This is a genomic window from Chitinophagales bacterium, assembly GCA_017303415.1.
Classification (GTDB): domain Bacteria; phylum Bacteroidota; class Bacteroidia; order Chitinophagales; family Chitinophagaceae; genus SpSt-398.
In genome coordinates, this window is sequence record JAFLBJ010000001.1 from 807400 (window position 1) to 922742 (window position 115343).

At 46.6% G+C, this 115343-nt stretch carries 109 protein-coding genes and 1 pseudogene (2 of these 110 only partly in view); 67 read left to right on the top strand and 43 right to left on the bottom strand.

The features are described from left to right. From J0M30_03585 to J0M30_03600, 4 genes are all read right to left on the bottom strand, one after another. A protein-coding gene (locus J0M30_03585; protein ID MBN8666559.1) for a hypothetical protein crosses the window boundary here: on the bottom strand, positions 1–487 show its 5' portion. 299 nt of this gene lie to the left of the window's left edge; only the first 487 of its 786 coding nucleotides appear in the window; it begins with the start codon at positions 485–487; its stop codon lies off the left edge, out of view. A 134-nt stretch (positions 488–621) separates the two neighbouring features. Beyond that, positions 622–1932 (bottom strand): UDP-N-acetylglucosamine 1-carboxyvinyltransferase, encoded by a 1311-nt coding sequence (murA, locus tag J0M30_03590; GenBank protein MBN8666560.1) that lies wholly within the window; start codon positions 1930–1932, stop codon positions 622–624. Between the two features lie 27 nt (positions 1933–1959). After that, complete coding sequence (locus J0M30_03595; GenBank protein MBN8666561.1) at positions 1960–2622, bottom strand: DUF4290 domain-containing protein; 663 nt, start codon at positions 2620–2622, stop codon at positions 1960–1962. 223 nt (positions 2623–2845) lie between these two features. Further along, a complete protein-coding gene (locus J0M30_03600; protein ID MBN8666562.1) occupies positions 2846–4045 on the bottom strand; it encodes a T9SS type A sorting domain-containing protein in 1200 nt (399 codons plus the stop codon). A 190-nt stretch (positions 4046–4235) separates the two neighbouring features. Here J0M30_03600 and J0M30_03605 point away from each other — a divergent pair, with 190 nt between their 5' ends. From J0M30_03605 to J0M30_03645, 9 genes are all read left to right on the top strand, one after another. Continuing rightward, complete coding sequence (locus J0M30_03605) at positions 4236–5162, top strand: hypothetical protein (GenBank protein MBN8666563.1); 927 nt, start codon at positions 4236–4238, stop codon at positions 5160–5162. A 48-nt stretch (positions 5163–5210) separates the two neighbouring features. Then, complete coding sequence (gene gldC / locus J0M30_03610) at positions 5211–5558, top strand: gliding motility protein GldC (GenBank protein ID MBN8666564.1); 348 nt, start codon at positions 5211–5213, stop codon at positions 5556–5558. Between the two features lie 66 nt (positions 5559–5624). Beyond that, positions 5625–6077 carry a GatB/YqeY domain-containing protein gene (locus J0M30_03615; GenBank protein ID MBN8666565.1) on the top strand — a complete coding sequence of 151 codons (453 nt, stop codon included), beginning with the start codon at positions 5625–5627 and terminating at the stop codon, positions 6075–6077. Next, positions 6074–6619 carry a CvpA family protein gene (locus J0M30_03620; protein MBN8666566.1) on the top strand — a complete coding sequence of 182 codons (546 nt, stop codon included), beginning with the start codon at positions 6074–6076 and terminating at the stop codon, positions 6617–6619. The genes J0M30_03615 and J0M30_03620 overlap by 4 nt, the downstream gene beginning before the upstream one ends. An 81-nt stretch (positions 6620–6700) precedes the next feature. Continuing rightward, a complete protein-coding gene (locus J0M30_03625; protein MBN8666567.1) occupies positions 6701–7477 on the top strand; it encodes an alpha/beta hydrolase in 777 nt (258 codons plus the stop codon). 33 nt (positions 7478–7510) lie between these two features. Next, entirely contained in the window at positions 7511–8173 is a 663-nt protein-coding gene (locus J0M30_03630) for a CBS domain-containing protein (protein MBN8666568.1), read from the top strand. Positions 8174–8249: 76 nt separating this feature from the next. Then, entirely contained in the window at positions 8250–9731 is a 1482-nt protein-coding gene (locus tag J0M30_03635; GenBank protein ID MBN8666569.1) for a hypothetical protein, read from the top strand. Between the two features lie 37 nt (positions 9732–9768). After that, entirely contained in the window at positions 9769–10647 is an 879-nt protein-coding gene (locus tag J0M30_03640) for an NAD kinase (protein MBN8666570.1), read from the top strand. 105 nt (positions 10648–10752) lie between these two features. Then, a complete protein-coding gene (locus J0M30_03645; protein ID MBN8666571.1) occupies positions 10753–11595 on the top strand; it encodes an outer membrane beta-barrel protein in 843 nt (280 codons plus the stop codon). A gap of 5 nt (positions 11596–11600) precedes the next feature. Here J0M30_03645 and J0M30_03650 read toward each other — a convergent pair whose 3' ends face one another. Continuing rightward, positions 11601–12203 (bottom strand): hypothetical protein, encoded by a 603-nt coding sequence (locus J0M30_03650; protein ID MBN8666572.1) that lies wholly within the window; start codon positions 12201–12203, stop codon positions 11601–11603. Between the two features lie 86 nt (positions 12204–12289). Between J0M30_03650 and J0M30_03655 the strand changes: the two genes are divergently transcribed. The 8 genes from J0M30_03655 (at position 12290) to yidD (ending at position 19164) form a co-directional block, all read left to right on the top strand. Further along, positions 12290–13045, top strand: a complete 756-nt coding sequence (locus J0M30_03655) for an isoprenyl transferase (protein MBN8666573.1) — start codon at positions 12290–12292, stop codon at positions 13043–13045. Positions 13046–13203: 158 nt separating this feature from the next. Continuing rightward, complete coding sequence (locus J0M30_03660; protein ID MBN8666574.1) at positions 13204–15939, top strand: outer membrane protein assembly factor; 2736 nt, start codon at positions 13204–13206, stop codon at positions 15937–15939. 31 nt (positions 15940–15970) lie between these two features. Beyond that, the gene (locus tag J0M30_03665) at positions 15971–16486 is read left to right on the top strand and encodes an OmpH family outer membrane protein (GenBank protein ID MBN8666575.1); all 516 of its coding nucleotides are present in this window, start codon (positions 15971–15973) and stop codon (positions 16484–16486) included. 72 nt (positions 16487–16558) lie between these two features. Further along, positions 16559–17092 carry an OmpH family outer membrane protein gene (locus J0M30_03670; protein ID MBN8666576.1) on the top strand — a complete coding sequence of 178 codons (534 nt, stop codon included), beginning with the start codon at positions 16559–16561 and terminating at the stop codon, positions 17090–17092. 66 nt (positions 17093–17158) lie between these two features. Next, positions 17159–18007, top strand: coding sequence for a glutamate racemase (gene murI / locus J0M30_03675; protein MBN8666577.1), 849 nt, complete (start codon positions 17159–17161; stop codon positions 18005–18007). A gap of 285 nt (positions 18008–18292) precedes the next feature. Next, positions 18293–18454: a 50S ribosomal protein L34 gene (gene rpmH, locus J0M30_03680; protein ID MBN8666578.1), complete on the top strand. Its 162-nt coding sequence runs from the start codon at positions 18293–18295 to the stop codon at positions 18452–18454. Between the two features lie 91 nt (positions 18455–18545). Continuing rightward, positions 18546–18959, top strand: coding sequence for a ribonuclease P protein component (rnpA, locus tag J0M30_03685; GenBank protein MBN8666579.1), 414 nt, complete (start codon positions 18546–18548; stop codon positions 18957–18959). Then, positions 18934–19164: a membrane protein insertion efficiency factor YidD gene (gene yidD, locus J0M30_03690; GenBank protein MBN8666580.1), complete on the top strand. Its 231-nt coding sequence runs from the start codon at positions 18934–18936 to the stop codon at positions 19162–19164. The genes rnpA and yidD overlap by 26 nt, the downstream gene beginning before the upstream one ends. A gap of 17 nt (positions 19165–19181) precedes the next feature. Here the strand turns inward: yidD and J0M30_03695 are convergent, their stop codons facing one another. Continuing rightward, entirely contained in the window at positions 19182–19778 is a 597-nt protein-coding gene (locus tag J0M30_03695; GenBank protein MBN8666581.1) for a superoxide dismutase, read from the bottom strand. A 99-nt stretch (positions 19779–19877) separates the two neighbouring features. On the opposite strand from J0M30_03695, the gene J0M30_03700 reads away from it, so the two are divergent. Further along, positions 19878–20585 (top strand): DUF1080 domain-containing protein, encoded by a 708-nt coding sequence (locus J0M30_03700; protein MBN8666582.1) that lies wholly within the window; start codon positions 19878–19880, stop codon positions 20583–20585. A 39-nt stretch (positions 20586–20624) separates the two neighbouring features. Here J0M30_03700 and J0M30_03705 read toward each other — a convergent pair whose 3' ends face one another. Beyond that, a complete protein-coding gene (locus J0M30_03705; protein MBN8666583.1) occupies positions 20625–21062 on the bottom strand; it encodes a nucleoside deaminase in 438 nt (145 codons plus the stop codon). Positions 21063–21263: 201 nt separating this feature from the next. Between J0M30_03705 and J0M30_03710 the strand changes: the two genes are divergently transcribed. Genes J0M30_03710 through J0M30_03720 form a run of 3 tightly spaced genes read left to right on the top strand, consistent with a single transcriptional unit; the run spans position 21264 to position 23779 of the window. Beyond that, entirely contained in the window at positions 21264–22628 is a 1365-nt protein-coding gene (locus J0M30_03710; protein MBN8666584.1) for an aldehyde dehydrogenase, read from the top strand. 16 nt (positions 22629–22644) lie between these two features. Then, complete coding sequence (locus tag J0M30_03715; protein ID MBN8666585.1) at positions 22645–23238, top strand: glutathione peroxidase; 594 nt, start codon at positions 22645–22647, stop codon at positions 23236–23238. A gap of 22 nt (positions 23239–23260) precedes the next feature. After that, complete coding sequence (locus J0M30_03720) at positions 23261–23779, top strand: hypothetical protein (GenBank protein ID MBN8666586.1); 519 nt, start codon at positions 23261–23263, stop codon at positions 23777–23779. Positions 23780–23781: 2 nt separating this feature from the next. Here the strand turns inward: J0M30_03720 and dusB are convergent, their stop codons facing one another. After that, positions 23782–24819, bottom strand: coding sequence for a tRNA dihydrouridine synthase DusB (gene dusB / locus J0M30_03725; protein ID MBN8666587.1), 1038 nt, complete (start codon positions 24817–24819; stop codon positions 23782–23784). 39 nt (positions 24820–24858) lie between these two features. Between dusB and J0M30_03730 the strand changes: the two genes are divergently transcribed. Genes J0M30_03730 through J0M30_03740 form a run of 3 tightly spaced genes read left to right on the top strand, consistent with a single transcriptional unit; the run spans position 24859 to position 27248 of the window. Continuing rightward, the gene (locus J0M30_03730) at positions 24859–25815 is read left to right on the top strand and encodes a CPBP family intramembrane metalloprotease (protein ID MBN8666588.1); all 957 of its coding nucleotides are present in this window, start codon (positions 24859–24861) and stop codon (positions 25813–25815) included. A gap of 5 nt (positions 25816–25820) precedes the next feature. Then, positions 25821–26552, top strand: coding sequence for a phosphatidate cytidylyltransferase (locus tag J0M30_03735; protein ID MBN8666589.1), 732 nt, complete (start codon positions 25821–25823; stop codon positions 26550–26552). A 36-nt stretch (positions 26553–26588) separates the two neighbouring features. Then, positions 26589–27248 (top strand): phosphatidylserine decarboxylase family protein, encoded by a 660-nt coding sequence (locus J0M30_03740; protein ID MBN8666590.1) that lies wholly within the window; start codon positions 26589–26591, stop codon positions 27246–27248. A 119-nt stretch (positions 27249–27367) separates the two neighbouring features. Here J0M30_03740 and J0M30_03745 read toward each other — a convergent pair whose 3' ends face one another. Together J0M30_03745 and J0M30_03750 are read right to left on the bottom strand one after the other, a co-directional pair. Continuing rightward, positions 27368–28063 carry a YjjG family noncanonical pyrimidine nucleotidase gene (locus tag J0M30_03745; protein ID MBN8666591.1) on the bottom strand — a complete coding sequence of 232 codons (696 nt, stop codon included), beginning with the start codon at positions 28061–28063 and terminating at the stop codon, positions 27368–27370. Then, positions 28063–28839, bottom strand: coding sequence for an FkbM family methyltransferase (locus tag J0M30_03750; GenBank protein MBN8666592.1), 777 nt, complete (start codon positions 28837–28839; stop codon positions 28063–28065). Before J0M30_03750 ends, J0M30_03745 begins: the two co-directional genes overlap by 1 nt. A gap of 93 nt (positions 28840–28932) precedes the next feature. Between J0M30_03750 and J0M30_03755 the strand changes: the two genes are divergently transcribed. Further along, positions 28933–29634, top strand: a complete 702-nt coding sequence (locus J0M30_03755) for an SDR family oxidoreductase (GenBank protein ID MBN8666593.1) — start codon at positions 28933–28935, stop codon at positions 29632–29634. Positions 29635–29667: 33 nt separating this feature from the next. On the opposite strand, the gene J0M30_03760 is transcribed toward J0M30_03755, so the two are convergent. The 4 genes from J0M30_03760 to J0M30_03775 all read right to left on the bottom strand — a co-directional run bounded on the left by J0M30_03760 (position 29668) and on the right by J0M30_03775 (position 32786). Further along, positions 29668–30372 (bottom strand): response regulator transcription factor, encoded by a 705-nt coding sequence (locus tag J0M30_03760; protein MBN8666594.1) that lies wholly within the window; start codon positions 30370–30372, stop codon positions 29668–29670. After that, positions 30369–31361, bottom strand: coding sequence for a two-component sensor histidine kinase (locus J0M30_03765; protein ID MBN8666595.1), 993 nt, complete (start codon positions 31359–31361; stop codon positions 30369–30371). The genes J0M30_03760 and J0M30_03765 overlap by 4 nt, the downstream gene beginning before the upstream one ends. Positions 31362–31369: 8 nt before the next feature. Continuing rightward, complete coding sequence (locus J0M30_03770) at positions 31370–31834, bottom strand: gliding motility lipoprotein GldH (GenBank protein MBN8666596.1); 465 nt, start codon at positions 31832–31834, stop codon at positions 31370–31372. A gap of 73 nt (positions 31835–31907) precedes the next feature. Then, positions 31908–32786: a YicC family protein gene (locus tag J0M30_03775; GenBank protein ID MBN8666597.1), complete on the bottom strand. Its 879-nt coding sequence runs from the start codon at positions 32784–32786 to the stop codon at positions 31908–31910. Positions 32787–33109: 323 nt separating this feature from the next. On the opposite strand from J0M30_03775, the gene J0M30_03780 reads away from it, so the two are divergent. After that, positions 33110–34051 carry a UDP-3-O-(3-hydroxymyristoyl)glucosamine N-acyltransferase gene (locus J0M30_03780; GenBank protein ID MBN8666598.1) on the top strand — a complete coding sequence of 314 codons (942 nt, stop codon included), beginning with the start codon at positions 33110–33112 and terminating at the stop codon, positions 34049–34051. A gap of 10 nt (positions 34052–34061) precedes the next feature. On the opposite strand, the gene J0M30_03785 is transcribed toward J0M30_03780, so the two are convergent. The 4 genes from J0M30_03785 to pheS all read right to left on the bottom strand — a co-directional run bounded on the left by J0M30_03785 (position 34062) and on the right by pheS (position 38099). Then, entirely contained in the window at positions 34062–35141 is a 1080-nt protein-coding gene (locus J0M30_03785; GenBank protein ID MBN8666599.1) for a carboxypeptidase-like regulatory domain-containing protein, read from the bottom strand. Positions 35142–35222: 81 nt separating this feature from the next. After that, positions 35223–36209, bottom strand: coding sequence for an NAD-dependent epimerase/dehydratase family protein (locus tag J0M30_03790; GenBank protein ID MBN8666600.1), 987 nt, complete (start codon positions 36207–36209; stop codon positions 35223–35225). Between the two features lie 10 nt (positions 36210–36219). Continuing rightward, a complete protein-coding gene (locus J0M30_03795) occupies positions 36220–37071 on the bottom strand; it encodes a 3-hydroxybutyryl-CoA dehydrogenase (protein ID MBN8666601.1) in 852 nt (283 codons plus the stop codon). Beyond that, entirely contained in the window at positions 37068–38099 is a 1032-nt protein-coding gene (gene pheS / locus J0M30_03800; protein ID MBN8666602.1) for a phenylalanine--tRNA ligase subunit alpha, read from the bottom strand. The genes J0M30_03795 and pheS overlap by 4 nt, the downstream gene beginning before the upstream one ends. A gap of 199 nt (positions 38100–38298) precedes the next feature. Between pheS and J0M30_03805 the strand changes: the two genes are divergently transcribed. Then, complete coding sequence (locus J0M30_03805; GenBank protein ID MBN8666603.1) at positions 38299–39435, top strand: formimidoylglutamase; 1137 nt, start codon at positions 38299–38301, stop codon at positions 39433–39435. Between the two features lie 109 nt (positions 39436–39544). After that, positions 39545–40588: a Gfo/Idh/MocA family oxidoreductase gene (locus J0M30_03810; protein ID MBN8666604.1), complete on the top strand. Its 1044-nt coding sequence runs from the start codon at positions 39545–39547 to the stop codon at positions 40586–40588. Between the two features lie 277 nt (positions 40589–40865). On the opposite strand, the gene mutL is transcribed toward J0M30_03810, so the two are convergent. Next, entirely contained in the window at positions 40866–42701 is a 1836-nt protein-coding gene (gene mutL, locus J0M30_03815; GenBank protein MBN8666605.1) for a DNA mismatch repair endonuclease MutL, read from the bottom strand. Positions 42702–42868: 167 nt separating this feature from the next. On the opposite strand from mutL, the gene J0M30_03820 reads away from it, so the two are divergent. Then, the gene (locus J0M30_03820; GenBank protein MBN8666606.1) at positions 42869–45751 is read left to right on the top strand and encodes a serine hydrolase; all 2883 of its coding nucleotides are present in this window, start codon (positions 42869–42871) and stop codon (positions 45749–45751) included. 3 nt (positions 45752–45754) lie between these two features. Here J0M30_03820 and J0M30_03825 read toward each other — a convergent pair whose 3' ends face one another. Together J0M30_03825 and J0M30_03830 are read right to left on the bottom strand one after the other, a co-directional pair. Continuing rightward, complete coding sequence (locus tag J0M30_03825) at positions 45755–46975, bottom strand: hypothetical protein (GenBank protein ID MBN8666607.1); 1221 nt, start codon at positions 46973–46975, stop codon at positions 45755–45757. A gap of 234 nt (positions 46976–47209) precedes the next feature. After that, positions 47210–48337 carry a hypothetical protein gene (locus J0M30_03830; protein ID MBN8666608.1) on the bottom strand — a complete coding sequence of 376 codons (1128 nt, stop codon included), beginning with the start codon at positions 48335–48337 and terminating at the stop codon, positions 47210–47212. A 70-nt stretch (positions 48338–48407) separates the two neighbouring features. On the opposite strand from J0M30_03830, the gene J0M30_03835 reads away from it, so the two are divergent. Further along, positions 48408–48920 (top strand): glutathione peroxidase, encoded by a 513-nt coding sequence (locus J0M30_03835; GenBank protein ID MBN8666609.1) that lies wholly within the window; start codon positions 48408–48410, stop codon positions 48918–48920. Between the two features lie 112 nt (positions 48921–49032). Here J0M30_03835 and J0M30_03840 read toward each other — a convergent pair whose 3' ends face one another. The 3 genes from J0M30_03840 to radA form a co-directional block, all read right to left on the bottom strand. After that, positions 49033–50427 (bottom strand): hypothetical protein, encoded by a 1395-nt coding sequence (locus tag J0M30_03840; GenBank protein ID MBN8666610.1) that lies wholly within the window; start codon positions 50425–50427, stop codon positions 49033–49035. A 32-nt stretch (positions 50428–50459) separates the two neighbouring features. Continuing rightward, positions 50460–51131, bottom strand: a complete 672-nt coding sequence (locus tag J0M30_03845; protein MBN8666611.1) for a ComF family protein — start codon at positions 51129–51131, stop codon at positions 50460–50462. Between the two features lie 192 nt (positions 51132–51323). Then, positions 51324–52700 carry a DNA repair protein RadA gene (gene radA / locus J0M30_03850; protein ID MBN8666612.1) on the bottom strand — a complete coding sequence of 459 codons (1377 nt, stop codon included), beginning with the start codon at positions 52698–52700 and terminating at the stop codon, positions 51324–51326. Between the two features lie 477 nt (positions 52701–53177). Between radA and J0M30_03855 the strand changes: the two genes are divergently transcribed. The 5 genes from J0M30_03855 (at position 53178) to J0M30_03875 (ending at position 63186) form a co-directional block, all read left to right on the top strand. Then, positions 53178–53870, top strand: coding sequence for a zinc metallopeptidase (locus J0M30_03855; GenBank protein MBN8666613.1), 693 nt, complete (start codon positions 53178–53180; stop codon positions 53868–53870). A gap of 170 nt (positions 53871–54040) precedes the next feature. After that, on the top strand, positions 54041–57124 hold the full coding sequence (locus J0M30_03860; GenBank protein MBN8666614.1) for a SusC/RagA family TonB-linked outer membrane protein: 3084 nt from the start codon (positions 54041–54043) through the stop codon (positions 57122–57124). Positions 57125–57144: 20 nt separating this feature from the next. Next, positions 57145–58635: a RagB/SusD family nutrient uptake outer membrane protein gene (locus J0M30_03865; GenBank protein MBN8666615.1), complete on the top strand. Its 1491-nt coding sequence runs from the start codon at positions 57145–57147 to the stop codon at positions 58633–58635. Positions 58636–58782: 147 nt separating this feature from the next. Next, complete coding sequence (locus J0M30_03870) at positions 58783–61824, top strand: TonB-dependent receptor (GenBank protein MBN8666616.1); 3042 nt, start codon at positions 58783–58785, stop codon at positions 61822–61824. An 18-nt stretch (positions 61825–61842) separates the two neighbouring features. Continuing rightward, positions 61843–63186, top strand: coding sequence for a RagB/SusD family nutrient uptake outer membrane protein (locus J0M30_03875; protein MBN8666617.1), 1344 nt, complete (start codon positions 61843–61845; stop codon positions 63184–63186). A 207-nt stretch (positions 63187–63393) separates the two neighbouring features. Here the strand turns inward: J0M30_03875 and J0M30_03880 are convergent, their stop codons facing one another. The 3 genes from J0M30_03880 to J0M30_03890 all read right to left on the bottom strand — a co-directional run bounded on the left by J0M30_03880 (position 63394) and on the right by J0M30_03890 (position 66434). Further along, a complete protein-coding gene (locus J0M30_03880) occupies positions 63394–64944 on the bottom strand; it encodes an Rne/Rng family ribonuclease (protein ID MBN8666618.1) in 1551 nt (516 codons plus the stop codon). 286 nt (positions 64945–65230) lie between these two features. Then, positions 65231–66076 carry a tetratricopeptide repeat protein gene (locus J0M30_03885; protein MBN8666619.1) on the bottom strand — a complete coding sequence of 282 codons (846 nt, stop codon included), beginning with the start codon at positions 66074–66076 and terminating at the stop codon, positions 65231–65233. A 34-nt stretch (positions 66077–66110) separates the two neighbouring features. After that, on the bottom strand, positions 66111–66434 hold the full coding sequence (locus tag J0M30_03890) for an integration host factor subunit beta (GenBank protein MBN8666620.1): 324 nt from the start codon (positions 66432–66434) through the stop codon (positions 66111–66113). 153 nt (positions 66435–66587) lie between these two features. On the opposite strand from J0M30_03890, the gene mutY reads away from it, so the two are divergent. The 8 genes and pseudogenes from mutY (at position 66588) to J0M30_03930 (ending at position 75538) form a co-directional block, all read left to right on the top strand. Beyond that, complete coding sequence (gene mutY / locus J0M30_03895) at positions 66588–67646, top strand: A/G-specific adenine glycosylase (protein MBN8666621.1); 1059 nt, start codon at positions 66588–66590, stop codon at positions 67644–67646. 100 nt (positions 67647–67746) lie between these two features. Beyond that, a pseudogene (ssb, locus tag J0M30_03900) lies at positions 67747–68085 on the top strand (single-stranded DNA-binding protein). A 109-nt stretch (positions 68086–68194) separates the two neighbouring features. Then, the gene (gene gldE / locus J0M30_03905; GenBank protein ID MBN8666622.1) at positions 68195–69514 is read left to right on the top strand and encodes a gliding motility-associated protein GldE; all 1320 of its coding nucleotides are present in this window, start codon (positions 68195–68197) and stop codon (positions 69512–69514) included. Positions 69515–69519: 5 nt separating this feature from the next. Then, positions 69520–70116, top strand: coding sequence for a hypothetical protein (locus tag J0M30_03910; protein MBN8666623.1), 597 nt, complete (start codon positions 69520–69522; stop codon positions 70114–70116). A 110-nt stretch (positions 70117–70226) separates the two neighbouring features. After that, on the top strand, positions 70227–72026 hold the full coding sequence (locus J0M30_03915; protein ID MBN8666624.1) for a FlxA-like family protein: 1800 nt from the start codon (positions 70227–70229) through the stop codon (positions 72024–72026). Between the two features lie 97 nt (positions 72027–72123). After that, a complete protein-coding gene (locus tag J0M30_03920; GenBank protein ID MBN8666625.1) occupies positions 72124–72741 on the top strand; it encodes a DUF3109 family protein in 618 nt (205 codons plus the stop codon). A gap of 99 nt (positions 72742–72840) precedes the next feature. Then, entirely contained in the window at positions 72841–74220 is a 1380-nt protein-coding gene (locus tag J0M30_03925) for an iron-sulfur cluster-binding protein (GenBank protein MBN8666626.1), read from the top strand. A 13-nt stretch (positions 74221–74233) separates the two neighbouring features. After that, a complete protein-coding gene (locus tag J0M30_03930; GenBank protein MBN8666627.1) occupies positions 74234–75538 on the top strand; it encodes a hypothetical protein in 1305 nt (434 codons plus the stop codon). Positions 75539–75606: 68 nt separating this feature from the next. Here the strand turns inward: J0M30_03930 and J0M30_03935 are convergent, their stop codons facing one another. Together J0M30_03935 and purH are read right to left on the bottom strand one after the other, a co-directional pair. After that, positions 75607–76515 carry an EamA family transporter gene (locus J0M30_03935; GenBank protein MBN8666628.1) on the bottom strand — a complete coding sequence of 303 codons (909 nt, stop codon included), beginning with the start codon at positions 76513–76515 and terminating at the stop codon, positions 75607–75609. A 197-nt stretch (positions 76516–76712) separates the two neighbouring features. Further along, positions 76713–78230, bottom strand: a complete 1518-nt coding sequence (purH, locus tag J0M30_03940; protein ID MBN8666629.1) for a bifunctional phosphoribosylaminoimidazolecarboxamide formyltransferase/IMP cyclohydrolase — start codon at positions 78228–78230, stop codon at positions 76713–76715. Positions 78231–78350: 120 nt separating this feature from the next. On the opposite strand from purH, the gene J0M30_03945 reads away from it, so the two are divergent. After that, positions 78351–79928 carry a M20/M25/M40 family metallo-hydrolase gene (locus J0M30_03945; GenBank protein ID MBN8666630.1) on the top strand — a complete coding sequence of 526 codons (1578 nt, stop codon included), beginning with the start codon at positions 78351–78353 and terminating at the stop codon, positions 79926–79928. Between the two features lie 123 nt (positions 79929–80051). On the opposite strand, the gene J0M30_03950 is transcribed toward J0M30_03945, so the two are convergent. Both J0M30_03950 and J0M30_03955 read right to left on the bottom strand, forming a co-directional pair. Beyond that, a complete protein-coding gene (locus J0M30_03950; GenBank protein ID MBN8666631.1) occupies positions 80052–82064 on the bottom strand; it encodes a ComEC/Rec2 family competence protein in 2013 nt (670 codons plus the stop codon). Between the two features lie 75 nt (positions 82065–82139). Beyond that, positions 82140–82622 (bottom strand): PepSY domain-containing protein, encoded by a 483-nt coding sequence (locus J0M30_03955; protein MBN8666632.1) that lies wholly within the window; start codon positions 82620–82622, stop codon positions 82140–82142. Between the two features lie 375 nt (positions 82623–82997). Between J0M30_03955 and J0M30_03960 the strand changes: the two genes are divergently transcribed. From J0M30_03960 to J0M30_03970, 3 genes are all read left to right on the top strand, one after another. Then, complete coding sequence (locus J0M30_03960; protein ID MBN8666633.1) at positions 82998–83480, top strand: hypothetical protein; 483 nt, start codon at positions 82998–83000, stop codon at positions 83478–83480. A 730-nt stretch (positions 83481–84210) separates the two neighbouring features. Beyond that, entirely contained in the window at positions 84211–85026 is an 816-nt protein-coding gene (locus J0M30_03965; GenBank protein MBN8666634.1) for a sensor histidine kinase, read from the top strand. Next, positions 85023–85682 (top strand): response regulator transcription factor, encoded by a 660-nt coding sequence (locus J0M30_03970; protein MBN8666635.1) that lies wholly within the window; start codon positions 85023–85025, stop codon positions 85680–85682. Before J0M30_03965 ends, J0M30_03970 begins: the two co-directional genes overlap by 4 nt. Before the next feature lie 48 nt (positions 85683–85730). On the opposite strand, the gene carB is transcribed toward J0M30_03970, so the two are convergent. The 3 genes from carB to J0M30_03985 all read right to left on the bottom strand — a co-directional run bounded on the left by carB (position 85731) and on the right by J0M30_03985 (position 89806). Continuing rightward, positions 85731–88577, bottom strand: coding sequence for a carbamoyl-phosphate synthase large subunit (carB, locus tag J0M30_03975; GenBank protein ID MBN8666636.1), 2847 nt, complete (start codon positions 88575–88577; stop codon positions 85731–85733). Between the two features lie 139 nt (positions 88578–88716). Further along, a complete protein-coding gene (locus J0M30_03980; protein MBN8666637.1) occupies positions 88717–88920 on the bottom strand; it encodes a hypothetical protein in 204 nt (67 codons plus the stop codon). Between the two features lie 193 nt (positions 88921–89113). Next, the gene (locus J0M30_03985; protein ID MBN8666638.1) at positions 89114–89806 is read right to left on the bottom strand and encodes a hypothetical protein; all 693 of its coding nucleotides are present in this window, start codon (positions 89804–89806) and stop codon (positions 89114–89116) included. A 137-nt stretch (positions 89807–89943) separates the two neighbouring features. Here J0M30_03985 and J0M30_03990 point away from each other — a divergent pair, with 137 nt between their 5' ends. Together J0M30_03990 and J0M30_03995 are read left to right on the top strand one after the other, a co-directional pair. Beyond that, positions 89944–91668 carry a M23 family metallopeptidase gene (locus J0M30_03990; GenBank protein MBN8666639.1) on the top strand — a complete coding sequence of 575 codons (1725 nt, stop codon included), beginning with the start codon at positions 89944–89946 and terminating at the stop codon, positions 91666–91668. A gap of 104 nt (positions 91669–91772) precedes the next feature. Continuing rightward, positions 91773–92117, top strand: coding sequence for a hypothetical protein (locus J0M30_03995; GenBank protein MBN8666640.1), 345 nt, complete (start codon positions 91773–91775; stop codon positions 92115–92117). A gap of 250 nt (positions 92118–92367) precedes the next feature. Here the strand turns inward: J0M30_03995 and J0M30_04000 are convergent, their stop codons facing one another. From J0M30_04000 to J0M30_04030, 7 genes are all read right to left on the bottom strand, one after another. After that, positions 92368–93540: a hypothetical protein gene (locus J0M30_04000; protein MBN8666641.1), complete on the bottom strand. Its 1173-nt coding sequence runs from the start codon at positions 93538–93540 to the stop codon at positions 92368–92370. Between the two features lie 360 nt (positions 93541–93900). Next, the gene (locus tag J0M30_04005) at positions 93901–94272 is read right to left on the bottom strand and encodes a transcriptional regulator (protein MBN8666642.1); all 372 of its coding nucleotides are present in this window, start codon (positions 94270–94272) and stop codon (positions 93901–93903) included. 2 nt (positions 94273–94274) lie between these two features. Continuing rightward, the gene (locus tag J0M30_04010) at positions 94275–94568 is read right to left on the bottom strand and encodes a type II toxin-antitoxin system HigB family toxin (GenBank protein MBN8666643.1); all 294 of its coding nucleotides are present in this window, start codon (positions 94566–94568) and stop codon (positions 94275–94277) included. Positions 94569–94817: 249 nt separating this feature from the next. Next, on the bottom strand, positions 94818–95378 hold the full coding sequence (locus J0M30_04015; GenBank protein MBN8666644.1) for a helix-turn-helix transcriptional regulator: 561 nt from the start codon (positions 95376–95378) through the stop codon (positions 94818–94820). Positions 95379–95502: 124 nt separating this feature from the next. Continuing rightward, on the bottom strand, positions 95503–95877 hold the full coding sequence (locus J0M30_04020) for a cupin domain-containing protein (protein ID MBN8666645.1): 375 nt from the start codon (positions 95875–95877) through the stop codon (positions 95503–95505). A gap of 10 nt (positions 95878–95887) precedes the next feature. After that, positions 95888–96106 (bottom strand): hypothetical protein, encoded by a 219-nt coding sequence (locus J0M30_04025; GenBank protein ID MBN8666646.1) that lies wholly within the window; start codon positions 96104–96106, stop codon positions 95888–95890. A gap of 43 nt (positions 96107–96149) precedes the next feature. Next, entirely contained in the window at positions 96150–96530 is a 381-nt protein-coding gene (locus J0M30_04030) for a hypothetical protein (GenBank protein ID MBN8666647.1), read from the bottom strand. 360 nt (positions 96531–96890) lie between these two features. Between J0M30_04030 and J0M30_04035 the strand changes: the two genes are divergently transcribed. The 5 genes from J0M30_04035 to J0M30_04055 are packed head-to-tail and all read left to right on the top strand — an operon-like array spanning position 96891 to position 99041. Beyond that, entirely contained in the window at positions 96891–97061 is a 171-nt protein-coding gene (locus tag J0M30_04035; GenBank protein ID MBN8666648.1) for a DUF1328 domain-containing protein, read from the top strand. A 43-nt stretch (positions 97062–97104) separates the two neighbouring features. Continuing rightward, positions 97105–97311: a YtxH domain-containing protein gene (locus tag J0M30_04040; protein ID MBN8666649.1), complete on the top strand. Its 207-nt coding sequence runs from the start codon at positions 97105–97107 to the stop codon at positions 97309–97311. After that, positions 97311–97691: a hypothetical protein gene (locus tag J0M30_04045; GenBank protein MBN8666650.1), complete on the top strand. Its 381-nt coding sequence runs from the start codon at positions 97311–97313 to the stop codon at positions 97689–97691. The genes J0M30_04040 and J0M30_04045 overlap by 1 nt, the downstream gene beginning before the upstream one ends. Next, a complete protein-coding gene (locus tag J0M30_04050; GenBank protein MBN8666651.1) occupies positions 97663–98082 on the top strand; it encodes a hypothetical protein in 420 nt (139 codons plus the stop codon). Before J0M30_04045 ends, J0M30_04050 begins: the two co-directional genes overlap by 29 nt. Before the next feature lie 50 nt (positions 98083–98132). Beyond that, on the top strand, positions 98133–99041 hold the full coding sequence (locus J0M30_04055) for a hypothetical protein (GenBank protein ID MBN8666652.1): 909 nt from the start codon (positions 98133–98135) through the stop codon (positions 99039–99041). A 150-nt stretch (positions 99042–99191) separates the two neighbouring features. Here the strand turns inward: J0M30_04055 and J0M30_04060 are convergent, their stop codons facing one another. Continuing rightward, on the bottom strand, positions 99192–99899 hold the full coding sequence (locus tag J0M30_04060; protein MBN8666653.1) for a biotin--[acetyl-CoA-carboxylase] ligase: 708 nt from the start codon (positions 99897–99899) through the stop codon (positions 99192–99194). Positions 99900–100012: 113 nt separating this feature from the next. Between J0M30_04060 and rsfS the strand changes: the two genes are divergently transcribed. Continuing rightward, complete coding sequence (rsfS, locus tag J0M30_04065; GenBank protein ID MBN8666654.1) at positions 100013–100408, top strand: ribosome silencing factor; 396 nt, start codon at positions 100013–100015, stop codon at positions 100406–100408. A gap of 66 nt (positions 100409–100474) precedes the next feature. Then, positions 100475–102502 (top strand): ATP-dependent zinc metalloprotease FtsH, encoded by a 2028-nt coding sequence (ftsH, locus tag J0M30_04070; GenBank protein MBN8666655.1) that lies wholly within the window; start codon positions 100475–100477, stop codon positions 102500–102502. Between the two features lie 87 nt (positions 102503–102589). On the opposite strand, the gene J0M30_04075 is transcribed toward ftsH, so the two are convergent. Next, positions 102590–103273 carry a DUF4397 domain-containing protein gene (locus J0M30_04075; protein MBN8666656.1) on the bottom strand — a complete coding sequence of 228 codons (684 nt, stop codon included), beginning with the start codon at positions 103271–103273 and terminating at the stop codon, positions 102590–102592. 386 nt (positions 103274–103659) lie between these two features. Between J0M30_04075 and J0M30_04080 the strand changes: the two genes are divergently transcribed. The 11 genes from J0M30_04080 to J0M30_04130 all read left to right on the top strand — a co-directional run. After that, positions 103660–104463 carry an FKBP-type peptidyl-prolyl cis-trans isomerase gene (locus J0M30_04080; protein ID MBN8666657.1) on the top strand — a complete coding sequence of 268 codons (804 nt, stop codon included), beginning with the start codon at positions 103660–103662 and terminating at the stop codon, positions 104461–104463. A 44-nt stretch (positions 104464–104507) separates the two neighbouring features. Then, the gene (locus J0M30_04085) at positions 104508–105137 is read left to right on the top strand and encodes a lactate utilization protein (GenBank protein MBN8666658.1); all 630 of its coding nucleotides are present in this window, start codon (positions 104508–104510) and stop codon (positions 105135–105137) included. 95 nt (positions 105138–105232) lie between these two features. Next, complete coding sequence (locus J0M30_04090) at positions 105233–105793, top strand: RNA polymerase sigma-70 factor (protein MBN8666659.1); 561 nt, start codon at positions 105233–105235, stop codon at positions 105791–105793. A 56-nt stretch (positions 105794–105849) separates the two neighbouring features. After that, positions 105850–107010, top strand: a complete 1161-nt coding sequence (locus J0M30_04095; protein MBN8666660.1) for a FecR domain-containing protein — start codon at positions 105850–105852, stop codon at positions 107008–107010. A 257-nt stretch (positions 107011–107267) separates the two neighbouring features. Then, positions 107268–110546 (top strand): TonB-dependent receptor, encoded by a 3279-nt coding sequence (locus J0M30_04100; protein ID MBN8666661.1) that lies wholly within the window; start codon positions 107268–107270, stop codon positions 110544–110546. A gap of 21 nt (positions 110547–110567) precedes the next feature. Next, on the top strand, positions 110568–112112 hold the full coding sequence (locus tag J0M30_04105; GenBank protein ID MBN8666662.1) for a RagB/SusD family nutrient uptake outer membrane protein: 1545 nt from the start codon (positions 110568–110570) through the stop codon (positions 112110–112112). A 26-nt stretch (positions 112113–112138) separates the two neighbouring features. Continuing rightward, positions 112139–113020, top strand: a complete 882-nt coding sequence (locus J0M30_04110; protein ID MBN8666663.1) for a LamG domain-containing protein — start codon at positions 112139–112141, stop codon at positions 113018–113020. A 249-nt stretch (positions 113021–113269) separates the two neighbouring features. Beyond that, positions 113270–113986: a hypothetical protein gene (locus J0M30_04115; protein MBN8666664.1), complete on the top strand. Its 717-nt coding sequence runs from the start codon at positions 113270–113272 to the stop codon at positions 113984–113986. Positions 113987–114072: 86 nt separating this feature from the next. Next, positions 114073–114486 carry a gamma-glutamylcyclotransferase gene (locus tag J0M30_04120; GenBank protein MBN8666665.1) on the top strand — a complete coding sequence of 138 codons (414 nt, stop codon included), beginning with the start codon at positions 114073–114075 and terminating at the stop codon, positions 114484–114486. Further along, on the top strand, positions 114419–115270 hold the full coding sequence (locus tag J0M30_04125; protein MBN8666666.1) for a UDP-2,3-diacylglucosamine diphosphatase: 852 nt from the start codon (positions 114419–114421) through the stop codon (positions 115268–115270). The genes J0M30_04120 and J0M30_04125 overlap by 68 nt, the downstream gene beginning before the upstream one ends. Beyond that, positions 115267–115343, top strand: the 5' end (the start) of a protein-coding gene (locus J0M30_04130; GenBank protein MBN8666667.1) for a hypothetical protein. Its footprint extends 739 nt past the window's final position; the window shows 77 of its 816 coding nt (coding positions 1–77); it begins with the start codon at positions 115267–115269; its stop codon lies beyond the right edge, outside the window. Before J0M30_04125 ends, J0M30_04130 begins: the two co-directional genes overlap by 4 nt.

Below are 115343 nucleotides of genomic sequence, written 5' to 3' on the forward strand. Positions count from 1 at the left end.
GTTCCTTACCATCACTGTACACCCGTAGGATGGTCAGGTTTGACCAGCCCCATTGGTTGCTCACCACTTTATCCTGCAGCGTATCTTCTTTCATATCGAGGATCTGATCGGGGAGGGCTTTTAGCAATTCTCTTCCCAATTGGATCTCTACACCAACCAGTGCCTGCTGAATGGAATAGCGGGCATCACTGAAATTGCCGGCGGCATGCGCCTGTTCCGCATCATTGATCTGTTGTACAACATCGGGCGGCGTGGTATTGGTGAGACCGCCACCTCCTTTGTTGGTGGGTCTTCCGCTACCACCACCTGACGTGGGGTTGTTATCACTGGTTTGCGATTCTTCCGCGGGGGTGGTCTTCTTATCGGATTCACCCAGAATTTTCTTCTCGGCTTTTTCTTTTAATTTTTTAAGTAATTGTGCCTCGGATGGCAAGGCCCATGTACCGGCTATTCCGGTAAATAGTAGCAAAAGGATACACTTTTTCATGTGTTTCGGTTTGAAGTGAAGGCTACTGACAGAGTGTGAGATTTCGTAGAATAGTGGGGGTATAAAGGTAGGGAAACTTGGGATATGCAGATGAAATTAAGAGAGAAGGGATGTCATCCAACATCCCAATAAATTTAATTCCCTATTCTCTTAATATTCGCGCCGAGGTTGCGCAGGCGTTCATCAATATGCTGATACCCTCTGTCAATCTGTTCGATATTCTGTATCACACTTTTACCTTCGGCGCTGAGGGCGGCGATCAAAAGCGACACACCGGCCCGAATATCGGGGCTGCTCATGGTGATGCCACGGAGTTTTTGTTCGCGTTCGAGACCGATGACCACGGCACGATGCGGATCGCAAAGTATAATTTGTGCGCCCATGTCGATCAGTTTATCAACAAAGAAAAGGCGGCTTTCAAACATCTTCTGGTGAATGAGTACACTGCCACGCGCCTGTATGGCGGTGACGAGGACGATACTCAGCAGGTCTGGTGTAAAACCAGGCCAGGGGTGGTCATAGATCGTGAGGACACCACCATCGAGATAGCGTTGTACCTCATATATTTCCTGGGAGGGGATATGGATATCATCACCGATGAATTCCATTTGAATACCCAGTTGTTTGAATTTTTCGGGAATGATCCCCAGGTGTTCGATACCGGCGTTTTTGATCGTGATATCACTTTGGGTCATAGCCGCAAGACCGATAAATGATCCCACTTCGATCATATCCGGGAGCATCTCGTGTTCGGTGCCTCCAAGGGTGGTGACACCTTCGATGCTGAGTTTATTACTGCCTACACCGCTGATCCTGGCCCCCATGCCAATGAGCATGCGGCAGAGTTGCTGGATATAGGGTTCACAGGCTGCATTATAGATGGTGGTGGTACCAATGGCCATCGAAGCAGCCATGATGATGTTGGCGGTTCCGGTTACCGAGGGTTCATCGAGTAGCAGATCCATCCCTTTCAATTGTGGCGCTTCGAGGTGAAAAAAGCCATCTTCGGGATGATAGTCAAAGGAAGCACCCAGTTGTTGAAAAGCGATGATATGCGTATCAAGTCTTCGCCGTCCGATCTTATCGCCTCCCGGTTTAGGGATAAAGGCCTTGCGATAGCGCGCAAGCATAGGTCCGGCCAGCATGACCGAGCCGCGAAGCCGGCCACTCTTCTTTTTAAAGGTTTCGCTGTGGAGGTAATCAATATCTACATCGTCTGCTTTGAAATGACAGGTATGCCGGTCGATCCGGTCGATCTTCACCTTCATTTCACCCAATAATTCGATAAGCAGGTTTACATCCAGGATATCGGGGATATTCCGGATCGTTACTGTTTCGGGGGTGAGTAATACTGCACTGATGATCTGCAGGGCTTCGTTCTTAGCGCCCTGTGGAATGATATTTCCTTGCAGTTTTTTTCCGCCGATGACTTCGAAGCTGTGCATGGGGGGACGATTGATAGCGAAGGGGGATCAGAATCTTTTCTTTTTGAATTTTCCACCACCACCGCCACTGCCGCCATTATTGCGACCGCGTTGCTGGAATTTACCCCTTTGTTTGCCATAGCTTCCGCGATCGCGTTGTTCCTGTTGCGGGCGGAATTGTTTTACGCTGGGGGTATTGGTGAATTCCAACTGGCCGTTGGTAATCGTGGTCAGTTCCGATTGAATGGCATCATCGTGTACCATTTCCTTATGCCAGTTGTTATAGGCCAGTTTCATGTAGTAAGCGATGGCATTGGCAAAACCCTGTCTTTTTTCGGGGTTGGTTTCTGCCAGGGCTTTATCGATCACGATCTCCAGGTTTTTGCCCAGGTGATAGAGCCGGGGATGGCGATCGGGATAGGGAAGCGGAGCGGGTTTGCCCTTCAGGGTCTCTTTTGTCGGGATGGGATAAGGTGATTCAACATCCAGTTTAAAATCGGAGATCAAAAAGAGGTGGTCCCAAAGTTTATGACGAAAATCCTCCACGTTGCGCAGGTGGGGATTGAGAAAGCCCATAAGTTCGATCACCGCGTAGGCATTGCGCTGACGGCGTTCTTTGTCCTCGATGGTAAGCAGGTGCTCTACCATTTTTTGAATGTGCCGACCATATTCGCGCATACCGAGGTGGTTGCGGGTGGTATTATAATCCATGGTTACAAATGTAAGGTTTTTATTTCAGGGGAGGGAGCAGGGCAGATGACAGATGACGGATGACCGATGACAGAGGCGGATAGGCCGGATTTCGGAGGACTGACCCAACATTCGTCATCGGTCATCGGTCATCTGTCATCCGTCATCCTCACTTTGACAAAAAAGAAAGGGGCCCCGAACCAAGGCCCCTTTTACAAGCCACCATCCTCTTCCACCTAAGAGGTCATTTAACAATGAGAAGTTGATTGACCGCGGACAGTTGGCCTGCCTGATCAGATAACCGTAACCAATACATACCGTCGCTCAATGTCGTCAGTTGTTTGTAGGTGGGTCCGGCTACATCTACTTTCCCATTATAAATCGTTTGACCGTTTATATTGACGATCTGTATATTCCAGGTTGCAGGATTACTTCCATCAAATTTGATACCAACAATCCCTTTGGAGGGGTTCGGGAATACCGTAAAAATACCCTTCTGTGTACCGAGTTGTACGGTCTTGGTTTGACTATAGCGGTATGAACCGTTGGCGAATTTGATTTTAACGCGGAAATAATAGTTGGTTTGCTGATTGGATGAAGTGCGATAGTTGTAGTGGAAGGCTCCGTCTGCGCTCAGGGCATCTTTCGAAATAGTGCCTTCGTTGTAGAAACGGTTGCCATCGGGGCTAACTTCCAGCTCATATACATAATCTTCATCGGCGAGATTGGGTTTTGTCCAGGTGATCTCAGCTGTTTGCCCATCCACTTTATTCGCGTTGATCGGGAATGTCCAATTAGGCAGGATCAACGGCGGACAGGTACAATATTCAAAGTGAAAGTTTACCAGAGCGGAGGTCAGTACAAAGACAAAGCTGCTACCCCCGGTAACGGTGGCATTTGCCGAAACGGAGATATCATAGTTGTACACCATGCTGTCTGTACCGTAAAAAGTGTTTATGGTAGTAGTATCTGTGATAACGCGACAGAGTTGTTTGTTCAAAACGGTATCATGACTCAGGCTCGTGAAATCGGGTCCGGAGCCAAATACGCTGTTATTAGGGGCCAGTGAATACGGCCCGTAAGCTGCTGAAACCGTGTTCGAAAGCGGGGAACCCAGACCGGGACCGGTCAACTGGTCGGTACGGTCGTACTGGAAATTGGCCGTTTGCGGGGCAAAGGAGAAATTCTCAATCGCCAGGGTATCGATGACCCCGGTAATGGTGATACAAAGGCGAACGCAGTTCACCGTACCGTTTTGTGGATCGAATTTTGGAAAATAAACAGGCGTCGAAGTGACCCCCGTTCCAAATACGATCGTAGTATCATACGCGGTTGAGCCCGGGGTATATCCGCCAGGACATTGTGCTTTTGAACCTGTAGTGAGGAAGACTCCAGAGACTGCAAGACAAATCGCCACAAAATGCTTCGAGTAAATAGGTTTCATAGGTCGGAGTTTTGGTCAAGAATAGAACTTACCAATAAGCAAAAGTAGACAGGATAAATATGGGAATCAATTGTACTTGTGCTCTATTTATTTTACAGTATTTCATGTATTTAGGATGAAACAAATACGATGGTAAAGGCCAAACCCCTAGGGGTTATTTCTTAGTTTACTCCCTCGTAACTTTGTGAAAATGAAGCTCACCTTTGACCTGCGTCGAAATTTGGGTGAAAACCCCACCGCCTTTGCCCTGCAAATGGCCTGGATCGGTCAGTGTATCAGGGCATTACCCGAATGGGAGTTTTCCCTGCTTATTACGGAGGGCGATGAGGACATTGTCACCCCGGTAGCAGGTGGCACACAGGTAATTTCGGCAGCAAACCCCTTTTGGCCTTTCTGGGCCAACCGGGTCAAATGGCCCCGGGTCCTCCGGTCTATCAAAACAGACACACTTCTCTCTTTTGGTCCTTCCCCCATTCGTGGTTTTGGAAAACAGGTCGAATTGACCACAGAGCGCCTGGTTCAGCTTCCCGGAAAGCCTCAATTAGGAGAAAAACAGGTCTTTTCGGAGTGGGAATTGGACACCCTGCGAGAAAGCTTCACGCAAGGGAAGCCCTATTTCCTTTATTTCCCCGACAACCGGGATGAGGCCGATCTTTCAATTGCATTGAAAGCATTTTCAATTTTCAAAAAGTGGAACCAGAGCAATTATAAGTTGGTGATGGTGATGGACAAAGTGGGACAAAAAGCCCATAAGGTTCGGTTCCAGTCCTACAAATACCGGGAAGATGTGGAATTGATCGAGGATGATGCCTCCCTTGAAAGAGAGAAATGGATAGCCGGGTCACTGGCCCTGGTCCTGGATCCCCATACAGCGGGATATGTTTTTTTGGCCACCCTGGCGGCAGAGCAGGCCATACCATTGATCGCGCCCCTGCCACTCTCTTTCCCGTTGGCCTTTTTTGAGACCAATACCCGGAATGAGACGGCGCTGGGTGATGCCCTGAACCGGATCTATTCCAGTGAAGGAAAGGCGGCCTTTCAATCGTCCGCTACTCCGGAAAACACGGTATCGTACTGGGAAGGATTTCGTAACCTGATTGAAAAACCGATTGGCTGAATTCAGCTAAATTTGCTGTTCATCTTTTAATCGCAACCCCTTTTACACATGCATAAATCAACCATACACATCGAGGTAGACCTCGATGCGCAAAAAGTACCGGAAAATATCACCTGGAAAGCATCGGACAGCAGTGCCGAGGAAGGACAAAATGCCAAAGCCCTGATGCTATCCTTTTGGGATGGCGCAGAGAAGACCGCTTTGCGGATCGATCTTTGGACCAAAGAAATGATGGTGGATGAAATGGCCGACTTTTTTTACCAGACCATGGTCACCATGGCAGATACCTATGACCGCGCCACACAACACAAGGAATTGGTGGGGGAAATGAAACAATTTGCGCAGCATTTTTATAAAAAATTCCGCGAAAAGCAGATGGAGGAAAACAAAGCTTAAAATCAATTTCTCGCAGCGATCGCAGCGGATAACGCTGCGGTCGCTGCGAGAAACTAAACATTTGATATGAACTTAGAACAAAACATCATGACCGAAATGAAGGAGGCCATGAAATCGAAGAATGAAGCCGCCTTAAGAAGTTTACGTGCTATCAAAGCCGCGATATTGCTGGCCAAAACCAGTGAAGGGGCTAATGGCGAACTGAAAGAGGAAGATGAGATCCGTTTATTGCAGAAATTGGTGAAGCAACGTAAGGATTCACTCGAGATCTATCAACAACAACAGCGGGCCGATCTGGCGCAGAAAGAGGAAGAGGAAATAGCGGTCATTGAAAAATTCCTGCCCAAACAAATGAGTGCCGAGGAATTAAAAACGGTGATCAAAGAACTGATCGCAGAAACAGGAGCGAGTTCTCCGGCGGATATGGGTAAAGTGATGGGGGCTGCCACCAAGAAACTGGCGGGTAAAGCCGACGGGAAAACCATTTCCGCTGTCGTTAAAGAGTTATTAAGCGCATGATCATTGATCTGATATTGGCCGTATTGTTAGCGATCGCGGTGGTAAAGGGTTACCGGCGTGGGCTGATCGTGGCCTTATTCTCCGTAGTGGCCCTTATTGTGGGGTTGGCTGCAGCTATTAAATTGTCTGCGGTGGTGGCGGGGTATATCGGGAATACGGTGAAAGTATCCGAGAAATGGTTACCGATTCTTGCTTTCCTGGTGGTGTTGGTCATTGTGGTGGTAGTGATCAATATGGTGGGAAAAGTATTGCAAACGGCGGTAGAATCGGTCATGCTCGGATGGGTCAACCGCCTGGGAGGTATGTTATTTTATGGATTATTCTATTTATTGTTATATAGCATTCTTCTTTTTTATGCTACACAAATTGGATTTATAAAACCCGAGACCATTCGGGATTCTGCATCATATGCGCATATTGCACCTCTGGGTCCGGCGGCCGTGGACAAACTCGGAATAGCACTACCCTGGTTCCGCGATATGTTTGAAGAGTTAAAAACTTTCTTTGAAGGGGTTTCCCGCCAAATTCCTGTATCACAATAAAAAAGCCCCCACATGGCTTAAACTTTAGATATTTGCTGTAAATCAGTTATTTTAGCAAAAATTAAAGGTTCTGTTGCAGGCATGGATTTCGAAGTAAAACAAGTAGATAAATTCCGGTACATCGAAGAGGGGGAAGGAGAGACCTTGCTCTTACTTCACGGGCTTTTTGGCGCGTTGAGTAATTTCAAGGACCTGATCGATTATTTCCGCCATCAATACAAGGTGGTGGTTCCTATGCTTCCTTTATTCGACCTGGATATCCTGCATACTTCGGTGGGTGGGCTGGCTAAGTTCGTCAATAAGTTCCTGGAAAGAATGGATTATCAGCATGTACACCTGCTGGGGAATTCCCTGGGAGGGCATGTGGCGCTGGTGCATATCCTTAAGCACCCGGAAAGGATCAAGTCGCTGATCCTCACCGGTAGTTCGGGCCTTTTTGAGAATGGAATGGGGGATTCTTATCCCAAGCGGGGAGATTATGAGTATATCAAGAAAAAGACAGAGTTGACCTTTTATGACCCAAACACAGCCACCAAGGAGTTGGTGGATGAAGTGTACGGGATCACGAATAACCGGATCAAAGTGATCAAGATCATTGCGTTGGCTAAAAGTGCCATTCGCAATAACCTGGGCGAAGAACTAAACCAGATCAAACAGCCAACCTTGCTTATCTGGGGTAACAATGATACCATTACTCCTCCCTTTGTCGCCCGTGAGTTCAACAAATTGATTCCAAACAGTGAGTTGCATTTCATTGACAAGTGTGGTCATGCCCCCATGATGGAGGTGCCACAGGAGTTCAATGCCATTTTGCATAAATTTTTGAAAAAACTCAATCAGCCTGCAACAGTTGCCTGAGACATGCTGTCTGATTAGTAAAAGCCGCTATCCATGTTAACACGGGACCTGATATCGTCTATACTTCCCGTTCTTCATTTGCAGGACAAAGTGTTTAACGCCCTGCAACTGATGAGCGACAGCCACGTCGCCCATCTTCCCATAGAAAAGGATGGACAGTATATAGGTCTGGTCAGTGAAGAAGACCTGCTTCAGGCCCCCGATGATACCCTGGAACTTCAGGAATTGAAAGAAGTGTATGCCCAGGTGAAGGTTTCCCCCGATGATCATTTTCTAAAAGCTTTGCATATAGCCGCCGAAGGAAAGTTAACGGTGGTGCCTGTGGTATATTCCACCGGGGAATTTGCCGGATCGGTGAGTTACCGCGAACTTATCCGCCAGGCTTCTGAGTTCATGAATGTAAAAGACCCCGGAGCACTGATCGTATTGGAAATGGAGCCCCGCGCCTATTCCTTTAGTGAGATCAGCCGGCTGGTGGAATCCAATGATGCCCAGATCACACAGCTTAATACCTATACCGATACTGTCACCGGATTGATGCAAGTGACCTTAAAGATCAATAAAATGGAGGTCTCCGATGTGGTGGCCACCCTCCAACGCTATGATTATACCGTCCGGTATTCCTTTGGGGAGGAGTATTATGAGAATGAATTGCGCAGCAATTATGACAACCTCATGCATTACCTGAAACTTTAACAGGTTGGGGGGTTAAACTTTAATTTCCCCTAAAAATTAATACCCTTAATTTCGGAGTTCATGTAAGATTATAAGCATGCAGTGCCCGGGAAAATATGTGATGGGATTCTTGTTGATGCTTTGCCCCTTTTGCGTGCTTCGTTCACAGATCGGCGGTAGCGGAACAGGAACCGGAATGGAGGACTCTCTATTGTCCCTACGCTTAGCTCCCGATTCTGCCTTATCCAACCCCATCCCCACCTCTCGCCCTTTTATCGTTCGGCAAATACTGATCACCGGAAATAACAAGACAAAGGAGAATATCATTCTTCGTGAACTGCCCTTCAAAGAGGAGGATGAATTTCAATTACAAGAACTGGTGGCCAGGTTTGAAGATGCCCGCCGGCAACTGATGAATACCACACTGTTTCACGAAGCCATTGTCTCCCTCAAGAGATTTGAGGGATACTTTGTCGATATATCAGTGGAAGTGAAAGAACGCTGGTATCTATTCCCATTACCTTATTTCAAGCCCGTTGACCGGAACATCAATCAGTGGCTGATCGAGCAGAAAGGACAGCTCAGCCGGGTGGATTATGGCCTGAAAGTGATCTACAACAATGCAACTGGTAGGAATGATAAAATGAATATCTGGCTGGTAAATGGCTATACCAAACGCGTTTCGCTGGGATATGACCGTTTGTATTTTGACCGCCGTATGAAATGGGGGATGCGGATCGGGATCAATATGGGAAGTAACCGGGAGGTGAACTATTTGACCTCGGAGGACAAGCAATTGTTCTTTAAAGATGAAACCCAGTTTGTGCGCTCCTTCATGAATTTCAATACGGAGTTGACCTATCGGCGGGCCATCAAAACCCGTCACCGCTTTGGCATTGCCTGGAACAGTGAACGGGTGCTGGATACCGTGGCCCGGCTGAACCCCAATTACCTACCCAATGGCAATACCAGATTGCGCTTTGTTGACCTTTACTATGCGATGAGTTATTTTGATGTGGATTTCATCCCTTATCCGCTCAAGGGGTATCACGCTGATGTTTTCTTACTCAAAAGGGGATTGAACGGAGCGATCAATCTGTGGGAGGCCACTGGTAAGGTTGGAGGCAACTGGCCCATAGCGCGAAAAACCTGGCTGGGGCTCCGTGCCGCAGGTACGGTAAAACTTCCCTTTGATCAACCTTATTTGAACAGGCGCCTGCTTGGCTACGGTGATTTTTTCATGCAGGGCTATGAATATTTTGTGATCGATGGGGTAGCAGGCGGTTACCTCAAAGGAACCATTACCAAACAATTGCTCGGGTTTCAAATCAATGTACCCCCGGTAAAGAACCTGGCCATTCATCCGATACCGGTAAAAGTGTATGCCAAGATCTATTCCAATATGGGATATGTATATAATAATGACCCCCGGAATAGTGTGTTCAATAACAAAATGCTTTATTCCGGAGGGGTAGGTATTGATATCGTGACCTTCTATGATTTTGTGATGCGGTTTGAGTGGAGTTTCAATCAGATAGGGCAAAACGCTCTATATTTACATCGTAAGTCTTATTATTAATCCTCTGTCTTTCTGTTATTTCGATCCAAATAAATATATGAAAGTAGCCATCTACAGCCGGATCATGGAGGAGGAGCAGCGCAAAAACGTGCAAGGCTTCTTTGATGAGATCCAGCGTCACCAGATAACTCCGCTGGTGTTTCTTCCTTTTTATGAACAGATCCGCGACAGGATCCATTTACCTGATAATACAAGCACCTTTTATCTGCCTACCGATTTGCATGAAGAAATTGACTTTGTGGTGAGTCTGGGAGGAGATGGAACCTTGCTGGATACCCTCACACTTGTGCAGGACCGTCAGATACCGGTAGTGGGGATCAACTTTGGACGATTGGGTTTTCTGGCTTCTATTGGTAAAGAGGAAATGGAGACGGCAGTCAAGTCTTTGATCAAAGGAACCTATGTGGTGGACCATCGTACATTGATCCATTTGGATTCGGATATGCCTCTTTTTGGACATTCGCCTTTTGCACTGAATGAATTTGCGATCCACAAACGCGATACGGCTCCAATGATCAAGGTGCACACCTATCTCAACGGGGAATTTTTGAATACATATTGGTGTGACGGATTGATCGTGGCAACGCCCACTGGTTCCACCGGGTATTCGTTGAGTTGTAATGGTCCCATTGTTTTCCCCGATTCGGGTAGTTTTTTGATTACGCCTGTGGCCCCGCATAACCTCAATGTACGCTCACTGGTAGTGCCGGATAGTCATATTATTTCTTTTGAAATAGAAAGCCGTTCCGACCAGGTCATTTGTGCCATGGACTCCCGCCGGGAGATCGTTAACAAGAACGTGCAATTGGCGGTAAGGAAGGAGTCATTTGAGCTTAAGTTGGTGAGACTGAATGAGAACAACTTCCTTCAGACCCTTCACAATAAGCTGACCTGGGGCCTGGATAAACGGAATTAAGCCCTTCAGGTCTGTATTGATTGTTAAACTTTCCCTTCAGATAGAATCGGCACAATCCTGCCCTCTTTTTTTCGTTTTCCACGGGCTAAGTCTTATTTTGCAGCTATGATTTTACGGACATTGGTTTGGACTGTATTGCTCTCTTCTCCTTTTGTATCCACCGCTCAGACCCAGGGAATTACCCAGGAAGGTGAGTTTGGTATTGGTCTGGGGGCGGCTCATTATTTTGGCGACCTGAATACACGTGCTCAATTGAACCGGCCAAAAATGGCGGCTACTTTGTTTTTCCGAAAGAGTTTTGGGAATTATATATCGGCGCGTGTGGGTGCAAGCTTTGCGCAATTGGGTTATTCAGACGTGTACAATACCCATAATGACGCGATGGTAAGGCGAAATCTGAGTTTCAATAGCAATGTGTGGGAATTGGCATTGCAAGGCGACTTTAATTTTTTCCGTTTTATACCGGGCGAGCCTGGATATAGTTTTACACCCTATGTAACCCTTGGGGCGGGGATCTTTAGCTATGATCCATATGCTTTTTTGGATGGGGAGAAGTATTTTCTTCGTCCTTTGAATACTGAAGGGCAGGGTACCAGTCTTTATCCCGATCGCAAGCCTTATTCTACCATGGCCATCAGTGTGCCTTTTGGGGTGGGTGTAAAGTATGCGCTGAATGACCGGATCAATATTGGTTTTGAAATACTCCATCGGTTTACCAATACGGATTATCTGGATGATGTCAGCAAGACCTACCCGGGTGCAGCTGCGTTTGCCGGAGGCACTTCTTCTCCCGGCTTTTTATTATCAGATCGTTCTTATGAGTTGGGGACCCCTATTGGAATTGAGGGACGCCAGCGTGGAAACAGCGAGCAGAAAGACCAGTTTGTAACGGCGATGTTTCATGTTACATTCAATTTGCAGTCTTATCGTTGTCCGACAGCGAATTAATCTGGCTATTTCAATAATATCCCCAGCATCATTAGGAGGGTGCTGGCCCAAAGAGTGACCATCCACTTTATCAGATCCTGTTTGAATTCAATGAATCGCTGATCTATTTTATCTAACCTGGCTTCTATTTTATCAAACCGGCTATCCATTTTATCAAGCCTGCCATCCATTTTATCTAACCTTCCTTCTATTTTATCAAACCGGGCATCCATTTTATCTAACCTGGCATCCACCTTAGTGAAACGGGCATTCACCTCTTCAAACTGCTCTTTTATTCGGGCAAATTGCTTAACCACTTCCTGTATAAATAACCGTAGTTCGGTCCGTAAAGCAGCTACGTCATTTTTCAGATCTGCCATATCAATTTTAAGAACCACCACATCCGCTTTCACTACTTGCAACTCTTCCTTCAAGAGGAAAAGATCATTTTTTGTGGCCAATAAATTTAGTTTACAAGAAAGTGTTTCTTCCATATGCTTTTCAAGGTCTGTGACGAATCCCTTGGCTTCAGCTTCGCCAAGGATTTTTAAAAACCTTTCATATTGACGGATCGAGATTGCTGACATCTTCTTTTTGACAAAATTAGATTGAGGAACCTCATCAAACAATCCGGTTTATGCGAATAGAAACCGGTTTTTATACGTACGCCATATCTTCTAAATTCCTTTACTTTTGCAAAAGCCACCTGAGCAATATGTCTGACCTACTTTCTCAAATAGACAAAACACGCCTTCCCCGCCATATCGCCATCATCATGGATGGAAATGGTCGATGGGCCAAAGAGCAGGGACAAGACCGCCTGTTTGGGCATTTTCATGGAGTGGAAAGTGTAAGGAATATCGTGGAGGGATGTGCGGAACTGGGCGTAGGATACCTCACCCTTTATGCTTTCTCTACCGAAAACTGGGACAGACCTGAATATGAAGTTGTGGGATTGATGGAACTATTGGTGACCACCATCCGAAAGGAAGTGGACAGTCTGCATAAAAACAATATCAAACTGCATGTCATCGGAGATATGTCCATGCTCCCCGAATACGCCCGTCAGGAACTGAATGAGGCCCTTCAGATCACCAAGGACAATACCGGACTCAATTTGGTCATGGCCCTGAGCTACAGCGGACGTTGGGAACTACTCAATGCCGTGAAAAGCATCGCCTGGCAGGTGAAAAAAGATAACCTCAAAATTGAGGAGATCGACCAGGACACCCTCAAGAAACACCTGACAACCAGCGCTTTCCCTGACCCCGAACTGATGATTCGCACCAGCGGAGAGTACCGGATCAGCAATTTCCTGCTCTATCAACTGGCCTATGCCGAACTCTACTTTACCCAGGTGCGCTGGCCCGATTTCAGAAAAGAAAACCTTTACGAAGCTATCGTAGACTACCAGGGCCGGGAAAGACGGTTTGGAAAAACCGGTGACCAGGTAAAACCAATTCCAGCCTAAGGCTGCCCAAACCCCCAAAAATGCGTTAAAATCACGGGGTTGTCCACCGGTTTTTAACATAGACTTCAAAAATTTACTGTTATTTTGCCCCCTCACAACAGAAACGTGCTTCCCGGGCTTATCGGAGAAGATTTGACTGACTTTTTGAACAATCAAACATGCAACGACAACTTTTACGGTTTTGTGTCTTACTGGTCGCTTTGTGCTGTATAGGTTCTGAGATCAACGCCCAGCAAACCGATACCATTCCAAACGCTTCTGTTGACCCTGACCTGATCGCCTGGAAGGATGCCACCCGGGTTCGCGAATACACCATATCCGCTATCCATACCACTGGTGTTCAATTTCTTGATACAGCAATCGTTGTCTCTATTTCCGGATTACAGGTGGGCCAAAAATTCATGCACCCCGGTACGGATATCTTTGCCAAGGCCGTACAAAACCTTTGGCGCCAACGGCTATTTGCCAACGTGGAAGTGTTCGTTACCCGGATCGTTGATGAAAACGTAGAGATCGAGATCAAAATACAGGAGCGCGCCAAACTGGGTAATTTCAAATTCATCGGGGTTAAGAAATCAGAACAGGAAGAACTCCAGGGTAAACTTGGATTGGTAAAAGGTACCGTTGTAACCGAAAACACGATCCGGAATTCAGAGGAGGTCATTCATAAATTTTATGCTGATAAAGGCTTTAAGAATGTAATCGTTAAGATCACTGAATCACCAAGCACTTCTCTTGCCAACTCTGTGGACCTGGTATTTGATGTGGAAAGGGGGAAAAAGGTGAAAGTGGATGAAGTGATTTTCTATGGCAACAATACGGTGAGTGACCTTAAATTGAAAAAACAACTGAAAGGCACCAAGGAAAGAACCAAGATCACTCTAAAGCCTTCGGAGAATAAAGGTCCATACGGAGAAAACAAGAAAACAACCTTTAAAGAATACATCAAGGACTATGGTTTTCTTTCCCTGGGTAAAACCAAAAACTTCCTTGACCCTTATTTCCGTTTCAAATTATTCAGCTCTGCCAAATTTGACCAGAAAAAATACGACGAAGACAAGGAGAAGATCCTGTCCTTCTATAATTCCATCGGTTATCGCGATGCGGTGATCGTGAATGATACAGCCACTACCTCGACCGATGGCAATAACCTCAATATCCATATCAAAGTGGATGAGGGGCATAAATATTATTTTGGCAACATCACCTGGAAAGGAAACTCCAAGTACACAGACTCCCTGTTGAATGTGATCCTGGGAATCAAGAAAGGGGATGTCTACAACATTGAAACACTGAACCGCCGCCTGGGTAAGGAATTGACCGCCGAAGGGGGTGATATCAGTGGCCTGTACATGGATGACGGCTACCTTTTCTTCCGCATCGAACCAATAGAGACTGCCGTTTACAACGACACCATTGACCATGAAGTGCGGATCGTGGAAGGACCACAGGCCCGCATTAAAGCGGTAAAGATCTTTGGGAACGAAAGAACCAAGGAGCACGTTATCCGTCGCGAACTGCGAACCATGCCTGGAGAATTGTTTAGCCGCGCCGACCTGATCCGTTCACAGCGTGAATTGGTCAACCTGAACTATTTTGACCAGGAAAAACTGGGAATTAACCCCATTCCCAATCCCGATGATGGTACGGTGGATATTCATTACACCGTAGAAGAAAAATCATCCGACCAATTGGAACTCTCTGCCGGTTGGGGTGGTGGTATCGGATTGACCGGTACACTGGGTGTGACCTTCAACAACTTTTCGATCAAGAACATTTTCAATAAAAAAGCCTGGGATCCCCTGCCTACAGGTGATGGCCAGAAGTTGAGCCTGCGTATCCAGTCAAACGGACGTGCCTTCCGCTCCAATAACTTCTCCTTTACCGAACCCTGGCTGGGTGGAAAGAAAAGAAATTCGCTGACCCTGAGTTATTACAGCTCGTTGTTCTCGAATTCATACGACTACCTGACAGGCAGGTATAGCCGCGAAAAATCTGATTCTAGTTTCCTTAAATCACGCGGTTTCTCTATTGCGCTGGGTAAGCAGTTGAAATGGCCCGATGACTATTTCAGCCTCGTGTACTCCCTGAACTTCACGCAATACAAATTGAAGAATTATGCCATCTTCCAGGGATTGGACAATGGTACATCCACGAATATCAACCTGAAGATCGCCTTGCAGCGCTCCAGCGTACTCAATCCGATCTTCCCTGTTAGTGGTTCGAGCTTTATGCTGAGTGGACAGTTCACGCCTCCGTATTCCCTGCTTAATCCCGATAATGCCGAAGAGAATCAGTATAAGCGTCCGGAATACCACAAATGGCGCTTCAATGCCGAATGGTATGTTCCTTTGGGTAAGCCAATGGGAGCGGAAAAGAACCGTCAGTTTGTATTGAAGATGGCGGCCAAATATGGTTTCATGGGCCGGTACAACCGCAACCTGGATTTCTCTCCCTTCGAGCGTTTCCAGGTGGGTGATGCCGGTTTGACCAACAACTTTGGGTTGCTTGGATATGATATCATCGCTCATCGGGGGTACCCGGTTTATCAGGTATCAGACCCCAGCGTGAACAATCCTGACCAGTCCAATGCCAGTCAGTTCTTTACCATCTTTAATAAATACCAGTTGGAGTTGCGCTATCCATTTGCCACCAACCCCAGCAGCACCATCTTTGGTCTGGTCTTCTTTGAGGCGGCCAATGGCTGGTATGATTTCAAAGATTATAACCCCTTCCGTTTGCGTCGCAGCGCGGGTGTGGGTATGCGGTTCTACCTCCCGATGTTTGGCCTTCTGGGCTTTGACTACGGTATAGGTTTCGACCGTATACAACCCGGTGCCGGCTTGAAAGACGCTACCAAGTTTACCTTTATGCTTGGTTTCGAACCGGAATAAACCTTATTATTCATTGCCAAAAAATAGTGTTATGAAAAAGATGATCCTGGCCCTCTTCAGTCTCCTGGTCATAGGAACGGCGGCAGAGGCGCAGAAATATGCCATCATTGATACCCGCTATATTCTGGACAAAATGCCGGAATATACGTCTGCCCAAAAGCAATTGGATGAAATTGCCGCCGGCTGGCAAAAGGAGATCGATGACAAGCAAACCGAACTCGACCGGCTGTACCGGGAATTTGATGTGGAACAGGTAATGCTGACCGACGAGCTGAAGAAGAAAAGAGAGAACCAACTCTTTATTAAAGAGAAAGAACTCCGTGATCTTCAACGCAAACGCTTTGGTTTTGAAGGCGATCTGTTCAAAAAAAGGCAGGAATTGGTAAAGCCTGTCCAGGACAAGGTCTACAATGCCGTTCAAAAGCTGGCCGTACAGCGGGGGTATGACTTTATTCTTGACAAAAGTGAAGGAATTACTGTTATCTTTGCCGACCCCAAATTGGACAAGAGTGAGGATATTTTGAAGGAATTAGGGGTCAAAAACTGATGTTAAAGATTTCTAAAAACGCAACTAAAACGAATACAATCGTATCATACTAAAACACCAACAAAAAGTATAATGAAAAAGGTAACAGGCTTATTTATCGCCCTTCTGCTTTTGACGACTGCCTCCACTGTAAGTGCCCAAAAAACTGGATATATCCGTGTGGATGAAATGGTATCGCTGATGCCTGAGTTGTCCAAGATCGACACGCTGCTGGCTCAATACCGTGATGATTCTTTGCCCGGTACATTCAACTACCTGCTGGTAGAGTATCAGCGCTATGACAGCATTTCGAAAGATAGCATCAAGCCCCTGATCGTACGTAATGATGCCGCCAAAAAAGCGGGTGAGTTCCTGACTGAATTACAGAACTGGCAATCTACCGCCCAACAAATGATCGAAGGCAAACAGTCTGCTTTGCTTCAGCCTATTTATACAAAGGTGATGAAAGCCATTGATGATGTAGCCAAGGAAAAAGGCTATGCCTATGTTTATAACCGGGAAGCCTTGTTAGTGGCCCCTCCGGCTGATGACCTTCTACCCTTGGTAGCTGCGAAATTGGGGGTAAAACTGCCTCCCAAAGCGCCCGCCACCAAGCCCGGAAACTAATATCATAAAATAAGTTTCATATAGAACTGCCGCCTTATTGGGCGGCAGTTTACATTTGTGGCTGTCATGTTGAGCAAAAACCCCATTGGCATATTTGATTCCGGTTATGGCGGTCTTACCGTGATGAAGGAGATCGTATCACGATTACCACAGTATGATTATCTCTACCTGGGGGATAATGCGCGTACGCCTTATGGTAACCGGTCCTTTGAAACGGTTTATCATTATACACTCGAATCGGTGGAATGGCTTTTTTCACAGGGATGCCCATTAGTTATACTGGCCTGTAATACGGCTTCGGCGAAAGCCTTGCGGACGATCCAGCAAAATGACCTTCCGCGCATTGCCCCGGATAACCGGGTGCTGGGGGTGATACGCCCAACCGCTGAAGTGATCGGGCAGTATTCCAAATCCGGTCATATCGGCGTTTTGGGTACCCGGGGTACAGTTCAGTCTGAATCCTACCTGATCGAGATCGCAAAATTCTTTCCAACATACCAGGTATACCAACAAGCTTGTCCTATGTGGGTGCCTCTGGTGGAAAACAACCAACATTCAGGGCCGGGTGCCGACTATTTTGTAAGGGAATGTCTTGACCAGATTTTGGGTACCCATCCGGATATAGATACCCTGCTCCTGGCTTGTACACACTACCCTTTGCTCATGGATAAGATCCGGGACCTGGTGCCAAAAGGTATGCAGGTCATTTCCCAGGGCCCGATCGTGGCTGAAAGCCTGGCAGCCTACCTCGCGCGCCATACCGAAATGGAGGCCCGGCTTGGGAAAGGTGGCAGCAGGGCTTATTTTACCACAGACTCTACCGAAGACTTTGATAGTCAGGCGAAAATATTTTTAGGAGAAGCGGTGAGGGCGGAGAAGGCGGAGCTGGGAAAGGGCAGCAGACGTGAGACGTGAATCGTGAGACGTGAGACGTGAGACGTGAGACGTGAGACGTGAGACGTGAGTAAACTATTAAGAATCAAAGTTATAAATGTTTCACTATTCACCATTGACTATTGACTATTCACTATTCACGTCTCACGTCTCACGATTCACGTCTCACATCTCAGGTTTTTCCCTTTCTTTTTCCCCATTTTTCCCCTACCTTTGCCGTCCTTTCACAAACGGTGGGAAGTGGTGTTCCCGCTGCGACAGGATGATAAACCCGTAAGGGATCTTTAAAAAGGAAAAAAGCAGACTATGCCAAAAAAACGTACTTATCAACCGCACCGCCGCCGCCGGAAAAGTGTCCATGGCTTTCGCAAGCGTATGGAAACTGCCAATGGCCGTAAGGTATTGGCCAGCCGCAGGAGAAAGGGACGTAAGAAACTGACCGTTTCTGACGAACAAAGACTCAAATAGACCCAATGATCCGGGTTGATCCCCGGTCTTCGGAATTTGAATATATTTAGCAATAGCTTCGGGGTTCCGGAGCTATTTTTTTTTGAACGAAATGAAAAAACAATTCACGCTGGGAAAAGAAGAGCGGTTGAAAAGCCGGAAGCAGATCGATCATCTGTTTCGGGAAGGCCGTTCCTTTAATTTTTTTCCATTCCGGGTATTGTTTTCCATTTCACCCAGGCAGCCTGATACAACATCGGTGATCCAATTTGGGATCGGGGTGTCCACCCGGCATTTTAAAAAAGCGGTGGACCGAAACAGGATAAAAAGGCTGAGTCGCGAGGCCTGGCGTTTACAGAAGAATGAACTTACCGAGCTGTTAAGCACCAAACAAAAAGGCCTGAATACATTCTTTGTATTTACCGGAAAAGAATTGGTGGAATTTGCCGAAGTCAGTGAAAAAATGACCGGGTGTATACAAAAACTGAAAAAGTTTATTGATGAAGACATTGACCCGCATACTTAGTATTCCCTTTATCTTGCTCATCAAGATCTATCAGTGGGTTATTTCCCCCTGGCTGGGACCCAAATGCCGGTTCACACCCACCTGTTCGCACTATGCAGCCGAGGCCTTTAAGAAACACGGGGTTTTCAAAGGCTTTTGGCTGGCGGTAAAGCGGATATCCAAATGTCATCCCTGGGGCGGAAGTGGGTATGATCCGGTTCCCTGATTTTTTATTTCACGGAATTATTTAAGCCGGCCCGCTACAACATCCCAACTAACCACATTCCAAAACGCGGCCAGATAATCTGCCCGGCGGTTCTGGTATTTGAGGTAGTAGGCATGTTCCCATACATCCACACCGAGTAAGGGGGTACCTTTTACTTCGGCCACATCCATCAGGGGGTTATCTTGATTGGGGGTAGAGCTGATCTCCAGTTTGCCATCTTTTTGTATCAGCCAGGCCCAACCCGAGCCAAAACGGGTCATTCCCGCAGCTGCAAATTTTTCTTTGAATGTATCAAATGAACCAAAGGCTGCATTGATAGCATCAGCCAATTTACCGCTTGGGGCACCGCCTGCATTATGGGCCAGGCTTTCCCAGAAGAAACTGTGGTTCCAGTGACCGCCACCGTTATTACGTACGGCCGGGGAAATAGTACCTGCTACAGCAACCAGTTGCTCCAGGGTCTTTCCTTCATGCTCCGTGCCGGCAACGGCCTTATTGAGGTTGTCTACATAGGCCTGATGGTGCTTTCCATGATGGATCTGCATGGTCAGGGTATCAATATGAGGTTCCAACGCCTCGTGTGCATAGGGAAGGGCTGGTAATGTAAATGCCATGGTGTTGTTTTTGAGTATAAAAAGATCGGTTATCGTTTAATTATTCAACAAATTTAATGCGGGAAAGTTGATTACCTTCATTAATTAAAAAATGACCACATGAGAATATCGTATTCACTGCTCCTCCTGGGGCTTTGCATCTTTATGGCTCCGCTCCTAAGCCAGGCTCAAAACGACAACACACTTACTAAAAAGGAAAAGAAAGAGGGTTGGACCCTTTTGTTTGACGGCAAGTCACTCAAAGGCTGGAAAGGGTTTAAAGATCGTGCTGCCGCAGGCTGGCAGGTGGAAAATGGGGAAATAATGTGCAAGGAAGGCAACATCAACGGGCGATCTGACCTCATCACCACAGACATGTATGAGAATTTCGAATTGTCCATTGAATGGAAAATTGCACCCAAACACAATAGCGGTATCATCTATATGGTAACCGAAGAGGCAGGGGCTACCTACGAAACCGGTCCCGAATACCAACTCATTGATGACCTTGGATACCCCGACCCGCTCCGTGATGTGCAACTCAGCGGATCAAATTACGATATGCACCCTCCGCTGGAAAAAGTGGCCAAACCCGCCGGCGAATACAATATCACCCGTATCCTGGTCAATAAAGGCCATGTAGAACATTGGTTGAATGGTGTGAAAGTAGTGGAGTATGAACTCTGGACGCCCGAGTGGGAACAAACCAAAACCAATAGCAAATGGAAAGATGTTTCTACCTATGGTCAATCGGCTTCAGGCTATCTGGCTTTGCAGGACCATGGCGGTGGAGTGTGGTTTAAGAATATCAAACTAAGGAAATTGTAAATAGCGATTAGCTGTTGGCTATTAGCTATTAGCCAACAGCTATCTTTTGTTTCTGAAGAAGGCCTTCATCAACTCCGCACATTCCTCCTTCAAAATACCTCTTGTGATTTCTGTTTTTGGATGAAAGGGCCATTCTTCGCGGGTGATGCGTTTGTGTCCGTTCTTTTCATCATCTGCACCCCATACAATCCGGGCGATCTTACTCCAGTACAAAGCACCTGCGCACATCAGGCAAGGTTCTACGGTAACATACAATACCGCTTCAGGTAAATATTTGCTTCCTAAAAAATTAAAGGCCGAAGTAAGCGCGATCATTTCTGCATGCGCTGTCGGGTCATTTAACCGTTCCACCATATTATGACCACGGGCAATGATCTTTCCATTCAATACAACCACGGCACCAACAGGAATCTCCTCTTCATCATAGGCGAGTCGCGCTTCTTTGAGGGCTGCGGTCATGTAGTATTCGTCGGTCATTGGGTGTGTGTGGTGGGTGAAGAGTGAGACGTGAGGCGTGAGACGTGAGACGTGAGGCGTGAATCGTCAGGAACTGGTCATTGGTCGATTATTTTAGTTAGGCGCAAGCTACAATTTTTTATTAAAAACCGGTTTCTCGAACCTCACACCTCACGCTTCACGTCTCACGCCTCACATTTCACAATTCACTACCTTCACACCATGCCACCCCTCACCCCTCTTCGCCAATACTTTCAATCCGGGGCTACACGTCCGGTTGGGTTTCGCATGGCACAGTTAAAAAAACTCAAGCAGGCGATACTTTCGCATGAACAGGAAATTTATCAGGCTTTGCGGTCTGATCTGAACAAGAGTCCCGAAGAAGCCTGGGTAACAGAGATCGGGCTTGTGATCAAAGAGATCAATAATGCGATCCGCCATTTACCCCATTGGGTCAAGCCGGAAAGGGTAGGAACAGATATTGTCAACCTGCCTTCTTCCAGTTTTGTGGTGCGTGATCCATTGGGGACTGTATTGGTGATCGGCCCCTGGAATTTTCCGTTTATGCTGACCATTCTACCTGTGATCGGTGCCATGGCTGGAGGAAATACGATCGTGGTAAAACCCAGTGAATTTGCCCCCGCTACCTCGGCGCTGATCAGCAAGATCATCCAGGCCATATTTCCTCCTGAGTATATGCTTTGTGTAGAGGGCGAAGGCGCAGTGGTGGTCCCCGAGCTGATGAAAGACTTTCGCTTTGACCATTTATTTTATACCGGAAGTACGGCAGTTGGAAAGATCATTTACAAAATGGCGGCAGATCAACTAATCCCTGTTACCCTTGAGTTAGGAGGGAAAGGACCTTGCGTAGTAGAAGCCGATGCAAATATCAGGGTGGCAGCCAGACGCATCGCCGTAACAAAATTCTCCAATGGCGGTCAAATGTGTGTGAGCCCCGATTATGTGTTGGTACATGAATCGGTTCGCGAACAATTTATCGCCGAATTTAAAAAAGCCACGGTTCAGTTTTTTGGAGAAGATCCCAAAAACAATAACGACTATGTACGGATCATCAATCACCGGCAATTTGACCGTCTTACAAAGTATTTGGCCGAAGGCCATATCCTGATGGGTGGAGAACATGACCGGGAAAGATTATATATCGATCCAACCCTGATGGACCAGGTTTCACCCGACGCAATGGTGATGAAAGAAGAGATATTCGGCCCCATCCTACCCCTCTTTTCATTTACTGATGCCAAAGAAGCCCGCCAACTTATACAACAAAACCCTGATCCGCTTTGTTTCTATATTTTTAGCAACAACTCCAAAACGATAAAGGAATGGCAGGAGGCGGTTCCGGCAGGTACATCCTGTATCAACAATGCCTCCTGGCAATTTACGAATCACCACCTTCCGTTTGGCGGCAGAGGAGCGAGTGGAATTGGGAAGTATCACGGTCATTTTTCCTTTGAAACCTTTACCCATCCTCGCTCCGTACTCAAAACACCCGTGTGGTTTGATCCGGATATCAAGTACCCGCCGATGAAAGGAAAGCTGGGATTGTTCAGGAAGGTGATACGATAAGGGATTGATTACACAGATGACAATCAGGCAACAAATATTGAAATGGGTTTATCCGGTTTGGTTGGGTTTTACCCGGTTGATTGGTTTAAATAATAAGACAATGGAGAATACCAACCGGCAAGGGCCTTCCCAATCCTTTTATGACCTGAAAGTGATCTTGAACAATGGAGAGGAGTTTCCGTTTTCCAATTTAAAAGGGAAGAAGGTCTTATTGGTGAATACCGCTTCGGATTGTGGCTATACCCCTCAATACACCGATCTGCAACAGTTATATAAAGAAAATGAGGCTGAATTGGTGGTGGTTGGTTTCCCGGCCAATGATTTCAAAGAACAGGAAAAAGGGAATGATGAGGAAATTGCGGCTTTTTGCCAGCGAAATTTTGGTGTGAGTTTTCCTCTGGTAAAAAAATCTACCGTGATCAAAGGGCCTGGTCAAAACCCGGTCTTTCAATGGTTATCGGATCCTAAGAAGAATGGATGGAATAGCCAGGAGCCGGTTTGGAATTTCTCCAAATATCTTGTCAATGAGGAAGGGATCCTGCTACAGTATTACGGGCCTTCTGTGTCTCCGCTTGGTCCCGAGATCGGGAATGCAATAAAAAAGGGTTAACTTTTTGGCCTAAATCAAGGCCATGTTCCAACCCGATTTCAGTTTTGTTCATAAATATTTTATGGCAGAGAAACAGGAAAGCCTGTTGTTTCTGATCATTGGCGGGCTAGCGGTATTGCTCTCGGTGGTATTTTTCTTTTTTCTAAAAACAAATCCCGGATTTTTTAAAGGGGCGGCCATTCCGCTTTTTCTGGTGGGAACCCTGCTGGGCATTGTGGGCTATACGGTGTATGCCCGGTCGGATAAACAACGGATGGATGTGGCCTATAAGATGGGGCTTAACCGGGGAGGATATATAAAAATGGAAGAGGGCCCGCGTATGGAGAAAGTAATGAAGAATTTTGTGATATACCGATATGTGGAGATCGGCCTGGCTATAGCAGGTATATTCCTGTTCTTTTATTTTAAAAATGATCCGGCACGCGTTTTCTGGAAGGGCTTTGGGCTTACATTAGCGATCATGGCGATGATTGCGCTTGGTGCCGATTACTTTGCGGAGAAAAGAGGAAGAGTGTATCAGTTAGAATTAAATAAGAAATGAGGTTACACCGGGCATTTCTCATGATAATTGACTAATTCGATTTTTGCTTTTTCAAATACAAAGCCATCATAATTCTTCTCGATCTCATTCAGCACTTCATCAATGGCATCAACTTCTTTTAGCGTAACCAGTTTGCCCCGGTATTCTTTGATATTGGGCAGGCCTTTGAGGTAATTGGCATAATGCCGGCGCATTTCATTGATGCCGACTATTGGGCCTTTCCATTCTACCGACTTATGCAAATGCTTACGGCAAACGGTTACCCGGTCTTTTATGGATGGTGGGTCCAGGTGCTCCCCGGTTTTGACAAAATGTTTGATCTCATTAAAGATCCACGGATATCCAATTGCCGCACGACCGATCATGATACCATCTACACCGTAACGATTTTTATATTCCAATGCCTTTTCAGGACTGTCAATATCTCCATTGCCAAAAATGGGGATCTTAATGCGTGGGTTGTTCTTTACTTTTCCAATCAGGGTCCAATCGGCTTCGCCCTTGTACATCTGCGTACGCGTACGGCCATGAATGGAGAGGGCGCTGATACCTACATCCTGAAGTCGTTCCGCGACTTCTTCAATATTCCTTGTTTGATCATCCCAGCCCAGACGGGTCTTCACCGTTACCGGTAAAGAGGTCGAGCGTACCACGGCTTCTGTCAGCCGAACCATGAGGTCGATATCTCTGAGTACACCGGCACCTGCCCCTTTGAGGGCTACTTTTTTTACCGGGCAGCCAAAATTGATATCCAGCAGATCGGGTTGGGTAACATCCACGATACGCGCGGCCAGGGCCAGGCTTTCTTCATCCCCACCAAAGATCTGGATACCGATGGGGCGTTCATAATCGAAAATGTCGAGTTTTTTTCGGCTCTTGATCGCATCCCGTATCAACCCTTCACTGCTGATGAATTCGGTGTACATCAGATCAGCGCCATTGTCTTTACAAACCGCACGAAAGGGTGGGTCACTCACATCCTCCATGGGGGCGAGTAAAAGAGGGAATTCCGGTAATGCTATGTTTCCGATATTTGCCATTCGAGCCTGCAAAATTACACCTAAAAATCGGAGTTGTCTATGCCTGCCTACCTGAAATACAGACCTGCCTGGAGCCAATTGCTGGTATTCATTGGACTTTCTTTTGCCATCTTCATGGTACTCAGCATCATTGGCATGTTTATCCTGGCCCGGATGACAGGGATGGGTATGATGGAAATGGCGGATGTAAACAAATGGGACCTGACGAACCCCAACACCCTGCTGATCGTACGAGGGATGTTGACCATCCAGTTTTTGTGTTTGTTCCTGATCCCCGTACTGCTCTTTGCTTATTTTTCAGACCCCCATCCAATGGAATATCTGGGTTTGAAACAAAAGACGCCTGCTTTTTATTTTGCCGCCGGGATATTGATCATGATCCTTTCCTTTCCGCTGGCGAGCTGGTTGGGTATCCTCAATCAATCCATACCTTTTCCCGAGAGCATGCAAAAATGGATGGATGAAACGGCTGAAGGGTCAAATAAGCAGATTGAATTCATGCTGACGCAAAAGGGAACCGATCAATTGCTCAAGAACCTGTTCTTTATAGCTGTTTTTGCCGGTGTGGGGGAAGAACTATTTTTCAGGGGAGTGATTCAACGTTTGCTGATCCGTTGGTTTAAAAGTCCCTGGGCAGGTATTCTGGCTGCCGCAGCCATTTTCTCCGCCATCCATTTTCAGTTTGATGGGTTTCTGCCCCGGATGATGCTGGGTATTGTACTGGGGGCCATGTATTGGTACAGTGGTAGCCTTTGGACAGCCATCCTGGCGCATGTGGTGTATGATGGCGTCATTGTGATCATCACCCATTTTGACCCGAGTAAAATTTCTTCCGACGCACCACTGGACATGAATGGTTTGTCACCCGCCATAATGGGAATCGTCAGCCTGGTCCTGGTAAGCGCCCTGATCTATTGGATGCGAAAACGATCGACCAATAGTATGGAAAAAGTATATGCGGGAGACAGAGCCCCCAATGATCCCTTTTCATTCTGATCGCCATGGCACTTAATAAAAAAGTTTTCATGACCCGAACATTGACCGCGCTGGTTTTTGCCGCGGTGATGCTGACGGGCTTGTTATGGAATTTCTGGTCATTCCTTGTGCTTTTTGTTGTGATCCACTTTGGATGCTGGTATGAATTCATCCGGCTCCTGAAAAAAATGGATGCATCCAAATATTTGCAGCGTGTGGTATGGGGATTGATTTACATCACGCTTCCCTGCGCGCTGATGATCCATCTGGGTTTTCTTGGATCGGAGGCTGCTTCCCTTTCTATCGAAGATGGGTTGTATGAAAGCTGGCCGGCCCATCTCACCCTTGTTCCTATCGCTATCATTTCTGCTATTTGGATCAATGATACCATGGCCTATATTGTCGGCTCCTTGATTGGTAAAACACCGTTGTCGCCGGTATCTCCCAAAAAGACCTGGGAGGGCACCATCGGGGGTATCCTGTTGTCAATATTGGCCACCGGATTTTTATTTTCGCGGCTTTATGCCAATGTGCTTGATTCAAACCACCTCTTTGAATACCGGTTTGGCTATTGGTTCATCATAGCCGGTATTGCAGCCATTGCCGGCACTTTTGGTGATCTGCTTGAATCCAAATTGAAAAGAATGGCGGGAGTGAAGGATAGCGGGCAGATCATGCCGGGGCATGGTGGCTTTCTCGACCGGTTTGACTCACTGCTGATCGCGATTCCCTTTGTGTGGCTCTTCGTGATGCTCTGATTCAAAATCTTATCTTTACAGCCACAATTTTGACCCATGACCATACATAAGGAAGGATATACCATCATTGCCTGGAGTACGATCCTGTTTGGATTGATCAACCTCGTTTCCTTTTATTTTCTCAGTTTCTATTCTCCCTGGCTTAGCTGGCTCATCTTCCTTGTCACATTTGCCCTGTGGATCTTTGTCATTTCATTTTTCCGGTTGCCCAACCGGGTTCTCACAATGAAGGATAACGCGGTCATTGCACCGGCTGATGGAAAGGTTGTGGTGATTGAGGAAGTACAAGCCGATGAATATTTTTCGGATCGCCGTATTCAGGTGTCCATTTTCATGAGCCCGTTGAATGTACACGTAAACCGGAACCCTGTATCGGGTGATGTAGTGTACAGTGAGTACCACAAGGGTAAATATCTGGTGGCCTGGCACCCCAAATCATCCACCGAAAACGAAAGACATACCGTTGTGTATAAGATGGCGAATGGAACAGAGATTCTAACAAAACAGATCGCTGGGGCATTGGCCAAACGGATCATTAACTACCTCAAACCCGGGATGCAGGTAAAACAGAATGATGAAATGGGTTTTATCCGATTTGGCTCCCGGGTAGATATCTTTTTACCCCTGGAGGCGAATATCAAAGTGAAAATTGGAGATAAGCCAAAGGGCGGAGTTACAGTAGTGGCGGAGATTTGAGACTTTTTTTTCTCGCGGCGAACGCAGAGAATATGGCGAACGCGGCGGCAATCCATAGTTCGAAAATAGTAAGGCCGCAGCGACCGTCTTTTTCTTCTGCGTTCGCCGCGAGAAAAAAATCAAAATATCCCTTCTAACTCTTTCAACGAATACACGGTAAACGTAGGCTCAAAATCCGCTTTTTCATTGATGTGGTTGACAAATACCTGGTCCATCCCGGCATTCATTGCCCCTTTGATATCCACTTCCAGGCTATCGCCGATCATGATGCTGTTGGCCGGGTTGGCACCCGTTTGCTGAAAAGCGTATTCAAATATTTCCCGATGAGGTTTCAGGCTATTACTTCCTTCGGAGGTGATAACCGCGGAGAAAAAATGATCAATACCCGAATTCTTCAATTTGCTGTGCTGGGTTTTTTCAAACCCATTGGTGATGAGGTGAAGACGGTATTTATTTTCCTGCAGATAGGTCAGGATCTCAAGGGCATGGGGGAAGAGGATATTTCGGGTGGGTAGCAGGTCCAAAAAAATTAAACCCATTTCCCTGGCCAGGGGCTCATCACCAATCTTGAAATCAAGCAAGGTGAGCCACATCCTTTTCCAGCGCAGTTCATCCACTTTAATAAAGCCATTGCGGTAACGGGCCCAGAGTTTTTCGTTGTGGACGAGGTATTGTTTGTGAAAACGGTCAAAATCATCCACGCCTCTTTCTGCTAAGCGCATCGAATCATACATTTCCACCAGGGTTTGCCGGCTATTGGCTTCAAAATCCCAGAGGGTATGATCCAGATCAAAGAAAATATGCTGGTATTTCATTAGCGGGCGATCCATTTTTCATCGTAGGCGATAAAGAAATAATTATATCCTTTCCGGTATTGTCCGGCAAATTCTTCGCGGGAAAATCCCTGCATTTTTTTTAAAAAATATTCGATGACGGATACCTGCATCCCACTATCGGCAAAGATATCATAGACCTTTTCCGGAACGGTATCATACATGGAGCCTCCGCCCGAACTGAATTCAAACAGAACAATGGGGCGGTCACGTTTTAATAAACCACGCGCTCCTTCCAACACGATCATTTCAGCACCTTCCACATCGATCTTGATCAGATCGATCTTCTGATCGGCGGGGATAAGATCATCAAGTCTTTCTGTTTTTACGGTAAATGTCTTTACCTCCTGACTGCCAAAATCCGTTCTTTTTTTCAGGCCGCTCAGGGCGGGTTTATCTACAAAGAGATTGAATTCAGCCGTACCCTGCTGATCGGAGAGTGCGCAATCAAGCACTTTTACACGGGTTCCAAATTTTTTTTGCAGTCCTTGATAGAGGTGGGGAATGGGTTCAATGGCCACATGTTTACCCTGCGGAGCTGCTTTGAGTATTTCACGAAGGATATGCCCCAGGTGTGCGCCGATATCTATGGTATTTGAATCGGGACGAAGACATTGCTCCAATACCCGCAGGGTTTGCGGGTCGTATTTATCAATGGATCCCTTAAAAACAAGATCCGTCAGGTCATAAAGTCCGTAAGCGGCCTTTTTGATCCAGCGTTTGGCGAAATCCGGTAATTTATTTTGAAGTGAACCCATGTGGTGGAATAATGCGCAAAAGTAACTAATGCCGCCTGAATGTTGCCCGGCGGAATAGTATCTTTATGGGCACTTAAATTTCAATCGGGTACCATGAATGTAGTCATCACAGGCGCTTCCCGGGGCATTGGCCGGGCCATCGCTGAAGAATTTGCTTCCCAGGGGCATAACCTGTTTCTCTGTGGAAGGGATGAAACCACGCTAAAATCCACTTTGGAGGCGATTATGGCCCGGTATCCTGGCGTTAAGGTCAAGGCCAAGGCACGTGACCTTTCGATAAAAGAAGAAGCCCAGGCCTTTGGAAAGTGGATCATTGATAACGGTTACCCCATCGATATACTGGTGAACAATGCCGGACAATTCATTCCGGGAAGCATTTACAACGAAGAAGACGGGGTATTGGAGCAAATGATATCTGTCAACCTTTATTCGGCCTACCATCTTACCCGGGTGCTGGTTCCGGAACTGATCAGGAAAAAAAGCGGGCATATTTTCAATATCTCTTCCATTGCGGCTTTAAAAGCTTATGCCAACGGAGGTTCCTATAGCATCAGCAAATATGCCTTGCACGGATTTTCAAAGAATTTAAGGGAGGAATTAAAACCCTTTAATATCAAAGTGACCACCGTTTTTCCCGGGGCTGTATTCACTGATTCCTGGGGGGATTTTGACAATAGCGCGCACCGCATCATGGAAGCGACCGATGTGGCAAAAATGATCTTTGCTGCTTCTCAATTATCACCCGGGGCTTGTGTGGAAGATATCGTATTGCGGCCGCAGTTGGGGGATTTGTAGTTTTTTTCCCGCAGCACACACAACGAAAAAAACCTATTCCGTGTATTTATACCCCACTCCCCGAACGGAATGAAAGTACCTGGGGTTGCGGGAATCGTCTTCAAAGTATTTCCGGAAATTAAGAATGAAATTATCGATCGTGCGGGTAGTTGGATACACATTATACCCCCAAACCACCTGTAAGATCTTTTCCCGGGTAACGACCTCGTTCTTATTCTCAAAAAGCAACTTGAGCAGCATGCTTTCCTTTTTGCTCAGTTGGATCTTCTTTCCTGTTTTGGTGCTGGCTTCCTGGGCTTTGAAGTCAACTACATTTTGCCCAAACTGATAGGTGTCTCCGATACTGTCTTTATCCTGTAGCTTCTTATTCTTTTCAATAAGTTTTTGTACGCGGAGGATCAGTTCTTCCAGATTAAAGGGTTTGGTTAGATAGTCATCCGCTCCTTTTTTTAACCCTAATACCCGATCGGCGCTGGTATTTTTTGCACTGAGAATAAGAATGGGCGTTTCATTGTTCTTTACCCGGATGGTTTCTGTTACATGGATGCCATCCATTTCAGGGAGCATCACATCCAGGATGATCAGGTCGAAGTATTCGGATTGAACGGCTTTGAGGGCCTGGGCGCCATCATAGGCGCTGGACACTTCATAGCCTTCCAATTCTAGATTGAGCTTTAGCGCTTCGTGCAGGTTCTCCTCGTCTTCAACAAGGAGTATGGAGGCTTTGGATGTACTCATGGTCGGGTGTCAAAACTAACGGCAAAATTACTCCCATTGGGTAAATGGTTTGTCACTGAAATGTCGGCATTATGGGCTCCGGCGATCTTTTTACAAAGGTAGAGACCCAACCCGGTACCGGGGGTACGTCGGGTGGATTCATTGCCTACCCGGTAGAATTTGTCGAAAATGCGGGTCTTTTCATGATCAGGTATGCCTTCACCTTCGTCGATGATCTGCAAAACCACCTTGCCGGAGGTTTCTTTTCTGAGTTGGCAAAGGATCGGTTTTGTGCGGGGGGAGTATTTAATGGCGTTTTCCAATAGGTTATTGACGAGCAATTGAAGCAGAAGGGCATCTCCTCTTATTTCAGTCTCGGGTTCGATGGCCGCTTCAATATCCCTGTCCGGAAAACGGTTTCTGAAATCCTGCACACAATCCCGCATCAGGTCGGATAGGTTTAGTTCCTCCCGGGTAGAAGCATATCCGCCTTCCAATTGCGCGGATACAAGAATATTCGAGGTCAAAAAATTCAAGCGGGCGGTTTCCTGAAGGGTTTTGGTGATCAGCTTCTTTTGTTTTTCCGGGTCCAACTGGTGTTTTTGCATGGTCTCCAGGTTGAGCCGGGCCACCGAAATGGGCGTCTTCAGTTCATGGGTCACCGCCATCATGAAATTCTGTTGTTGCTGTTGCACGCGAAATTGTTTGCGTACAGAGCGGGCTACGAATAGCGCGCCGGTAAGGGCCAGGGTAAGAAAGGCGATTCCTTCAGCCAGGTATTTTGCTGTATTTCTGATTCGGGTGTGATGAATCGAATCAAGGGCTCTTTCATAACGATCGGGGGTAAGCAGGCTTTGTTGCGATTCGAGGTTCTTTTCCCGAAGGGCTGCCATATCGCGGTTCTGTTTTTCGAGGGAGATATACCACCACACAAGGGCAGCTACAATGTAAAACAGTACAAAGCTATAAAGCAGGGTGATCCTTTTTATTCTTCCTTTTCCGGTTAACATGGCCGGGATCATTTTGTTTTTTCCAGCCGAAGTCCTACACTCAGGATATGCTGTAAGGGGTCTTCCCGCATGATCTGTTCCAGTTCAAAGTGGTATTTCCCCGGGCGAAGACGTACAAAATTGGTTAGGGGATGGCGGTGTTCATAGATATCATCCAAACCAGAGCCTAACCATCCTTTGCTATCGGTGGCCAGGGTGATCTCAAACGGTGCTTTGCGCAGGGAGGAGTCACCCGGTGTTTGGGAGTAAAGGTTAAAAAAGATATTGCTGTAATTGTATTTATCGTTGTGCCGGATCAGGAAGAATAACTGGTATTCGGCCGTGCTGTCCGTGATCTCAAAATCAAAAACGGGTTTAAATTCACTTGACCAGGCATGCGCAGGAATGCTCACATGTTTTTCATACAGATCTACCTTTCCGCAGGAGGAAAGCAGCAGGAGGGAAACGACCAGAAAGTTAAATACTATTCGCAAGTGGGAGGGTTTTTACAAAAATAGCTAAAAGCCAGAAGCGAAAAGCGATCATCCACCAGCTCTAAGCCCTTTGTTATAATACATTCAACACCTGCTCTTTTGCCTTTTCCAGTTCATCCTTCATCAATACAACGCATTTCTGGATGGAGGAATCATAGGCTTTGGCGCCGGTGGTATTGATCTCTCGGCCGATCTCCTGGAGCACAAAAGAGAGTTTTTTCCCTTTTCCGGCATCGCCCGATTCGTTCAGGATCGAAATAAAATATTCCAGGTGGTTGCGGAGCCTGACCTGTTCTTCGCTGATATCGATCTTTTCGATATAATAGATCAGTTCCTGTTCCAGCCGGTTTTTATCAAAATTGTCCTTACCCACTTTTTCATCCATCAGTTTTTCCAGTCCTTCCCTGACCCGTTGCTGACGCAGGGGTTCAAGTTTGATGACCTCTTCCTGTTGCAGACGGATATTTTCCATGCGAAGCAGGAGGTCTTTTTCCAGGACCTTACCTTCTTCACTCCGGTGGAGGTTCAGGTTGTCTATGGCGGCCCGAATGGCTGTTTCAAATACATTCCATTCATCGCCGGTCAGTGTATCACCTGTGGGGGTTATGACCTCCGGGAGTTTGATCAGGGTACTGAGGATATGCGAAGGATCCAGTCCAAGCGTAGCGGAAAGATCTGCCAACGGTTGATAATAGGCTTTTGCCAACTCAACGTTTATACTGACGGGTTTGGCATTTCCGGTTTCCTTCAGACTGATCGTACAGTCAATACTGCCCCGGTTCAGTTCGTCGGAAAGGATCTTGCGAATGTCAAATTCAAAGGGTTTGAGAAAGGCGGGAAGTTTCAGGTTCAATTCAAACTGTTTCCCATTGAGGGATTTAATATCGATCAGGAAGGTCTTATCTCCAACGGCCCGCTCGGCCCTTCCAAATCCCGTCATAGAACGTAACATAGGCTTTGTATTCAGGTAAAGGTATTTAATGGGTCTGTCTTCGCAATAAGTTTTTGAATGGAGAAAGAATGTCTGTAAAAAAAATCTCCCCCGAAAACGGGGGAGATTAATATGTGGATGGGTTAGTAAGTACCGGGAAAATAAATTCCCGACACAATATTAATAAGAAAATTCTCTATATAGAAAAATTTTCCAAAATATTTTATTCACATTTTAAAACTAGCTGTGGAAAAGGGTAAGGTATTTTCGGTTAGATGAAAGGATAAAAAAGGAGAAGAGGGGAAGCGTAATGGCAATGTTTACCTTTGTTAAAATCTATTCAAATGAAGTTTGATCAACCAGTTTCGGTGGAGTGGATCGCGTCTTATATTGGCGCAAGTATCATTGGAGATACCAATGGGATGGCCACGGGAATGAATGAGATCCACAAGGTGGAAAAAGGAGATTTGGTTTTTGTGGATCATCCAAAGTATTATGATAAATGTATTCAATCGGCAGCGAGTTATATCATCATCAATAAGGCTATGGAATGCCCTCCCGGGAAAGCATTATTGGTAACGGAACAACCTTTTGAGGCTTATTTGCGGTTGGTGGATCATTTTCGTCCATTTAAACCTTCTCTGGTTCCTTTTGGCGTTCATTCCAGTGCGGGAGCGGATACGGTGATCATGCCAAACACCTATATCGGCGATCATGTTCTCATTGGGGAACGTTGTGTGATCCATCCCAATGTTACCATCATGGACCATTGTATCATTGGGGATGATGTGGTAATTCAATCGGGTACGGTGATCGGAAGTGATGCCTTTTACTACAATAAAAAGACGGATCGGGAGATTCACTACCGGCGCATGAAAAGTTGTGGCAGGGTGGTGATCGGGAATGGGGTGGAGATCGGTGCCGGTTGTACCATTGACCGTGGTGTAAGTGGAGACACTGTGATCGGTAATGGAACCAAGATGGATAATATGGTGCATATTGGGCATGATACGGTCATTGGTAGAAACTGTCTGTTCGCGGCACAGGTTGGTATTGCAGGTGCCACAACCATAGAGGATGAGGTCATCCTTTGGGGACAGGTAGGCGTAAGTAAAACACTTACTATCGGTAAGGGTGCCGTATTAATGGCGCAGAGTGGTGTGCCTGCCAGCCTGGATGGAGGCAAGAGTTATTTTGGGTCCCCCGCCATGGATGCCAAAGAAAAAATGAAAGAGTTGGTTTGGGTAAAACGCATCCCCGAACTCTGGAAAAAAATAATGGAATAAGTAAGGGTTATTAATCCGGTATATAGTCATATGGAAGCATATCGCCGATATTCTTCCAGCTCCAGTAACCGAAATTCACCCAGTCTCCCTGGTTGTAGTAATAACCATTTTCCGTGATGGTGATATAGTCTTTCAGATCGGCATAGGTGATCTGCACCCCCAGGCTACGGGGCAGCCTGAATTTATCGAGGTAATCATTTTCCGGAACTTTTTTGGTGTAGGTGATACTTATACGCCGGGGGAAATTAATATCTACCTCCGAGGTGCTATCGATACGGGTATAGTATTCCGGGTTGTAGGGTTGTTGTACCTGATCAAATTTGGTTTCATCTGTTTGACTCAGCAGGCCTACAATAAAACCATCTTCTTTCAGGCTGCGGTCATAATAGGCATGCATAAAATGGAGACGGCTTCCATAATAGGCGGCTTTACGGTTGGTATGCCACACTTTCATTTCAGCCCGTGACCCTTGCATTTCCTCAAAAAAACAGAAACCACGGTAGCTGTACTGGCTGTCGGGGTAGCGGTAAACAAAAGAATCGAGTTGGTACCGTAATATATAGCCCAGCGCATTGTTGACTACCACCAGGGGCTCTTCTGCCAGTATCTTGAGTTTATCGCTTCGTTTATAATAGAAAAATTTCAAGGCCTGCGGGTTCTGTAAGGTGCATTGTTTGGCAAATGGAGTAGCGCCAATAAACAGGTCGGTAAAAAAGCTTCCATATTTTTCCCATCCATCCAATACCTCATTGGAACTGCGGATCACGACTTCTTCCATGCTTTTTTCCGCTTTGACCAGGTTAACCACCAGATTGGATACCGGATCATTATCGGTTACCCGAATAGTTTGGGATTGATATCCGGTATAGGTCACTACCAGATCGTAGCCCCCCGGACGCAAACGAAGTGTAAACCCTCCTTCCATGCTGGTGCTGGTACCCTGGGTTGTATTCTGACAAAAAACGGAAGCGCCAAATAGTGGTTGTTGCGATACAGAGTCAAGTACTTTTCCGGAAACAATAAAACCGTTTTGCGCGTAGGAAGTAGTCCAGAAAAATAAAAGCAGGAGAGGAAGGGAAGCGGCTTTCATAGAATTATTGATTGTTAATTATTGATTATTAGGCACAACGAAAACAGGCTGCCATAAAGTTCAATAATTTAAACCTAATTATCAATAATGATGCCTGTATTTAACACAGGCTTTTTGAATGGATTCTTCCAATGGGGTAAAGGAAAATCCCGGCAAGGCCTTGAGTAGCTTATCGTTTTGAAAATAGGTCTTGGTTTGTGCAATACGGGCACTTTCGCGGGTCAGTACCGGACGTTCGCCAGTAAAGAAACATCGGATCCCTTCCATTCTCCACGACAAGGCACTCAGGAAAGGGGTAGCCAGTCGCGAAGGGGCTTTAACACCAAAACCAGCGGCCATGGTTTCAAATAGTTTTTTGAAGGTCCAATTTTCCGCACTTACAATAAATCGTTGTTCGGTGATATCGGATTCCATGAGTAATACAGCCGCACGGGCTACATCTTCCACATCCACAAATCCGTTGATTCCGTCGGTATACCAGGGAAAGCCTTTGTAAATTTTTTTGAAGATGGCCGAGCTGCTTTTATCCCAATCACCAAAACCCAGTATGGTACTGGGATTTAGGATCACAGCGGAAAGACCTTCACCCACGCCCCGCCATACTTCCATCTCAGCCTGTTGTTTGGATCGGGAATAATGGGTATTCAATTTACTTTCCACCCATTTCTTTTCTTCATTTACCTGGTCGCCATGTGCAGTACGTCCAAGGGCCGCTACGGAACTTATATGTACCATCCGGGGAATACCCAACTCCAGGGCCAGGTTAACCACATTGGCCGTTCCCTCACGGTTTACGAGATAAATTTTTTCTTTCCCCCCACTTTCAAAGGAAACCATGGCCGCGGAATGAATGACTGCTTCTGCCCCCTTCATGGCTTCTTCCAGCGAAGGGATATCCAATACATCTCCCTCCACCCATTCTATCTTCTCCCAAACGGAAGATTCGATATAGGAAGGCACCACGGCCCCCGGGCGACGCAAGGCACGAACAGTATGGCCCCGGCCTACCAATTCCCGGGCAATATAGGCCCCTAAAAATCCGGTAGCGCCTGTAAGGGTGATCTTCATTTATGCGCGATTATGTTTTTTGCCAATCATAATATCCCTTGCCTGACTTTTTCCCCCATTCTCCTTTATCTACTTTTTCTTTCTGAAGGTAAGATGGTTTTAATCGTTCGGGTTGGCCCAATTGTTCGTAGACCGATACGCTTACGGCGTAATTGACATCATTCCCGATCAGGTCCATCAATCGGAAAGGGCCCATGCGAAACCCGGCATTTTCCAGCAGTTGATCAATCGTTGCCAGATCCGCTTTTCCTTCTTCTGCCATTCGGAGTGATTCAATATAAAAAGGTCTGGCTACACGGTTGACAATAAAACCCGGAGAATCCTTGCATACCACCGGGATCTTCCCTGTTTCGGTACAAAGATTTTGCAGCGCGAGAATGACAGCAGGGTCACTATAGGGAGTGGTAACGATCTCCACCAGTTTCATGAGCGGGGCCGGGTTAAAGAAATGCAATCCGGCCACACGTTCGGGGTTTGGTATTTGACCCGCCAGGGCTTCAATAGACAGAGAAGAAGTATTACTGGCAAAGATCGTATCTGGTTTATTCCATTTCGACAGCGAATGAAATAATGATGTTTTTGCCTCCGGCTTCTCAATAATGGCTTCGATGATCAGTGGCGCGATACAATCTTCGTGTCGGGTGGTAAAACGGATACGGGCAAGGGTGGCCTCTTTTTCTGCCGGGTCTATCTTTCCTTTTTCTATGCCTTTGTCCAGGTCTTTTTCGATCCATACCCGGGCCCGGTCAATAAAGCGCTGTTCCAGGTCAAAAAGAATCACGGAGCGGCCATGCAGGGCAAAATGCTGGGCGATTCCGCTGCCCATGGTTCCGGCCCCGCAAACGCATATCGTTCCGATCATGTGGCGCTGGTGAATTGTTTTAGAAAACGCAGATCGTTTTCACTGAATAGACGCAGGTCATTTACCCCGTATAGCAGCATGGCAGGTCTTTCGATACCCATACCAAAGGCAAAACCTGTGTATTTATTGCTGTCAATGCCACAGTTATCCAACACATTGGGATGAACCATGCCACATCCAAGTATCTCTACCCAGCCGGTATATTTACATACCCGGCAACCTTTACTATTACAAATGAAGCAACTTACATCCATTTCGGCACTGGGTTCGGTAAAGGGGAAATAGGAGGGGCGAAAACGCACTTTCACATCCTTGCCATACATTTCCTTTACAAAAAAGTACAGGGTTTGCTTCAGATCGGCAAAGCTTACCTGCTCGTCAATGTACAACCCTTCCACCTGGTGGAAGAAGCAATGCGCCCGCGCACTTACGGTCTCATTCCGGTAAACGCGTCCCGGACATACGATACGGATCGGGAGTTTTCCCTTTTCCATTTCCCGTATCTGTACATTGCTGGTATGCGTTCGCAACAGCCAGTCGGGGTTTTGAAGTACATAGAATGTATCCTGCATATCCCTCGCCGGATGGTGTTCGGGAAGGTTAAGGGCGGTGAAGTTGTGCCAGTCATCCTCGATCTCCGGACCAGTGGCAACGGAAAACCCCAGTCGTTGAAAGATCGAAACGATCCGGTTACGAACCAGACTGATGGGATGGCGGGTACCTACGGTAATGGGGTCACCGGGTAAACTCATGTCAATCGATGGACCAGCCTGCAGAGCAGCACCATTCAGCGAACTTTGGAGTTCTTCAAAACGGCCTTCTACAAATAGTTTGAAATCATTCAATACCTGGCCAAATTCCTTTTTCTTTTCCGCCGGCACTTGTTTCATTTCTCCCATGGTGGCCTTAACGATCCCCTTTGTGCCCAGCCATTTGATCCGGAATTCTTCCAGCACCTTCGGATCGGTTGTGGAAAAGGCGGCTACTTCTGCTTTGTAAGAGGCTATTTGGTGGAGTAGGGTGTCCATAGGTGCAAATATAACCAGGATTATTTTGTCGGGTTTCTCAGGTCAAAAATTCAGGGATTTATACCGGATTATTTTGTGCGTTTTTTTACAGGGGAAACAGGAATTGAGGTATTGACTCAGGAAATCCTGTCAATCCTTTCATCCTTGAATTTTTGACCTGAGAATCTCTGCAATGGAATCCTGGTCTATATTTGTGATTATGTCAGACTTCCTCAACATCTCCGACTTCCTCCTCCCCATCAACCGATTTGAATTATCGTATGACCTGGGGTATAAAGATGGGCAGATAGGGAGTGTTATTAAGGTGTATGAAGAGGAGTTTCCCGATCTGGATGAAGCCGATCTGGTGCTCATTGGGTGCGGAGAACAAAGGGGAAACGGGATGCACATGGCCTATAGCTCTGCCCCGGATAGCATACGCCGCCAATTCTACGCGCAGTATTTCTGGCATACCGATATCCGGCTGGCAGATATCGGCAACCTGAAGAAAGGAGCCAACCTTCCAGATACCTATGCCGCCTTGAAGACGGTGATCAACGAATTGATCAATGAAGGAAAAACCGTGATCATCCTGGGCGGCTCACACGATCTGACCCTTGCCCAGTACCATGCCTATGGGCAGAATAAAAAGATCGTGGAAGCCACCTGCGTGGATGCCCTGATCGACCTGAACCTGGAATCGGATTTTCGCTGTGATAACTTCCTGATGGAAATGCTCACCGGCGAACCCAATTATATCCGCCATTATAACCATATCGGTTTTCAAAGTTATTATATCCATCCGCGGGTATTGGAGACGATGGACAAATTACGTTTTGATTGTTACCGGGTCGGACATGTAAAGGAAAGCATTGAAGAAATGGAGCCCGTTCTTCGCAACTCCCAACTTTTTAGCTTTGATATTTCTGCTATTGCCCATGCCTTTGCCCCGGCAAATGTGGATTCACCCAATGGATTCAATGGCGAAGACGCCTGTACCCTTATGCGCTATGCAGGCATGAGCCCACAGGTGAATACGGTAGGTATTTATGGCTATGATCCCGATCGTGATCAACATGACCTGACGGCCAAACAGATCGCACAGATGATCTGGTACCTGATGGACGGACGCGGACGGGGAAAAAGAGAAGCCAAACTGGATGAAAAGGATTCATTCAATGAATACCATATGGCCTTTGCCGAGGTAGAGACCATTTTTCTGCAAAGTAAAAAGACCGGACGCTGGTGGATGCAATTACCCGATAAACAATTCATCGCCTGCAGTTATAAAGATTATCTCCTCGCCAGCAGTAATGAAATACCGGAGCGGTGGTTGCGGGCGCAGGAGAGGTCGTGAGACGTGAGACGTGAGACGTGATTTTTGGGGATGTAAAATTAAAATATTTTAGACCAACGTAAATTTCATGACTGACGCCTCACGCCTCAAGACTAACTAAAACAAAACTATGACCCCCATCTCCACCGGCATCGCCTCCTACGGAATGAGTGGAAAACTCTTTCATGCTCCCTTTATTGATGTACACCCTGGATTTGAGCTGAGCGGTATTGTTGAGCGGAATCGGACGGATTCACGGGCGAGATATCCGGATTCGAAGTTGTTTCGCTCTTTTGAAGAACTGCTGGCGGATGATCATATAGAGTTGGTCATTGTGAATACACCCACACTTACCCATTTTGACTATACAAAAGCGGCGCTGCTGGCAGGAAAGAAAGTGATCGTGGAAAAGCCATTTACCGTTGAGTTAAAAGAAGCAGAAGAACTGGCCGAGTTAGCGGAGAAGAAAGGATTATTTCTTTGTGTGTACCAGAACCGTCGTTATGATGGCGACTATTTAAGCGTAAAGAATGTGGTGGAGAAAAAGTTGTTGGGTGACCTGCGCGAAGTAGAGATCCGGTATGACCGGTACCGCCCCCATGCCGCTGGTAAACCTCATAAGGAAGGGGAACTTCCCGGGGCAGGGATTATTTACGATCTGGGTCCTCACCTTATTGACCAGGCTTTGCAATTATTTGGCTGGCCCAAAGCGGTCTTTGCCGATATCTGGCGTATGCGCCCCGATGTTCAGGCAACAGATTATTTTGAAATACTATTCTACTACACCGATTTCAGGGTTCGGTTAAAAGCTACCTGTATCGCCCGCGAACCATTTCCGGCCTATAGCCTGCATGGCATGAAAGGAAGTTTTTTCCAGGAACGTTCAGACCAACAGGAACAAAAATTATTGGCCGAAGTGCGGCCTTCTTTTGAGAATTGGTGTGGGGACCTGACACAACCAGATGGTTTATTGCACACCGAGATTGATGGGCAGGTAACAAGACAACAAACCATATCCCAACCCGGGAATTACATGTACTATTTTGATGATGTCTATAAAGCCTTAACCGGTCAGGGTCCCAATCCTGTACCAGCAGCAGATGGTGTAAAGACTATCCGAATCATTGATGCAGCCTGGAGGAGTTCGAAGGAAGGAAGGGGGGTGGAGGTTTGATGTTGGATTTGGATGACTGATGACAGATGACGGATGACGGATGACAGATGGCGGAGGCTTGCTGTGCGAGACCTCTGGTCTCGCACGATTCTCCCGTCGCCTCTGGCGACAGTTTTAATATCATAATTTAAATGAAAATGCTGTTATTCGCGTCGCCAGAGGCGACAAGATAAAAGTGCGAGACCAGAGGTCTCGCACAGCAAGCCTCCGCCATCTGTCATCCGTCATCCGTCATCTGTCATCAGTCATCCAAATCCAACATCCGTCCTCCAACAACCTACTTCCTAAACATCCTCTCCAATCCATCTTCCGTAAATTCCAGGAAAACCGGGTTGCCATCGGGAGTGGCATTGGGTTGTTGGCAGGCAAAGAGATCGGTGAGGAGTATGCGCATTTCGCGCTGGGTAAGACGCGTGCCGGGCCGGACGGATTGTTGACGGGCGAGGGAACGTATCAGTTTTTCCCTTTTTGAGAATTTAAGATCGCTGCTGAAATGCTTGTATTGTTCCAGCATAAAATCGATCACCACCTTTTCATTTCCCTGTTCCACATCAGCGGGGGTTCCCTGGATCACAAAACTATTTTTTCCAAAAGGCTCAATGCTATAACCGAGTACCAGCAGGTCGGGGATCAACTCCTGGAGAATGACCGCATCGGCCGGTGAAAGGTCGAGGGTGATGGGGAAGAGACTTCGCTGGGTGGCCATTGGTTTGCCCTCAGCCGCCGCAATCATTTTTTCATACAATACCCGCTCATGGGCCGACTGTTGGTGGATCAGTTTAAAACTGTTTCCAATCGGTAGCAGGATATAGGTATTCAGGAGTTGGGTCAACTCCGTATCTTCTGATAAAGCGATGTTGGCCAGGCTTGGGATGGCGGATTCTGTGGACTGAGTGGTTTTGGTTGGATCAAACTCTTTTTCAGTTGAACCCGCATAATCCGACCAGCTACCCAGATCACTTCTGGGGCTTTTTTCTATAAAATGCGCCTGGTGCTTTTGCGTAAAACCTTTGTACAGGGAAGAGGAAACCGCCTGTGATTTTTTATCATCGGTAAACGGTTGTTGTACAGATGACAATTGCTGGATGGAGGCATCGAGGTCAAAATCCAGTGTGGGTGTTACACTAAATTGGGCGAGTGCGTGTTTAATGGCTGCCTGTACAAACGCGTACACGATCTTTTCATCTTCAAATTTGATCTCCTGTTTGGTGGGGTGTACGTTCACATCTACCTGCTCCGGATCCAGATCAATAAAAAGCACATAGGCCGGAAAGCTGTCTGCCGGGATCATTTCCTGAAAGGCACTCATCACGGCATGGTGGAGATAGGGGCTTTTAATAAAACGGCTATTGACAAAAAAGTATTGATCACCCCGGGTCTTCTTGGCGGTCTCGGGTTTTCCTACAAATCCATAAATATTCAGATAATCCGTTTCTTCCTTTACCGTCACCAGTTTAGCGGCGTAGTTATTTCCCAGCAGTTGAACAATGCGTTGCTTGGGGCTACCGCCATCAAGGTGGAAGAGCTGCTGTCCATTACTGCTCAGGGAAAAGAAGATTTCCGGAAAGGCCATGGCCACCCGCGTGAATTCATCCAGGATATGGCGTAATTCAGCGGCATTGCTTTTCAAAAAATTCCGACGGGCGGGAACATTGAAGAAAAGATTCTTCATGGCTATACTGGTGCCGGCCTGGCAGGCCACGGGTTCCTGCTTTTTTACCACACTGTTTTCAACTTCGAGATAGGTGCCGGTGCTGTCTTCCACCCTTTTCGTTTTCAGTTCAACTTGTGCCACCGCCGCAATGGATGCCAGGGCTTCGCCCCGGAACCCCATGGTCCGAATCCGAAACAGATCTTCGATCTGACGGATTTTGGAAGTTGCATGCCGTTCAAAACACATCCGGGCATCGGTCTCACTCATGCCTTTGCCATTATCCACTACCTGAACAAGCGATTTGCCCGCATCGTTGATGAATAATTTGATCTCCGTGGCACCGGAATCCACCGCATTTTCCAATAGCTCCTTTACCGCGCTGGCAGGCCGTTGAATGACCTCGCCGGCGGCGATCTGGTTGGCTATGTTATCGGGGAGAAGTTGTATGATATCAGACACCGGGCAAAGGTATTATTAAAAATCGTGAATCGTGAGGCGTGAGTTTTGTGAGGCGTGAGTTTCGTGAGGCGTGAGTTTCGTAAGGCGTGAGTTTCGTGAGAGGTGAGACGTGAGGGGGTGAATGGTGAATAGTGAATAGTGAATGGGAATGCTGTAAATTTACAGGTATGCGAGCCAAGTATTTTTTAGTTTTATTCTTTATGGCCGGAACTGCCCAGGCCCAATTTTCTTCCCGCCTTACAGAATCAGAATGGGTAGATAGTGTGTTCAATTCACTGAATAAAGATCAAAAGATCGCGCAATTGATGATCATCCGTGCGCATTCTGACAAAGGGGATGAATATGCGGAAAAGGTGGCGGCCATTATTCGCCAGTACAATGTGGGCGGGCTCTGTTTCTTTCAGGGAGGCCCGGTACGGCAGGCCAATTATACCAACTACTATCAATCCATAGCCCAAACACCCCTGATGGTGACCATTGATGGCGAATGGGGCGTTGGTATGCGGTTGGATAGTGTTATAAAATTTCCTTATCAACTCACCTTGGGAGCACTATCCGATACCACGCTGGTGTACCAGATGGGACTTGCTGTAGGAGAACAATGTAAGCGCCTGGGGATACATGTCAACTATGCGCCCGTAGTGGATATCAATAATAACCCCAATAACCCCGTGATCGGATATCGTTCTTTTGGCGAAGACAAATACAAGGTAGCCCGACTTGGTGTGGCTTACATGCGGGGTATGCAGGATGCCGGTATCATGGCCTGTGCCAAGCATTTTCCCGGTCATGGTGATGTGGATGTTGATTCACACTATGATCTTCCGATCGTCAACAAGACCCGGAGCCAATTGGATTCCATGGAGCTGATGCCCTTTAAAGCCTTATTGGATGCGGGAGTAGGAAGCGTCATGGTCGCACACCTTTCCATCCCCTCTTTAGATGCTTCTCCCAATGTGGCCACCTCTATTTCAGCCCCGGCAGTGAATGGATTATTGAGAAAAGAATTGGGTTTTGCCGGACTCACCTTTACCGATGCCCTGGAAATGAAGGGTGTGGCAAAATATTTTCCCGGAGGTACAATCGCCGTCGAAGCCCTGGTGGCCGGTAATGATATGCTTTGTTTACCGGAGGATGTCCCCGAAGCGATCAAGGCTATCAAAGCCGCGATCAGACAAAAAAGATTGACCTGGGCCATCCTGGATGAAAAAGTAAAAAAGGCCCTTCGGGCCAAATATCAATTGGGGTTACCCAATCAAACCTTGATCGATACACGAAACCTGACCGAGGACCTGAATAAACAAACAGATAAGATCCGCGATGCCGTTGCACGCGCCACAATCACTTTAGTACGCTCAGAAACCGGGATATTACCCGTGCTACGCGATAAGAAAGTAGCTTTTGTCGGGATCGGCCTGAATAACCTGAATGTGTTTGGCACGCGTATCCAATTGGATCATCAGGCAGATACTTATTTATTTTCCTATAAGGAATCGGCAGACAAAGCGAATGAGATACTGGCCTCGCTTCAAAAAGGTCTCTACCAGGAAGTCGTGATCGGGGTTCATGGATTATCACTTCGACCGGCCAATCAATATAATATTTCCGGTGCGGCACTGGATTTATTTCGCCAGTTGCAGGCTTTTCCTTCCGTTACACTGGTGTTTGGCAATGTGCTTTCGCTTTCCTATTTCGCTGATGCTAAAAACCTGGTTGCCTGCTATCAGGATGATGATATAACAGCCAATGCGGCTGCTGATCTATTAAAAGGACGCATTACCCCTCAGGGAGTATTGCCTGTTTCCGTGGCCGGAAAGAAATTTGGCGAAGGCATCATTTATCATAAACAAACCAGCTCCCTGCATACACGCCCCCTGCCAGGCCTGGAGACCATCGACTCCATTGTGAACGATGCCATCGCACGAAAAGCCTTTCCGGGTTGTGTGATCCTTGCGGCCAAAGACGGGGCCATTGTTTACCAGAAAGCCTTTGGCCAGATCAGTTATCAGGGTGAAAGGAACATGGACATCAATGATATCTTTGACCTGGCCTCGGTTACCAAAGTAAGCGCCACCACGCTCGCCGTCATGAAATTGTATGATCAGGGTAAACTGGACCTGGATAAAACCCTGGGTGATTATCTGAAGATTGTAAAGGGAACAGATAAAGCAAATCTCAAATTGCGGGATGTTTTGCTGCACCGGGCTGGACTCGTACCCTTTATTGCTTTTTATAAAGAAGTCATCGATACGAGTACAGGGATACCTTCTTCTGTTTATTTTTCCCGGGAAAGAACCGGCGCATATACCATACGCGTAGCCGAAAACCTGTACATGCGCCAGGATTATCAGGATACCATGTTCCAACGGATATTGAAAAGTCCCTTGGGTACCCGGGGTAAATATGTGTACAGCGATAATGATTTTATCTTTTTGGGAAAAGTAGTGGAAGCTATTTCGGGTAAACCCCTGGATGTATATGTGCGCCAGGAATTTTATGAAAAAATGGGACTGCTGTCCTTAGGGTTCAAACCCCGGGAGAAGTACCCGCTTGATCAGATCATTCCGACCGAGACGGAACTTCATTTCCGAAATCAGGCGATAAGGGGTGATGTGCATGATGAAGGCGCTTCGATGTTTGGAGGAGTGGCCGGACATGCCGGACTTTTCTCAGATGCCTATGACCTCGGCACCCTGTATCAAATGCTGCTCAATGGAGGTGTGTTAAATGGAAAAAGATATCTCTCCGAAGAAACGATAAAACTCTTTACGGCCTATGGCTCCAGCGATTCCAGAAGGGGATTGGGGTTTGATAAACCGGAAAGGGAGCTAAAGAAAGGACAGGAGCCGTACCCAAGTGTATTGGCCTCGCCGGCTACATTTGGTCATACCGGGTTTACCGGTACTTGTGTATGGGTGGATCCAGAAAAAAAGATGGTGTATGTTTTTCTGTCCAATCGTGTTAACCCCACAAGGAATAATCGGGTACTGCTTGACCTGAATGTACGAGGTAAAGTGCAGGACGCCTTGTTTGAGGTGTTTAACCGCTAAGACTTAACTTCCCTGTTTACGATTATTACCACCCGTATTACCTCCCGGGCGACGATTTCTATTCTGCCCCTGGTTGGGGTTTCTGTTTGCACCACTACCGCCCTGGTGTGGTTTACGGGGTTGCTGTTGTTGTTGCTGGGATGATTGTTGATTTCCGCCACCACCTTGTTGGGGTCTGCGGGGTTGTTGCTGTTGTTTGTGCCGGCGTTTACGGTCCGCTTTTTCCAGGCTGCGCAAACTGATCTGGCCCACCACATCCACAAATTCAGGTTCTACTTCTTTTGGTTTGGATGATGTGACTTCCACCGCTTCAAGTTCATCGGGAATAATGCCCTGTCTGTTGAGCGATTTAATCTTTACCGCTCTTTCGATGGGAACCGGATATTGTTTACTGCTATCGGGCAGCATATACCACATCAGGTTCTTGAAAATATCTTTTTTGATCAGGTTGGCATTGCCTTTGGCTACCTGGATCGTATCGCAATCGTTGGGGAAACCCTGGAGGGCATCCAGATAGGTATCGAGTTCGTAATTGAGACAACATTTCAACCGTCCGCACTGACCGGATAATTTGGTCTGGTTGATGGACAGGTTTTGGTAACGTGCCGCGGCGGTATTCACCGATTTGAAATCAGTAAGCCAGGTACTGCAGCAGAGTTCGCGGCCGCAACTACCGATCCCACCCACTTTGGAACTTTCCTGGCGGGCACCGATCTGGCGCATTTCCACTTTTACCTTGAATTCCGAAGCATAAACTTTGATCAACTCCCGGAAATCCACACGCCCATCGGCGATATAGAAAAAGGTAGCCTTGCGTCCATCAGCCTGTATCTCCACTTCACTGATCTTCATGTCCAGCTTCAACTGCCGGGTAATGGCCCGGGCGCGGATCAGGGCTTCTTTTTCGCGTGATTTGGTATGTCTCCAGGTATCTATATCCCGTTCGCTCGATGGCCTCAGGACCTTTTTGATCTCTTCGCTTTGTTCTTTTACCCCGCGTTTCTTCATTTGCAGGCGTACCACTTCTCCGGTCAGGGACACTTCGCCTACATCAAAACCACTTACCCCCTCCACGGTAATAAAATCGCCTTTTTCAAATAAATGCAAGGTGGTATTGCGGAAAAAATCTTTCCGGCTACCATTATTGAAGCTCACCTCTATGATGCGGCAATAGCTGTCCTGATCTACCATAGGCAGATTAATCAGCCAGTCGTAGGCATTCATCCGGTTGCAACTACCTGTGCTGCAACCACCATTGCTCTTACATCCTTTAGGGGAACAGTTTCCGCAACCCATTCAGCCAGATAAAAATTATTTTTAATAATAGATTGGAATGGGAGGAGACGCCTGCTGTGGTAATATTTATATTGATTCGCAGAGAAAACAAGGAATCAGCCACTTACACAAAACCTCACCGCCCAATCCTGACCCTCCTTTCCGCACATGCCATTTCCGGGGTCAATGATTCAAAAATACAATTTTGTCCTGAATGATATGGTAAAGTTTGATCGTAAGGGCATGAAAGAGCATTTTCGCATTAGCATTTCTTTCTATATAATAACTGGCCTTATCCAATTCCTCCACCAGGGCCTGTTGTTGTTCCAGGCTGGCTATTTTATTGAGGCGGTGGGCAAAATCCAGTTCTTTTTCGGGCAGGGGGAGCTGTCCCATTATCCGGAGCCGTATGGCCTGCTGGAGCAGGTGGTTGAAATACCGTAGGAATTGCTTCTGTTTTTCCCGTCCAAGCCTGCTTACCTCCTCCACCCATTTGGTCTGGGCAACGGGTCCGGTTTTCAGGGTGGCATTCAGCCAATCGCGGAGCAGGGACTGCCAGTCTTCTTCGGCATGCTGGAGCAATTGGAGCGCTTCGCGGTAGTTACCCTCGCTTATACCCGCCGTCTGGTGTGCCAGTTCAGGTGCGGTCTTGTTTCTTTCGATCAGGGCTGAAGCGATTTCCTGGTCAGTCAGTGCAGGGATCTTTATTAATTGGCAACGCGACAGGATGGTGGGCAGAATGAGCGACTCATTTTCGGCCACCAATATAAATAGTGTATCAGGTGGTGGCTCCTCGATCAGCTTGAGTAATTTGTTTCCTTCATTGCCCAGGTATTCGGGCATCCACATGACAAGTACTTTGTAGTCGCTTTCAAAACTCTTGAGACTTAGCTTGCGGAGGATATCATTACACTCTGCGGCCGTGATATTGCCTTGTTTATTTTCTGCCCCAATAAACTGAAGCCAGTCAAATACATTTCCGTAAGGATATGATTTGAAGAACTCCCTCCATTCTGTGATATAATCCGTGCTCAGCGGAGGGGTGCCAGATTTTTTTGTTACAACAGGATAGGCATAGTGAATATCGGGATGAACCAGTTGTTGAACCTTGGTACAGGCCGGGCAGGTGCCACAGGCATCTTCACCTTTTTGCGTACAAACCAGGTATTGGGCAAGGGCATAGGCCAGTCCTAAGGCACCATTTCCCTCTTTTCCCAAAAACAACAAGGCATGGCTAAGCCTGTTCTGGGTAATGAGTTCTCTGAGGTCATTCTTCACGGCTTCCTGGCCTATAACATCGCGAAAGGACATGCAGCGAAATTAGGGGATTACCCCCTAAACTTATTTAAGTTAACTTTGTTCTTCACGAAAACACACGATCATGAAAACGCTTCTTCTCGCCATTACCCTGTTCTTTGTCGCCACCTCCGTATATGATTTCAAAGTTCCCGGCCTCGAAGGCGGCGAGATCGATCTTTCCAAATACAAGGGCAAAAAGATCCTGATCGTGAATACCGCCTCTAAATGCGGGTACACCTACCAATATGAGGGACTGGAAAAACTCTATACTACTTACAAGGATAAACTGGTGATCATTGGATTTCCCGCCAATAATTTCAGACAGCAAGAGCCGGGTACCAATGACGAGATCGCTGAATTCTGCAAAAAGAATTATGGAGTTAGCTTCCCAATGGCGGAGAAGGTTTCAGTAAAAGGCGATGATATTCATCCGCTCTTTAAATACCTCGTGGCCGAAGCAGAAGCTAAGGGTATTACTGACCCCATCAAATGGAATTTTACCAAATTTCTGGTTGATGAAAAAGGAAAACTGATCACGGTGTTTTCCTCGAAAGTGGAGCCAATGAGTGATGAGGTGACGAAGTATTTGAACTAGGGACGTGAGACGTGAATCGTGAGACGTGAGGCGTCAGTAGTAAGGGGCGAAATAAGTTGTAAGTTTCCTACTCACGATTCACGTCTCACGTCTCCCACATCTCCCGCCTCCACTACTGCCTTTCATAGCACCCCAGATCAGGTAATCCTACGGGACGCGGCTTTCCATCGAGATCAATGGAAACGGAGCTGTTGACTCCGGCATTCAAAACCGGTGAGTTGTCCCTTAACCTGAAATTGTAGTAATGCTTACTGGTGTTGATACTATCAAATGCGGGTGGTAGATTATTGAGATTGGAAATGGAATTTATCCCCGATGGTTCCTGCGACTGTTTCCACAGATTATGATCAAAGGTCACATTGAATGGATCGGAGCCCACTTTAAGCACGGTCACTTCATTTTCAACAATACCATTTTCCCCCCAAAAGATGCAGTTGCGGAAGGTAGCAGTCAGGTTGGCTGTCACCGGAATATTATTTGCGGACACATAGTTGGTAAGTAGCAAAACAGGGTCCTTGTGAACCAGGTAGGTATTTGAATAACTGGCAACTGTGCAATGTTCAAAAAGATAGACACCGCCTTTGACCAACATCAGGTTCTTACCACAGTTGCTGATCAGGCAATTTCGGGCATTGATGGCACTATTGAATGAAAGGATGCCGGCATCGTAGGCGTTTTCAATGATACATTCCAGCAAGGTGAGCTTGGGATTGGCATTGATGGAGGGGTCCTGAACCGCTATGGCCTGGTAGGCATTTTTGATAACTGCAAATTGAAGAAAGTTATCATGACTGGTGGGGGTAAAGAAGATCCCGGGCCAGGAAGCCGGAAAATCGGCATAAGGCAGGTCTAACCTGTCTCCCTGAAAGTATACCCTGTCAATACTATCCTTTTCGCCATTGACCTGTAAACGTCCATTAATTATGAGTGGTGCATCAGCATGTACATATACGCGACACCCTTTTTCAATTTGGAGATGACCTGAAGTGGCCACTTCCAATGAACCCAGGATCACATAGGGAAGGTCATTGGTCCAGGTTTCGTTTCCCGAAATAACCTTATCCCGGAAAAAATGGGCATTCTGCCCCCATGCCTCCAGTTGAACAAATTGTTCGTTGCCATTATATGCAATGCGTACACTATCGCGTACAACAAAAGGAAGTATATCGGTGCTGGGGTCAATGCGGAGATTGACATATACATAGGAACTGTCATTCGGCGCCAGCTCCAGGTCCTGTATTTCCGGTCCGGGTGTACCATCGGCATTGATGTGATATACGGAACCTGCTCCACCCATGATACGGATGGAGGAGATCAATAATTTTTGGTCATTGTCGTTCCGAACCTTGAAATATTGGGTAACCGAACCAGCCGTTGTAAATACTGTATCAAAGTGCAGGGTATCTGCGCTTATCGTAACCCGCGCATCCGGGCTGGTGATAAAGCTATCCTTCCGGCAGGAAAAGAAGATAAGGAGAAATAAGGGAAGCGGAAGGAGTTTGCGCATGGGTCAAAATTAACCATTTATCTCTATTGCCGTTAGCTGCCGGCAATACAGAGTACGGCGATATGAAGGTGGATGTTTCCGGCTTTCAAAAGTTCCTGGCCACAGGAATCAAGCGTAGCCCCCGTTGTTACCACATCATCTACAAGAAGAAGAGATTTTCCTTTTATCGCAGCAGGGTCCTTTAAGTCAAATTTTCCATCTATGTTCTTCCATCTTTCCAATCTTCCTTTTTTGGTTTGTGTTTCTGTGTGCTCCGGACGAATGATAACGTCATTCAAAACCGGCAGACCGGTCACCAACGATATTCCTTCACTGATCAGTTGTGCCTGATTATACCCTCTTTGTCTTTCTTTTTTAGGGAATAGGGGTAATGGGATCAGGGCATCCAGCGAACCCGGTGCATGGAATTGCGCAATGGCCTTACCCAGGTTTTTTCCCAGTTGTATGGCCAGCGCGCGATTGCCTTTGTATTTTATTTCGTGTAATAATTTTTGTATGGCGCCTCCTTTATTGAAATAATAGAGACTGGATGCAGAGCGAAGGGGCAAACGCCCCCAGAATAATTTCTCTACGGGATTGTCAGGCAAACCGGTGAACCCGGTTTCGGGAAGATCGAGGAGGCAGGGGCCGCAGACTTCGCTGTCTCTTTCGAGCAGGTCTGATTGACAGGAGGCACAGGTGTGGGGGAAAAGGAGGGATAACATCGGGTACAGATTTTACGAATTAGATTATTTGCACGAATTTTTTATTTCTCGCGGCGCACGCAAGGAGGCGACGTGCGCTGCGGCTGCAGGTAGGTCGAAAAGGAGAGGGCCTCCGCGTCCGCCAGATTCTTTGCGTGCGCCGCGAGAAAAAATCCGTAAAATCGACGCAATCAAATGAGTTTTCGAACCACGCTAGGAAAACAAATAACGGTACAACTCTTCCACTCGCCCCATCGGTACAACTTCGATATCGAACTTTTTGGAGGAGGGGCTTTTGGAATTGTATTTGGAGACGATGATCTTTTCAAATCCAAGTTTTTCTGCTTCCGCAATACGTTGATCAATGCGGTTAACGGCGCGGATCTCGCCACTGAGGCCTACTTCGCCGGCAAAACACATATTGGAGGGAAGGACGGCATCTTCATACGAAGAAAGCAAGGCACAGAGTACGGCCAGGTCAATGGAAGGGTCTTCGACCTTTATGCCACCTGCAATGTTGAGGAATACATCCTTTACGCCAAAATGGAAACCGCCTCTTTTTTCCAACACTGCCAGGAGTAGTTGCAGACGACGCAGATCAAAACCACTGACGGTGCGTTGCGGTGTGCCATAAACGGATTGGGTGACCAGGGCCTGGACCTCGATCAATAAAGGACGCATGCCTTCGATGGTTGCGGCAATGGCAATACCACTCAGGGCTTCTTCTTTTTGGGTGATGAGTATCTCACTGGGGTTGGATACTACCCGCATACCGGCATCGGTCATTTCATAAATGCCTAATTCGGCGGTGCTGCCAAAACGGTTCTTCAGGGTGCGTATGATGCGATAGGCATAATGACGGTCGCCTTCGAACTGAAGGACCGTGTCTACCATATGTTCTAATATCTTGGGACCCGCAATGGAACCATCCTTGGTGATATGTCCGATCAGGAATACCGGGGTATTGGTTTCCTTGGCAAATCGCTGAAATTCCGCCGTACATTCCCGTATCTGCGAAACACTTCCCGGGGAGGATTCGATGAATGGTGTGTGCAGGGTTTGGATCGAATCAATTATGACCAATCCTGGTTTTAGTTTTTTGATCTCCTGGAAAATGATCTGTGTGGATGTTTCTGTCAACAGGTAAAAATCTTCGTTGGAGCGGTGTAAACGGTCCGCCCTCATCTTGATCTGTTGCTCACTTTCTTCACCGCTGATATAAAGAGTGCTCACTCCGGTTAACTCCAACCCGCTTTGCAGAAAGAGGGTTGATTTTCCAATGCCTGGTTCACCGGCGATCAATACCAAACTTCCAGGTACGATGCCACCACCCAAAACGCGATTCAGTTCTTTATCGTTTGTGGCGATCCTCTTTTCTTCACCCGCTTGTACATCCTGTAAAGGAATGGTGCGTTGAATTCTTTTTCCTTCATGATAATCTTTCCAATCTTTGTCCTTTCCTTTAACTTCCTTTTGTACCACTTCTTCCACAAATGTGTTCCATTGTAAACAGGATGGGCATTGCCCTAACCACTTCACACTTTCATGTCCGCAGTTTTGACAAAAGAATGTTGATCTTGCCTTACTCATGCGCTAAAGATAACATGATGAAAAGTAAAACGAGTTGTAAAAACGGGATGTAAAAATGGATTTTCTACATGCAGAATGGAGGAAAAAAACAGAGAAAATTATACAAAGTAAAAAGGGCCGATCTGACGATCGACCCTTTTACTTACTAACCCATTAAATTCTGGTACTAAATTACAAATCTGCGGGGGATAACAAAATAAATTTTTGCTCCTGTTGATAACTTCAAAGCCCAAATTTGGCCCTAAAATCAGCCCTTAATTTTCTAAAATTTCCTTATAAATAAATGATATTTAATTCTTTACAAGTTATTATATATTCATATTGATTCACGCAATCCCACAGGAGAATTTTTTTTAATTTAATACACGAAGGATTTCGTATATGACATATCGGCGGGGGCTGTTTTTTGGGGTGACAAGGCTTCCGGGAAAGAGGTTTGGAGGGAGATTTGATGCCTTATTTTATTAAAAAAGAGATATGACACCGAGTATCATGTTGGTTTCGATTTTATTCATTGGACTGAGCCTCGTCGTTTCGATGATTTTGCGTGGAAAGTTCAAGACTTATGGCAAGATTCCTTTGTCGAATGGGCTGACCGGACGCCAGGTGGCGGAGAAGATGTTGAAGGAGAATGGGATCTATGACGTGCAGGTCACATCCGTTCAGGGATTTTTGAGTGATCACTACAATCCGGTAAACAAAACCGTGAATTTGAGTCCAGAAGTATATAACAGTTCCTCCATAGCTGCAGCAGCTGTGGCGGCGCACGAGTGCGGGCACGCGGTACAACATGCTCAGGCTTATGCCTGGTTGACCATGCGGAGCAAACTGGTTCCGGCTGTTCAGTTCAGTTCGGGTATAATTAATATAGCACTCCTGGTGGGTGTGGCCCTGGCCCTGGCCGGTATGCCGGTTTTTCTTCTGATTGCCATTGGTTTACTGGCAGTTACGGTAGTTTTCTCGCTGATCACGCTCCCGGTTGAGTTTGACGCCAGCCGCCGGGCCCTGGCCTGGTTGAACGGTACCAATGTGGCCAATGCCGTGGAATACCCCAAGGCAAAAGACGCATTGAATTGGGCGGCAATGACTTATGTAGTAGCAGCGCTGGCCGCTGTGGTCAACCTGCTGCAGTATATCATGTTGTTTCTCAATAGCCGAGACCGTAGTTAAGGAATTCCAAAATATTGATCAAAGGCAATTTTTTTGTTTGAATGGCCGTGCAGCAGGTTGCACGGCCATTTGTCTTAGGATATTTATATATTTTATTTATTTTTATCCTGTACCCGCCCAGATTGACTGCCTTAACGCTTTTTTTTATTATAACCAAACTACCAAACAACATGAGAAAACTCCTGACTCTGATGGTGGCTTTTTGTGCTACCGTTTCGGTCTTTGCCCAGGGTGTCGTTAAGGGCAAGGTAACCGATGACAAGGGGGCCCCTGTTCCGGGTGCTTCCGTGATTATCCAGGGTACCCAAACTGGTACCAGTACTTCAAACGATGGAACTTTTGAATTGAACATTCCTTCAGCCTCTACGGTGCTGGAGATCTCTGCCGTAACTTTTGGTACCCAGACATTGAATGTCAGGGCCGGGCAGACCGTTAGTATTTCCCTGGTAAATGAGTCTAAATTACTGGATGATGTTATCGTTACCGGTGTAGCGGGAGCTACAACCCGGAAAAAGATGACCGTGTCCGTTACTAAGGTTGGTGAAGAGCGGTTGAAGATCGTTCCTGCTACTTCAGCTGCCAGTGCCCTTTCGGGTAAGGTAGCCGGTGTACGTGTGAATTCTACCGGTGGTTCCCCCGGTGGAAATATCGATGTATTGCTTCGTGGTGATAATAACCTGAATGTTGGATCCAGCCCAATGATCCTGGTAGATGGGGTAATCCTGAATGGTGCACTTACCGATATCAATGTGGATGATATTGAATCCATGGAGGTGGTAAAAGGTGCTGCTGCCGCTTCGCTCTATGGTTCCCGCGCGGGTAACGGGGTTATCTCCATTACAACCAAAAGAGGTAACCGTACTGAAATTGGAACAACTGCCGTTACGATCCGTAACGAAGTAGGTTTCCAAAACCTTCAGCGCTATATTGACCTCTCCGAAAGCCATGCCTTTAATCTGGCCAGCGATTGGCAGAGTGTATCTAATTATACCAAATATGCAGGGGTTAACTATCCCTCCAACTATATGGGTGGTTTTGCTCCCGGTTTGAGTGGATCCCGTTCAATCAAAGCTGACCACTACATGGATAATCCTTTTGCCCTGAACATTGACCAGCAAAAGGAGTTCTTCAATACCGGTACAAACTATACCAACTTTGTAGGTATATCTACCCGTTCCAAACTGACCAATATGTATGCTTCCTTTGAGAACAACTCACAGGAAGGTATCATTCAATATACCAGTGGTTACAAACGTCAGAACTTCCGTTTGAACATTGACCACCAGGTGGCTCCCTGGTTGAAGTTCTCGGCTTCTAACCTCTTCATCAGCACCAAGACGCAATACCCCGGTGATGGTGGTGGTATCTTCTTTAATATTGTTTTGGCTGAGCCTGACAATAATCTGAAGCTCAATAACCCCGATGGTCAGCCTTATCTGATCCGTCACAACCCGTTCAGCAATGAAAGAAACCCGCTTTATTCCGTATGGAAAAACAAACGAGATGACTTTACCCGTCGCTGGATCGGTAACTACAGCACAAATATCAAACTCGCCAAATGGATCAATGTGGACCTGACCCACACCATTGAGATCGAGAACTATCGTTATACCAGCTATTCTCCCTATGATACTTGGATCGTGGCTGGTGGTGGTACCGCTCCGGATTGGGGCATGAGTCATAGCGAAGGAAGCCTGTATAAATATTCAGACGAGACCAATAGCCAGAACACACAGGCGACCATCAACATGATGCACAGGTTCAATAACCTGCGTGTCACCGGTAAATTGTCTTATTTGTTTGAGAACAAACACTACGAGAATTTTGATGTGAGCGCATCCCAATTCTCATACCCCAATATTCCCGACTTCAACAACTTCGCACCCACTAACCCGCACAGTTATTCTTCTGCTCTTCAGGATATTCGTGCACGGAACTATTTCGCGATCCTTGGTTTGGATTACAAAGACAAACTGTTGTTTGATGGTATGGGCCGCTATGATGGTTCTTCGCTGTTTGGTTCGGAAGAAAGATGGAAGCCCTACTATCGTGTTTCCGGTGCTTACCGTATCTCTCAGGATGTACACATCAATGGCATTGATGAGTTGAAAGTACGGGCTGCTTATGGTACGGCGGGTATCCGTCCGGGTTATGACTGGCAGTATCGATATTATCAACTGGCGAATGGCGCAGCGTCGGCTTCCCAACAAGGTAACCCGAACCTGAAACCCAGTAACACCGCTGAAATGGAATTTGGGTTGAATGTAGAGTTCCTTGGAAAATTCTATTTTGAAGGAACTTACGCCAAATCAAAAACCACCGATGCCTTCCTTGAAGTTCCCCTGATCCCCTTCCTGAATGATGGTTACAACCGTCAGTGGAGAAATGCCGCTTCGTTGGAGTCCAATACCCTGGAATTGACCCTGGGTGCCAACTGGTTCAAGAAGAAGGACCTGAGCTGGAATACAAATATCGTTTTCTCTAAAACCAACCAGCGCATCACCAGTCTGGATGTAGCTCCTTACCTGTCGGGTCCCGACGGTCTGTTCTATATCAAAGCCGGTGAAAGATATGGTGCTATCTATGGATATGACTGGGTAAGAACACTGGATCAAATGGCCCAGCAATTGCCCACTGGTAAAACCATCTCCGATTACGAAGTGAACTCAGACGGTTATGTTGTTCCTGTAGGTTCTCAAGGTACCATCAACGAAAAGCCGATCAAGTTGCTCGATTCCGATGGCAACCTGAATTTTGGTGAGATCGGTAATGGTAACCCTGATTTCATCATGGGTATTTCCAATACACTTAACTGGAAAGGCTTCCAGGTTTATATGCTCATCGACATCAAACAAGGTGGTGATGTGTATAACCGTAAATCACAGTGGTTGACCCGCGATAACCGTAATGGTATCGAGGACATGGCCAATGTGCCTACGAACCTGAAGAAGACACTGGATTATTTCCAGGGCTTCTATGATGTAAATACCAATAACAGGTATTGGGTAGAGGACGCCAGTTTTATCAAACTGCGTGAAGTAGCGATCGGGTATACATTCTCCAAATCTTCTTTGAGCATGTTCAAAGGGGTGGTGAAAGGAATCACAGCCCGTGTGATCGGTCGTAACCTGCTTACCATCACTGACTATTCCGGTTATGATCCTGAAGTAGGAAGCATCCGGAATCCATTTGATGGAACAGATACATATCCCAATTTCCGTAACCTGGCCTTCTCGCTTCAATTAGACTTTTAATAACACACAAACCAGATAATATGAAAGCAATCAAATCTTTGATCTTCCTCAGCTCCCTCTTTGTCATCCTCGAGGGCTGTAAGAAACTCGATGTGGGTAAGAACCCCAACGAGCCTGAATTTGAGGATGTATATTCAAATTCTGCGAGTGTGAAATCCATCGCTTCAGGTTTATTCAATACCTGGTACATTGCCACACACTCCTATACATATAGCCCCGCTATGTTTCTGGCCACCGCTTCCGATAACGTAACCTGCTCCTGGGGTAACCAGGCCATGCGGGATATGAGCTGGGAGCCACGTAATGCCTGGAACAATGCTTCGAATTACGCCTATCGAGGTACCACAAAGGAATTTTTCGATCGTATGTACAGATCCATTAATACAGCCTCAAATGTTATGAAGGCTATTAATGCCGGGTTGGATATCGGAAACGGCGGGGTAGATAATAACCAGGTAAAGGCATTTGCAAAATTTAACCAAGGAATTGCCTATGGTATGCTTGCATTATTCTTTGACCGTGGGTTCATCGTAGATGAGAATATCACGATCCCTGATGCCACTGTTGCCACAGCCTCCACTCCTGCGGAAGTAGCTGCTGCTGCTGTTAGCTATCTTGATGAAGCCATTTTGCTCAGCAATAACACCTTCACCATCCCCGCCTCCTGGCTGGGAACACCAGGTGACTATTCCAGTGTTGAGTTCAAAAAGCTTTGTAACTCCTGGGCCGCCCGAATCCTGGCCAATATGCCCCGGAATAAAGCGCAACTGGCGGCCGTTGATTGGAACAAGGTAAAAACCTATGCGGATGCTGGTCTTACCAGCGATTTTACCATTCAACAGGATGGTTATGTAAACTGGTATGCAGAAGCAGGTGACTACCTCACTTTCCCCGGTTGGGGCAAGGTGGATATGTATGTGGTTAACCTGATGGATAATACCCAGCCTCAGCACTGGGATGATAACTCCAGCTTCCCTACTCCTCCTGAATCAACCAACCCTCAGGACGAGCGTATTTTTACCGACTTTGAATATTCGAGCCTGAACTGGTTCCAGGCTGCACGTGGTTACTATCATTTCTCCAATTACCGCTATGCGCGCTACGACGCTGCATACGCCCTGGGTGATGGACCTGTGCCTGATTTCATGAAAGCAGAAAATGATATGCTGCGTGCCGAGGCTCGCGCTTACACGGGCGACCTCGCCGGAGCTGCAGCCGTCATCAATGCCGGTACCCGCGTAACCCGCGGTAATATGACCCCGGTGGCTGCTAACCTGGCTGAAATTGAAAAAGCCATTCACCACGAACGTCATGTAGAACTCTATATCACCGGTATGGGTGTCCAATTCTTCGAAATGAGGAAGAAAGACCTCCTGCAAAAAGGTACTCCCCTTCATTGGCCTCTGCCTGGTCAGACGCTGGAGACCTTTGGTGAAAAAGCACCATTCTACACCTTTGGTGGTGTAGCCAATGCCGACGGAACTAACACTTCCAACGCCGGCTGGAGATAGTTTTTTCTCGTGTGTTGTTAATAATGCAAGCCCTGGTTTTTACCGGGGCTTTTTTTTATATGGTAAAGCAGCAAATGACCCGATAAATTCTGTCTGAAAGAAATATGTTATTTTTCCGCTAATTCTTTACCAAAACAGTTAATACACATGAGAACACCAAGGATCCTCTGGGTCATGGCGCTGATGCTCTTTGCGCAAATGGCCTGGTCCCAAACAAAAACCGTCACTGGAAAAGTGACAGATGAGAAAAATTTCCCGGTCCCCGGTGCGACCATTAGCGCGGGAGGAAGGGTAGTAGGAGTAACCGACAACGACGGTTCGTTCAGCATTTCTGTTCCTGAGAACACCAATTCCCTTGAGATCAGCTCGGTGGGTTTTGCCAAAAAGGTAGTTGACGTGGGTAATGGGGCAATTAATGTCCGCCTGGCGCCCGGCACCAACCAGTCACTCGATGAAGTGGTGGTGGTAGGTTATGGCACCAAACTGAAGCGCGACCTGACGGGTAATATCGCCCGCATCAAAGGCGCTGAAGTGGCGAATACCCCTGTTCCCAACTTTAACCAGGCCCTTCAGGGCCGTGCTGCCGGTGTATTCGTGGAAGCGAATAACGGTAAGGTAGGCGAAGGCGTAAAGGTGCGTATCCGTGGTGCGGGTTCCATCAGTGCCGCCAACGATCCACTCTATGTAGTAGATGGTGTACCTATCAACACAGGCGCCCTCTCCGGAAACGCCCTGGCAGATATCAACTTTAATGATGTAGAATCTTTCGAGATCCTGAAAGACGCTTCCGCTGCAGCCATCTACGGTTCTCGTGCCGCCAATGGAGTAGTACTGATCACCACTAAAAAAGGTAAGGCAGGAAAAACCAACCTGACCGTGAACATGCAGTATGGGGTAAACAAACCCACTCATCTCCGTGGATTCCTGGATGCCGGTGAGTATGTAGAACTCCTGCGCGAAGCAGCCTATAACAGCGATCTGATCGATGGCTATGATCCGATCAATAACCCCGGTGATTACCCCGGCTCCTGGTTGGAGTTCGCCGAAAGAAGATTGACCCGCTACTCTGGATATAGCGATTGGCGTACCCTGGAAACAAATACCAATTGGGAAAAGCAAGCCTTTAATGATAAAGCCACCACCAAGATGATCGACATCACGGCATCGGGTGGTAGTGATAAAACACGTTTTTATGTCAGCGCCGGTTTAAACGATCAAACCGGTATCCTGATCGGCAATAATTTCCAGCGTATCTCCAGCCGGATGAACCTGGAACATGATGCAAGTGATAAATTTAAACTGGGTCTGAATCTGGGTCTGAGCCGCTCGCTCTCTAACAGGAATACAGACGATAACCAGTTCTCCACCCCCATGCAGTTGGTGGCCCTGGCGCCAATCACACCCGTACGTGATTTGAATGGCGAGCTGTACGATCGCCCGGTGACCACATATTACAATGGTCTGATCGAATTGGAAGATGCCCGTTATACCTCGACCACCTATCGTAACCTCGCAAGTGGTTTCCTGAGTTATAAATTCTTTACAGGGTTTAGTTTTCGTACTGAATTGGGTGTGGATATCCAAACCACCAATGATGATGTATTCAAAGGTTCGCGTACCGATGCAGGTGCTTCTACCAATGGTTATGGCCAGTCTGACTGGTACCGTACCGTGAACTACAACACCAACAACTATTTCAATTATAGTAAAGCCATTGGCAACCACGACCTGGATGCCACCCTGGGTATGTCCTTCCAGAAATTCAACAATGATTTCACCCGGGTAACCGGTGAAGATTTTCCGGTGGATGCCCTGAAGAAAATTGCCAGTGCCGGTCGTATCACCGGTGGTTCTTCTACCGCTACTGAATCTTCCGTACTGTCTTACTTTGCGCGTGCCAACTACAAGATCGATGATAAGTATCTCTTTTCTTTAAGTGGTCGTGTGGATGGTTCCAGCCGCTTTGGTAAGGATAACAAATATGGCTTTTTCCCGGCTGCTTCTGCGGGCTGGATACTGAGCGAAGAAAATTTCTTGGCCAATTCCAAAGCCATCAGCTTCCTGAAACTGCGTGCCAGTTATGGATTGACCGGTAACGATGCAGGTTTTGGTGACTTCTCTCAACTGGGTCTCTGGGGAGCTGCAAAATATGGTGGTAACTCCGGACTGGTGCCTACGCAACTGGCCAACCCTGAACTGCGCTGGGAAAAATCGGCACAGACCGATATCGGTATTGACTTTGGTTTGTTCAACAACCGGTTAACCGGTGAGATCGATTATTATGTACGTAATACCAAAGACCTGATCTATAACGTACCCGTTCCCAGCACATCTGGGTTTGCCACACAAACCGTGAACATCGGTTCAATGGAAAACAAAGGTGTGGAGATCGTGTTGAATTCCACCAATGTGAACGGCCGTTTTTTCAAATGGAATACCAGTCTGAACCTTGCCCGTAACAAGAACAAGATTACCCAGCTGGATGGTTTACAAACCTCGATCCCCGGCAATGATGGTCGTTACCTCAACTCCCTGATCGTAGGAGAAGGAATCGGTGTTTTTTATGGTCCTAAGTTCGCAGGCGCTGATCCGCTTAATGGAGATGCCCTGTATTATGAGCAGGATGGCAAGACGCTGACAAACGACTATGATGCAGCCGGCAATTTCGTAGTAGGTGACCCCAATCCCGATTGGATCGCCGGTTTGTCGAATAGTTTTTCCTATAAAGGATTACAACTCGATGTATTGCTGCAAGGTGTATTTGGCAATCAGATCCTGAACGGAGCCGGTGGTTTTATGTCGGCCAGTTTCGATTGGTTTGATAACCAGACACGTGATCAACTGCGCCGTTGGCAGAACCCCGGTGATATCACCGATGTTCCCCAGCTTCGCCTGGCAGGGGGTAATGGTATCGGTGCCTCCAGCCGTTATGTAGAAAGTGGTTCTTATGTACGCTTGAAAAATGTAACCCTGGCTTATTCCATCAATTCTTCCGTACTGAAGAAAGCCCGGATTCAATCGGCCAGAATATTTGTTACCGGAATCAATCTGCTGACGATCACGGATTACACCGGTTGGGACCCAGAGGTGAATACGGATTACCGCGCCGGTAACCGGAACCAGGGTAGCGATTTCTATGCTGCCCCGCAGATCAAATCACTCACTTTTGGTATCAACCTTGGATTCTAACCCTAAAACCCTGCAAAAATGAAGAAAGTAATATATAGTCTACTGATCGCTTCTCTGGTCGCTTCTTCCTGTGGTAAGAAGCTTGACCTGCTGCCACAGCAGAGTGTGGCGGAAGAAGTAGCCCTTAACTCTGATGCGAACGTAAAGAAGGTACTCAATGGGGCCTATGATGCCCTGAGTATCGGAGACCTTTACGGTGGTAATGTTTCCCTGTATGCCGAATTGCTTGCCGCGGATGATGAGATCCGTTGGGAAGGAACATTTAACGAACCTCGTGAGATCTGGCTCAAGCAGATGATCACGACCAATAGTTTTGTTCGTGATACCTGGATTGAAGGATATAAAACCATCAATGTGGCCAACAATATCCTCAGCGCGATTGCGGTGGTGGACCCAGGCGATCAGGACAGAGTGGAAGGTGAGGCCTTGTTTATCCGCGCCGCCGTTTATTTTGAATTGGTAAAATTCTACGCCAAACCTTTTAGCGATGGAAACGCCTCTTCGAATCCCGGTCTGCCGCTGATCCTTACACCCACCCGTGGTATTGATGCCAGCTCCTATGTAGCCCGTAGCACGGTGGCCAACACCTATGCGCAGATCATCACCGATCTTACCGAGGCTGAGAACCTGTTGCCCGAAGAGAATGATGTGTATGCTACCAAGGCTGCTGCCGCCGCCCTGCTCTCCCGTGTGTATTTACAACAAGGCGATTATGCCGGAGCCCGCGATGCGGCCAACCGTGCAATTACTGCGGCTACCAATGCCGGTCTGTCCCTGGTTACCGATTATGCAGATGCCTTTAACAATACCGAAAATTCTTCGGAAGATATCTTCGCCATTCAGGTGTCTGACCAGGATGGTGATAACAGCATGCACCTGTATTGTTCCATTCCTGATTTTGGTGGACGCGATGGAGATGTATCCATTCAACAAAAGCACCTTGACTTATACACCCCTGGTGATGACCGTCTCAACCTGTTTTATGTTGGGGCCGGCGGTACCCGTACCGGTAAATGGAAACAACAATACCGTGTGATCCCCGTGATCCGGCTTTCAGAAATGTACCTTACCCGCGCAGAATGTAATTTCCGCCTTGGTACTACCGTTGGTGATACACCGATCAATGACCTGAACCAGACTCGTTCCCGTGCAGGCATTGCCTCTCCCACTATTACACTGGATGCTATCCTGCTCGAGCGCAAACTCGAACTGGCGCATGAAGGGCAGGCTGTACATGATCTTCGCCGCCTGAAAAACAGTGCCGATGGTTTTGCTTACAATGCCAATGAAATGGTATTCCCGATTCCCCAACGCGAGATCGATGCGACAAATGGGGTGGTAGTGCAGAATCCGGGGTATTGAGGGGCGGGAGACGTGAGGCGTGAGAGACGTGAGACGTGAGAATCGTGAGACGTGAGAAGTGAATGGTGAATAGTGAGAAAAATAATGTATAAGCAAAAGGGTCAATAGTGAAAACTATTGACCCTTTTTTATATCTTTCACTATTCACTATTCACTATTCACTATTCACCATTCACTATTCACGCCTCACGCCTCACGTCTCACGCCTCACAACTTTATCTCCTCCTCATTCCGATCATAAAAATGAAACTCGGTGAGGTGATAATTTGTATTGGCTTTGAGTGTAAATGATTTTTTGAAGCGTCGTTTCCATTTGGAACGGATGCTCCAGAGCCAGCCCTTGGTCAGATAGGCATACATGATGGGGCTGACCACGAGAGTAAGGTGGTTATGTTGATGGGTAAAGAGGTAATTGAGGTTCTTTTCCATTTCATCTTCGAGGATGATGGTGGAAGAGATCTTACCGGTACCGAGACAGCTGGGGCAGACTTCCTGCGTATTGATATTCACCTCGGGTTTCATCCGTTGGCGGGTGATCTGCATGAGCCCGAACTTGGAAATGGGAAGTACCGCATGTTTGGCCCGGTCGGTTTTCATAAAACCTTCCATGGCTTCCATCAACCGGCGTTTGTTTTCGGGGAGTTTCATGTCAATGAAATCCACCACAATGATACCTCCCAGGTCACGCAGTCTCAATTGGCGGGCAATCTCATCGGCGGCTTCGAGGTTGGTCTCGAGTGCGTTCTGCTCCTGGTTATTGCTTACGCTTTTGTAGCCACTGTTTACATCGATCACATGGAGGGCTTCCGTATGTTCGATGATCAGGTAGGCGCCACTGTTCATGTTCACGGTCTTGCCAAAAGCTGCTTTTACCTGTTTGGTGATCCCGAAATGATCAAAGATCTGTTGTCCGTTATTGTAAAAGGAAACGATATCCTGTTTTTCCGGGGCGATACGCTGGATATAAGTACGGGTATCGTTGTACAGGTTCTTATCATTTACCACGATCCGGTTGAAGCTTTCGTTCAGCAGGTCGCGGAGAATGGAAGTGGTTTTGGTCTGTTCGCTTAAGATCTTACTGGGTGCGGTAGCACCTTTCAGGTTACGCTGAATGGTCTTCCAGGTTTCAACGAGGCTGGAGAGGTCTTCATGAAGTTCGGCCGTGTTCTTGCCTTCGGCGGCGGTACGAACGATCACGCCAAAGTTCTTTGGCTTGATGGCTTCTACGATCTTCTGGAGCCTTTTTCTTTCTTCGGAGGAATGGATCTTCCGGGAAACGGCCACGATATTATTGAAAGGGGTGATCACCACAAAGCGACCGGGCAGGGAGATCTCACAGCTCAGGCGAGGCCCTTTGGCGGCGATGGGTTCTTTGAGGATCTGTACCAGGATATGCGGCTTTCCTCCCAGTACTTCATTGATCTTTCCTGTTTTGACGATCTCGGTCTCATTCTCGAACTTTCCAAAGTCGAGAATGCCTTCCGATTTGTCGTTCATGCAGGCGGTGGTGAATTTGAGCAGTGAGCGGGCATAGGGGCTCAGATCGGTATAATGCAAAAATGCATCCTTCTCGAAGCCCACGTCCACAAATGCGGCGTTCAATCCCGGGATCAGTTTTTTAACCTTTCCCAGGTATAGATCCCCTACGGCAAAGCTTGCATCCGTCTTTTCATTATGAAGCTCGACCAGTTTTTTTTCTTCCAGCAGCGCGATCTCAACCCCCTGCGGCACTGCATTAATAATGAGTTCTTTGTTCACAGCAGAACATTAATTAGTCATACCAAACTTGTTTTGGATCGAAAAAGCCGATCAACTGGCGATGAGTACGTAGTGATAGGATAGATTAGATCGGGGCAAATTGATGGGGTAGACGTACTATCGGCAATAAGAAGCTAAACTTCAAACACTATTTATTCTTCTTCTTATGTCTGTTCTTTCTCAGTCTTTTCTTCCTTTTGTGCGTAGCAATCTTATGACGCTTTCTTTTTTTACCACAAGGCATAATAAAATGTTTTTAATAATTAATTTATAAAATAAGGTCGGGTTAATTCTTTAATTGGTCGATCCTGTTCTTCAATTCCGGTTTCCAGTCTTCACGAAGAAGGGGCAGGGCCTTTTCATATTGTGTAATGGCTTCTGTCTTTTTACCTTCTTTCTCGTAGGCTTCTCCGATTCGGACCAGCATCAATACGGCTTCCATATTGGTGCGGTCAATTGCGAGCACCTTATCAAAACGGTCGGCTGCTTTGTCGTATTGTCCCGATAGTGCGGAGCCATACCCCAGCATCATCTGGCCATACACGTTGGTACTGTCGCGGCCGATGACCTCACGGATCATCTGGATACCCTGCATGGGGTTATCGGCAATATCTCCAAAGAGATAGACCGTTCCCAGTCCGATACGCGATGAATCGTTTTCCGGATTGATTTTCAATGCTCTTTCAAATAACTCTTTGGCTTGTTGGGCCTCCCATCTTCTGAGCTGGACATTCGGTTCTTCCCGAAGGCTGTCCAACAACAAATGGGCGGCAAAGGTGAGGTTTTTTTCGGAATTTTCCAACCGGGCGGCTTCGGCGCGGTACCAGGTGGAAACCACGAAGTTCCGGCCGGTATCCTGCCAGAAACGAGCGAGTTGGTGATAGATATGAAGTTTTTGCTCAGAAACATCTCCTCTGCCTACCGATTTCTCGAGGAAAAGGATCCGGTCCATCTGGTCGGGTGTAAGTGATTCCCGGGCATGTACTAACAGGCTGTCAATGGAGAGGGAAGATGCAAGCGCGGTTTGTCCCTCTGCTGGTTTTTTTGCGGGGGGTGTTTCATCCCGAAAAGCAAAGATCAATATGATTAAGGCAACGGCCGATCCTGCCGTGATCCACTGGTACTTGTTCACGTTGTGCTATTTAGACGGCAAAGGTACCACCAAATCAGGCCAATTCATCCCTGTCGGAATCAGCATTTTCGGGCAGATTGGTGATCTTTTTCACCTCGGCCACGAATTCCTTGGCAGGTTTGAACGCCGGAATGTAATGTTCGGGGATGTGAACGGCAATGTTCTTCTTGATGTTACGTCCAATCTTTGCCGCTCTCTTCTTGGTGATAAAACTTCCGAATCCGCGGATGTAAATATTCTCTCCCTTTGACAACGAGTCCTTTATCTCTTTGAACATCGTTTCGAGAGTTACCAATACATCCACTTTGGGGATGCCGGTCTTTTCGGAAATCTGGTTTACCAAATCGGCTTTACGCATTGTTTAATGATTTAGCAGTTTATTTTTTTACAATATATGCCAAAATTGGGTGATTGTCAATAGGATATGAACTTTTTTTTGAAAATACCCGTTTTGGTATGGTAAATTGCCCCAATTATTATTGCGAAACCGCCCTAAAAGGAGGCTTTCCCCATGGAACCAAGTAAGCAATTCGCCCTCAGGCTTTTAAAATGGCACCGGGAAAAAAATACCCGGCAAATGCCCTGGAAAGGGGAGAAAGACCCGTACAAAATATGGTTAAGTGAAATCATATTACAACAAACAAGGGTGGAACAGGGCTGGGATTATTACAATCGCTTCATCACCACCTATCCTACCATACAACAGCTTGCTGCTGCCACCGATGAACGCGTCTATAAACTCTGGGAAGGTCTGGGTTATTACAGTCGTTGCAGGAACCTCCTGGCCACGGCGCGTTTGATCAGTACCGAAAGAAAGGGGCAATTCCCTTCCCGGTATGAAGATATTCTTGTCCTAAAAGGTGTGGGGCCTTATACAGCTGCCGCTATAGCTTCCTTTGCCTTTAACCTTCCACATGCTGTGGTGGATGGCAATGTGTTTCGGGTGCTTGCCCGGGTATTTGGTATCACGCTTTCCTCTGATAGCACGGAAGGCAAAAAATATTTTACCCAACTGGCCAACCAATTATTGGATCCACGCTCACCGGGTGAATATAACCAGGCCATCATGGATTTTGGTGCGGTGGTTTGCAAACCGGCCGCGCCGCTGTGCACCGGTTGTCCCTTTCAGCGAACCTGCAAAGCCTATCAACAAGGTAAGGTGGAGGAATGGCCCGTACGTACCAAAAAGACCACCGTTAAAGACCGCTGGTTTGACTATCTGGTGATTGAGAACCGGGGCCGCTTCCTGTTGCGGAAACGGATCGGGAAGGACATTTGGGCCAACCTGTACGAGTTTCCTTTGCTCGAAGGCAACCGGCTCTCACCAAAAGCCGTATTGAAAAAGGCTGAAGGGCTAGGACTGCTAACCTCTGGTCAATACCATGCGGTTAATATCTCCCCCTGGCATGAACAATTGCTCAGCCACCAAAAGATACATGCCCGTTTTTTTGATGTTGAACTGGGGCCAAAAGCCAAAAAGCCCGAAGGCTATGTCTGGGTAAGTCGGAAAAAGATCACCGAACTGGCTTTTCCCCGGTTGATCGCTAAATACTGGACACACAGGCGTTAGCATCAAAATGCAACGGATTTGATAAATACGGATAAAAAAAATTAATTTTAAGAGACATTAGATCGTATTGACTCGAATTGATTTGAAAAAATGATAGCGTATGAGAGGTGTTAACAGAGTAATGCTGATCGGGAACCTGGGTAAGGATCCGGATGTACAGACCCTGGAAGGAAATATTGCCGTTGCCAAATTCCCGTTGGCAACCACCGAAACGTTTAAGGACCGATCTGGAAAGCTGGTCTCTCAAACAGAATGGCATACTGTAGTGCTTTGGAGAGGATTGGCTGAATTAGCACAGAAATACCTGCACAAAGGCAGCCTGGTTTATATTGAAGGCCGTTTGCGTACCCGTAGTTGGGACGATAAGGACGGCAACCGAAAATTCGCCACCGAAGTGGTAGGCGATAACCTCATCATGCTTGATAAACGTGCCGATGCCGGAGGACATTCACCTGAAGGAGAAAGCTTTTCCGGTGATCAGGGTTCTACCTCCCCGGATGACCTCAGCTTTTAAGGAGTGCTTTCAATAGTATATTTTTGTATCATCTATGGATCCATCATCGCAGGGTATCAACCTGTTATTTGTACTACTGCTGCTCCTCCTGGCGCTTTCCTTTGTGATCTCTGGCGCAGAAGTGGCTTTCTTTTCCCTCACCCGGAAGGATATCAATATGCTGAAAACAAAGCAGCATTCGATGGCCAAAAAGATCATCCTGTTGCTCAGTGAATCCAAACAGGTTTACACTTCCCTCTTATTAGCTGGCACCTTTACCAATATTACCATCATCATCCTGATGAGTTATATCATTCAGCAATATTTTCCGTATGGAAGTCTGGGACGGATCGACCTGATGTATTTTGATGCAGGGATTTTATTGGAACTGCTTATCCGGGTAACGATCATCGGTGTGATACTCATTTTCTTTGCCACCATATTACCCAAAGTGTGGGCCACCCAAAACAATCTCCGCTTTGCGTATGGGTCGGTACTAATTGTAGAAGGCATCCACCTGTTTCTCCGGCGGCTGAGTGTACGTATGGTCAAAGTGGCCGATAATATTGGCCGCAATTTGGGGGCCAACCGGTCAGAGATCACCAGTTTACAACAACTGGATGAGGCGATCGATGTTTCGGCCAATGGGAATGCTACGGTGGAGGAAAAGAATATCCTGAAAGGGATCGTCAAATTTGGCAATATCACCGTCAAACAGATCATGCGTACCCGCCTCGAGGTAAGCGGGATCGAATACAATACCGATTTCGCTACCCTGGTCCGACGAATTGAAGAACTTCATTATTCCCGTCTCCCGGTTTATAAGGGAAGCCTGGATGAAGTGGTCGGGGTAATCAATACAAAGGATATCCTTCCACATTTATCGGAAAACCCGGGATATGACTGGCATATTCTTGTTCGCCAACCCTTTTTTGTACCGGAAACAAAACTGATCCGCGACCTGCTGCGTGAGTTTCAAACCCGCAAAGTACATTTTGCTGTGGTGGTGGATGAGTTTGGCGGAACCAGCGGTATCGTTACGCTCGAAGATATCCTCGAGGAAGTGATCGGTGATATCCGTGATGAGTTTGATGAAGAAGAAGCCGGTTTTGTACGGTTGGAAGACGGCTCATACGAATTTGAAGGAAAGACCAAGATCACCGATGTATGCCGAGCCATGAAACTGCCGATTGATACCTTTGACCAGGTGAAGGGGGATAGCGAATCACTGGCCGGACTGGTACTGGAACTTGCTGGTGAATTGCCAGCCATCAATGATGCAGTGCCTACGGGTGACTTCCTCTTCACGGTTCTCGACACCTCCCGCAACCGCATTGAAAAAGTCAGGATTTCCATACATCAACGAACTGAATGATCCATATGCAAAAAGCCCGGATTTGGTATTTCATTGGTATTGTCTCCCTGGTCCTCTGGGCCTGCAACAGTCCCTATTCCTTTAAGAAGCGGGGATATTTCAAGATCGCGTTTCCCGAAAAAAAATACCAGGTATTTGACAGACCCGGTTACCCCTACACTTTTGAGTATCCGGTATATGGTGAGATCATTCAGGACAGTTTGTTCTTTGATCAAAAAACGGAGAATGACTGGTGGCTCAATGTGGATTTTCCCGGATATAATGGACGTATCCATATCAGCTATAAGGATGTGCGTAACTATGATTTTGACTCGCTCGTGAGCGATGCATTTCAAATGTCTTTCAAACAACATACCTATAAGGCATCGGGTATCCGTGACAGTGTGATGAAAACCCCGAATGGCATTGAAGGGATCTATTTTACCTTAATGGGTAATACGGCCACCGCCAATCAGTTCTTTTTAACCGATAGCACCCGCCATTTTTTACGCGGCGCCCTCTACTTTTCCGCCACCCCCAATAGCGACTCCCTCAGCGTGGTCAATGATTTTTTTAAGAAGGATATGTTGCATTTGATTAATAGTGTGAGGTGGAGGGAGTAGGCGTGAGGCGTGAGGCGATGAAATTCGGGTGTAAAATTAACTATTTTTAAATATCTTAAATTTCCTTACTCACGGTTCACGACTGACGTCTCACGATACAAACACCCCCCATGAGAAAACTCCTTCCCCTGCTTGTTCTCTTTCTTTTATCCTTCGCGGCCCAGTCGCAGCAAATGGCGATGGTGGATAGCTTTAAGCGTAAGCTTGCGGCAGCAACTACAGATCAGGAGCGGGTGCAATATACCGGAAGGATAGCCATGATGTTGATGTCGGTGAACCCGCAGCAGGCGGATAGTTTTGGTAAAAAGGCCATTGAGATCGCTGAATTTTCCCGTAACCGGACACTCATGGTAAAGGCCTATCGGTACAATGGCCTGCGCTTTTCATATGTTGCGGGTAAAAAAGAGAATATCCAGACTTCCATTGGGTATTATCAAAAAGCCCTGAAGCTGGCACAGGAAAGTAAACTGGAGGACGAACAGGCCTATACGCTTCTTGGACTCTCTTCGGTACAGTGCCTGATACCCGATGCGGATAAGGCATTGAATTTTGCCACACAGGCTTTTTCGTTGGTGGGAAATTCAGGAAGAGACAGTTTGGAGGCGGAGTGTTTTATCAGTTTTGGGGATGCCTACCTGGTCAAAGACGAGAAATTATTGGCGTTAAAGAATTATTTCAACGCCGTTCGGATCGCCGAAGGGACAAAAAAGGTCAAGCAGAAATCGTCTCACCTGGCGCTATTAAGACGATGTTATACCAAGTTGCGTGATTATTATTTTGTGATCAAGGATTATGATAAATCGCTCGACTATGCCATGCAGGGTAAGGAGATTTTAAATCAAACCAATGAAGGCGGCGAGAAATTCAATCTGGTAAACGATCTTAATTTCATTGCCGGTCTTTTTTCCGCCAAGGGAGAGTTTGAGCTTGCCCGCTCCTCGTATGATGAGGGATTGAAAATTGTGGACAGTCTGAAGTTTGATGCCATGCGGATACCCGGTTATATTGGATTGCTCAATCTGTATCTCGACTCTAAAAAGCCCGCAGAGGCCCTTGATTTCCTTCGCAACAACCAGCAGTTGCTGGTTTATTTAAAGCGGATGGGTTTTTCCAGTGTCATAGACCAGGCCTATGGGGTCATCTATTCCGAAATGGGGGTATTGGATTCGGCGGGTTTTCATTTTCAACTGGCGCGTCCTGCATTTGAGGCAGTGATGGGCAATGCCGGTAAAGTGGGATTTTTTACACAATACTCTACCTATTACCTTCGGGCCGGGAAATACCCCGAGGCCATTGATGCCCTTCGGGTTGCACAGCAAATTGCGATAGAAACACGCAATCTGGAATGGCAGAAGCGTATCGCCGAAAAACTCGATTCGGCAAGTCAGTTGTCCGGAAATTATAAAGAAGCCCTTCAATATGCCGCATTAAGCAAGTCGCTCGAAGATTCATTGGAACAACTGGGTAAACAGGAGGATCTGCTACAACTGCAGATCGCGGATGCCCAACAACGTGAAGAGCGATTGCAGGCTGAGAAACTGGAGAAGAAACAACAGCGTGACCGTTACCAGTACCTGGCCATTACAATTGGAATCGCCATCTTTTTTGTGGCGTTGGTGATGTTGGGAATGTTCCGGGTTTCTGCCAATACCATACGGATCATCGGGTTTTTTGCGTTCCTGATGTTCTTTGAATTCATCTTCCTTTTGTTTAAGAAAAATATTTATGGTCTCACCGAAGGCGAACCCTGGAAGGACCTGGCCTTTATGATCGCCCTGGCCGCTATTCTCGTTCCCTTGCACCACTGGCTTGAGCACAAAGTGATCCATTACCTCACCAGTCATAACCGCCTGAGTATTTCACGGGGGAAGGCGTGGGTGAGGGGGTGGTTTGCTAAGCGTGAGTCGTGAGACGTCAGTCGTGAGAACGACATCTCTACTCACGATTCACGTCTCACGCCTCACGCCTCACGCCTCACGTTTCCTTATCTTTGCCCAAACCCATTCCGTGATCGTAATTGACAATAAGATCATCAGTGATGATATCGTAGAAAAAAAATTTCTTTGCGACCTTGCCAAGTGCAAAGGGGGTTGCTGTGAGGAGGGAGATGCGGGTGCTCCGTTGGAAGATGAGGAGTTAGATATCGTCATAGAGATGTTTGAGAAAGTCAAACCCTATCTTTCTGAAGCTTCCCTGGCTGAAATAGAGCGTAAAGGAAAATATGTGTACCATCGTGAATTTGGCTGGGTAACCCCCACGCTTGGAAAGGATTCGGAGATCTGTGTATATGGCATCCGTGAAAAAAGTGGATTGATCAAATGTGCCTTTGAGCAAGCCTATTACGACGGCCTCATCCCCTGGAAAAAACCCCTGAGCTGTCATCTTTATCCCATCATCGCCTATAAAGGCAAACATGGGGATTATGAGCGGTTGAATTACGAACCCCGCGAAAAACTTTGCAACCCTGCCTGCAAATTGGGAGAGAAAGAACAACTACCCGCCTACAAATTTTTGAAAGAAGCCATTGTGAGGAAGTACGGGGAGGAGTTTTATGGGGCGCTTGAAGAAGCCGCTGTAAGGCATAATCGTCCGGTCACCAAAACGCCAGGAAGCACAAAGAAATGATACTGTGCTGTGCGAGACCTCTGATATCGCACAGCCTCGTTTTAATTTCCCTCAATCCTAAAATCCAATAATCCTCAAATCCTGGTATATCTTTGCCTCATGTCCGAAAATGCAGCTTCCTTTATTGCCAAAAGCACCATCAAAGCGGCCGACCGTGAGCATCGCCGGACAATCAATTTCAATATAGGCAAGTACAATGCGGTGGTCCCTCAGGGGAAAGCCCAGTTTTCCGAACTCCTCCTCGCCCGCGAAAAGGCCAAGAATGCCAAGTGGAAGGCGATGGAAAACCTCGATCGCTACCTCGAAGAATTTGAAGCCAAGATCACCCGCAGGGGGGCCAAGGTCATTTGGGCCGAAGATGCCCAGCAAGCCCTGGAGGCCATTGGCAAAATATGTGAAGAGAAGAATTGCCGCACCCTGGTGAAGAGTAAGAGCATGGTGACGGAGGAGATCCACCTCAATCATTTTCTGGAAGAAAAAGGGATTGAAAGTGTAGAGACCGACCTGGGCGAATATATCCAGCAACTTGACGGCGAACCACCTTATCATATCGTTACACCCGCCATGCACAAGAGCAAGGAGGATGTGGCCCGTTTATTTGCGGAGAAACTGGGTACCAATCCTAAACTCAATCCCACACAACTGACACAGGTGGCCCGCGAAAAACTTCGGGAGAAATACCGTCAGGCTGAGGTTGGCGTCACCGGGGCTAATTTCATACTTCCGGATATTGGAGGTATTGCGGTAACGGAAAATGAAGGAAATGCCCGGTTAAGTTGTTCTTTTCCTGCTACCCATATCGTGGTGGTGGGGATCGAGAAAGTGATCCCTTCGGTCAATGACCTGCAATTATTCTGGCCCCTGCTGGCCACCTATGGTACCGGACAACGTGTGACCGTGTACAATACCGTGGTAACCGGACCGCGTCAACCCGGCGAGACCGATGGCCCGGAGGATATGTATGTGATCCTGCTTGACAATGGACGTACCAATATCCTTGCTGATCCAAAAGCCAGAGAAAGCCTGTATTGCATCCGTTGCGGAGCCTGTTTGAATGCCTGTCCGGTGTATAAGAATATCGGGGGACATAGTTATGAAACCACCTATAGCGGCCCCATTGGCGCCGTGATCACCCCCCACCTGAAAGAACGAAAAGAATGGAAGCACCTGAGTTATGCTTCTTCCCTTTGCGGCAATTGTACTGAGGTTTGCGCCGTACGGATCAACCTGCACGAATTACTTCTCGATAACCGCCACGATTCTGTCCAGGCTGGTGAAGCGGTCTTTGCCGAAAAAATGGCCTGGAAAGTATGGAAACAGGCCATGCTCAGCCGCCGGATGATGAATTTTGGGGGATCCAAGATCCGCAACAAAGTAGTGAACTCCCTCATCAAAGGCTGGAAAGATACCCGGGGTGAGATCGAGTTTCCGGCCCGTTCCTTTAACCAGCGATGGAAGGAAAAATTTGGGGACAGATGATTAACTTCATTTCGTGATCCTTTTTACCGAACGCATATCTTCCCGATTGACCTATTTCGCGGAATTCCTCAGTGGGGAATGTCTCGAACAGGGTTTGGTGATCACATCCGATAAAGAACAATACCTCGCCAGTACCGAGCCCCGCATTAATTATAGTCTGCATAAACTGGCTGACAAAGAGATCCACATCATACCCGAAGGGTTGCTGTTTGAAAAAAATATCCGGCCACGGGAAATCCTGTGTGAGGATTGGCAGGGAATGCCCGCCTTCTTTTTTACAGGAGGAGATATCCCCTTTGATCTTTTTTCAGCCGCCTTTTATTTGCTTTCCCGGTATGAAGAGTATCTGCCCAATGAAAAAGATGAGTATGGCCGGTTTGGGCATAAAAACTCCATAGCGTTTAAAAATGCGTTTCTCCATCGGCCCCTGATCAATGAGTGGCTGACGGCATTGAAGAATAAAGTCCTTGCTCTTTTTCCCGGATATCCTTTCCGGCAAAAGGCTTTTGATCTGCTACCCACCTATGATATTGATATTGCCTATTCGTATAAAGGAAAAGGTGGGGCACGAAATGGCGCCGCACTATTTCGATCAATTTTGAAGGGGGATGGCAGAGCCTTTAAAGAAAGAAGAGCGGTTTTGAAAGGAAGGGAAATTGATCCCTATGATTGTTATGACTGGCTGGATGAATTACACCTGTCTACTGAATATCCCGCGATCTATTTCTTTCATGTGGGGCAAAGACGCGGGACCTATGATAAGAACATTCATCCGGGCCAACCCGTACTGCAACAACTGATCAAACGAACGGCTGCACATTTCCCTGTAGGTGTCCATCCTTCCTGGCGAAGCGGGGATGAAGAAAAAATGTTGGAAAAGGAGATACAAATTCTTTCAGGTATCGCGGGGAACCCGGTTACGATTTCACGTTTTCACTATATCCGTTTTCACCTTCCTGAATCTTACCGGCGATTGATCGCCCTGGGTATCCGGCATGACCATTCGATGGGATATGGAAGTATCAATGGTTTCAGGGCTTCGGTGGCTTCACCGTTTTATTGGTATGACCTGGAGCGGGAAGAGCGGACTTCTTTATTAATATATCCCTTTTGCTATATGGAAGCGAATTCCTATTTCGAGCAGAAGCAGAATGCGGAGCAGGCGTATGCGGAAATGATGGGTTATGCAAAAAGGGTTAGAGAGGTAAAGGGAATGATGATCACGATCTGGCATAATCATTTCCTTGGAGAGTCTGCTTTTAATGGCGAATGGCGAGCGATCTATGCGCAATTCTTACAACATCAACATTCCCTCTAGCCTTCCTTTGCGCCTTAGCGCCCTGGTGGTAAGATTTAACCGCAAAGACGCTAAGGCGCGATGGAGCACTAGAGTTTATAAGCCCGGTTGACGAGGTACACGCCGAGTATGGTAATGATGCCGCCTAAGGCAATATAGATGGTGAGTTTTTCCTGAAAAAATAATGCACCAAGCACAACTGCTACTATAGGGTTGATGTATGCATAGATCGATGCCAATTCAGTCGGAAGCCTTTGCAGGGCATACAGATAAGCGACAAAGGAGATGACGGAACCAAACAGTACAAGGTAGGCAATGGAGGCCCAGGCCTCCCAGGGAATCTGTGCCATCGGTACTGCACGACCACTGACAGGGGCAATGATGGAAAGCACGACCCCGGAGATCAACATTTGAATCCCCAAACTGAAATAGGCATTAAAATGTAGCGCTTGTTTCTTCGTATAAAGTGTACCAAAGGCCCAGGCCAGAGTGGCGATCAGCGAAAGAATGATACCAAACAGAAATTCGGGATTGAAAAAATCTTCAAAGTGTTCGGCGAAGATCACACATACACCACCAAAACCGATCACCAATCCTACTATTGCCATCACCGGCATTTTTTTACCATCGCCCAACAAACCTATAAACACTAGCCATAAGGGAAAGATGGCTCCAATGATGGCACCCAATCCACCGGAACGAATCCCCTCCAATCCCCAGGTGGAGAATCCATTGGCAATGATGAAATTTAAAAAACTAAGGATCAACACCGGCACCCACTCTTTTCCCTTCGGGAATGCCATGCCTTTATACAAAAACCAACCTACATAAATGGAACCTCCAATCAGTTGCCGGATACCCGCCAACTGTAAGGCCGGCATATGTTCCACCCCCACCCGCGAAGCCAACCAGGTAGTACCCCAGAAAAAACACACCAACACCAAGGCAAAAATGGCCTTGTTGTGGGAGGAGGAGGAGTATTTGGTTAGTGGGGACATTTTTTTTGTTGGTTGTTGGATGACGGATGTTGGATGTTGGATGATGGATGTTGGATGATGGATGTTGGATGACAGATGACGGATTTTAGTAGATAAGTGGTTCGCCTCTGGAATTCTTTCATTCAACATCAGTCATCTGTCATCCGTCATCTGTCATCCAACATCCATCATCCAACATCCAACATCCACCCCGATGCTCAATGCCTAAAATGCCTCATACCTGTCATCACCATTGCCAGGCCATTATTCACACAATATTCAATTGAATCTTTATCACGAATGGAGCCGCCGGGTTGGATATAAGCGAGTATTCCTTCGGCATGTCCCATTTTTACACAATCATCAAATGGGAAAAAGGCATCACTGGCCATTACCGCGCCATGGAGGTCAAATTGAAATTGCCGTGCTTTCTCGATGGCATGGCGTAAGGCGTCCACGCGACTGGTTTGTCCGCAGCCTTTTCCTACCAATTGCAGGTCTTTGACCAGTGCAATGGCATTTGATTTCAGGTGTTTGCAGATCAGGTTGGCAAAGGCAAGGTCTGTCATTTGTTTGTCCGTACAGGAACGGCCACCGACCTCTTCCCATTTCTCAAAATTGCCTTTGTCTTTATTTTGCACCAATACCCCATTCAAAAGAGACCGGGAGCTATTGGCGTTTTCTTTTCCCGTCACAGGTTTTAATTGTAAAAGGATCCGGTTCTTTTTCGCGCGCAGCACCTCCAGTGCATCCTTGTCAAATGCCGGAGCGATCAATACTTCAAAGAAGATTTCACTGATGGCATCGGCGGTGGCTTTGTCAATGGTTTGATTGGAAACGAGTACGCCTCCAAAGGCACTTTCGGGGTCTCCGGCAAGGGCGGCATCCCAGCTGTCTTTTACTGTGGCACGTTGGGCCACACCGCAGACATTGGTATGCTTGATGATCGCAAAAGTGGGTGCTTCAAATTCACGGATCAGTTCAACGGCCGCATCTACATCAACCAGGTTATTATATGAAAGTTCTTTTCCATGTAGTTGGTCGAATAGCTGGGTCAGGTCGCCATAAAAAACACCCTGCTGGTGGGGGTTCTCTCCATATCGCATGATCTTTGGTCCGGGTACGGAACTCAGGAAATAATCCCCACCCGTCGGCGTGAAGTATTGAGAAATGGCAACATCATAATGCGCGCACACTTCAAAAGCACGGGCGGCAAAAGCGCGACGTTCCTCGATGCTGGTCTCTCCCTTTTGTTCTACCAATATTTTTTCCAACGAAGCGTAATCATTTTTGGAAGCGATCACGAGCACATCACGGAAATTCTTGGCCGCTCCGCGAATCATGGAGGGCCCACCAATATCGATCTTTTCAATGATGAGTTTTTCTTCGCTGGTGTTCGCTACCGTTTCTTCAAACGGATAAAGGTCAACGATCACGAGGTCGATCACCGGTATCTCGTATTGCTGCATCTCCTGTATATCTGTTTCATTGTCGCGGCGACCGAGTATACCTCCAAACACCTTTGGGTGCAGGGTCTTTACCCGTCCACCCAGAATGGAAGGATATGAGGTCACGGACTCCACCGGGACACATTTTACCCCAAGCCCTTCAATGAATTGCTGGGTACCACCGGTGGAATAAATGGTAACACCCAATTTTTCCAATTGCTTGACAATGGGCTCGAGTCCGTCCTTATAGAAAACGGAAAGCAGGGCAGATTGAATCTTCTTATTCATAATGGTAAAAAATGAGGCAGGCGTGGTTAGAGAAGCCGCAAAATTAGCAGAATTTAGCCGGTTGGCAAAAGAGCTACTTCCCTAAAATGGCCTACCTTCCTGTACTTAAATCCCCACATCATGAGAAAATTGCTTTTTATATTCCTTGCTGCCCTTGTCATGCAGGTTCAGGCACAGGAACCCATTGACAAGATGGCTGTTGACAAGATCCGCAAAGAAGGTATGGACAATTCAAAGGTGATGGACCTGGCTTTTCGTCTAACAGATGTTAGCGGGCCACGTTTGACCGCCTCGCCCGGTTTTTTAAAGGCTGCCAATTGGGCCAAGGAAGAACTGACCCGGATGGGATTGAAGAATGCCACGCTGGAACCCTGGGGCGATTTTGGAAAGGGATGGGAGCAGACCAAATGTTATCTGGCCATGAAGACGCCCTATTATTCACCCCTGATCGCACAGCCGCTGGCCTGGACAGGCAGCACTCCCGGTGGATTGATCCAGGGGGAAGTGGTGTTGGTAAAAGCAGCAGATACCACCGAATTATTGGCCTATTCCGGGAAACTGAATGGTAAGATCGTGATGCAATGGACAGATGCGAAACTCAGTCCCTCTTTTGAACCCGATGGAAACAGACACAAAGACGAGGCCCTGGAAAGAATGGCAGCGTCTGCCGGTCCAAATACCGGAGCCGCCGGGAACCGTCCGAATGCTGGCGCCAACACGAATGAACAACAGGCGCGGGCAAACCGGATGGCGGTGCAGCGCCGTATGCGTGACCTGCTCAACAGCGAGAAGCCTGCTCTGATCCTTCAAATGAATGCACGGGGAAATGATGGAACCATTTTCGCCAGTAGTGGTGGAGGATACCAACCCAATGCTCCCGAAGCACCGGCCACACTCATGCTCTCCAGTGATGATTACCTCCGCATACAGCGTTTGATTCAGGCCGGAGAAAAAGTGACGCTGGAAGCTGATGTACAGACCGTTTTTTACCAACAAGACATCAAAGGCTATAACGTAATTGCTGAAATACCCGGAAGCGACCCGAAATTGAAAGATGAGATCGTCATGCTTGGCGGGCACCTGGATAGCTGGCATGCAAGCACCGGCGCTACGGATAATGCGGCTGGCTGTTCCGTAATGATGGAAGCCGTACGTATTCTGATGAGCACGGGATTAAAACCCAAGCGCACCATACGGATCGCCCTTTGGAGTGGCGAGGAACAAGGTTTGCATGGCTCCAGAAATTATGTAAAAAATCATTTTGCCGATCCGGCTGTGATGGAACTTAAACCCGAACACGCGAAAGTTTCCGCTTATTATAACCTGGACAATGGTACTGGTCGCATTCGCGGGGTGTACCTCCAGGGCAATGCCAGTGTAAAAGACATCTTTGCCAAATGGCTGGAACCCTTTGCCGATCTGGATGCCAAAACTATCACATTGAACAATACAGGTGGAACCGATCACCTGGCATTTGATGCTGTTGGCATTCCCGGTTTTCAGTTTATTCAGGATGAAATTGAGTACAATACCCGGACCCACCATACCAATATGGATAGTTATGATCACCTCGTAGCCGACGATTTGAAACAGGCTTCAGTGATCGTCGCTTCATTTGTTTACCATACCGCGCAAAGAGACGAGAAATTACCCAGGAAGGAATTGCCAAAGCCGGTACAAGGGAGGAGGGGGTTTTGAGTGGAGGTTGGAGGTTGGATGACAGATGACAGATGACGGATGACGGAGACAACTGTGCGAGACCTCTGGTCTCGCACAATTGTCTTGTCGCCTCTGGCGACTCGAAAAGCAATCTTTTCAACTTTATAGATAATAAACATAACTCCCCTCCCGCACATCCCACACACTCACACTGCTCTTTTTCCATCGCCTAACTGTCTTGTATGTATTCGATGCATCAATTACAACCATCTTTACCTGTAGTTTTTCCAATACTTCACCCGGATCTATGATGGGATCATGGGAGATGATCAGCAGGTCGAGTTTGGCAGGCAACTTATCAATGGATGATTTATTTGATAGAAATCCGATCGTTTTCCCTTTCCATTTTATACTGATTATCTCATCTGTTACTGCTTTTATTTCGTTGGCTATCCGATTTTGAATACGGCAGGGGCGGATATGAAATGAAAAAGTGGATCGGTTTGTTATAACACCGGTATCCCCGAGGAATTGAATGGTCCTTCCGGTTCGTAAATCCATTGCCCGCTTTCCATTGATGGAATAAATGATCAACTGGTTTCGCGCAGCGGCCTGATACAGATTGTATGTTCTCTCCCCCATAAAAAGCATCAGGCAAAAAAGGAATAACCTGATTTTTCTTATTCGGTTAAATGGCAGGAAGGGGATGACTATCAGTAGGTAAAGAAGTATGGTCTGGCACCAGGAAATGAACAAGGGTTCCCAAACAGAAAAAGGCCATTGATTGACAAAAGATACCCATTGGGTCATCCACCGGATAAGATGAAAAAGTATAAACCCGGTGAACTGTGTGGCCCAGTCCCACCAGGCAAGGGCACACAGACCGATCTCCCCCAGAAGTATGATGTTGGAAAGGGGAACTGCGACCAGGTTAGCGGCCAGAAACCAGGTAGGGAATTGATGAAAATGATACACACATAAAGGGAAAGTAAGGACCTGGGCCGATAAGGTCACCGCATTCAGTTTCCAAAAAGCATCCATCCATTTTTGCCGAAAATAAAATAGCCGGTACACGAGCGGGTAGAAGACAAGGATGCTAAGTACGGCGGCAAAGCTCAATTGGAAACCAATATCACCTAACCAATAGGGTTGATAGCAGAGCAGGGCAAAGGCGGCAAAAGCAAGACTATTGATCGCGTTTCCTTTGCGGTGAATGGCTTCGCCCAACAGGATAGCGGTAAACATAACGGCGGATCGGAGAACGGAAGGCGATCCGCCCGCCAGCAAACTAAAGAACCAAAGTGCCGCGATGATCAAAATTGCCCTAAGCCAGCGCCCCTGTGTATGATTTTTCAACGGCTTAAAGAGTAAGAGCAACAATCCATAAATCAATCCCAGGTGCATGCCGGAAATAGCTATGATATGCACCACACCTGTTTGGGCATAGATGGTTTCCATATCCTTATCCAGGTCATCCTTATATCCGATAAGCAGTGCTTCGGCCAATCCAACCTCCTGTTTACCTGGAATCGCCTGGCGCATGATTTCGAGTACACGTTGCCGGCAGTAATCAAGCACCCAGGCCAATCCAGCCGGGTCTCCTTTTTTGCGCAGGCGAAATTGATCTGCTTTCAGATAGACCTGATGGGTGATACCCTGGTGGAGGCTATAGGTTTTGTAATCAAAACTTCCCGGATTGGCGGGAGGGGCAATGGTCCGGGGAGAAACGCGTGCCTGTATCCAGCTTCCTCTGGGAAATTGGAGAAAGACACTGTCTTTTGACGTATAAAGCCAGGCGCGAATGGACCTGTCTTTTTGCCAAAGGCGCACCTGGTTTTTATATGACCTTGGCCCCTGTTTCCAGTCACCTTCAATAAGGAGGGCATAGTCCGTCTCGCGCCAATGGGTGTCGGGAGATCCGTTACGATGTTGTTGAAGTACCATTACCCATAAGCCGATCATCACCAACAGGGCATGAATGGATATTACGGGTAGCCAACGGAATTGAAATTGCCGGCCCGGACGAAAGCAAGCAAACAGCAGCAGAGGCAATAAGGCCACAAATAGTCCCCGGGCAATAAGAGACAGGGAAACCGGCAGATACCATTGCAGGAGGATTCCGGATAAAAAAGCAGGGAGGATCCGGACAAAGGGTATTTGTTTCCAACGGGGCATGAACCGGTAAAGCTAGGTTCATGCACCCGTTGGAAAAACCGTGTTTATGCGAATTTCTCCAATGATTAATGCGGCCTAGTTACTCTTCCAATAGGTGTTGGTTTCAGCAACTTTGGCGGTGATGGTCTCGATCTTATTGCGAAGAAGTGCATTGTTCACACCCCGGTTCTCGATCGCCAGCCCCATCATCAATCTCCCACTTTCTGTAACATAGAACTGACAGGGTTGAATGATCCCGTTTTGACGGATAAGCTGTGCGTTCTTGGAGGAGTAGTCATCAAACTTATTTCCGAGGTTAACCGTGAGCCAGATATAATTGGTGCTGGCACTGATCTCATAACCTACGGGAACATTAAAACCATCCTTCACATGTTTTACTTCATATTTTTCCTTTCCCGGCGTTGCTTCCAACACTTTTACCTCAAAACCCAATTGGATCAGCATCTCTTTTAATTGGCTTCGGGTAATGGGATCACAGGATTGTGCATTGGTTTGGGTGGGGTTGCCGGTTAACAATACCAGCACAAAAATGGCGGGGGCCAGAAGACGCTTGAGCATGATCTTTATTTTCGTTATACGAATTACGTTTCAGAGATAAAGGTCATAATTCAGAAGGGCACCTGAAATACCCAACGCCCGGTATTTTATAAACAAGTTAGCCACCAACATGTAGTTTTTGGCGAGCTACGTGTAAAGTGCAGTGTTTCGTACTTTTTTTCACGGTACATTTGGCCACAATTTCAACGGATTTACTTCCTATTTACACGGTATTTTTTTTACAAGAAAAATACTAGCGGTTGATTTTCTTCATGTTATAAATATATTTAATTTGTAATTCATTGATTAGCATTAACTTGCTACGAATTTCTCATGGATAGTCATCATAGTTTTAGGTCAGGGTTCAGATTTAAAAACAACTAAAAAAAACAAACTATGGTGACTATTGAAAAAAAGGCCTTACAGGCAGGAAACTATGTGAACACAGGTCATGTGGATACCGTGATCAGGAATTACAAGCAGGAGCGTTGGGTGCATAACACCAGGCGTCTCGGGAAAGAAGATTCACTGAGCGTATGGTACAGTGTGGAGGAACTGGAAGGGTTCCTGGCCACGGTCAAAGAGCAGGGTGGTGATGGTATTCGGATGTACTTTGGTGCATACGGCCCTGATTATTCCGGCAACCCACTTTATGCTGGTCGTCAAACCATCGTGCTGGTGGCTACACGTCATAAAGAAACGCCTACCGGAGAGGTTGACAAAGATCTCTACATCACAACCGAGAAAGGCAATACCGTGTTGGCTTACAATATCGGTCGTTTATGCCCTCCAACATGTACGCAGCAAGGTGGTGGACAAGGTGAAGACCTTGGTGTGTTGCTGGTGGATAAAGGAGATGATGGTATGGTCATTGTTTGATACCATCCATTCGGAGACCGCTAAAACACAATATTACCAATTGACCAGAAAACCTCCCTCAAGGGAGGTTTTCCCTTTTATAGTCCTATTTTAGCAGCAATTAGCAAGATGATATTATGTTACCCGCATACATCTATTGCATTTGCGTGTGTTTTGTTGTTAGCCTTTCCCTCTTTTTCAGGGTAAGGCAGGACCATATTCCTTTGAGAGTATTCCCACCTTTTCTTTTACTTACTTTAATTGCTGAAGTATGGGGTGATTATTTATGGCAGAGTGGACGTAACAATATTCCCCATTACAATTTCTTTTCAACCTTTGAAATTGCCTTCTATCTTTTTTTTCTCGCCAAAATTCACCGCACAAAAAATATTCGAAAGGCAATATATATAGTAACACCTATATACATTGTTTTCGCTTTTTTGAATATCATGTATTTTCAAGGCTATAATACTTTTCACACTATCAGTTTTTCCGTAGGCAGCCTATTGATCGTATTTTTTAGCATCACTTATTTTCTTGATCTTCTTCGTTTTCCTAAATCCGAAGACCTGATCACCAACCCCTATTTTTGGATTTGCTCCGGGCTGCTATTTTTTTACATTTGCGGGTTCCCTCTATATGGATTGGTAAACCTTTGGGCAGATATTGCACCTATACTAATCGACAATTTGAGTAGGTTCATCAATATCCTGAATATTTTTCTTTATAGCTTATTCACTATTTCATTTATATGCATAAGAACCCGGAAATATACTTTGTAGTCATCACAGGGATCATCCTGGGTCTTTTGCTGGTCGGTTTTATCGTTACCATTGCCTTCCTCTATCAACAAAGCCGTCACCGCCAGGAGCGGGAAATGGCACAGATCAAGCAGAAATATGATGAGGAGATCCTTCGATCGCAATTGGAGATTCAGGAGAATACTTTACGGAATATCGCTCAGGAGTTACACGACAATATTGGCCAGATGCTTTCTGTGGTCAAACTTTCCCTGGCTGCCATTCAGTTGGATAAGGGCCATCCGTCCTATGAAATCGCGCATCATTCGCAAAGTGTGCTGAATAAGGCCATTTCCGACCTTTCGGATATCACCAAGAGCATGCACACCGATCGGATCAATGATGTGGGCCTCGCCGATTCCATTCGGTTTGAATTGGCATCCATCACCAATGCCGGTCTGATCAGAGTAAATTTTGAGCTGACCGGAGAGGAATTCCCCTTTGGCGAGCAAAAAGCCGTGTTCCTGTTTCGCATGTTTCAGGAACTGCTCAATAATACCCTTAAACACGCCAAAGCCACTCATGTATCCGTTTCCCTCCATTTTGAGGAGGATGGTACCTTTAGGATGGAAATGAGTGACGATGGTATCGGTTTTGATGTGGAGGCCAAGAAAGAAACCCACGAAGCCGGAAAGGGCGTGGGACTGAAAAGCATCTTTAACCGTGCCCACCTGATCGGTGCACAACTTACCATGGAGAGCCACACCGGGGCAGGTACCCGAACCGAGATCGTACTGCCCGGACAGACCGCATCACAAATGAAATGAAGAAGACCACCAAAAAAATTCCCGTCGCGATCATCGACGATCACGTCCTGCTGAGGTCAGCCCTCTCCAGGCTGGTCAATACATTTGACCAATACACCGTGCTTTTTGAAGCGGATAACGGAAAACGACTCAAGGAGCAAATACTCCTGCACCAGGTACCGGAGATTGTACTGCTGGATGTAAATATGCCGGAAATGGATGGCTTTGAAACCACCCAATGGCTGCACAAGAACTACCCCTTCATCAAAGTACTGGTGCTCTCCATGCTCAGTGATGAAAAAACCATTATCAAAATGTTTCGCCTGGGTGCACGGGGCTACCTGCTCAAAAACACCGACCCGGAAGAACTCCGGAAAGCACTCGATGCGATCAATAACCAGAATGTCTATTTATCTGAATATGTTTCAACCAAACTGGTAACGGGTTTGAACAATGCCTCGGACAAGGTAGATTCAGAGGTGGTGCTGAATGAACGGGAACGGGATTTCCTCCGGCATACCTGCTCCGAACTCTCCTATAAAGAAATAGCAGAAAAAATGCACCTCAGCCCACGTACGATCGATGATTACCGGCAATCACTGTTTGCCAAATTAAAAGTACATAGCCGGGTGGGGCTGGTGATGTATGCAATTAGGAATGGGATTGCGGAAGTGTAGGTCAGAAGTCCGGTGTCCAAAGACCGACGCCGGACCCCTTTCTGTAACCTACTTACTTAAATACATACTCCGGTCCTTGTACAACTGCCTGAAATACGGGTCGCGGAGGTTCTTGATAAATCGGATCGCTTCGCCGGTTGACTTCATCTCCGGTCCAAGCTCCTTATTTACATTGGGGAATTTATTAAAACTGAACACGGGCTCCTTGATCGCGAAACCATCCAATACCTTTTCCTCGGGAATATCCGACACCTTGATCTCATCCAGCATCACCTTGGTAGCATAGTTGAGATAGGGTTTTTGATAAGCCTTGGCAATAAAGGGAGTGGTACGTGATGCACGCGGATTGGCTTCGATCACATACACTTTTCCTTCCTTGATGGCAAACTGCAGGTTGATCAATCCTTTTACTTTTAATTGGAGGGCGATCTTCTTGGCATAATCCACCATATCCTGTACCTCCAGCGGAGTGAGGTTGAAAAAGGGCAATACCGCATTACTGTCACCACTGTGGATACCTGCGGGTTCAATATGTTCCATAATACCCATGACATGGAATTTCTCCCCGTCACAGATCGCATCGATCTCGGCCTCCTGGCAACGATCGAGGAAGTGGTCGATCAGGATCTTGTTACCTGGAATATGTTTGAGCAGACTGATCACTGCTTTTTCCAATTCATCATCATTCAACACGATCCGCATTCTTTGTCCACCCAGTACATAACTCGGGCGCACCAGTACGGGGTATCCTACCCGGTTGGCCACTACGATGGCCTCATCCACATCATAGGCGGTACCATATTCGGGGTAGGGAATGTCCATGCTCTTGAGCATATCGCTGAAACGACCGCGGTCTTCGGCAATATCCATGCTGTCGAAGCTGGTACCAATGATCCGGATGCCTTTTTCATGAAGTTTTTCCGCCAGCTTGAGGGCTGTTTGTCCACCCAACTGTACGATCACACCATACGGTTGTTCATGTTCAACGATCTCCCACAAATGTTCCCAGTACACCGGCTCGAAGTAGAGTTTATCGGCCATGTCAAAGTCTGTCGAAACCGTTTCGGGGTTACAATTCACCATGATGGCCTCATAGCCACATTCTTTCAGGGCGAGGAGTCCGTGAACACAGCAATAGTCAAATTCAATTCCTTGTCCGATCCGGTTAGGACCTGACCCCAGCACGATCACTTTCTTCTTATCGGATACTTTTGATTCATTGGAGCTCAGGTGGGTGTCTCCCTGAGGGCGTTCTTCAAACGTGGAATAGAAATAGGGTGTCTTGGCCTCAAATTCGGCAGAACAGGTATCTACCATTTTATAGACCCGGGTGATACCGGCGGCCTTTCTCTTTTCGTAAATATCTTCTTCATTGCCATGCTGGATGATCCGGTTGATCTGTTCATCACTAAATCCATGCATCTTGGCTTTTTTCAAAAGATCAAGTGGCAGGGATTCCAGGTCGTATTTACCCAGTTCTTTTTCAATATCACAGATCTTCTGGATCTCATAGAGGAACCAGCGGTCAATTCCCTGAGTGGCTTTGGAGATCGTGTTTACCGATACACCGGCCATCAACGCATCTTTGATGCGGAATATCCGGTCCCATTTCGGGGTCTTGATGTATTCGAGCAGGTCATCGGCATGCATCAGGCTTTTGCCATAATAGCCAAGCCCTACGGCATTGTTCTCGAGGCTCTGACAGGCTTTTTGTACCGCTTCGGTAAAACTGCGACCGATGCCCATCACTTCACCCACACTTTTCATTTGCAGACCGAGGGTATCATTGGCGCCTTTGAATTTGTCAAAGTTCCAGCGGGGGATCTTGACGATCACATAGTCCAGCGCCGGTTCAAAATAGGCCGAGGTGGTCTTGGTGATCTGGTTTTCCAGTTCATCGAGGTGATAGCCGATGGCCAGTTTGGCCGCGATCTTGGCAATGGGATATCCGGTAGCTTTCGAGGCCAGGGCGGAGGAGCGGCTCACCCGTGGGTTGATCTCGATCGCGATGATCTCTTCGTTTTCGGGATTGAGCGCGAACTGTACGTTACAACCTCCCGAGAAATTACCAAGGTCACGCATCATCCGGATGGCGGTGTTGCGCATCAGTTGCATGGCGGTATCGCTCAGGGTCATGGCCGGGGCCACGGTGATGGAATCACCCGTATGCACCCCCATGGGGTCGAAATTCTCGACCGAGCAGATGATACAGACATTATCTGCAGCGTCGCGGAGAAGTTCCAGTTCAAATTCCTTCCAGCCGAGTACGGCTTTTTCCACCAGTACTTCGTGGATGGGCGAGGCCTGGAGCCCTCGGTTCAGGGCTTCGTCGAGGTCTTCTTTATCATGCACAAACCCGCCACCTGTACCACCGAGGGTAAACGAGGGGCGAATTACGAGGGGGAATCCGATCTCCTGGGCAAATTCCTTTCCTTCGAGGAAGGAGTTGGCGGTTTTCGCCGGGGCCACGGTCACGCCCAACTGGATCATCCACTGGCGGAACTTCTCGCGGTCCTCGGCTTTATCGATCGCTTTGATGTCCACCCCGATCAGCCGCACATTGTATTGTTTCCACAATCCCAGGTCTTCTGCCTCCTTTGCCAGGTTGAGGGCGGTCTGGCCACCCATGGTAGGCAATACGGCATCGATCTGGTTTTCCTGCAGGATCTGCTCTATGCTTTCCACGGTTAGTGGGAGCAGGTAAACACGATCGGCCATCATGGGATCGGTCATGATCGTGGCGGGATTGCTATTGATCAGGATGACCCTGACCCCTTCTTCACGAAGGCTGCGGGCCGCCTGGGTACCTGAATAATCAAATTCGCAAGCCTGGCCAATAATGATGGGACCTGAACCGATGATGAGGACTGACTTGATGGAAGCGTCTTTGGGCATTTTGGGTTTGAATTTTAGAGCCGGGGCAACCGTCAGGGCATAAAAAAACCGGGTATGAACCCGGGGTGCAAAAGTAAGGGAAACGGATTATTTTATGGGGAAGGACGCGGATTAAATTTTATTCGTTTTCCGGTATTACCTAAATGCTGTGAAATGATGCCATTTCAATATCGTCCAAAACCACTTCATCCCGGGCAGGTTGCTGCTTCTGGGGTGTGGTATCCAGTCTCCCTTTCATCCGGGAGACCCATTTGGTACGGGCTTCTTGTCCTTTGACCATGCCGACGAACATTCCTCCGGCGAGGATCAGGACAATGATGAGGGTGTAGAACATTCTTTTCATCTGGGATCGGTTTATGCGTATATCAAATATGGGTGCAAGCTACTGGAAGAATAAGGAAAAAACCATACCACTTTTATGGTATTTCTCTTATCCTAATGTTAAGACAATATACCGGGGAGAATTGTTGCATTTGGGGAGTAAAATTGTGCTAAAATTCAAGAAGGAGTTCTTGTTCGCTGCGGTGAAACACAAATCATTCATTTATAGTCACCGTCACCTTATAACTACCCGCTTCGTGGAATTCAATTTCAATATTTTCACCGGAGATGATCACCTTCATCCGTGCCGGCCAACGCATATCCGTCAATATACTCTCGCTTTTTTTCGTGTGGTTATCATTGTAGTATAACCGACCATAGGCTCCTGTCTGTAATTGCACCTCATCTACCTTATAAATGGGCAGGTCGCCGGTGGACCCAATACCCGATGCACCTCCTGAGGTATTCTGGATATAGAAAGTGATCTGGTTAAAACCATCTTTGATATACTCTACTTCCACTTCGCCCACCGATTTACTTTTGGCATAGATGGTATAGGGGAACTCGTGTTTGCCAATATAGACATCCTTCTTCCAGTAACCTTCCACCAGGCTATCCCTGCCGGTTAGTTTGATGGTCATTTTTCCCTTGCCCTCTTTTTTGCCTTTGGCCCAGGCTCCGGTATATTGATTGCCATTGTTCCAGGTATAGGTACCCGTACCATCTGCGAGGCCACTGCGAAAATCACCTTCGTATTTGTCTTTGCCCTCGGCTTTGCCCTTGCCATGGGCCTTGCCCTTTTTGCATTCGCCGGTGTAGGTACCTTTCAGATCGGGGTTGAGTACTTCACATTCCTGCGCCTTTAGAGAGAAGGGAAGAAAAAGCAGTGGGAGGAGTAGTTTAATCATGGTTGTTGTTTTACCGCGAATACACGAAGGCGCAAAGTAACGCATAGATATCCCAGCGCTTCTTTGTGCCCTCGTGCCTTGGCGGTTAATAAGGTAATTCGCCTAAAATTACCCCCAATCACGTTAATTTTGTATTAATGAAAACCAAAAAGAACCTCACCCACCTCTTATTACTTTTATTCGTAATTAATACCTCTCTATCTTCTGCCCAATCTCCCGAGCCCGCCATCCAAAAGGGTTATTTCCGCAACCCTATGAACATCCCCATCTCCCTTTCCGCCAATTTTGGCGAGTTGCGGAACAATCACTGGCATATGGGACTCGACATCCGCACCCAACAGCGTGAAAACCTTCCCGTGCATGCCGCAGCCGATGGATACGTATCACGTGTATCCGTGGCGCCCTTTGGGTTTGGACAGTGTATATATATTACCCATCCCAATGGTTATACCACTGTGTACGGACATATCAATACTTTTTACCCGGCGCTTGACCAATATGTCAAGAATGCCCAATACGCCAACGAATCCTGGGCCATTGACCTGCGTCCCGAACCCGGGCAATTTCCCGTAAAAAAGGGACAGTTTATAGCGAACAGTGGGAATACCGGTGGTTCACAGGGACCACACCTCCATTTTGAGATACGCGAAACCGTATCGGAGAAATGTGTCAACCCCCTGTTATTTGGTTTTGCCGAGGCCGATGCCATTCCTCCCGTTATCACCCGGCTGGCCTTGTACGACCGGTCAAAAGGTTTGTTTGAACAAGCGCCCCGTCTGGTTTCGGTGGTCAAACCCAAAACCGGAGGTATTACCACCAATCCAGCGGTGATACAAACACCCTTTTCGATGGTGAGCCTGTCGATCGGCGCTACCGACCGGACCAATATTTCTTCCGGCCCCAACGGCATTTACTCTGCCAGTCTCAAGGTTGACGGACGCGTGATCAGTCTCTTTGTCCATGATAAGATCGGGTATGATGAGACGCTCTACCTCAATGCCCAGATCGATTACCGCTATCGCACCCTGGGTGGGGCCTATCTCCAGCATTTATCGCGCTTACCTGGTGATGATGGCCCTGCACCCCGTTTTGCCCCTGGAGAAGGCATCATTCATTTAAAAGACACCCTGCGGCATAGCATCGAGATCGAAGTGCGTGACCATAATGGCAACAAAACCATTTTGCGCAGCACTATTCAATACAAACCCGGGGCGGTGACCCTGCCCGCGATGATGGGTGAGAAGTTTCCGCCCGGGCATATTTCTGTGTTTGAGCGACCTGGATTTGAGGCTGTCATCCGCGAAGGATCGTTGTATGATACCATTCGGGCGATGTATAAGCGGACGGAAAGTTTTCCCTCAGGTGCGGTCTCGGCCCTGCATCAGTTTGGTGATCGTGCCACACCCATTCACGAACGTGTAACCATCCAGATACAACCCGACCGACCCATACCCGATGCCTTTCGGGATAAGATTGTGGTGAAAAGGGTAACCGGAAAGAATGATGAGATTGAAAAAGTCACCTGGATCCGCGAGCGCCTCCAGTTTACCACGCGGTATTTTGGCAGCTTTCAGCTATTTGTCGATACCACGGCGCCTGTACTCAATGCACCTGGTAAAGGAAAAGAGATCGATCTGCGCAAAGCGAGTGCGATTGTATTTCGCCCCACGGATAATTTTGATGAGATCCGGAATTTCCGGGCGGAGCTGGATGGAAAATGGTTACGATTTACAAATGATAAAGGGCGATCTTTTATTTATAGGTTTGATGAGCATTGTGGCCCCGGGAAGCATACCCTAAAAGTGGAGGTAGAGGACTTTGTGGGGAACAGGACAGTGGGGGAGTGGGTTATTATTCGGTAGGGGTGCTTTACCGCGAAGGCGCGAGGGGACGCTAGGGATGACGACTTGTTGGTAATTTTTTTCAAATTCTAAAGTAGGCAGGAAAATAAATAGGGTACATAATAATGACCGATAAACCAAATTTGCTTGTGATTTGCGGACGAAATAAAAGGCGTAGCAGAACTGCTGAACATATTTTCAAGAACGATGACCGGTTTAATATTCGTTCTGTTGGACTAAGTCCAAAAAGTGAAAGAAAATTAACTGAGCAAGACTTGAAATGGGCAAACCTGGTTTTTGTAATGGAGTTTGAACAAAAAGCACGAATTAGCGGAGCTTTTAGGCATCTTCAACTTCCCAAAATTGAAGTCCTAAACATTGAAGACGAATATGAATTTATGGATGATGAGCTTGTGCAGCTTTTAACTGACAGGATTAATGACACCTTAAGAATAATTTACAGATTCTAGTTTGATATAACTTCTGCTGGCAGAAGCATGCAAATTCATTTAAAGGTTGTAAAGGCTGGAGGTTGCCTTTTAATGTCAAACAATATCGATTTTAGTCCACCAAGCTACGATCAAGCTAGTTTCCTGCCCGTCGTATTTTTTCATTAGCCATTTTTCGGGGCGAGGGTAAGGTTTCGGTGTGTGAGGTAACGATCCTAATAGTTAGGTTATACACTATATGCACTTGAGGGCTCAATACCGTGTTAAGAACCTATTTGTATACAATCTCCATAATCCGATGATAAGGGCTATCGCTACGTCGTTTAATGATTTTTACAATTCGACCTTTGCTATCACGACTTACTTCGTTGGTTGTTGTTATAACGGTACGTAATGTGCGCACTCCTGTTGTAGTATATGTAAATACAGAATCTGTTGATTTATTGGCAAGCCAGTATAATGAATTATAATGGCCTTCATCTTCATCAAATTGTGTAACCGCCTTTCTTTTGGACAGTAAATACCAATGATCATCCAGCGTATTCATATTGTATAGCGAGACAAACTGTTTAATCTGAACGGTATCAGCAGTATAGAGATAGGTAATTTTTCGTTCAAGGCTCGGGTGAAATACCTTGTTGTAATAGGTGGGTGAGGTATAAACTACTTCATATTCTCCATTCCTTAGAACAAAGCTGTCACAGCTATAGAAAGAGTTACCGTGGTAACGAAAAAGATCTATTTCCTTTGGATTGTAATAGAATGGGAGGCTTCTATAGAAATCAAAGAAACGCTGCATAAATATCGAATTATCTTCATATAACATAGAATCCTGATTCCCACGCTTGTGGGCTATATTATCCAAGTCTTCAAAGTAGCTCCAACTGCCCAACTGAGAACCTATTATTTCGCTAATTGAATAGATTACAGTTTGTACCTCGTGTTGTTGCAGGGTATCATTATATATTTGAAAGTACACACTGTCATGAGCCCACGGGAACCCTGGAGATGATGGTGTTGTTGCTACCCACGTAGAATAATTTTCAACGCTGGTAAAATTGTAGAATGAAGGAATGATATATCCAGAGTGATAATTGATACTTCCCGTCCGATAGTTTCGCGAATGGACTTTGCTTATTTTGCCTGTACGAACATCATAGTCAATCGTCCTTTTTGCATTCAGGTAGGAAGTCATACCTTGGGGTATGTTGCGAAGGGAGTCAATTATGTTTGTTACGAGGTGGCCAGGCCGACTTTCCGGATCGGGATAGAAATACCATTGTTGACTAACCTGATCAGTCATGATTTCACAAATGGAAAGGGATTGTATTTCGCTTGTGATATTTTCGAGTTCATCTTGTATTTCCTGCCGCTCACATGCACTGAGGAAGAGCAGCAGGAGGCTGTGGAGAGTCAGACTAACAAAAAGTCGGTTTATTTTCATAATATAAGAGAAGTTAATAGGGCCCGTATTTGTAATGGTTTACGTTTCGAAATGCAATTTATGCAAAAAATCTACCCTTCCATAGTCACCGGCTTTTTGTAGCGCTTCATATTATTAAAAATTATGAAACCTGCTAATTTTAGCTTCGTGCCGTCAGACAATATCGATAATAGCCCACAAGACTACGGACAAACTAGATTCCTATCTATCGGAGTTTTCCATTCACCAATTTTAGGGTGGCAATAGGGATTTATTGGGTAGAGTAAGAATCAAATTACAGGATTCTTACACAAGACCTAAAGGGTGTGACACTACTTATCAGAATCCTCCTCGTCGCATCGCGACGGAACAGAAGATCTTTTATGCCATTATCTTGTACTCTTTAGCCAGCGCATCTGCGGGAATTCGCAGCATGCGACTGAAAATACGTATCATGTTAAGCGATAAGGGTTGCTTATAGTTGAGGACCTTACTAACGGTTCCTTTATCACCATATTCTTTAGCCAGGTCAGCGGGCAGATAACCAAAATCTTCCATTCTTATCTTGATCAATTCGATGGGATCCAAGTCGGGAAGATTCCATTTCCGGGATTCATATTGGTTAATCAGGAATGCTAAAAGGGATTTTTCTTTGTGTGCAACAGTTCCCTTTTTGGCATGTCGAAGGGATTCATATCGTTCCGTTGCGGAGCGATATTCTTTTTCTGTTTCAATTAAAAACCATTGTTGCATAGTCAAACTGTTTCAGGATCAATACGGTCATATTCTGAGTGTGTACCGATGAATCGTATTTCTACAATTTGATCATAATAATCAATTTCGGTAATCAGTCGATAGGTGTTGTGCACGATCTCAAAACGAGCCCGGTTGTTTTTTATCATTTTGGCCCGGGGAAAATCAACCAAAACATCCTGTTTCTTTTTCCAGGAAGCCATTTCAACCACCATTTTCCATGCTACCAGACTCTTTCTGGCGTTGGCATGTTTTTGAGAGAACTTCTGGAGTCTATCCAAATAAATAATAAGCATTGCCTTAACTTTTTGGTTAAAGAAATTTGTTGCGAGATAGCGTATAAGTTAAGAGTGCAACGCTTATCAACCTGGATAAACTTGTTTTTTACAGAATTCAGGAATTGCATGCAAGATAATCATAAGTTGGTGATTTGCCAACTTTTTTTTGACAAAACTTGAAAATGGACTGATGGTTGGATTTGACTGATCATACTTTAACATTCCTTATTTTTTCTTTCTAATTCCATATTCTGGTCTTTTGCCTGACTAAATATCCTCCAGCAAACTTCTCTTCTTCTTTTTCAAAGATTTGAAATACGTGGGGGTAAGGCCGGTAACCTTTTTGAATTGATTGGAAAGATGGGCGACGCTGCTGTAATGCAGTTTCCAGGCGATTTCGGTAAGATTGAGCTCATCATAAATGATCAGCTCTTTTACTTTTTCAATTTTATGGAGAATAATATAGTGCTCGATCGTAGTGCCCTGGGTTTCGGAGAAAATATTCGCGAGGTAGGTATAATCATAATTTAACTGCTCGGCGAGGTAAACGGAGAATTTAACCTTGGGAAGATCATCTTCATAATGCACCATCTGCACGATCACATTCTTTATACGTTCTATCAAAATGGCTCTTTTATCATCCAACAATTCCAATCCGGATAACAGCAACAATTTTTTTAATTCCTCCCGTTTATTCGGGCTAATATCTTCCACCAAATCCACCTCGCCCAGATTAACCGCCGTATAATCAAGGCCAAGTTTCTTAAAGGTATCCTTGACCACCAGTTTACAGCGTATGCTGACCATATACTTAATATATAACTTCATTATAGATTTATTCGTGATGCAGCTTGCAAGCATATCAACATTCACCAGTCAACCATTTTAATTCGGATTGGGTCGATTTCTGTCAGGCAGGTTTTTTTGCAATTAACTTGTAGATGAGTAGCTGCTAATCTTCGTATCCAGTCTTAATAACCGTAGAGATCATCTTGAACTGTTCATCGGCGTCAAAGCGATGTTCTGCATGGGCAGGTATGATAATGCCTTCCCCTAAGGTAAGCTTAAATTTCTTATCGTCGATGGTAATGTCGGCCGTTCCATCGATAATCTGAACAAACGTATCGAATGGGGAGGTCTTCTCTTCCAGTTCCTCACCGGCGGCAAAGGATGTCACTGTGACATTGCCTGTGGTTTTCCGGATGATCGTTTTACTCAACACCGAGTGAGGGATATATTCAATAATCTTGACGATAAAATGAATTTTTCCTTTTTCCAGTTCGCCACCCATACTATCGTTTATCGGCTCCATTTTCTTCTTGCTCATTTTGTATGAATTAACTGTTTTCAGCTGGTTTTGATTTTGAATATTTTGCCAGCAGGTTTTTCAACGAATCGTTATAAGCCTCCAGGGTATCCAATGTTATTTCCGGATTGCTTTGATCAGGAATGGTAATAGGCATTTCCGAAATAAACATGGACAATTCGGGATACTTTTCATGAATGAGCTGAGTGGTTTTTAGAATATTTATATAGATATCGCTTTCTGTTTTCATTAGATATCTTTTTTGGAGATCTTTTAGTGATTGGTTTTTGAACCTAGATTTCCTCCGTTGTTAATACCAGCATATTTCCCGGGTATTCCACCGTTCCATCTTCTTCCGCCGTTATGAATACCTTGGTTGGTTTGGATGTGGACACAGATTGGAAGGATGCGGTCAATCTTTTAGAAAGTGTTTTTGTTCCACTGGTAATCTGACCAATATTTTTGGCACGCTCATTGGCCGTGTTTATCCATACTACATAACTTTTCTTATTCCCTTCCAGGCGTTCCACTTCCGCCAATCCCGAAATACTGATATCAATGGCATAATTTTCATTCTTGTCCTTCTTGATTTTTACATTTCCCCTGGCTGCAGGAACAACTGAAGATGTGGCGAAGGCCATTTGTTTGTTGCAGGCATACAAGGTAAGAATCATTACTGCTAAAAATGTGCCTAGTATTATCGAATTTTTGTGTTTATACGTTTGCATAGCTGTTCTTTATTGTGAGCTGAATTGTCCACCCTGTAAATGTGCGGCATCTCTGTCATATAATTGTTATAAAATGAATTGTTTATGTTATATCATTCACACATTGAAAGAAGTTAAATAGAATCAATAATCAGCATTTACAAATCGAGATATTTTATATGTGGGAATATTATAAATGTTTTCCAGATTTCTATAATGAAAAATCATACAGAGGTTGTAAACTTTGATGGATGCCGTTTGTTATTAAAGAAAATAAGTGGCACGGTTTTTTGTTTACTTATATATGCTCACCAAAATTTGTTTACTATGTTACGTTGGACACTTATTTTCCTGATCGTCGCTATTATAGCGGGTGTATTTGGATTCACGGGAATCGCGGCTGGTGCTGCGACCATAGCTAAGGTTGTCTTCTTTATTTTCATTGTACTTTTCCTTGTATCATTGGTGCGTGGAAAATCAGTGAAAGGAACTCTCTGATGGAGGAAGAAACCAATTTTTTAACCATGTAAAATATTTAACTATGAATAAAGGAATGAAATTATCCCTCGGAATTGCATCGGTGCTGCTGACAGGCGTACTGATTGGTGTATTGGTTGCCCCTGAAAAAGGCCGTGACCTGAGAAAAAAATTGAGAAAACAGGGAGAAGACCTGCTGGCGAAAGGCAAAGGGTTTATTCAAAAAGTCTCTGAAGACGGTGAAGAATTACTTCAAAGGAAAAAAGCATAGTGGACGAGCAGCAAAGCCGGATCAGTGACGAGGCCAATCACCTTTTACGAGGTGGTCGGGAGTATATGGAATCCCTTATTGATTTGATGGTCATCCGGATGATAAAACGCGTATCAGTAGGGGGATCGCGGGTGATAATACTTTTACTGGGGTTTTTCCTTGGCATCTTCCTGATCCTTTTTTTAAGTCTTGGTGCTGCTTTCTGGCTCAGTGCACAATGGGACAGTTATATCCTGGGATTTTGTGGAGTAGGGCTTGGATACGGAGTGCTGCTTCTTATTGGCTGGGCTATGAAGAAACGGATTATTTTCCCGCTGCTCCGCGACCGTATCATACGTCATATTTTTTCTGATGAACAAGAACATAAAGAACTATCATGAATTGATCGTCGAAGAAAACCGGCTGCGCGCGCAATTAGCCTTGCGAGCCTCCGCTCTTCGGGCGCATGGACGTAGCCTGGAACAGGAATTAGATCCGGTTTTAAAAGGCGTGGGGTTGATGCAAAAATGGTTGTCATTTGGCGCTCAACATCCAATTATGCAAACCGGGGTCGAACAGATTTCGGCCTATTTACTCAATCTGGTGATAAAGTCGGGTACCAAAGGATGGGCCAGATGGGTGGCCCCGATAGCTTTGCGGTATTTTGGCAAAGGGCTTTTGACCAGACAGATCTCCTTGATCGTAGACCGGCTATTTCAGTGGATCAAAAAAGATAAACCTGATACAGCCGAAGAAAAGGTGTCCGACCCTCAAAATGAGCCAATCGGCTGACAGTAAAGCAACTCTCCGGCTTCTTTTTTCGTTTGAAAAAGAAAAATTTCATGCTGAAAAAAGGACTCTTATTCGGATTGGCTTTCATTTGCCTGCAATCACAAGCACAGGACACCCTGAAGAAAAGGGCTTATCCCACACAGGTGTTTCTCTCCCAGAAACTCATTAATGCAAAAACCGTGGAGACCATCCGCAAGGGCTGGCTCGATTTCAGCGTAACCCACAACTTTGGAGATATTGGTGGTAGCGCCGGTGGCGTGGAGAACTTCTTTGGATTGGATAACGCTGCCGATATCCGGATCGCCTTTCAGTATGGCCTGAGCAAAAAGACCAACCTGGTTTTTTCCCGTAGCAAGGGGGCAGGGGCCGTAAACCAACTTTACGAACTGGGACTGAAACATCAGTTTGTCAATCAGGGTGGCGAAAAGAATCACCCATTTTCGATCACGGCCTATGGAAATATCGTGGCCTCGGCGGAAAAAGTAAGCGGATCAGTAAATGCTGAGAACCAATATGCGAATTTTTCCGACCGGCTGAGCCAGATGATCCAACTGATGATCGCACGAAAAATGGGAGGCATATCACTCCAGCTAAGCCCTACCTATTTACACACGAATTATACGCCCGCGGGGGAACAGAAAAGTCTCTTTGCAATTGGCGGTGCAGCCAGAATCCCATTGAGCAAGAAATTCGTTTTTATCACCGATTATTTCCATCCTTTCCGTAGTAAAGAGAGTGAAATGGTGATCAATGCTACTCAGGGACTTGATCAGTTTGATGCCCTTGGCGTGGGTTTTGAGATCGTAACACCTGGGCATGTGTTCAACCTCAACTTTACGAATGCGACGAATATATTGGAGAACCGCTTTTTACAACGCACATATACCTCGTGGGGTAAAGGCGAGTGGCGATGGGGGTTTACTATTTCGCGAAGTTTTATTGTGAAGCGCGGGGGGTAGAGGGTTGAATTAAAAAATATGTATTTCCCGCGGCGCTCGCAAAGATTTTTAAGGGCGCTGCGGACTGTCTGATTTTCGAATGTTGGGCTGCCGCCGCGTCCGTAAATATCTTTGCGAGCGCTGCGTGAAATACATCAATTTAGTGAAGCATCACAACACCCAGCTAACCTCCCCAAACTCCACCCTTTCCAACACCCCGTGTTCTATTTCCATTTGCCCAAACTTATTTACGCCTATGACCTTTGCCTCAAACACCCGGTTCTCCTTACGGAGTTTAACTAACTGCCCCTTTTTATATAAACAGGCATTATATTCTTCCATGATCCGATCAGCGCCGAGGGACTGTAACTGTTGATACCGAATAAACAATTTATCACACAGATCTTTGGCCAGCGAGACTGGATCAAGTTCCCGACCGGTGATCTGTTTCAGGGATACCGGATTGGGGAGATCGGCAGAAAATTCGGTCTGGTTTATATTGATGCCAATACCTACGACCGACCAGGTCCAACCCTGCCCGGGACGTATCACATTTTCGATGAGGATACCCCCTGCCTTTCTGTCACGCCAATACAGGTCATTGGGCCATTTAATGGACAGATCGCCCCTGGTAAAATTTTCTAAAAAATCGGTGGCACCGAGGGCCACGGAGGCACTGAGCGGAAAAAGGGTTGCGGGGGAAGGGGCGCCTTGGCCGGGGGTGGTTCCCAAGGCTCCAGGCTGGATAATGACCGAAAGAATCAGGTTTTTGCCCTTTTCGGTGTCCCAAACCCTGCCACGTTGCCCTTTTCCGGCAATTTGTTCATGGGCGAAAACGGCTGTTCCGGGGGATGCCAATCCCGCATTGATCAGTCCCATGGCATGTTTGTTGGTGCTGTCAATCGTCTGCAACTCAATGAAGGGCGATCCAAATGACGGGTGGGGGAAGGGGAGTGGCAATTAATTATTATTTTTGGTAAAATTATCTCTTATTGGAACAACTGGATATACTGAAGACCCGCAAGAAAAGTGTGACAAGGTTAACGAAGAACTCCAAGATCATCAAAACCATCATCAACGCGATCAAGGAAAAAAAAGGAGAACATATCGTCTCCCTGGACCTCCGCAAGATCCCCGAGGCGGTGGCCGATTTCTTTATCATCTGTGAAGCCAGTAACCAACCCCAGGTTCGGGCCATTTCCGAACATATTGAGCAACAGGTAAAAGATAATTGCGATGAGATCGTCTACCACCATGAAGGCTATCAAAGCCTGCACTGGGTGTTAATCGACTATGTCAATGTCGTGGTGCATGTAATGATTTCCGAAACACGCAAATTTTATAAACTGGAAGAGATGTGGAGTGATGGGGTAAACACGGATGAATAAGATGCTTATAGCCAAGGGCTAAAAGCCAAAACCTAATCCCCGTTCCATTTGTTACTAAAACAACTTATGTCACAAGAACAGAACAACAACGAAGAAAAAAAGCTACCTCGCTTTCAACCCAACCGGAACCCCGGGGGAAGTCCTCCTCCCAAGGGCCCGAAGTTTAGCATATACTGGGTTTATGGGATCATTTTTGCCCTGTTGGTAGGTTATTCCCTTTTCAATCCTTTTGCTGCAAGGCCAAAGGAGATCAGCGTGGCCGAACTGAAGCAGATGCTGATCAAAGGCCATGTAAAAAACTACCTGGAAGTCACCAATAAAAAACTGGTACGGATCTACTTGAAACCTGATTCGGTTCAGCTGTACGCCAAAGAACTTTCCAAAGGAATGGATGGCAAGCTGGACAAGGAAGGGCCCCAGTTTTTCCTGTACTCCTACGATGAATTCCGCAAGGAAATGTCGGCATTTGAGCAGGAGTATAATAAAGGCAAACCGGATAACCTGCAGATCAAGGATACCTATCGGGCCAAGCGCGAAACGGATATCTTTAGCGGTATCCTGGGTACCTTATTACCGATCCTGCTTTTTGTGGGACTCTGGATCTTCCTGATGCGGAAGATGAGCGGAGGCGGTGGTGCCGGCGGGGGCCCGGGTGGAATTTTCAATATAGGCAAGTCGAAAGCGACCCTGTTTGATAAAGGTACCCGTGTAACGATCACTTTTGCCGATGTGGCCGGACTGGATGAGGCCAAGGTGGAAGTGATGGAGATCGTGGACTTTTTAAAGAACCCCAAAAAATATACGGCCCTGGGGGGTAAGATCCCCAAAGGTGCTTTGTTGATCGGCCCTCCCGGTACGGGTAAGACCCTGTTGGCAAAAGCCATGGCGGGTGAGGCCCAGGTGCCTTTCTTTAGCCTGAGTGGATCGGATTTCGTGGAAATGTTTGTCGGTGTAGGTGCCAGCCGGGTACGTGACCTCTTTAAACAGGCCCGTGAAAAAGCACCTTGTGTGATCTTTATCGATGAGATCGACGCTATAGGCCGGGCTCGTGGAAAGAACGCAATGATGAGCAATGACGAACGGGAAAGCACGCTTAACCAATTGCTCGTGGAAATGGATGGTTTTGGTAGCGATACCGGGATCATCGTACTTGCCGCCACCAACCGTCCCGATGTACTTGATACCGCCCTGCTTCGTCCAGGCCGGTTTGACCGCCAGATCAGTATTGACAAACCCGATCTGAAAGGACGCGAAGCTATATTTAAAGTACACCTGAAACCGATCAAGGTTTCGGATAAACTGGATGTACATAAGATCGCCGAACAGACACCTGGGTTTGCAGGCGCCGATATAGCCAACGTATGTAACGAAGCGGCCCTGATCGCAGCACGTAAAGGCAAGGATGCGGTGAGCATGGAAGATTTTCAGGATGCAGTAGACCGGGTGATCGGTGGACTCGAGAAAAAAGGAAAGATCATTTCTCCGGAAGAGAAAAAGATCATCGCCTATCATGAAGCCGGACATGCCATCTGTGGCTGGTACCTGGAACATGCTTACCCGCTGTTGAAAGTGACCATTGTACCCCGTGGTACAGCGGCCCTTGGATACGCGCAGTACACGCCAAAAGAACAATATTTATATAATACCGATCAGCTGATGGACCAGATCTGCATGACGTTGGGTGGCCGGGCAAGTGAAGATATTTTCTTTGATAAAATATCGACCGGTGCACAGAATGACCTGCAGCAGATCACACGGATCGCCTATTCGATGGTAACGGTATATGGTATGAATGAGAAAGTGGGGAATGTAAGTTTCTATGATCCCCAACAAGAGAATTCATTTACCAAGCCCTATTCCGAAGAAACAAGCCGCCTGATCGATGATGAGGTACGTAAACTCATTGATGTGGCCTATATCCGCACCAAGGCGTTATTGAATGAGAAGAAAGAACAGGTGGAGAAACTGGCGGAAGCTTTATTGGAAAAAGAGGTACTCTTTCAATCCGATGTGGAAGCCTTGATCGGAAAACGACCTTATGAAGAGAAGCGGCCGATCGATGTGGTGGAGGACCATCATAGTAGTGAGATTTAATTAAGCCGTTAAGACGTAAATATAGAAAGGGCGCTAAGATCAATCTTAGCGCCCTTTCTGTATTCAAGGAAAAATAAATAAAGACAATTATTCAATCCTTCCATTTTCAATAAACCGGATCTGTACCTGCTGGTCTGGGTCAGTCGCACCTCGCTGACCGGTTAACAGAATGGTGTAGGCTTTCTTTTCCTCCAGCGTTATGGTTCGTGCCGTATCCTGCACACTGTTTACGCCAACGGTAAGGGTAACAGAACCCGAGGTTACCGATTGAAAATCCGAGACAAAGCCGAAGGGTGCCGTATAACTCAAGCTGCCCCCTGGTTCACCAATTCCTATTTCTGTTACCAACGAATCAGGTATGGCGTTGATATAACGAATATAACTTCTTCCGGCGGTGGCCGTCAGACTATCATAATCATCCTCAACTACGATATGACGGTAAACCCCATTTGCACCAACAATGAATAGCGAGTAATATTCACCCGCCATAAAATTATAGGAACTTGTAGAAAGCGTGGTTGAAGTTCCTGTATACGAATTAATAGACCGGGTTCCCGTATATATATTCGCATAGCTTCCTGTATACCCCAAATATGAATAGGGAGAACCCGGCAGAGTGTTTCCCGATAAGGTTACCCCTATGGTTGGCTGATCAGATGCGAGGTGAAAAGCCATTAATCCTGCTACTTGCGGATCTGTATTGTCTTTGTCTTTTTTGCATGCTGCCAGAAATCCTACAAGCACAAGGCCAATTATCAATTGTTTTTTCATACTGCACAAAATTTAAAGATTAAAAAAAGAGATTGGGACGGCAACAGGTGTGACAATGCTATAAATTCAACAATTGTGCGAGAATCAGTTAATGTGGATAACTCAAGCTAGCATAACATTTGTTTAATATTTATTGAGGACTGATTTCGTGTATGTAATCGTCCCATTCATCATTCTTTTACCAGGATTTATAGGAATTTTAGGATTTTCAGGATTGATTTTATCAAAACATAAGTAATATCATTTCCCAGAAATTCTCTTGTATGCCAAGGTCAAGCCATTCAACTATTCGTCTTTTCGAAAAGGAAAAATCAATCCTCCTAATCCTTCTCATCCCTATAATCCTGGTCGGTTGTGGTATAAAGTATGAAAAGACCCCCTCTGGCTTGGAGTACCGCCTTGTAAAGCGCGGGCATGGAATGATTGCTGCTTCGGGAGGAACGGTCAAGGTGCATTATACCTGGTATTGGCATGATACGCTGGTACGCAGCACTTATACCACCCTGCCACATTACCAGGCCTTGATCCCCGGGGTGATATTTCCCTATGACCCGATGGAAGCACTTACTCAGGGCGTGCATGAAGGAGACAGCCTTGAAGTACGGTTGCGGGTGGATTCCTTGATTGCGCAGGGGAGATTAAAGGAACCCCCACCCAATACCCAACCTGGTGATGCGTGGCGGATCGGGATAAAGGTGCTTAAGGTCTATCCTTTTGATTGGTCAAAGCCCGGTTATGTGGACAGTCTGATCACTGCGGATAAAAAATTGGAACGCGATCGTTTTGATTCTTTGCAAAATCTGCTTGGGCCGGAGCGGATAAAAGCGTATTTAAGTAAAAAAGGGATCAAAGCCGATTGGAATTCCCATGGAGTGGCGGTGGAATGGATTGAAAAGGGAAGCGGTCCGGTGGCAGATTCGGGCAAAATTATCAAAATGGACTACAAGATTTCCACGCTGCAAGGAAAGGTATTTGACAGCAATATGGATACGAGTTTTCACCGAAAATCGCCGTTGGAGTTTAGTGCGCTTACGCATTATTTCCCCGACGCGATCGACAGGACCCTGGCGACCCTGCCAGCGGGCAGCCGGGTACGTATCTATGTTCCCGTGATGCGCACACGCGAGCCTGGAATGGATAGCGGTGTGAGTGTGGAGGATTGGCAGATGGAGGTAAGAATGTATAAGTAATTCTAATTCGGGTTAGTCATTTATTCCTGGTTTATATTTGCCCCGTGAAAGTCACCCCCTCCAAAGAAAACATCCTCAAACGTATTCGCGAAGCGCTCAGCCATCCGGTTGATCAACCTTTTCCCGCGAGTGAGGGGAACCAGGCTGTTTTCCATCCACCATCAACTGAACTTGAGGTTGAATTTGCGGAGCAGTTCAATAAACTGCAAGGGCGGTTTATTTTTTGTCTCAATAAGCAGGAGCTTGCTTTTCAGGTAGGCAGCCTGATCCGCAAACAGCATTGGAAAAAAGTGTATTGCCAGGAAAAAAAAATGCTTGACCTTTTAACCGGAACAATCGAGGACCGGCTTACGGATGACCTGGGTGCCTGTGATGTATCCATCACCAGTTGCGAATCACTTGTGGCCCGTACCGGAACGATCGTGATGAGTTCCAATACTGAATCTGGGCGTACTTCAAGCGTTTTTGCTCCAATACATATTTGCATCGCCTATACGCATCAATTGGTTCCGGATATAAAAGATGCGTTGATCCAACTCAAGAACCGATATGGACAGGATCTTCCTTCCCTGTTCACCTTTGCTACAGGTCCCAGCCGCACGGCCGATATTGAAAAAACCCTGGTTGTAGGGGTACATGGACCGGGCGAAGTGTTTCTTTTTCTGGTGGATTGAGTTGTCTATGGAAATTTGCGATTTTGGAATTTGGAAAAGGTTGACGATTCTTCATTCTCATATTCCCCCAAATCCTGATTACCTTTGTACTGCTTGTGCCAACCCTCTCTTCTCATACAAACTCCGATCTGCTAGCCCTCCTTGCGCGGGACGATCAGCATGCTTTTGAAGAGATCTACGCCCGTTACTGGCAGAAATTATATGTGATCGCGTATAACCGTTTACAGGATACAGCCAATGCCGAAGATATTGTGCATGATGTTTTTGCTGGTCTATGGGCCAACCGTCACCAGGTTCAGATCGATGTTTTGGAAAATTACCTTGCGGTTGCCACCAAGTATGCCGTGTTCAACCGGGTGAAAAAGCAGCTAAGGGAACGTGAAGCCCTGAAAGGATTGGCGGATACCCCGGTGATGGATATGCGGATCGTGGATAGGTTGTATCACCGTCAATTACTCGAAAGGGTTCGCCAGGAAGTGGAGAAACTTCCCTCTCGCTGCAGACTCATATTTAAATACCGAAAAGAGGAGGGCCTTCCCGTAAAAGAGATCGCAAAACGGTTGGAAATTTCCCCTAAAACAGTTGAAAATCAACTTACAAGGGCGATCAAACACCTAAAGACCCATACCCGGACCTTCTTTCAATTCCTTTTCTAGTTAGATTTTTTTCAAGTCCGTTGGGGGTAACCTCCCCAACCGGTTACTATTGGTATATGCCCAGTCCCCAAACCTTATACCAACTGATCCAAAAATACCAGGCCGGAACAGCCACTGCTGAAGAGATCGCACAGTTGAATGAATGGTATCATTCTTTTGATGATACGCAGGCGGAGGTCTATCTCGAACAATCCACGACAGAATCTGAGCTGGCGGAAAGGATCCGTATACGTCTTGCCCAAACTATTTCACAGGAGCCGGTCCAATCACGCAGGAAGCGATACATACTCCCAATTGCCGCCTCGTTTCTGCTTTTAATTGTTAGCGGCGGATTGTATTTTCTATTAAATAAAAATAAAGCGCCACAACCGGTTGCTGAAGGCAAACCCCAAATTGTTACACCAACCAACACTGATATTGCCCCAGGAGGTAACAAGGCCTTGCTTACGTTGGCTGATGGTTCGATCATAGAACTGGATAGTGCGGCCAATGGAGTATTGGGTAAACAGGGAGTAAGTGAGATCGTCAAGTTGAAAAGTGGTCAATTGGCGTATAAAATAGATGGTCGCTTTTTAACCGAGAACGATGAGGCTTTTTATAATACCATCACCACGCCTCGTGGCGGACAATACCAGGTAACCTTATCGGATGGCACCAAGGTATGGCTGAATGCCGCCTCCTCTATCCGGTTCCCGGTTGTTTTTACAGGGAAGGAGCGAAGGGTGGAGGTGACAGGGGAGACTTATTTTGAAGTCAAGTCAGATGCCACCCGGCCATTTTACGTAAAGGCCGAGCAATCAGAAGTGGAAGTGATAGGTACTCATTTTAATATCAATGCCTATACAGATGAAGAAAGCCTGAAGGTTACATTGTTGGAAGGAAAAGTACGTGTTTCTTCCAGTGTTACCCTATTACCTGGTCAGCAGGCACAGCTTTCTTCTTCCAACCAGATCACTACCAGCAATAATGTTGACCTCGAGGAAGTGATGGCCTGGAAGAATGGACGGTTTCAATTTAAAAGTGCGGACCTGCAGTCAATCCTGAGACAAATTTCCCGGTGGTATGATGTGGATGTGGAGTACAGGGGGAAGGTGAACCTTCATTTTACCGGTCAGCTTACAAGGAACCAAAATGTATCCAAAGTATTCGAGCACCTGGAGATGACGGGTGAAGTACATTTTCGTACGGAAGGAAGAAAGATCATTGTAACACGATAAAACGCCTACTATATGAGAAAGAAAATTTTGTTTACGTCAGACGGATGAACCCGGCCAGGTAAAACAAAAAACCGGATCCTGTTAACGGCAGGACCCGGCGAACGGTTGAGCCTGGTAACAAACGAGTTTCCTACTGCTTATTATTTCAACTCAAACCTGCCCCGAGGTGATCGGGGCTGAACAAAAGTATGTATTTCACTGCAGTTTGCCGTTCAGGTCTGGGTTCAGGCCACGGCACCCATCAAATCCTTCGCAAGATGAAATTAACCGCAGTTCTACTGATTGCCGCCTGCTTGCAAGTAAGTGCCAATGGGTATTCCCAAACAGTAACCTTACGGGAAAAGAACATTTCACTTACCAAAGTAATTGAAGAAATCCGCCGTCAGACAGGGTATCAATTCCTGTATGCCGACGAAGCCCTTCGCTCGGCCGCACCGATCTCCATATCGGTAAAGAAAGAGCCGCTGGATAAAGTTCTTGCCTTATGTTTTCGTGATCAGTTATTAAGTTATACGATCTCAGAAAACACCATTATCATTAAACGGATAACCCCTTTAGCTGAATCCAGCTTATCCCCGGTGCCGGAGATCATTACGATCACTGTGCGGGGAAAGATAACGGATGACAAAGGTCAACCCATGGCGGGGGTATCAGTTACTGTCAAAGGCACTGCTAATGGAACGACAACGGATGCGGAAGGTAACTTCTCCCTCACCGTACCTGATGATGCCACACTCGTATTTTCTTATGTAGGTTTTCAATCTGTGGAAGAAAAAGTAAGTGGCCGTGCCACACTCGATATTTCCCTCAAACCTCAGGAGCGTTCGATGGAAGAGATCGTGGTGGTCGGGTATGGTACCCAAAAGAAAAAGGACCTGACCGGTTCGGTTTCTTCTGTCAAAGGGGAAGAGGTGGCCAACATGCCTTCCACCAACCCGATTGCATCGTTACAAGGTAAAGTGCCTGGGCTCACGATTTCGAACTCCGGTCGGGCGGGTTCCAGCCCGGTGGTACGTCTTCGCGGGGTAAACAGCACCAATAGTGCCAATCCTGTTTATGTTGTGGATGGCATCCTTCATGATAATATTGACTTCCTTAATCCAGCCGATATCGAGACCATCGATATCCTGCGCGACCCCTCCTCCATCGCTATTTATGGTTTACGTGGAGCAAATGGAGTGATCGCTATCACCTCCAAGAAAGCCGCGCGTGGACAGAGCCGGATCAACCTGCAACATTCCACAGGAGTGCAAGTGGTACAGGACAAAATAAAAGTGACGGATGCGGCAGGTTTCAGAAAATTGTATGAAGCCCAGTTGGCCAACCTGAATGCAGCGCCATTTGATTATACCAACTATACCGCCAATACCAACTGGCAGGATCTGGTTTTACAAAAAGCGCTGATCACATCTACCAACTTGAGTCTTTCAAATAGTGGCGATAAGTCCAACACCTACCTGAATATTGGCTATACCGATCAGGAAGGCGTGTTAAAGTATGACCGCTACAAGCGTTATCTAGTTCGCCTCAATGAGGAGATCCGTTTTAACAACAAGATCAAAGCGGGTGGGGAGATCACAGGTTATCATTTCAACAGCAATCCTCCTGCAGCTTCGATCACGAATGCCTTGTGGGCTGCGCCAATTGTTCCAATACAGCTGGATGAAAACACCTATTACAGCATGCCTTCTTTCCAACGTGCACAGGTAGGCAACCCCATTGCCGCGCTGAACCGCAACAATGGAAATACGGTGACCAAGGGTTACCGCGTAGTCGGAAGTTTGTTTGCCGAGGTTAAATTCCTGAAAAGCTTTACTTGGCGCTCTACGGTGTATGCGGACATGAATTTCAATAACACACGTAGTTATTCCCAATTGCCCTATTCGTTTGTAAACCTGGGCGAAGGGGCTGCCCCCACTACCACGACCTTTGATAATTCAGCCCGTACCTCAGTAACCCAGGAGCAGGGCGAATCCAGAAGGTTTCAGCAGGATCATGTGCTTTCTTTTGATAAAAACTTTGGGAAGGGGCATATGGTAAATGCCGTGGCTGGTTTTACCACCATTTACAGTGCGAGTTCATTTGTCAATGGTACTCGTCGTGATACCTCTATCAATGTACCCGATGATCCTGATTTCTGGTACCTGAATATCATCAATGCCAATAACCCCACTACCAATGGTGGTGGCGGATCGGAAAGTTCGATCGCGGGTGGTTTCTTCCGGGTAGGATATTCTTATATTGGTAAATACCTGTTGAATGCCACCGTGCGTCGCGACGGAAGTTCCAAGTTCGCACCTGCGAATCGGTGGGGAACTTTTGGAAGTGTAGGTGTGGGTTGGGTACTTTCGGAAGAGGATTTCTTTAACCGGGTTAAAGGCATTAACTTCCTGAAGATCCGTGGCGCCTGGGGACTTACCGGTAATGCCAATGGTTTTGCCGATAATTTATATCGCCCCGGTATTCAAAATGCCTCAACAGCGATCTTTGGCGATAATATCTATTCTTCGATTCAGGCCGCGTATATCCCAGACCCCAATTTGCATTGGGAAACTGTACAAGGGGTAGATGTAGGATTTGACCTGCGAGCGCTGAACAATCGCCTGAATGCCGAGTTTACAATCTACAACCGGACCTCTACAGATATCCTTACTTCGGTAACCTTGCCCAATGAGAGCCGGGGATATTTCACCAACCTCGGGAAGATCACCAATAAAGGGGTAGAGATCAACCTGGGTTGGAATGATAATATTGATAAGGACTTTACTTATGGTGTGTCTGCCAATTTCAGCTATAACAAGAACGTGGTGAATTCGATCGGAGATAATTTTAACTTCACTATCATCGGAAATGGCGGTGCCAACCTCACTACAACCGGTCAATCCATTGGATATTTTTATGGATATACCCAAACAGGGGTTTATCAATCCACTGCAGATATCCAAAAATTGCCTGCCTTTATCAATTCCCTTCCTGGTGATATTTCCTATGCAGATATCAATGGAGATGGATTACTTACCACAGCCGACCGCGGATATATTGGTTCACCCTTTCCACCTTACAGCTATGGTACATCGATCAATATGGGGTATAAGGGTTTTGACCTGAGTCTTGACGGACAGGGCTCTGCCGGGCATAAGATCTATACCCAGCGTCGTACGTCTACGTTTGCCGTGCTTAATTATGAAGCCAATCGCCTGAATGCATGGACCACAGCCGGAAGTACAAATGTGGAACCGATATTGGATAATACCAGGGCCATTAATTTCCTGATGAGTACCTATTACCTCGAACCGGGTGATTATTTCCGGATCCGTTTATTACAAGTAGGCTACACTTTCGAGCGTAACCTATTGTCGAAAGCAGGTATCCAGAAAGCCAGGGTATATGTATCCGGGCAAAACATAAAGACCTGGAGCAAGGTGACCGGATATTCTCCCGAGGCCCTAATAGGGGATATCCTGGGCGGTGGTGCCGATAATGGTGCCTATCCCGTTCCGGCCATTTATTCCTTTGGTATCAATCTGACTTTCTAAACCGAACAAAAATATTTTGATATGCGATCTTTTATTAATAATAAAAAAACAGCCCTCCTGCTGATCGGTGTACTGGCCCTTGGCTTGTTTACCGGGTGCAAACGCTTTCTGGATACGGAAGCACAAGGGGCCTATAACGCGGATAACTATCCTTATCCGGGCGGGTCAGGTCCATATGACCAGTTCATTTTTGGAGCATACAATGAATTGAGGAGTTTTAATGTGCATAGCCAGTCATTTATTACCGCTACCAGTATCCGCAGTGATGATGCCGACAAGGGAAGTACGCCGGCAGATGGCGGTGCCAATGCCATCACCATGGATAATTTCCCTGTGGCGGCGAACAATGGTTTTTGTAATACACTCTGGTTGGGTTACTATGCTTTGATCAACAAGGCCAATGTGACAATCAAAGAGGTCAACACCAATACCCAGATCGTGGCCACCGATGCGATCAAACAACAAACCATCGGCGAAGCTAAATTCCTGCGGGGATATGGATACTTCATGCTGGTGCGATTGTTTGGCCGTGTGCCCTTGATCGATACAGTATTTGATGATCCGGCGGCACAGAACAACCTGCCACAGAGTTCATCTGCCCAGATATATGCATTGATCGAGAATGACCTGACCTTTGCGGCTTCTGTACTGCCCTTGAGTTGGGATGCGAAGTTTGTTGGACGGGTTACCCGTGGTTCCGCCAATGGACTACTTGCCAAAGTATACATAACCCAACAAAAATGGGGGCTGGCTTTGGCCGCTGCACAGGCGGTAATGAATTCCGGCCAGTATGATCTGAGTACACCATATGATAAGATCTTCCGCGAAGAAGGGGAGAACAGTAAAGAATCTGTTTTTGAGGTACAAGCCACTTCATCCGCAGCGATTCCCAGCACAAACGGAGTTCAGTATGCACAGATCCAGGGTATCCGTGGTTCGGGTATCTGGGACCTTGGATGGGGATGGAATTCACCAAGCCAGAACCTCGATACTTCCTATGAGGCCGGCGATCCCCGTCGCGCCCGCACTATATTGTATACCAGCACAGGCACTACTACTTATCAAACCATTTATGGAGAAAGTCTCCCCGTTGGTCTGCCCAATCCGCGATACAACAATAAAGTGTATACCAATCCTTCCATTCGGGCGTCCATCGGAAACCGGTTCGGGTATTGGATGAATATCCGTGCACTCCGCTATGCTGATGTGGTACTTATGTTTGCCGAGGCTGCTAACGAAGTGGGTGGTGCTTCTAACATAACTGCTGCCCTGGATGCGGTCAATTCCGTAAGAAGACGCGCACGTGGTGGAAACAATGCAGTATTACCCGATATCACCACCACCGACCAGAATGAATTGCGTGAAGCCATTCGTCGTGAACGCCGATTTGAACTGGCCATGGAGCATGACCGATTCTTTGACCTCGTTCGTTGGGGAATAGCACAAAGTACATTACATGCCGTGGGTAAGACAAATTTCAGCGATAGCCGCGATGTCCTTCTCCCAATTCCTCAAACCCAGATCGACCTCAGCGCCGGGGTACTGACACAAAACCCAGGCTATTGATCATTTGTGATTAAAAAACGAATAACATGAAATTATCTTTTTTAAAAATAACTACCGGGTTGTTGGGTGCAGGCCTTTTCCTCTTCTCCTGCAAAAAGGATGGCAACCCCAATAACCTTCCCGATGTCAATCCCGATGACTATGCAGGAAAGATTGACGGTTACAATAGTTCTGATGAGGTGTATCCAGATAACCTGATCGCTTATTGGAGTTTTGATGATACCAAGAATGAAATGGTAACCGGAACAGCACCGTCTACTTCCGCCAATGATACCTATGTAACAGGTGGGGTACGAAACAAGGCGCTGAGTCTGGCCGCAGGGTATGTGTATTTCCCTACAGAATTTCCCAAGTTCAAGACCGATTCGCTGAAGAGCTGGAGTATCAGCCTTTGGACCAAGATCCTGAACAATGGTTCCAAACGTACCATGCTGTTTCAATTGGCACGGCCGGGTATATTCACCGGGAATATCAATTTCCAATTGAATACCCAGTCATTTCCCGCTACCAATCTCACTACCCTTCGTATTCAGCCTACGTTTTCAACGGTAGGTGGAGGAACACAGGATAATCTGAATAATAATCTTTCGCCAAGCATCGGTATGGATAAATGGACACATATTGTGCTGACCTATGAGTTTAGCACGGGTGTGTTCAATATCTGGGCGGATGGAGTGAAGATCGGCGGCTTCCCCAACCGGGGAACGGGGAATAACTCGTTTAAATCCTATGAACCCAATGCCGTCATCATAGGCTCCAACTATAATGGCATACCCGGTATGTCAGTCAATTCGGATGTGACCTTTGCACCGATGACCGGACAACTGGATGAGATACGCATGTATAACCGGTCGTTGCCGGATGCACATATCAAAGCATTGTTTAATTTAGGTATTGCCAATAAGTAAGAACAATGTTTCATAAAACTATTGGATAACAACCTATAGTAAGTAAGCAGTCGAAAGCAGGCAAGGGGCGGCCGGTCTCGGTCGGCCCCTTTTATTTGTGGTTTCTTAGCCAATACTGCCTGAACGCCAGGGAGCGCAAGGACTAACTTTTGTAAATTGCATCAAAGTAAAATTTTGAAGAAACTGTTTTATATACTTCTGTTGAGCAACCTGTTCGTTGCCTGTTCTTCCTCCAGGAAATCAACCAATATGAAACCCTCCAACCCGGTCGTGGCGCATCGTGGCGCTTTCAAGCTGAATGGCTTTCCCGAGAATTCCATTGCTTCGCTGAAAGAGGCTATACGCCTGGGCTGTACGGGTTCGGAATTTGATGTGCGCATGTCGATGGATGATTCGTTGCTTATAAACCATGACCCACATTTTAATGGTTTGACCATTGAGAAGACGGATTTTGCCACTCTCCGGCAACACACATTGAAGAATGGTGAACCGATCCCTACCTTACGGGAGTACCTGCAGGCTGGATTAACCAATAACCCCGGGACAAACCTCGTATTGGAGATCAAACCCACCGATGGTGGTTTGGAAAGAGGCAGGCTAATCGTGGAAAAAGTGGTAAAACTTCTCAGGGAAATGCGGGCCGAAAAACGCGTCATCTATATCAGTTTTACCTATGATATGCTGCTGCATTTGCGTAAACTCGATCCAAAAGCAAAACTTCAATACCTCAATGGTGAAAAATCACCGGCGGAATTAAAAAAGGATGGAATTGACGGGATGGATTATCATTTCACCGTTTTTCAAAAGAACCCGCAATGGATCAAAGAGGCAAAGGAACTGGGTATCGTGCTTAATGCATGGACAGTGAATGATAAGGCACTAATGGAGTGGTTGTTGAAGGAGGGGTTTGATTATATTACGACGAATGAGCCGGAGATGCTGTTTGGGTTACACGAATTAAAATGAATGTGCGCGAATGGCACGAATATATGTTCGTGAAATGGGGTAATTCGCATCATTCGTGTCATTGAAATTATTCGTAACTTCCCTCTATGACCCCCCATCTCTTTGTCTACGGTTCCTTGCGCAAGGGTTTTCAAAGCCCGGTTTATGAATACATCAGCCGGTATTTCCATTATTTAGGGGAGGCCAGGGTGCCAGGCAAGCTGGTGGATATGGGTGATTACCCGGCCGCAGTTCCCGATGGGGAACATTGGATATTGGGGGAGTTGTACATCATAAAGAACCCCGATGAGTTTGGCTGGGCTTTTGGCCAGCTTGATGATTACGAAGGGGTCAACGTGGAAGAAGGCGAAACCCAGCTTTACCGCCGTGAATTAGCGGAGATCCATACCCCCGAAGGAACGGTACATGCCTGGATCTATTGGTATAACCAGGATGTTTCCGGCCGCCCCATCATTGCATCGGGTGATATTTTGCAATACATTGCAGAAAAGAACAAATAGCGTGGATCTTTCCCCTGGAAAAAAAATATACTTTCTCTCTGATTTTCATCTCGGCGCTCCGAATGCGGAGGCCAGTCTGATCCGTGAAAAACGGATCGTTTCCTTTCTTTCTCAGGCCGCCCAGGATGCCCAGGTCGTATTTATTGTCGGTGATATGTTCGATTTCTGGTATGAGTACCGGTCGGTGGTACCCAAGGGTTTTACCCGCTTACTGGGCAAACTCGCGGAAATGACCGATGCCGGTATTCAGATCCATTTTTTTGTGGGCAACCATGATATGTGGATGAAGGATTACCTGCCAAAAGAACTGGCCATTCCCGTTTATTTTGAACCCCGGGAATTTGTATTCCAGGGTCGGAAATTCGAGATCGGGCATGGAGACGGACTGGGCCCTGGCGATAAAGGCTATAAATTTTTGAAAAAAATCTTCCGCAATCCTGCCTGTCAGTGGCTTTTTGGCGTCTTCCCTCCATATATCGGCATGGGATTGGCCAATTATTTGAGCCGGAAGAGCCGCGCCCAAACCGGAGCAAATGAGGAGGTGTTTCTGGGTATAGATAAAGAATGGCTGATCATCCATTGCCTGGAGCGATTGAAAACAAAAGAAATGGATTATTTCATATTTGGACATCGACATTTACCTATTGATCACGCGCTTTCAGCAAAAAGCCGGTATATCAATCTGGGTGATTGGATCCATTATGATACCTATGCGGTGTTTGATGGAAATAATTTGGAGCTAAAATCGTTTTCGGGAAAGGAACATAAAATCATCCGCTCGTGAAAAGCCTGCTCAGTACAATTGTTTTTCTTACGCTGCTGGCCCCTGTACTTCACGCACAGGGAGATTCTTCCTT

Excerpts from the sequence above, each read along its gene's own strand:
- murA (MBN8666560.1), bottom strand. The coding sequence starts at position 1,932 with ATGCACAGCTTCGAAGTCATCGGCGGAAAAAAACTGCAAGGAAATATC.
- J0M30_03595 (MBN8666561.1), bottom strand. The coding sequence starts at position 2,622 with ATGGATTATAATACCACCCGCAACCACCTCGGTATGCGCGAATATGGT.
- J0M30_03600 (MBN8666562.1), bottom strand. The coding sequence starts at position 4,045 with ATGAAACCTATTTACTCGAAGCATTTTGTGGCGATTTGTCTTGCAGTC.
- J0M30_03605 (MBN8666563.1), top strand. The coding sequence starts at position 4,236 with ATGAAGCTCACCTTTGACCTGCGTCGAAATTTGGGTGAAAACCCCACC.
- gldC (MBN8666564.1), top strand. The coding sequence starts at position 5,211 with ATGCATAAATCAACCATACACATCGAGGTAGACCTCGATGCGCAAAAA.
- J0M30_03615 (MBN8666565.1), top strand. The coding sequence starts at position 5,625 with ATGAACTTAGAACAAAACATCATGACCGAAATGAAGGAGGCCATGAAA.
- J0M30_03620 (MBN8666566.1), top strand. The coding sequence starts at position 6,074 with ATGATCATTGATCTGATATTGGCCGTATTGTTAGCGATCGCGGTGGTA.
- J0M30_03625 (MBN8666567.1), top strand. The coding sequence starts at position 6,701 with ATGGATTTCGAAGTAAAACAAGTAGATAAATTCCGGTACATCGAAGAG.
- J0M30_03630 (MBN8666568.1), top strand. The coding sequence starts at position 7,511 with ATGTTAACACGGGACCTGATATCGTCTATACTTCCCGTTCTTCATTTG.
- J0M30_03635 (MBN8666569.1), top strand. The coding sequence starts at position 8,250 with ATGCAGTGCCCGGGAAAATATGTGATGGGATTCTTGTTGATGCTTTGC.
- J0M30_03640 (MBN8666570.1), top strand. The coding sequence starts at position 9,769 with ATGAAAGTAGCCATCTACAGCCGGATCATGGAGGAGGAGCAGCGCAAA.
- J0M30_03645 (MBN8666571.1), top strand. The coding sequence starts at position 10,753 with ATGATTTTACGGACATTGGTTTGGACTGTATTGCTCTCTTCTCCTTTT.
- J0M30_03655 (MBN8666573.1), top strand. The coding sequence starts at position 12,290 with ATGTCTGACCTACTTTCTCAAATAGACAAAACACGCCTTCCCCGCCAT.
- J0M30_03660 (MBN8666574.1), top strand. The coding sequence starts at position 13,204 with ATGCAACGACAACTTTTACGGTTTTGTGTCTTACTGGTCGCTTTGTGC.
- J0M30_03665 (MBN8666575.1), top strand. The coding sequence starts at position 15,971 with ATGAAAAAGATGATCCTGGCCCTCTTCAGTCTCCTGGTCATAGGAACG.
- J0M30_03670 (MBN8666576.1), top strand. The coding sequence starts at position 16,559 with ATGAAAAAGGTAACAGGCTTATTTATCGCCCTTCTGCTTTTGACGACT.
- murI (MBN8666577.1), top strand. The coding sequence starts at position 17,159 with ATGTTGAGCAAAAACCCCATTGGCATATTTGATTCCGGTTATGGCGGT.
- rpmH (MBN8666578.1), top strand. The coding sequence starts at position 18,293 with ATGCCAAAAAAACGTACTTATCAACCGCACCGCCGCCGCCGGAAAAGT.
- rnpA (MBN8666579.1), top strand. The coding sequence starts at position 18,546 with ATGAAAAAACAATTCACGCTGGGAAAAGAAGAGCGGTTGAAAAGCCGG.
- yidD (MBN8666580.1), top strand. The coding sequence starts at position 18,934 with ATGAAGACATTGACCCGCATACTTAGTATTCCCTTTATCTTGCTCATC.
- J0M30_03695 (MBN8666581.1), bottom strand. The coding sequence starts at position 19,778 with ATGGCATTTACATTACCAGCCCTTCCCTATGCACACGAGGCGTTGGAA.
- J0M30_03700 (MBN8666582.1), top strand. The coding sequence starts at position 19,878 with ATGAGAATATCGTATTCACTGCTCCTCCTGGGGCTTTGCATCTTTATG.
- J0M30_03705 (MBN8666583.1), bottom strand. The coding sequence starts at position 21,062 with ATGACCGACGAATACTACATGACCGCAGCCCTCAAAGAAGCGCGACTC.
- J0M30_03710 (MBN8666584.1), top strand. The coding sequence starts at position 21,264 with ATGCCACCCCTCACCCCTCTTCGCCAATACTTTCAATCCGGGGCTACA.
- J0M30_03715 (MBN8666585.1), top strand. The coding sequence starts at position 22,645 with ATGACAATCAGGCAACAAATATTGAAATGGGTTTATCCGGTTTGGTTG.
- J0M30_03720 (MBN8666586.1), top strand. The coding sequence starts at position 23,261 with ATGTTCCAACCCGATTTCAGTTTTGTTCATAAATATTTTATGGCAGAG.
- dusB (MBN8666587.1), bottom strand. The coding sequence starts at position 24,819 with ATGGCAAATATCGGAAACATAGCATTACCGGAATTCCCTCTTTTACTC.
- J0M30_03730 (MBN8666588.1), top strand. The coding sequence starts at position 24,859 with ATGCCTGCCTACCTGAAATACAGACCTGCCTGGAGCCAATTGCTGGTA.
- J0M30_03735 (MBN8666589.1), top strand. The coding sequence starts at position 25,821 with ATGGCACTTAATAAAAAAGTTTTCATGACCCGAACATTGACCGCGCTG.
- J0M30_03740 (MBN8666590.1), top strand. The coding sequence starts at position 26,589 with ATGACCATACATAAGGAAGGATATACCATCATTGCCTGGAGTACGATC.
- J0M30_03745 (MBN8666591.1), bottom strand. The coding sequence starts at position 28,063 with ATGAAATACCAGCATATTTTCTTTGATCTGGATCATACCCTCTGGGAT.
- J0M30_03750 (MBN8666592.1), bottom strand. The coding sequence starts at position 28,839 with ATGGGTTCACTTCAAAATAAATTACCGGATTTCGCCAAACGCTGGATC.
- J0M30_03755 (MBN8666593.1), top strand. The coding sequence starts at position 28,933 with ATGAATGTAGTCATCACAGGCGCTTCCCGGGGCATTGGCCGGGCCATC.
- J0M30_03760 (MBN8666594.1), bottom strand. The coding sequence starts at position 30,372 with ATGAGTACATCCAAAGCCTCCATACTCCTTGTTGAAGACGAGGAGAAC.
- J0M30_03765 (MBN8666595.1), bottom strand. The coding sequence starts at position 31,361 with ATGTTAACCGGAAAAGGAAGAATAAAAAGGATCACCCTGCTTTATAGC.
- J0M30_03775 (MBN8666597.1), bottom strand. The coding sequence starts at position 32,786 with ATGTTACGTTCTATGACGGGATTTGGAAGGGCCGAGCGGGCCGTTGGA.
- J0M30_03780 (MBN8666598.1), top strand. The coding sequence starts at position 33,110 with ATGAAGTTTGATCAACCAGTTTCGGTGGAGTGGATCGCGTCTTATATT.
- J0M30_03785 (MBN8666599.1), bottom strand. The coding sequence starts at position 35,141 with ATGAAAGCCGCTTCCCTTCCTCTCCTGCTTTTATTTTTCTGGACTACT.
- J0M30_03790 (MBN8666600.1), bottom strand. The coding sequence starts at position 36,209 with ATGAAGATCACCCTTACAGGCGCTACCGGATTTTTAGGGGCCTATATT.
- J0M30_03795 (MBN8666601.1), bottom strand. The coding sequence starts at position 37,071 with ATGATCGGAACGATATGCGTTTGCGGGGCCGGAACCATGGGCAGCGGA.
- pheS (MBN8666602.1), bottom strand. The coding sequence starts at position 38,099 with ATGGACACCCTACTCCACCAAATAGCCTCTTACAAAGCAGAAGTAGCC.
- J0M30_03805 (MBN8666603.1), top strand. The coding sequence starts at position 38,299 with ATGTCAGACTTCCTCAACATCTCCGACTTCCTCCTCCCCATCAACCGA.
- J0M30_03810 (MBN8666604.1), top strand. The coding sequence starts at position 39,545 with ATGACCCCCATCTCCACCGGCATCGCCTCCTACGGAATGAGTGGAAAA.
- J0M30_03820 (MBN8666606.1), top strand. The coding sequence starts at position 42,869 with ATGCGAGCCAAGTATTTTTTAGTTTTATTCTTTATGGCCGGAACTGCC.
- J0M30_03825 (MBN8666607.1), bottom strand. The coding sequence starts at position 46,975 with ATGAATGCCTACGACTGGCTGATTAATCTGCCTATGGTAGATCAGGAC.
- J0M30_03830 (MBN8666608.1), bottom strand. The coding sequence starts at position 48,337 with ATGTCCTTTCGCGATGTTATAGGCCAGGAAGCCGTGAAGAATGACCTC.
- J0M30_03835 (MBN8666609.1), top strand. The coding sequence starts at position 48,408 with ATGAAAACGCTTCTTCTCGCCATTACCCTGTTCTTTGTCGCCACCTCC.
- J0M30_03840 (MBN8666610.1), bottom strand. The coding sequence starts at position 50,427 with ATGCGCAAACTCCTTCCGCTTCCCTTATTTCTCCTTATCTTCTTTTCC.
- J0M30_03845 (MBN8666611.1), bottom strand. The coding sequence starts at position 51,131 with ATGTTATCCCTCCTTTTCCCCCACACCTGTGCCTCCTGTCAATCAGAC.
- radA (MBN8666612.1), bottom strand. The coding sequence starts at position 52,700 with ATGAGTAAGGCAAGATCAACATTCTTTTGTCAAAACTGCGGACATGAA.
- J0M30_03855 (MBN8666613.1), top strand. The coding sequence starts at position 53,178 with ATGACACCGAGTATCATGTTGGTTTCGATTTTATTCATTGGACTGAGC.
- J0M30_03860 (MBN8666614.1), top strand. The coding sequence starts at position 54,041 with ATGAGAAAACTCCTGACTCTGATGGTGGCTTTTTGTGCTACCGTTTCG.
- J0M30_03865 (MBN8666615.1), top strand. The coding sequence starts at position 57,145 with ATGAAAGCAATCAAATCTTTGATCTTCCTCAGCTCCCTCTTTGTCATC.
- J0M30_03870 (MBN8666616.1), top strand. The coding sequence starts at position 58,783 with ATGAGAACACCAAGGATCCTCTGGGTCATGGCGCTGATGCTCTTTGCG.
- J0M30_03875 (MBN8666617.1), top strand. The coding sequence starts at position 61,843 with ATGAAGAAAGTAATATATAGTCTACTGATCGCTTCTCTGGTCGCTTCT.
- J0M30_03890 (MBN8666620.1), bottom strand. The coding sequence starts at position 66,434 with ATGCGTAAAGCCGATTTGGTAAACCAGATTTCCGAAAAGACCGGCATC.
- mutY (MBN8666621.1), top strand. The coding sequence starts at position 66,588 with ATGGAACCAAGTAAGCAATTCGCCCTCAGGCTTTTAAAATGGCACCGG.
- gldE (MBN8666622.1), top strand. The coding sequence starts at position 68,195 with ATGGATCCATCATCGCAGGGTATCAACCTGTTATTTGTACTACTGCTG.
- J0M30_03910 (MBN8666623.1), top strand. The coding sequence starts at position 69,520 with ATGCAAAAAGCCCGGATTTGGTATTTCATTGGTATTGTCTCCCTGGTC.
- J0M30_03915 (MBN8666624.1), top strand. The coding sequence starts at position 70,227 with ATGAGAAAACTCCTTCCCCTGCTTGTTCTCTTTCTTTTATCCTTCGCG.
- J0M30_03925 (MBN8666626.1), top strand. The coding sequence starts at position 72,841 with ATGTCCGAAAATGCAGCTTCCTTTATTGCCAAAAGCACCATCAAAGCG.
- J0M30_03935 (MBN8666628.1), bottom strand. The coding sequence starts at position 76,515 with ATGTCCCCACTAACCAAATACTCCTCCTCCTCCCACAACAAGGCCATT.
- purH (MBN8666629.1), bottom strand. The coding sequence starts at position 78,230 with ATGAATAAGAAGATTCAATCTGCCCTGCTTTCCGTTTTCTATAAGGAC.
- J0M30_03945 (MBN8666630.1), top strand. The coding sequence starts at position 78,351 with ATGAGAAAATTGCTTTTTATATTCCTTGCTGCCCTTGTCATGCAGGTT.
- J0M30_03950 (MBN8666631.1), bottom strand. The coding sequence starts at position 82,064 with ATGCCCCGTTGGAAACAAATACCCTTTGTCCGGATCCTCCCTGCTTTT.
- J0M30_03955 (MBN8666632.1), bottom strand. The coding sequence starts at position 82,622 with ATGCTCAAGCGTCTTCTGGCCCCCGCCATTTTTGTGCTGGTATTGTTA.
- J0M30_03960 (MBN8666633.1), top strand. The coding sequence starts at position 82,998 with ATGGTGACTATTGAAAAAAAGGCCTTACAGGCAGGAAACTATGTGAAC.
- J0M30_03965 (MBN8666634.1), top strand. The coding sequence starts at position 84,211 with ATGCATAAGAACCCGGAAATATACTTTGTAGTCATCACAGGGATCATC.
- J0M30_03970 (MBN8666635.1), top strand. The coding sequence starts at position 85,023 with ATGAAGAAGACCACCAAAAAAATTCCCGTCGCGATCATCGACGATCAC.
- carB (MBN8666636.1), bottom strand. The coding sequence starts at position 88,577 with ATGCCCAAAGACGCTTCCATCAAGTCAGTCCTCATCATCGGTTCAGGT.
- J0M30_03980 (MBN8666637.1), bottom strand. The coding sequence starts at position 88,920 with ATGAAAAGAATGTTCTACACCCTCATCATTGTCCTGATCCTCGCCGGA.
- J0M30_03985 (MBN8666638.1), bottom strand. The coding sequence starts at position 89,806 with ATGATTAAACTACTCCTCCCACTGCTTTTTCTTCCCTTCTCTCTAAAG.
- J0M30_03990 (MBN8666639.1), top strand. The coding sequence starts at position 89,944 with ATGAAAACCAAAAAGAACCTCACCCACCTCTTATTACTTTTATTCGTA.
- J0M30_03995 (MBN8666640.1), top strand. The coding sequence starts at position 91,773 with ATGACCGATAAACCAAATTTGCTTGTGATTTGCGGACGAAATAAAAGG.
- J0M30_04000 (MBN8666641.1), bottom strand. The coding sequence starts at position 93,540 with ATGAAAATAAACCGACTTTTTGTTAGTCTGACTCTCCACAGCCTCCTG.
- J0M30_04005 (MBN8666642.1), bottom strand. The coding sequence starts at position 94,272 with ATGCAACAATGGTTTTTAATTGAAACAGAAAAAGAATATCGCTCCGCA.
- J0M30_04010 (MBN8666643.1), bottom strand. The coding sequence starts at position 94,568 with ATGCTTATTATTTATTTGGATAGACTCCAGAAGTTCTCTCAAAAACAT.
- J0M30_04015 (MBN8666644.1), bottom strand. The coding sequence starts at position 95,378 with ATGAAGTTATATATTAAGTATATGGTCAGCATACGCTGTAAACTGGTG.
- J0M30_04020 (MBN8666645.1), bottom strand. The coding sequence starts at position 95,877 with ATGAGCAAGAAGAAAATGGAGCCGATAAACGATAGTATGGGTGGCGAA.
- J0M30_04025 (MBN8666646.1), bottom strand. The coding sequence starts at position 96,106 with ATGAAAACAGAAAGCGATATCTATATAAATATTCTAAAAACCACTCAG.
- J0M30_04030 (MBN8666647.1), bottom strand. The coding sequence starts at position 96,530 with ATGATTCTTACCTTGTATGCCTGCAACAAACAAATGGCCTTCGCCACA.
- J0M30_04035 (MBN8666648.1), top strand. The coding sequence starts at position 96,891 with ATGTTACGTTGGACACTTATTTTCCTGATCGTCGCTATTATAGCGGGT.
- J0M30_04040 (MBN8666649.1), top strand. The coding sequence starts at position 97,105 with ATGAATAAAGGAATGAAATTATCCCTCGGAATTGCATCGGTGCTGCTG.
- J0M30_04050 (MBN8666651.1), top strand. The coding sequence starts at position 97,663 with ATGAACAAGAACATAAAGAACTATCATGAATTGATCGTCGAAGAAAAC.
- J0M30_04055 (MBN8666652.1), top strand. The coding sequence starts at position 98,133 with ATGCTGAAAAAAGGACTCTTATTCGGATTGGCTTTCATTTGCCTGCAA.
- J0M30_04060 (MBN8666653.1), bottom strand. The coding sequence starts at position 99,899 with ATGGGACTGATCAATGCGGGATTGGCATCCCCCGGAACAGCCGTTTTC.
- ftsH (MBN8666655.1), top strand. The coding sequence starts at position 100,475 with ATGTCACAAGAACAGAACAACAACGAAGAAAAAAAGCTACCTCGCTTT.
- J0M30_04075 (MBN8666656.1), bottom strand. The coding sequence starts at position 103,273 with ATGAAAAAACAATTGATAATTGGCCTTGTGCTTGTAGGATTTCTGGCA.
- J0M30_04095 (MBN8666660.1), top strand. The coding sequence starts at position 105,850 with ATGCCCAGTCCCCAAACCTTATACCAACTGATCCAAAAATACCAGGCC.
- J0M30_04100 (MBN8666661.1), top strand. The coding sequence starts at position 107,268 with ATGAAATTAACCGCAGTTCTACTGATTGCCGCCTGCTTGCAAGTAAGT.
- J0M30_04105 (MBN8666662.1), top strand. The coding sequence starts at position 110,568 with ATGCGATCTTTTATTAATAATAAAAAAACAGCCCTCCTGCTGATCGGT.
- J0M30_04110 (MBN8666663.1), top strand. The coding sequence starts at position 112,139 with ATGAAATTATCTTTTTTAAAAATAACTACCGGGTTGTTGGGTGCAGGC.
- J0M30_04115 (MBN8666664.1), top strand. The coding sequence starts at position 113,270 with ATGAAACCCTCCAACCCGGTCGTGGCGCATCGTGGCGCTTTCAAGCTG.
- J0M30_04120 (MBN8666665.1), top strand. The coding sequence starts at position 114,073 with ATGACCCCCCATCTCTTTGTCTACGGTTCCTTGCGCAAGGGTTTTCAA.
- J0M30_04125 (MBN8666666.1), top strand. The coding sequence starts at position 114,419 with ATGTTTCCGGCCGCCCCATCATTGCATCGGGTGATATTTTGCAATACA.